The organism is Bacillus sp. GbtcB10 (genome assembly GCF_019091365.1).
GTDB lineage: Bacteria > Bacillota > Bacilli > Bacillales > Bacillaceae > Bacillus > Bacillus altitudinis.
The window spans coordinates 690247-805589 of record NZ_JAGXJP010000003.1; the positions used below are offsets into that span (position 1 = coordinate 690247).

Consider the following 115343-nt stretch of genomic DNA (forward strand, 5'->3'; position numbering starts at 1 on the left):
AGCGGGCTTTGACATTCCAAAAGGAGCCGGTCCGCATGTTGACAAAGCGGCAGCAAAGCTGATGAAACAGCACGGCGAAGAGGCTTTACGCCAATTTACAAAACTTCATTTTGCCAACACCCAAAAAGCGAAAAAATGGTTATAATCAAAAAAGAGCTATCGCCCATAAAGCGATAGCTCTTTTTATTATCCGCGCAAGACGGCTTGATACGTATCTTCTAATGCTTTCAATACGTTTGTATGAACAGCCGTGACTTCTTCCTCGGTCAACGTTTGTTCTGGGTTTAAATACTGCAGAGAGAATGCAACAGATTTCTTACCTTCTTCCATATGCTCACCCTCATACACATCAAAGACGGAAAGATCTGTGAGCAATTGGCCGCCAGCTTCATAAATGACTTGCTCCAGCTGTCCGCTTGAAATATGCTGATCGACGACAAGTGCGATGTCTCTTGTCACTGCTGGGAATCTCGGAATTGCCGTATATTTCATATCCTCTGTTTCAGACGTCATCACATCTGTTAAATCAAATTCAAATACATACGTTTCTTTTAAATCTAATTCCTTTTCCACTACTGGATGAAGTGCAGCTACAAAGCCAATCACTTTTCCATTTAAATGAACATCGGCTGTACGTCCTGGGTGAAGGCCCTCACGCTCTGCTTGAACATACGTGATCTCTTCTGATACACCAAGCTTTTCAAACAGCCCTTCTGCAATACCCTTCGCAACATAAAAATCGACAGCTTTTTTCTCGCCCTGCCAAAGATTTTTATGCCAAAGACCTGTTAACGCACCTGCCACATGCTCTTTCTCTACTGGTTTTGCGCCTTCCGTTTCCGCTAAGAAAACAGAACCTGTTTCGTAAAAGGCAAAAGAATCAGCTTGTCTTGCTAAGTTATATGCGACAGAATCAAGTAAGTTTGGCAGAAGGCTTTGTCTCAGCACACTTCGTTCCTCACTCATCGGCAAGGAAAGTCTTGTTTGATAAGCTGGATTTAAAGCAAAGGCTGTGGACTTATGCTGATTCGTTAATGAATACGTAATCGCTTGAGAAAGCCCTGCGCCCTCTAAGAAACGTCTCACCTTTCTGCGCTTCACTTGGTATGGCGTAAGACCACCAACGGTACCAGCTGTCGCAGGGAGTGTAGATGGAATATTGTCGTAGCCGTATAATCTCGCGACTTCTTCAATGAGGTCTTCTTCAATCGTAATATCCATTCTGCGGGAAGGAACCGTTACGACAAGCACATCATTTGATTCGCCCACTGTAAAGCCTAGTTTGTTGAAAATCTGAATCATATCTTCTTTTGAAATGCTCATGCCAAGCACCTTGTTCACACGCTCAGTTGATACGTGGATGACATTCATACTTGTTTCAAGGTGATTTTCCTCAACTGTACCGCTTAGCACTTCGCCGCCTGCATAGGTGCTGATCAATTGCGCTGCTCTTTCGGCTGCTGATTTCGTCCGCTGCGGATCGAGCCCTTTTTCAAATCGTGTGCTTGATTCACTGCGAAGCCCTAAGTCTTTAGATGCTTGACGGACGGTTTGACCGTTGAAATATGCCGCTTCTAAAAGAATCGTTGCCGTCTCATCACGCACCTCTGATTCAAAACCGCCCATGACACCTGCAACAGCATGCGCTTTTGTGCCATTTGTAATGACAAGATGCTTCGAAGACAATGTACGTTCTTGTTCATCCAGAGTTTGAATCATTTCATTTTCAGCCGCTTTTCGTACGACCACCTGCTTTGAACCAAAGCGGTCATAATCAAAGGCGTGTAGAGGTTGACCGTATTCAAGTAAGACAAAATTCGTAATATCCACGACGTTGTTAATTGGGCGGATACCTGCATTCATCAATCTTGTTTGCATCCAAAGTGGTGCTGGCCCAATCTTTACATTTTTAATGATCTTCGCTGCATAAAGTGGATTCGCTTCTTGATCCTCAATTTTAACAGAAATATAGTCTGCTGCTTTTTCAGAAGAAGTGTCATGCGCTGTATCAGGAAGCTTGATGTCTCTCCCTAAAATGGCGGCAACCTCATAAGCGACACCTAGCATATTAAGGGCATCGGCACGGTTTGGTGTTAAGCCAAGCTCAAGTACCGCGTCATCTAATTGAAGCGCTTGAAGGGCATCATCTCCTGGTTTCACGTCATTCGGGAAAACAAAGATGCCTTCTGCATATTCTTTTGGTACGAGCTTGCTCTCTACGCCTAATTCTTGCAGAGAACAAATCATGCCATGAGACTCTTCACCGCGCAGTTTTGCTTTTTTAATTTTAAAGTTTCCAGGAAGGACTGCACCAACCGTTGCGACAGCCACATGCTGTCCTTTATCCACATTTGGAGCCCCGCATATAATTTGCACCGGTGCGTCTTCGCCGATATCAACAAGACATTTGTTTAATTTATCCGCATTCGGATGCTGTTCACGTTCAATGACGTGTCCAACGACAACGCCTTTGATGCCTTCGCCTTTATACTCAACGGCTTCCACTTCAATTCCGCTTCTTGTGATTTTCTCTGCTAATTCATCCGGCTTGATGCCTTCTAAATCGACATAGTCCTCTAACCATTTATATGAAACAAACATGTTGATTTCCTCCTCTTAGTCCTGCTTAAATTGCTTCGTGAATCTAATATCATTTGTGTAGAAATGACGAATGTCATCTATGCCGTATTTCAGCATCGCAATACGTTCAACACCCATTCCAAAAGCAAAGCCTTGGTAAGTATCTGGATCAAATCCGCTCATTTTTAATACATTCGGGTGAACCATTCCTGCACCTAAAATTTCAATCCAGCCTGTTCCTTTACATACGGAACAGCCTTTCCCGCCGCATTTAAAGCATGACACATCAACTTCAACGGAAGGTTCTGTGAATGGGAAAAAGCTTGGGCGCAGTCTAATTTCACGATCTTCCCCAAACATTTTTCTTGCGACTGTCTCAAGCGTTCCTTTGAGGTCACTCATGCTAATATTGTGATCTACCACAAGTCCTTCAATCTGCATGAATTGATGCGAGTGAGTGGCATCATCGCTGTCACGTCTATATACCTTACCAGGACAGATGATCTTCACAGGACCTTGGCCTTTATATTTCTCAAGTGTACGTGCTTGAACGGGTGATGTTTGTGTTCTCATGAGTGTGTCTTCAGTAATATAGAAGCTGTCCTGCATATCACGTGCAGGGTGTTCTTTTGGAAGATTGAGCGCTTCAAAGTTATAGTAATCTGTTTCCACCTCTGGGCCCTCTTCAACGGTATAGCCCATGCCGATAAATAAATCTTCAATATCTTCTACGACAATCGTTAATGGATGTCTTGCCCCGATTTTGATCGGACTTGCTGGCAATGTGACATCAATGGTTTGAGAAGCCAGTTTCTTTTTCACTTCTTCTGCTTCTAGCTGCTCATTTTTTTCAGCAATGGCACCAGCAATCTGCTCTCTCACTTCATTTGCAAGTGCGCCCATTTTTGGTCTTTCTTCAGCGGAAAGCTTGCCCATTCCGCGCAGCACTTCTGTAATCGGACCTTTTTTCCCTAAATATTGAACACGAATGTCATTGACTTCTTTGAGCGAGCTGGCTGCTTCTACCTTCGCTATCGCTTCTGTTTCAAGCTGTTTTAACGTTTCTTGCATGAGTGTCATCCTCCTTTTAATATACAAAACCGTCTGAATAAACGGGTGTTTGATTGTTTGAAGACAATAAAAAAACCCGCCCCTCCAAAAAAGAAGGGACGAGTTGTGGTCGCGGTACCACCCTTGTTAAGCACAAATATATGTGCGAATAAGCTTCATTGACATAACGGAATCAAACGAATCCGGTCCACCTTTACGCAAAACCTGCGGTCCCGGTGACAACTCCAGAGGTGAATTCCTGTTTCAGCATTCCTTAAATGCACTTTCAGTCTACGATGCATTCTCCCTAATAGGACGCTCCGTGAAACAATCTTCCTCTATCATGGTTTTTAAATATTAGTTTCATTATAGTGAAAAATAGGACGTGATGCAACACTATCCGCGCAAATGATAGACAAGAACCGCTGCTGCCACAGCCACATTTAATGATTCCGCTTGTCCGTACATCGGTACATATAAATTTTGATCTGTGATTTGAAGAATCTCTGGATCAATACCTGCTCCCTCGTTGCCTACAATTAACGCAAATGGACCTTCTGATGCTATGTGTTTATACTCTTTCGCATTTTTTAAAGCAGTGCCATATACAGGTATACCTTGCGCCTTTAATGCTGGAATTGTCTGTTGTAGCGTTTGTTTTAAGATAGGCAGGTGAAAATGAGACCCTTGTGCTGAACGGAGCGTTTTTCCGTTAAACGCATCAACGGTTCCATCCCCTAGAATCACAGCATCAAGCCCCGCTGCATCTGCTGTCCGAATGAGTGTGCCTAAATTCCCCGGATCCTGCACTGCATCTAACAGAAGCATTCGTTCATACTTTTTCTCCTCAAATACAGGAATTGTACAAACCGCTGCGATTTGCTGAGGTGTTTCCGTTTCCGTCATCGCAGTAAAAGCCTCTTCACTTAATTCATACAGCTCAATGTCAGGCTCGATGTCAGCAGGGAGCATGTCAGGCGTTGCGACCATTAACTCTTTTACAACCCCGCTTTTCAATGCTTCTTCTACTAAGTGTTTTCCTTCAACAAGGAACAGCCCTGTTTTCGTTCGTTCTTTTTTTGTATGGAGCTTTTTCCATTGTTTAATGTGTGCGTTTTTAGCTGATTCTATATATTTCAAGCGACTTTAACTCCTTTAAATATCATGAATTTATTATATCTCAAGCACACTACATAATAAACCTGTCTTTGAGACAGAATAGGGCTATCACCATCAAAAAAGGAGTGTGGGCAATGGATTTTAATTTAAGAGGCGCAGTCATTCAAAACATCACTGGCCATAATCAAGAGCAGCTTGAGCATACGATTTTAGATGCGATTCAAAGTGGCGAGGAAAAAATGCTGCCAGGTCTTGGCGTTTTGTTTGAGGTGTTATGGCAAGAGGCATCAGAAGATGAAAAAAATGAAATTCTTGAAACATTGGAGCAGGGCTTAAAGCCTGAGCATCAGCAATAACAAGAAGCCGGTTTGCTTATCTATGAGCAAGCCGGCTTTGTTCATTTAGCCAGTGATTGGTGTCTCCATTCGAAGAGCTGGATCGCGCCAAATCTCGATCCATTTTTTAATAGCGAACACGATAATGACAAAACCTAAAATCAGCATAATCATCGAAAGCACGGCGTTCAGTACACTGTAGCCAGATGCTTCAGGATTGAGATAGACATTCGCAACCATCCAATAACCCGCATAATTCACCGTCACATATAAGTAAGCAAGTGGAATTAAACAAGTCAACATATACCGTCTTTTATCCGCAATTTTTAACACAACCGTCGCCCCAATGATTAATCCGACCGAGGCCATTAGCTGGTTTGACACGCCAAAGAGTGCCCAAATGGACCCAATGTCTCCAGAGTAAAGCAAGTATCCCCACATAAAACAAGCAAGTGCACTTGCAAAGACTGACCCTGGTACCCAGTCATTTCGTTTCAGCGGTTTATATGCTTCTCCAAAGAAGTCTTGGATCAAATATCGCGCGACACGGGTTCCTGCGTCAATCGCCGTTAAAATAAAGACGGCTTCAAACATAATCACGAATTGGAAGAAATAAGAGGCCAAATGACTAAAGAACGGAATACCCGTAAAGATGTACGCCATCCCTACAGCTAATGTAACAGCTCCACCTGTTCTTCCTTCTAAGTCAAGACCGATTTCTTTGCTTAGTTGAGGAAGATTCTCGACACTCATACCAAGCGTACGGAACACTTCAGGTGTACTATTAATTGCAAAATAATCTCCCGGATGAAGCGCAGTAGCGGCAATTAACGCCATGATTCCCACTAAACATTCTACGAGCATCGCGCCAAACGCCACCGGCTTCATATCACTCCAACGATCTAGCATTTTTGGCGTTGTGCCAGAGCCAACAAATGCATGAAAACCAGAAATCGCACCACAAGCAATGGTAATCGAAATAAAAGGCCATACAGGTCCAGCTAAGACAGGCCCTCCTCCATTTACAAACTCCGTAAACGCCGGAAATTGGATGGTTGGATTAACCACAAAGATTCCCGCAATCAGCGCGATGAAAACACCAATTTTCATAAAACTGCTTAAATAGTCTCTTGGTGCCAAAAGCAACCAAACCGGCAGGGCCGCAGCAAAGAACGCATAGATTGGCAGGGCAAGAGCAAGCGTTTTTGTATCAAGTGTTAACAAATCTCCAAGTGCTGTTCCTTGAATATTCGGTCCAAGGAATACCCCCAACATCAGTAATATGAATCCCGCAGATGTCGCCAGCTTTAAATTGCCTGTCTTTTTATAATAAAGGCCGACTCCCATCGCTATTGGAATGGTAATACCAACTGCAAAGGTTCCCCAAGGATTTCGTTCTAAAGCATGAAGCACAACCATGGACAGTCCTGCCATTGTAATTGTAATAATAAATAACATGGCGAGCCCTGTGCAAAATCCTGCAACAGGACCAAGCTCCTCTTTCGCTACCTCGGATAGTGATTTCCCCTTTTTTCGCATCGAAGCAAACAAGACCACAAGATCATGAACAGCTCCGCCAATCACCGCTCCAATTAAGAGCCAAAGGAGACCAGGTAAATACCCAAATTGTGCGGCTAAAATCGGACCAACTAATGGACCAGCAGCGGCAATTGCAGCAAAGTGATGCCCAAATGTGACCCATTTGTTTGTTGGCACATAATCTTTCCCATCCTCGAGTGCATGAGCCGGTGTAGGATGATCATCTGTGACCTTTAGTACCTTCACCATCATAAACGTGCCATAGAGGCGATAGGCAATCGCTAAAATACACATCGATCCTATCACAATTGAAACCGCATTCATTTAACCATCCCCTTTGTATAAACAATTTGTTACAAATATAACATAAATTGAGTGATTTTTCTTTCTTTTAAAACCTAGTTGACAAATGGGAATAATTGATTTAATCTAAAATAAGCTTCACCTACTTCCATAAACTCTCTTTTGACAGAGCCTCAATTGGCTCTGTCCTTTTTATTGATTTCATCTTACATAAATACAAGATAGATCACATGTGCCTTCCTCACTAGAAAAATATCACTTCATTTACTGAAAACAGTTCTTTTGACACAACTTACATTCCAAAGTTCATTTCCTGGGAAATTCAACGCAATTAAAAAACCTTTCCCCATACTGAGGAAAGGTTTTATCATTAAGAACCGTACGTAATTTGTTCGACCGTTTTTTGATCAAGTCTTTTGATGACTTCTGTTAAAAGCTTCACCGCATTTTCATAATCATCTCGATGAATCATGGCTGCATGGGTATGAATATATCTGCTTGGAATCCCGATGGATAGTGATGGAACGCCATGACCTGTTAAGTGAATACCTCCAGCATCTGTTCCTCCACCTGGCATGGAATCATATTGATAAGGAATGTTTAATTCATCTGCAGTTTGGACAACAAAATCGCGAAGCCCTTTATGAGAAACCATGGAAGCGTCGAACACAACAATCGTTGGTCCTTTGCCAAGTTTGCTTGTTGCTTCTTTTTCAGTAATACCTGGTGTATCACCTGCTACTCCAACATCAATAGCAAATCCAATATCAGGCTGGATGGTAGCTGCAGCTGTTTTAGCTCCACGTAAGCCAACTTCCTCTTGGACAGTTGCTACACTGTATGCAATATTTTCATGCTGAGTATCCTTTAAATTCTTCATGACATCAATCGCTACTGCACAGCCGATACGGTTGTCCCAGGCTTTTGCAAGAAGCATTTTTTCGTCATTCATTACCGTAAACTCAAAGTAAGGTACGATTTGATCTCCAGGGAGGACGCCCCATTCCATTGCCTGTTCTTTGCTCGAAGCCCCAATATCAATGAACATATCTGTGATTTCGATTGATTTCTTTCGTGCTTCTGGTGATAAAACATGTGGCGGTTTAGAACCAATCACACCTGTAATGTCTCCTTTTTTCGTCACAATGGTGACACGCTGCGCCAGCATAACTTGAGACCACCAGCCACCGACCGTTTGAAAACGAATATAGCCTTTGTCATCGATTTTTGTCACCATGAATCCTACTTCATCTAAGTGACCAGCAAGCATCACTTTAGGCCCATTTGCATTTCCTTCCTTCTTAGCAATTAAGCTGCCAAGGCGGTCTGTAGAGACTTCATCCGCATATGTTTCTATGTATGACTGCATGACTTTTTTTACATCACGTTCATTTCCTGGAATCCCTTTTGCATCCGTTAGGTCTTTCAGCATAGTTAATGTTTGATCTAGTTTTGTCATTCTGTGTATCCTCCTTTTTCTTCATGGTGCATTCTTATTATACAAAACCTCTTTCGTTCAATACGATCTTTTTATGAATATTTTTTCGTTAATCGAAATATTTTTTTTAAAAAAGTTGAAACCTTTTGTCTTTCTCATTCGTAGTACATCAGATAACGGTATTGGAGGTGCATCCTGTCATGTTTGTCATCCTCATTAGACTTGCTCTTGTTGCATTGCTTGTCTATATATTCTACATGGCGGTAAAATTCTTCTCAAACCCGAGAAGAAAGCTGAAACAAGCACAATTAAAAGAAGGCTTTTATTTTATGGACGAACAGCAAAATGCCCGTAAAAATTTTAATTTCGTCTATAAAGGTGTCTTGTTTGAAGGGGAGAAGCATGTTCCTTCTAAGGATCATCCTCTGTTTGTCCACTCCATTTACGTTTGGACGGAGTCACCTGAGAAGCTAAATGAATTCACATTAGAAGACTTTGAAAAACTTGAGGACAACATCATTGAACGGTATCCTCAAACAAAAATTGATTGGGATCAGCCCATCAAAAAAATCAAACAAAAAAAGGGAGCAGATACGCCGACTTAACGGCGTCTGCTCCCTTTTCAGATGAGATTGAGATAGACCAATATCACCAATTGGACAACAATTAAAGCAGGCATACCCATTTGAAAGGCAGGATGCTTCGTTTTATGACGGAAATACTGCATGCCAAGAAATGACCCAGCAGCACCAAAAAGTACTGCGGCACTCCATAAGTGCGCTTCTGATATTCTCCATTTGTGTGCTTTCGCTCGGCGTTTATCCTCTCCCATGAGACAAAACCCATAGACATTGACCAAGATGAGCAGCACGATCAGAGCGATATTCATTGATTTCACCTCACATGATGAGAAAAAAAGATCACTCCTTGGCGGAATGATCTTTTATATGACTTACTTGTCTAGTTGTGCTTTTGCAGCATCAGCAAGCTGGTTGAATGCGTTTAGGTCATTCACAGCAAGATCAGCAAGCATTTTGCGGTTTACTTCGATACCAGAAAGCTTTAAGCCATGCATTAAACGGCTGTAAGAAAGACCGTTCATACGAGCTGCAGCATTGATACGAGTGATCCATAGTTTACGGAAGTCACGTTTTTTCTGACGACGGTCACGGAAAGCGTAGTTTCCAGATTTCATCACCTGTTGGTTTGCTACTTTATATAATCTATGTTTTGAACCGAAATAACCTTTTGCTAATTTAAGAACCTTTTTACGACGCTGACGCGACACAGTTCCGCCTTTTACTCTTGGCATTGTAATTCCCTCCTATGTTTCCTATTCCAGATTACTTGATGTTTGCAAGTTGTTGTTTGATACGTTTGAAATCTCCAGCACTTACGATTGCGCTCTTACGCAATTTACGTTTTTGCTTTGTAGATTTGTTAGCGAACAAGTGACTTGTGTACGCATGAGAACGTTTAAGTTTACCAGAACCTGTTTTTTTGAAACGTTTAGCAGATCCGCGGTGAGTTTTCATTTTTGGCATTGGATGTTTCCTCCCTCTGTTACTTTTACTTTTCGACTTTTGGTGCAAGCATGAGGAACATGCTGCGTCCGTCCATCTTAGGTTTTGTTTCTACTGTTGCTACTTCAGCGCAAGCTTCAGAGAAACGGTCTAACACGCGCTGTCCGATTTCTTTATGCGTAATCGCACGGCCTTTAAAGCGGATAGAAGCTTTCACTTTATCTCCCTTTTCAAGGAATTTGATTGCATTACGGAGCTTCGTGTTAAAATCATGTTCATCGATTGTCGGGCTCAACCGAACTTCTTTTAAGCTAATGATTTTTTGATTCTTACGTGCCTCTTTTTCCTTCTTCTGTTGTTCGAATCGGAACTTACCATAGTCCATGATTCGGCAAACAGGTGGTTTTGCATTTGCAGCAACTAACACAAGGTCAAGATTGGCTTTCGTAGCAATTTCCAGAGCTTCCTGGCGGGTTTTAATCCCAAGCTGATCGCCATTTTGTCCGATCAAACGAACTTCACGCGCACGAATACCTTCATTAACTAATTGATCTTTGCTAATAGTGAGCCACCTCCATGAGATTTTGAATTGAGTTCACAATTCATTTTGACCATTTCGTTGTATGTTTTACAGGCAAACAAAAAGTGTGGGCATATAAAACACCCACACTGCGAACATTTGCATGAAAAAATAAATGTACGGTCAACCTGTCAACTACAAACATGTGTCAATCAGGTGAGAAGCGGGTGCTTCTGCTTGTGATATCTATTCAATTCGTTAACTATTCTACACAATTTTCATTTGTCCGTCAAGTAACCGAACTCTTGAAACAACTTTTTCATTTTAGCATGACGAAACGATTTGGGCAAGCCTTATTTAAAAAGAAATAAAGTCTCTTCAAATCCTTCAATTTTTCATTATCACACCGATATAAATCAAGTTGTATACATAAATAAACAAAAATATAAATCATATTCCATATAAAAAAGGATTATATATCTATTTTTTCAAAAAAATGATTGATTTTATAATTCTTTAGACTTATCATTGGAGAAGTATTCAAATTCATTTAATAAATTAAGGAAAAGTAGGGGATTTATTTGAAAAAGTTTTTTAAGATTGGGTGTCTTAGTATCATTATTCTCATTTTGATTATTATCTTTGTATCTTGTATGGCTGGGGGCGGCAGCAAAAAAGATAATACATCAAATACTGGTTCTAAAAATGCAGTAACGAGTAGCGAAAAGAAAAATGATAAAGAAAAAACGCATAAAATTGGAGATAAAGTAGCAGTCGAAGATTTTACTTATCAAGTAAACAGCGTAACAGAAGCGAAATCTTTACAAAAACAGTATATGAGCGATGTAACGACAGACGGCAAATTTGTGATTGTTGAAGTAACGGTCAAAAATACAGGTAAAAAAGGCAGAATGGTAGATACTGAGATGTTCAGGTTAATTGGCAAAGACGGCACAGAATACAAATCACTTGCAACAAATAATATGTATGTAAATGATACCGATTCAAGTTTCTTCTTAAAACAAATAAATCCTAAATTATCTAAAAAAGGCAGAATTGCTTTTGAAGTTCCAAACGAAAAGAAATTCTCGCTTCAAGTCTCATCAGGATTAGGATGGACTGGCGGTAAGTATAAGACCATTGATTTATCAAAATAATGTAAGAGTGCACATTTTTGTGCACTTTTTTTATTACTAAATAATCTATTTAAACTCTAAAACTTCTATTGTAAAATGAACATGAGCCTGTCACATGCAATTGAGGGTAACTACATACATAACAAGGGAGAAGATCATGAAAGCCGTATTTTTCGATTTAGATGATACTTTGCTTTGGGATGAAAAAAGCATTCATACCACTTTTCAGGAAACATGCAGGGAAGCGGAAAAGAAATATGGACTTGATCCAGAATCGTTTGAACAGATTGTGCGTGAAGAAGCAAGAAAGCTGTACTCTTCTTATGAAACATATGATTATACTGTCATGATTGGCATTAATCCTTTTGAAGGACTGTGGTCCAATTTTAGTGAGCCGATTAGCGAAGGCTTTCAAAAGCTGAACGCCCTTGCACCAGAGTATCGCAAAAACGCTTGGACAAACGGCTTAAAAGAGGCAGGAATTGACGATGAAGCATTTGGTCAATACTTAGCAGATTTCTTTGCAGCAGAGCGCAGAAAACGCCCGTATGTCTATGAAGAAACGTATCCTGTTTTAGAGCGCCTGAAGGGCAACTATGAATTACTTCTTTTAACAAATGGAGATCCTAGTCTGCAAAAAGAAAAACTTGCAGGTGTTCCGGAACTTGCCCCTTACTTTAATGAAATTGTGATTTCAGGAGATTACGGGAAAGGAAAGCCTGATCCTGGCATCTTTGAGCACTGCCTTCAGCTGTTAAATCTCACAAAAGATGATGTCATCATGGTAGGAGATAATCCAAAAACAGATATTCTCGGCGCTTCTCGCGCTGGCATCCAAACCGTTTGGATCAATCGTCATGGCAAGAAAAATGAAACAGATGTGACACCAGATTATGAAATTAAAGACTTACACGAATTGTTTGATATTTTAAAATAAACCATAGGAAAAACACCCTTCTCCTGATCGAGATTGGGTGTTTTTTCGTTTTCGGCTATACAATTGCTGCTAAACTTTGTGCTTGACGATCTAAGCCGCGTGCTGCTTCTCCTACATTCATGAATTCCTCGCTTGCCTGCTTGACAAGATCCCGGTTTGTAAACACACTTGTCTTTGCACGGCTTGTTCCGTTGCTGACCTTTTCAACTTCTAAATGGATCGCCTTCACATAACGATCCACCTTTACGATCGCTTCCTTTGAATCTGTCGCAAGCTTACGGATTTCTGCCGCGACGACACTAAAGCCATTTCCATAGGAACCCGCATGCGCAGCTTCTATGGCCGCGTTCAATGCGAGCAGCTGCGTTTGGGAAGCGATACTGTTAATCGTTGTAGCAATTGAGCTGATCGACTCCACCTGCTCTGTTAACCCTTCTAGCAAACTCATATTTTGATCCGTTTCATTCGCGATATGTTCAAAAGAAGCATTTACACTTTGACTATGCTGGATGCCGATTTCCGCTCGCTCCATTAATTTTGCAGACATATCCTTTAGGTCTTCTACTACCTGCTTCATTGTGTTTTCTCTCTCCGTAATATCTGTTGCCACTTTCACGACAGCCACTACATTCCCCTCTTCATTGAGCACTGGTGTATACGTCGCTTCAAGCCATAAGGTGTCACCGTACTTCGTGATCCGCTGCACCTTTTCCTGAAACACTTGACCATTCTTCAAACGCTTCCAAAACATTTGATAACTTGCGTCTTCTGCAATATGCGGAGGACAAAACTGTCTATGCTTTAAACCAATCATTTCTTCCTTTGAATATCTCATGGCTTTTGCAAAAATATCATTGACCCATAGGACCTTACCTGTGACATCAAATTCAATCATCGCCAGTGAGTGCTCTAGCGCACGAAGCACAGCTGATTGCTCCAATACTTGTGTTGATGAAGTGTTTGTTGTTTGAATCATCGCTTTCATTCCCCCAATTTGCCTATCTCTAATAGTACATACTTACCCATACTTTCGTACTATCTAAACGTATCATTTGCGCAAATGGATCACTAGTGGAGAATTTTTTTCCATAAGAAAAAAGCCAGCAACCTCAATAGATGAGATCACTGACTGTTTCGTGCGCCTTCATTATTTTTTTGCTTCTGCGACTGCATGTTTCACAAAAGCTTCGAGGTCCATTGTTTCTGAATCTTGTTCCCCATATTTTCTTACATTGACCGCGCCATTTTCTGCTTCTTGATCACCGACAACTAGCATGTACGGAATCTTTTGCATTTGCGCTTCTCTAATTTTGTATCCTATTTTTTCATCACGACTGTCTAGTTCTACACGCAGTCCTTCAAGCTGCAAACGTTCTTGCACTTTTTTCGCGTAATCTAGATGGACAGATGGTGAAACCGGGATGACTTGGAATTGTACAGGTGCCAGCCATGTTGGAAGAGCTCCTTTGTATTCTTCAATTAAGAAGGCAACGAAGCGTTCCATTGTGGACACAACTCCTCTATGAATGACAACTGGACGATGGTGTTTTCCATCTTCTCCGATATATGTGAGATCGAAACGCTCTGGAAGTAAGAAGTCTAGCTGTACAGTAGACAAAGTCTCTTCTTTTCCAAGAGCTGTCTTTACTTGGACGTCAAGCTTCGGACCATAAAATGCCGCTTCGCCTTCTGCTTCATAGTAGTCATGTCCAAGCTCGTCCATTGCATCTTTCAGCATAGACTGCGCTTTATTCCACATTGCATCATCGTCAAAATACTTCTCAGTATCTTCTGGATCACGGTAAGATAAGCGGAATGTGTAGTCATTCAAGCCAAAGTCTTGATACACTTCTTCAATTAGGCGAACTGTACGAATGAATTCGTCTTTGATTTGATCTGGACGAACAAAGATATGAGCATCGTTTAATGTCATCCCGCGAACACGTTGAAGGCCGGATAAAGCACCTGACATTTCATAGCGGTGCATTGTACCAAGCTCTGCAATCCGAATTGGCAATTCGCGATAGCTATGCGGCTCGTTTTTGTAAATCATCATATGGTGCGGACAGTTCATTGGACGGAGGACAAGATCTTCGTTGTCCATTTCCATCACAGGGAACATGTCTTCTTGATAATGCGCCCAGTGGCCTGATGTTTTATACAATTCTACACTCGCAAGAACGGGTGTATACACATGCTCATAACCAAGGCGTACTTCTTTATCAACAATATAACGCTCAATGACGCGGCGAATTGTTGCCCCTTTTGGCAGCCAGAGCGGAAGACCTTGGCCCACCTTTTGAGAGTTCGCAAACAGTTTCAATTCCTTGCCTAGTTTACGGTGATCACGCTCTTTTGCTTCTTCAAGCAGACGTAAATGCTCGTTTAATTCTTCTTTGCTGAAGAAAGCTGTTCCGTAAATACGCTGAAGCATTTGGTTGTTACTGTCGCCTCTCCAGTAAGCACCTGCAAGGCTTAACAGCTTGAATTCTTTGATTTTCCCTGTAGACGGCAAGTGAATACCTCGGCATAGATCGAAGAATTCACCTTGCTCATAAATTGTGACGGCTTCGCCTTCTGGGATTGCTTCTAACAGCTCTAGCTTCAATTCATCGCCAATTGCTTCAAAGCGTGCTTTCGCTTCTTCTCTTGAAACTTCAATGCGCTCAATCGGCAAATTGCTGTTAATGATTTTTTTCATTTCTTTTTCAATCTTTGGTAAATCTTCAGGTGTAATCGCTACATCGATGTCGACATCATAGTAAAAGCCATTTTCGATGACAGGGCCTACGCCAAACTGGACGTGATGCTCTTTTCCATAAATGCGTTTGATTGCCTGTGCAAGCAAATGCGCTGTGCTGTGTCGCATAATATCGAGCGCTTCTTCACTCTTATCTGTGATGATCTCGATTGTTCCACTTTCTAACAGCGGCGTACGCAGATCTATTTCTTTGCCGTTCAATTTACCGGCAAGCGCTTTTTTCTTTAGGCCTGGGCTAATTGATGCCGCGATGTCTTCTGTTGTAGCTGTTTTGTCAAACTCCTTGACTGCTCCATCTGGAAATGTAAGTTGAATTTGTTCTGACATCTCTAGTCACTCCTTTTTTTGGCAATATAAAAACCCCGCCCCCTGGAAAGGGACGAGGTTGAATAAACGGAATCGTGGTTCCACCCTTTTTCCCGTATTTGCAGCTTGCTTTGTCAAAAACAAATACGGCTTGTGGTTCAATAACGGGAATTCCCGTCAGCTATTACTAAACAGTTCACAGCTGATGTTCAAAGGTGGTAAAGCAAATGTTCCTACGCTAGGAAGCTTTCAGCCACGGCTTCCCTCTCTTTAAGCGGGTGTTCATTTGTTCATGTCCTTATCAATACGGTCTCTGTATGAAGTTACACCGTATTATAAAACGTTTTTTCGTGAAAATCAAGAAAGCTTTTCACTTTTCTTTTCCAAATGACTAGGAACAAATTGAACATGCTGTTCCTGAAACGAATGAGGAGGGAATACCTCAACTCTTTCTTGAAAAATATTTTGAATGGTTTGCACCATCGAGTGACCCGTATCATCTGTAAATAGGTCAATCTTTTGTGGCGCAATGGATACAAGCGGTGCAATCAACTGCGAATCAATATACATTGGATGCTCTCTTACAAACTGTCTGTCTATGTATTGTTTTTGATCACGCTCAGAAGCGTACCGAAATTCCCAAATCATCAGGCGGTCCTGATGTACAACATGTACTTTTTCAAGCTTAGGTTCTCTTGACATCACATAGTCTCGAAGGGATTGAATAAAGTTTTGATATTCTTGTTCCATTTTATATTCTTCGATGGATACTTCAACATAGTTCTTCAGCCTTCTGTCATACGCTGAGAGCCTAAATGTCATAAATGAACCAATGGAAAAAACACCTTTCTGTAAAGAAATCGTCTCAAGCTCTTTTTTTAACAGATCCTCCCTCGGCGGGTCTTGATGAATTCCAGGGATATCATCTAGATCCCCTTTCATGATGCTATGTGCGATTGAAAGAATTTGGTGCTGCTCTTCTGGATCTTTAAATAAGTATGTGTTTTCAAGGATGCTGCGCATGCGTTCATTTTCTTTGCATTCCAAAAAAAAGTGAATCAGTAATGTCCGCACAATGTGCTCTATGGCTTCTCCTGATTTCTTCGCTTCTATGAGAAGCCGGTCTTTCCCTTGTTGAATCGAAATGTGATGCCGACTGTCCAAGTGTTCAGCAAGATGTAAAAAAGCGGCGGTATCATATTCATCTTCAAAGATTATTTCAAGCATGTTTGTCCCCCCTAACGACATCTGTTACATATATATGGGGGGAACATAAAAAATAGACGCCTAAAATAAATCAGGCATCTTTCTTTTTAAAATCAGTGGCACTGAGATAAAGATCAAATAAATCAAACAAACAATCGCTAAGGCGGCATAATTTCCGCTTACAAAGCTTGATCCAAGGACATTTAACGCCACAGTACCAGGTATTAACCCTAAAAAAGTCGCTGCCGCAAATGCACGATAATTCGCACGTGAAGCTGCTGCGGCATAACTGACAAAATCAAAGTGAATGGGTGCAATGCGTAATAAGAGGATATAAAGAAATCCATGCTCTTGAATACGGGACGTCACCGCTTTTAGCTTCCGATTGCTTGATTCGTTTTCCTGCTTGTTTGAACGGAAGGTTGAGGCAAGCAGGAAAGATCCTGTTGCACCTGCTGTCGCACCAGCTAAGGCATAAATGGTCCCAAGGACACTGCCGAATGCCAAACCTGCTGCTAGCGAAAAGACGGTGAGAGGGACAAGCACAAATGGACGAAAAAGTGATAAGAAAAGAAAGACAAAGGGAGCCAGCATCCCAAATTGAAGAATCCAATTCTTCACATCTTTCGGCGACAGTTGAAGATGCTGTTTGTTGAGCCACCATAGCACAGCAGCTAGAACGCCAATCACGAGAAAAAGCAGCCATTTTCTTTTGTTCATCTCATCCGCTCCCCTTCACGTGACCTATCTTTTTATAAATGACGGCGATTTTCCCCTTCAAGCAAAACTGGTTCAGCTAGGTAGAGAATACGTTCCATTAATCGAGCTGCCTTCACCTCTTCTTTTTCCCCGCGCTGTGAGTACGTAAAGTGATGCTTTAACTCATTCGGTGAGAAATTAGAAGAGAAAAAAGTCGGCAGCTGCTCTGCCATGCGGTATTGCAAGATTGTTCCTAAAAGTTCATCTCGTACCCAGCTTGTCATCGACTCTGCTCCAATATCATCAAGCATTAAAATCGGTGTTGATTTGACCATATTCAGCTTCTCTTCGAGTGTATGATCGGCTAACGAATTTTTTAACTCTCTCACAAATTCAGGCACGTATACAAGGAGAGATGGATACTCTTTTACCGCTAGCTGCTGCGCAATCGCTGCCAGAATAAATGTTTTTCCGACCCCAAACTTTCCATGTAAATAGAGGCCTTTGCCCTTACCTGTTTCATCATAACTTTGCAAGAATTGACCTACTTTTTGAATGACTTCTTGTCTTCCAACCACATTTAAATCAGCAAACGTCGCTTGAAGAACATTCTGCGGAATATACATACTTTTCATGAGTTCTTGCTGTTTTTTCTGTCTATCAAGCCGCAGTTTGACAGGACAAGGGGAATATTCAATATCAATGCTCTGACCTTTGATCACAAGCTTCGGGTGATACCCGTCTAAAATGACATTTACATTCTCTTCCTCTAAGCAGTAAGAACAGCCCTTTGATTGCTGTACATATTCAAAGAGCCTGTTCAAACTGCGATTGATCATGTCTTCTTGGATGTCCTCTTGATGCTCCTTTAAAAAAGCTTTTACATCTTCATCAGCTAGGACACTTTCTTTAATCTGATTGTATCTCACGCGAAAATCTACCCGCCCTTTTAGCTGATCAAATGAACGACCGATCGGTTTCATCTCCATCTCACCTCACATTAATGTGCATTGTACTTTTTCATATTATTAAACTGATCTAACAATTTTTCTTTTTCTCGTTCGAGGTCCTCTGTAGACAAATTATCTGTCTGTTCTTTTGCAGGCTGTTCTTTCGTTTCAGCTTCTTTCATCCAGTCAGGCAGCTTCTCCTCGCGGATCACTTTTCCTGATCCATATGATTGACGCTTATTTTTTTGCTGCGCCCATTCTGTCATTTGTCTGTTCTCTTCTTTGGCAATTTTCATAGCAGCTGCCACTGTTTTGATTTTCTTTCGCACCCAGTGGGCGGCGATTTTCTGCATATATGTTTTGGACAGCTTCATATCGGTTTTTAGCAGTGTATAGTAGATCAGGACATTCATGACCCCAGGCTCTAGCTGCTGCTCAAGCATAATATCTTCAACAATTCTTAAGTCTGCATACGTCGGCTCAATGCCATCTGCCATATCTTTTAGAAGCTCTCTAGGCGAAATATGATCAAGCTTTTCAATCAATTTCGCATCAGGTGCATCTGCACCTGAATTTTGCGTGACATTGTGACGTAAATGTCTTGGCTGTTTTTGATCAATCAGCTTCGGCTGTTCGCCTCTGTATTCAATTTGATACCAGTCTCTCGCTGCTTTTCGCAGATCCTCAGTTGATATCATCTGATCTGAACCACAGGCACCTGCGACAATATTTTGCATTTGCAGCGGTGTGATGCCATAGACGACAGCTAACTTCTTAATTGTTTCTTTCACTTGCTTTGTTAAAGCCTTTCTCGGAATCATCATGTCCGACATGCCTGCTAACAGGAGATCAAAATCAAAAGATTCATCTGAAAGCGGTGCAGGCTGACTTGAGCCAACTGTCACATATTCGTAGCCCTCGTCAAGCGATGACGCCTGATTGATTTCCTCTGTCATCTTGCGCTCTCCTGGCTGCAAGACGTGAAACACTTCTTCAAACGATCGGGAGATATTCTTTGCATCAGCAGGAACTCCTGGATAAGAAAAATAATCACGAAGCTGCATATATTTTGCTTTCTCTACCCGATGATACAAAAGGACATTCAGCATACCGTCTTGGAAAAATTCATCCGGTCTCAGCGGCGGCACGAGCTCATATGTAAACAGTCTGCCTTCTTCCGTTTCCTGTTCATATGTGCGGAGTAATCCGATCGCTTCAAGCTTTAAGCGCTCCTCAAAAATATCATTTAAATTCGTTTGCAGCATCACCATCAGCTGACGGTGAGGTGCGGGTTTCCCCCACATTCGATTTTGTTCCAGCTCTCCCCACAGCGTCATGTATAAACTGAAAGCGGACATGCCAATAAGCGGCTGATATAAAAGAGTAATAAGCTGTCTATCGATGTCACCGAGCAATGAAGCGCTTTTGACGACATACGGATCGACGGCTAGCACTTCCTTCCAATGCTCTGTCATATGCTGATCCTCCCTTAATACGGTTGTCTTCATTGTACACTCTTTTTGCGTTTTACGCTTTACGCAGGAAAAAGAGCATGAAGAATCTTCAGCTCTTTTTTAGCGTTCTTTCTTTAATAAATCTTTTAATTCATCAATAAATACATTGATATCTTTAAATTGACGGTAAACCGAGGCAAACCTGACGTAAGACACTTCATCAATTTTCGCCAGCTCGTCCATCACCATTTCCCCTACAAGCTCGCTTTTCACCTCTGACATGCCTTGGTTACGCAATTCCTTCTCGATGTTAAAGCAGACATCCTCGAGCTGTTTTAAAGCGACAGGACGTTTTTCACACGCTTTGATCAGTCCTCTCAGCATCTTTTCCCGGCTGAATTCTTCTCGAATTCCTTCTTTTTTCACCACAATCAATGGCAATTCTTCTAATTTTTCAAACGTCGTGAAGCGATATTGACAGCTTTCACACTCTCTTCTCCGACGGATGGACTTCCCTTCATCTACTGGTCTTGAATCAAGCACCCTTGTGCCAAGGTGCTGACATGTGGGACATTTCATTTCATCAGCTCCGATCTCTTCTTGGAAGTTGTTTGTCTAGTTCTTTATAGAGGGACAAAACAGCCTTTTGACTGTAGCCAAAGTCTGTTGGCAGTGCTGTTTCTGTTGTCACATTAAAATCGACAGCTGTTTCAAAAGGACGAATTGAAATGACAGTCGCCACGAGAAAAGCTTTTTTCGGCGTTCGTATGTTTGCGCTGATTTCACCTCGTTCTGCTGAAACAGATGTCACTTGATAGGAATCGTTTCTTGAAAGAACAGCTTCTACCGCTTGAAAAGCTTGAGTTTGTGTCGATTTGTAGTAATGGCTTTTCAGCTCTGACACTGGATGATGGTCAGATGTTTCTGTATGATTTGAAATGAATCGTTTGAGCTTTTGTCCTAAAGTCATACACGTATCCCCTTTGTCATAAACCCTCTTCTTTATTTTATAAAAAAAACCTTTGTTTTCCTAGAACAAAAGTATAGACAGGTTGGATCATGCTGGATGCCCGTGTATGGAACAAATATAAAAAGGAGCATAACACAAAGGCATTTAATGCTTTTGGCCAGCTCCCATTGCAATCTTTTTTATGTTTACAGTGCTTTGGCTTGCGCCTGTTTCACTTGTACAGGTCCCATGCCTCGAGGAATTTCGATGTTTTCTCTTGTTTCAGCACCTAGTTCATCTCCGATATGATCTGCTGCAATATTCGGATCTAGATCGCCGCAAGTATAAACATCTATGCTCGCATAACCATGTTCAGGAAAGCTGTGAATTGTCAGATGAGATTCAGAAATAATGACAACTCCACTTACTCCTTGAGGTGCAAATTTGTGAAAAGCAACCTCTCTTACTTCAGCTCCTGATTTCAAAGCTGCATTTACAAACGTTTTTTCAATAAAATCCATGTCGTTCAGTTTATCACAGTCGCATCCCCATAACTCGGAGATAACGTGACGTCCGATTGTTTCCATCATGGACCCCCCTTTAAACAAGAATGAAAGAGTGAAGTTCTAAGCAGCCGGACCGGACATATACCACGGGGGAAAGTTAGTCCAAAGAGGTCCTAACCCTTTAAGTATACCCGAATGAGTCTGCGAACAAGAAGTTCACGAAAAATAGTATACTTTGTTTAGACCCATTTTGCAAGCTGTGTTTTTAGTGGGATTTTCTCTCATTTCTTGAAAAGGGACGTTCAGTCTTCTTCATTTCAAACAGCTGAAAGCTCTTTCATCTGGGAACCAACAAACTTTACAAGATCAACCACTCTGCAAGAATAGCCCCATTCATTGTCATACCATGCAAGAACTTTTACTTTTCTGCCTTCCATCACCATCGTTGTAAGTCCATCAACGACAGCAGAATAAGGGTTTGTGTTAAAGTCTGTGGAGACAAGTGGTTCATCGGTGTAATCTAATATGCCAGCAAGAGATGTTTTTGAAGCCGTTGCAAAGGCAGCATTGACCTCTTCTGCTGTGACATCTTTTTTCAAGTCGACCACAAGATCAACCATCGACACATTTGAAACCGGTACGCGAAGTGCAAGTCCATGTAATTTCCCTTTCATGTGCGGCAGCACTAAAGAAAGCGCTTTAGCGGCACCCGTCGTCGTTGGAATGATGGACTGGGCACATGCTCTTGCCCGGCGCAAATCCTTGTGGGGGTTGTCGATATTTTTTTGATCATTTGTATAAGCATGAACCGTTGTCATTAAGCCGTTGTCGATGCCAAATTCATCATCTAACAGCTTGACAACTGGTGCTAAGCAGTTTGTTGTACAAGATGCGTTTGAAATAACTACGTGCTTTTCAGGATCAAGATCATCCTCATTGACACCCATCACAATTGTAACGTCTTCATTTTTACCTGGAGCTGTAAGTACGACCTTTTTCGCTCCAGCATCTATATGGCCCATCGCTTGATCTTTTGAATTAAATTTCCCTGTTGCTTCGATCACGATATCAATCCCAAGCTCTCCCCATGGAAGCTGCTTTGGGTCTCTATTATTGAGCAAAAGCACTCTTTTGCCATTGACAATCAACGCGTCATCTTCTGCTGTCACATCGCATTCGTAACGTCCATGATTTGTGTCATATTTAATTAAATGTGCTAGCGTTTCGGCAGGATAGCTTGCGTTCACCGCTACAATTTGAATTTGATCATCAAGCATTGCTTTTCTGAAGACCATGCGTCCAATTCTGCCAAACCCATTGATCGCTGCTTTTACCTTCATGAACAGGTCACTCCTCTATTATGTGTTATACTCAATAAATTTATTTATGAAATTAGTATATCACATTAGAATGTAATTGCCAGTATATAAACGTATATTTTCAAAAAAGGGCTGTTCTTTGCAATGAAATTGACGAAAAAAGCATAAAAAAAGAAGAGTACTGTATGTACTCTTACTTATCTGTATGTTCCCATTCGTTTAATATGTTCTCTAATTGCTTTCTAATAAAAGCAAGATCTTTTGTGTTTTCTATCACACGGTCTGCTTTTTGGCATTTTTCCTCAAGAGGCTGCTGGGAGTGAATGCGATTCAGTGCTTCTTCCTCGCTCAGGTCGTTTCGATTCATGAGCCGCGACAGCTGCAATTCAGGCGTCGTGTACACAACGATGATGCGGTCGACTAGCCCTTCTAGCTTGCTCTCGAATAGGAGCGGGATATCAAGCACAACAAATGTTTCATTGTTGCTGACCCCTTCATCACGCTGCTTGAGCATTTCCTTTCTGACTTCAGGATGAACGATGGCATTGAGCTGTTTTCTTTTCTCTTCATCAGAAAAAATGATCGCTCCAAGCTGCTGCCGGTTCAGTTCACCATTTGGCAGAAGAACCTCTTCACCAAAAGTTTGAACGATTTGATGAAGGGCAGGCGCTCCTTTAGAAACCGCTTCTTTTGCAATGATATCTGCATCCACCACCCGAATGCCTTTCTCTTTTATCATCTGCGAGACTGTGCTTTTTCCGCTAGCAATCCCGCCTGTTAATCCAATGACGAGCGTCAATTCGTTTCCTCCTTTACAGCTTCCACACCCCAATTAAAATGAGCAACAGCCCTGGTAAGCATGCGAGTTTATCGATCCAGCGCCAATTGGCCAAATAATGACCTGCACGCAGTCCGATGCATACAAAAAGAGAACTCATCACAGCGACCGTGATGCTCATGACAATTGGAGAAAATCCAAGAATCGCTGCACCAATCCCTGCACCAAATGCATCGATGGATAAAGCAATTCCAAGAAGCACCGCTTCCATTCCATTAATGGTGCCAGAGCGGTCAATATCTGCACTTGTAGGCTTTCGCAAAATATGAATGACAAGCCCAAGAGACTGCACTTCTACATTGAGAAGTGTTTTTTCATGAAGGAGCAAATCACGCTCTTTCGCTGGTTTATAAAATTGATACAGAACCCAAAGTCCGATGGCAATTAAGATGCCTCCACCCAGTTTATCTGTCACTGAGACAGGGAGGAATGTCGTGAGCAGGCTGCCAATCAGCATGGAAATGAGCAACACAATTCCTGAACAGCAAGCAATAATAACGATGGCTTTAAATGGAATCCTCATCTTGCGAAGACCATACGTAAAACCTACAGAAAAGCTGTCAATGCTGACGGCAATAGCTAAAAACAGAAGCGAAAACGAAATCATACCTGTACTCTTCCTTTCTGTTCATGCAACGATGATCAAGAGTCTCTAGGCGTCCTTAGACTCTTCTTCACTATATGAAGAGCAGGTGGGCTGTGTGTCAGTCTACACCTTGCTGAAAAAAGAATGTTTTTTATCGTATGCATGGCAAAAAGGAAGCATGCTGACGGCTTACCTTTATGAAGGGCGTTTTTGGCAGGTCACACAAAAATGAGTGCCGCGCCCTCCCACCACTGTTTTCTCTATGATACTGCCGCACGTCTGGCAAGGTTCTCCCCGCCGGTCATATACAAGAAGCTGTAATTGAAAAGTCCCAATATCACCTTGTGAATTGATGTAGGAACGAATGGTGCTACCTCCTGCATCAACAGCCACTTGAAGCGTGTCAATAATATGTTTGTGGAGCACCTTGCAAGATGCAAGACTTAGCTGATTCGCTTTTGTTTCTGGATGAATGCCTGATTTAAACAGCACTTCATCTACATAAATATTACCGAGGCCTACCACGATTTTTTGATCAAGTAAAGCCGTTTTGACCACGCGGGAGGTTTTCTTTAATTGCTCCCATAAATAGTCTGGTGTAAATGAATCTGAAAAAGGTTCATACCCCAGCTGTGATAGCGGAAGTTCTTTTTCTTCTTCGCCTGGCTGAAATAGATGCATCGTCCCAAATTTACGGACATCATGGTACCGAAGTTCGGTACCATCTGTGAACGTAAAGACGACGTGTACATGTTTATCATAAGGCTCACCAGTTTCATGTACACGGTATTTCCCTTCCATTCTTAAATGGGAGACCATCACATAGTGGTCTAAATGAAAGAGTAGAAACTTCCCTCTTCTTTCAATGGTTTGAATGGTTTCTCCTACCATCCTTCTAGCGAACTCTTCCGGTTCCCCAGGACGTTTGATGATATTTGGCCATTTGATATCGACCGTTTCAATCGTTTTTCCTTTGACTAACCGCTGAAGAGTGCGCCGGACGGTCTCAACCTCTGGTAATTCCGGCATGCTCCTCGCTCCTTTTTTCTCTCTTTATTCTTTATTTTGCGTCGTACCAAGATGGACCTGAAGCGAAATCGACTTTTAGCGGCACATCGAGCTGAAGTGCGCTTTCCATGACTTCAGGGACGATTTTTTCTAATATGGCGATTTCTTCTTTTGGCGCTTCAAAGATCAGTTCATCGTGCACTTGCAATAACAGATTTGCCTGCAGATTCTCTTCTTTTAACTTTCGTGCCATATCAATCATCGCTTTTTTGATGATATCGGCAGCACTGCCTTGGATCGGTGTGTTCATTGCCGTTCTTTCCGCAAAACTTTTCACATTAAAATTACGGCTTGTGATATCTGGGATATATCGTCTGCGTTTAAGAAGCGTGGTCACATACCCTTTTTGTTTTGCTTCCTGCACGATGTCCTCCATATAGGTTTTCACGCCTTTAAAGCTTGTTAAATAACGTTCAATGAAGGCCGCTGCATCTTTTCTTGTAATCCCAAGGTTTTGAGACAGTCCATAATCACTAATTCCATATACGATTCCGAAGTTGACAGCTTTGGCCTGTCTTCTCATAGAGGAAGTCACTTCTTCTTCTGACACATGGAACACATCCATGGCTGTTTTCGTGTGAATATCCATATCTTGCGTAAAGGCTTCAATCAAGTTCTCATCTTGAGAAATGTGCGCGAGTACACGCAGCTCAATTTGAGAATAATCAGCCGCAAACATGAGCCAGCCTTCTTTTGACGGGACGAACGCTTGACGAATCTTTCGGCCTTCTTCTAAACGAATCGGGATGTTTTGAAGGTTTGGATCTGTTGAGCTTAGTCTTCCTGTTTGTGTAAGTGCCTGATTAAATCTTGTGTGCACTTTATGCGTATCTTTGCGCGTCACTTTCATTAAGCCTTCCACATAAGTGGATTGCAGCTTTCCTATTTGACGGTAATGCAGAATGGACCGAATAATTTCGTGCTTGTCTTCAAGCTTTTCAAGGACATCCGCAGACGTAGAGTAGCCTGTTTTGGTCTTTTTGATAATGGGCAGTCCTAATTTTTCAAATAAAATCACACCAAGTTGCTTCGGTGAATTGATGTTAAATGTTTCTCCTGCTAACCGATGAATGGTTTCTTCATATTCCTTCAGCTTCTTCGTGAGTTCTTCACCCATTTTCTGAAGGCGTTCAACATCCACTTTTACCCCAAGAGATTCCATTTCACCTAAGATGAGGGCAAGTGGCAACTCTAAATCTTCATACAGCTCATGCTGATCATTTTTTTCTAACGCTTCAAGGGTCAAATCATGCAGCGCTGAGATCGCTGCTGCTTTTCTTCCAAGATGGTCTTTTAGCTCTTCTTCAGGTGGAATTGCCTGTTTCGCTCCTTTTCCGTATACTTTTTCATCGGAAAGGGCTATGTTCAGGCCATATTCCTTCGCCACACTTGCAACGTCCTCATAGGATTTCTGCGGATTGACCACATAGGAAGCGAGCAGGACATCGTTATCGACACCTTTAAGATCAACATCATGCCATCTGAGCGCAACAACCGCTCTTTTGGAATCAAAGACCCATTTCTTCTTCGTTTCATCCTGTACCCATTGTTTAAACGCTTCAGATTGCAGAGCATCTTCTTTTGTCATAAAAAATGCACCATTCTCATTATGGATCGCAAACCCTATCAAATCGGCTTCGTGATAATTGTCTCCTAGCTGTTCTACCACAAGTGCAGCGTGATCTGTCAGCATGTCCTCCGTGACATCTGTCATTTTCTTCACGTCTAGTTCGTCTATTTCTACTGGTTCATCTGATTCTGGCGCTTCTCCTAAACGCTCTAGCAGTGTTTGAAAGCCCAGTTCTTTATAAAGCGAGATGACCTGCTCCATGTGAGGACCTTCATAGGCGAGCTCTTTGCTTGATACATCTATTGGTGCTTCTACGAGAATCGTCGCCAGCTTTTTACTCATCACCGCTTGTTCTTTATATTCTTCAAGCTTTTCTTTTAGCTTTTTCCCGCTGACTTCGTCAATATGATCAAGCAGATTTTCAACCGTTTCAAACTGCTTTAGTAATTTGATCGCTGTTTTTTCACCGACACCAGGCACGCCCGGGATATTGTCTGATGAGTCTCCCATCAGCCCTTTCATGTCGATGATTTGATCTGGCCTGAGTCCGTATTTCTCTTCAATATGTGCCGGTGTGTAATATTCTACTTCTGTGATCCCTTTTTTCGTAATGGCTACTGTTGTATGGTCTGTTGAAAGCTGCGTTAAGTCTTTATCTCCTGAGAAGATTTTGACCTCAAAGCCGTCCTTTTCTGCCTCTACAGCCAGTGTGCCGATAATGTCATCTGCCTCGTATTGCGGAAGCTCGTACCTTTTCACTTGATAAGCATCTAATAGCTCACGGATGAACGGCATTTGTTCTGATAGTTCTGGCGGAGTTTTTTGTCTTCCGCCTTTATATTCCTTAAAGGTCTCGTGACGGAAGGTGGTTTTACCCGCATCAAATGCTACGAGCATATGAGTCGGCTTCTCGTCTTCCAGCATCTTCATTAAGATCATCGCAAAGCCATAAATGGCATTTGTATGTACGCCTTTATCATTTGATAATAGCGGTAAAGCAAAAAAAGCTCGATAAGCGAGACTGTTTCCATCCACAAGTACTAATTTCTTTTGATCTGTCATCTTTTAATCCTCCATCGACTGAGCCGGCTCAGCCGTCTCTTTCGCACATTGTATGTTCATTTTATCAAAGTTTATTTTGAAAAGAAAATAGACGAGCCTGCATAAAAAAGGGACGAAAACAACAAGTGTTTTCGTCCTTCCAAAATTGGCTCCTTGGATGAAGGGGTTCCTATTCATCCTACCAATGATTGATTAACAAAACATGAATTCATTGTAAAGATCATGTAAATTTTAACGCCACTTTCCATTCTTCTCTATTTTGACTTTAAACTCACGGTAAACGTCGTTCCTTTGCCTTGTTTGCTATGAACAGAAATCGTTCCTTCATGTGCTTCGACAAGGTGTTTGACAATGGCAAGACCAAGCCCTGTACCGCCTGAGTTTCTACTTCTATCTTTATCAATTCGATAAAATCTCTCGAATATTCTTGGAATTTCACTCTTTTTCATACCGATCCCTGTATCTGTTACATCAAATTCATAGCTGTCTTTCCTCTGTCTTGCTGTGATCGTGACACTTCCTCCCTCTGGTGTATAGGTGAGGGCATTATTGATCAGGTTGAGGAAAATTTGTTTTAATCTCAGCGGATCTGCCATGACATAGACCGGCTCTTTCGGGACACGCACTTGTAGGTCAATGCCTTTTTCAGCAGCCTTTTGTTTTAGCAGCACTTCAATCTCTTGAATGATTTCTGTCGCATTGGCTTCTTGAATATTCAGCTTAAAATGCTGCTGTTCAATTTTCGAGAGATCAAGTAAGTCTTGGATGAGCGTTTCTAAACGAATACTCTCTTTTAGGATGATGGACAAAAATTGTGTCAGCGCTTCTTTGTCGTCAATAGCACCATCCAGAAGTGTTTCAGAAAAGCCTTTGATGGACGTGATCGGTGTCTTTAATTCATGTGACACGTTAGCGACAAAGTCTTTTCGCATCTGTTCTAGTTGCTTTGTTTCTGTCACATCATGAAAGACAAGAACAATCCCTTTCCATTCATCGTCTGTACTTAAGATCGGGACACCATCGACTTGGAAATAACGGCGCTCGATGTCAACAGCGAGACGTAAAAACTTTCGGACCTTGGTTTCTGTCATGAAAATTTCGTCTATTAACTCAATAATCTCTTCATGGGTAAAGGCTTCATGATACAGCTTGTGCATGTAAATATGCTTTTGCACTTTGAATTGCTTGCGGAATGTTCGATTGACTAAGTGAATATAGCCCATTTTATCAATCAAAATAATCCCCGCTCCGATGTTTTCAATGACTGTTTGCAGACGATCTCGCTGCATTTCGCCAGCGCTTGTCATGTCTTGAAGACTTTCTGCCAGACGTTTCATTGATGTATTGAGTTCACTTGTTTCAATGATCAGCTCTTCATAGTTATTTGTATCATAGTTCCCTCGTTCAAGCTGTTTGGCCACCTTTGTGGCATAATCAATCGGCTTTACATACTTCATCGACATGCGATAGCCAAAGAAGACGATGATAATGATGGCCGAACCAAGACAAAAGGCTAATGCAAGCCAGAGCTGGCCGTCAATCTCATTCAAAGGCTCGAATGAAGCATGAAGAAATAAATATCCCGCCGGTTCGTTTTGTTTCATCATTGGAACTGCATAATGAAACAGCGCATCCTTCTCATCCTCAATGAACGTTCCTTTTGTTTGGAGCTGCTCACTTTTCAGTGTGTTTAAAATGACAGCCCTTTGTTCTGCTTGACCCGTTGTATGTATGATATTCCCCTTCACGTCCACAATCGACGCATTCATATCGAGATGCTGCTTTGCTTGATTGAGAATCTTCTTGTTTTGCTCCGCGTTCAAATCTTCCACATTCATTGAAGAAAGGAGAAAACTCGATTCCTTTTCCATTCGTTCGGTTAATTTTGTTTCATAGAAAATATGAAACATATGATCCAAGAAAAGACCAAGCGCAACAAACACAATAAACAGGAGAAAAATGAGCCCAGAAAAAAGGCGGGTTCTCACTTTACTCATTTGGCTTTGGCTCCTCCAATTTGTAGCCTAAGCCTCGAATGGTTTTAATATATGTTGGTTTTTTCGTGTTCTTTTCAATTTTGTCCCGCAAGTGGCTGATATGCACATCCACAATACGAGTATCACCTGCAAAGTCATAATTCCAAACCGCACTTAACAATAGATCACGCGTCAAGACACGGCCTTTATGCTTAGCCAAATAAAGAAGCAGTTCAAATTCCTTTGGCGTGAGCTCTAGACGTTCTTCTTGGAAATAGACTTCGTAATGTTCAGGTAAAATGCGCAGGTCTCCAATTTTGATTTGGTCTGCAATGATCTCTTCCTTCTCTTCTTGCACGGGAGCCGGCTGAGATTGCTGTGCTCTTCTCAAAATGGCTTTTACCCGAGCACCCACTTCTCTAGGACTGAAAGGTTTTGTCATGTAATCATCGGCTCCAAGTTCAAGACCGAGCACCTTATCAAACTCATCGTCCTTTGCTGTCAGCATTAAAATAGGGAACATCATTTTTTGAATTCTCAGTTGTTTGCACACTTCAATGCCGTCCATTTTCGGAAGCATTAAATCAAGCACAATTAGATCAGGCTGTTCACTTGCTGCTTTTTCAAGCGCTTCTTCTCCGTCTCTTGCTGTGACGACATCGTAGCCCGCCCTTTCAAGGTTATAGCTTAGAAGTGTTACAATTGATTCTTCATCATCCACAACTAATATTTTTTTATTCATGTTGTGCCTCCAATTAGTGATTTCCCCTGCATCCGGTTTTTTGTATCTTATGTGAAAAGCGAGAAGTCATGCTTTCTCTTTCATTTTAACGAAAGCTTAACAAGAGAACAATTTAAAATTTCGACAAGATTGGTTTTGTAAACAAAAAGAAGACTCCTCATACGAGAAGCCTTCTTTTTTATTCATATTAAGACAATACTTTCATGACGTTCTTTACAGATTCAACAGAACGGTCAAGCTGACTTCTTTCTTCTTCTGTCAGCTCAAGCTCGATGATCTGCTCAAGGCCGTTTCCACCTACGATTGTTGGAACTCCAAGGTAAATGCCTTCGTAGCCATATTCACCTTCAAGGTATGCAATCGTCGGCATGACGCGGCGTTGATCTTTTAAGATCGCCTCAACCATTTCAACGAGTGAAGCAGCAGGTGCATAATACGCACTACCGTTACCTAATAGGTTGACGATTTCACCGCCGCCTTTTCTTGTTCTTTCAACAATTGCATCAATTCGCTCTTTAGGAATTAATGTTTCCAGCGGGATACCGCCTGCATAAGAGTAACGTACAAGAGGAACCATGTCGTCCCCATGTCCGCCAAGAACAAAGCCCGTCACATCTTTCACAGATAGGTTTAATTCTTGAGCAACGAACGTACGGAAACGTGCTGTATCAAGAATTCCTGATTGTCCGATGACTTTTTCTTTTGGTAATCCTGATTCTTTATAAACTGCATATGTCATTGCATCAACAGGGTTTGTTAACACAACAATGATCGCTTCTGGAGAATATTTAACGATTTCACGTGTCACACTGCGCATGATTTTTTCATTTGTTGACACGAGGTCGTCACGGCTCATTCCCGGCTTTCTTGCAATTCCTGCCGTAATGACCACGACATCAGAACCGGCTGTATCTTCGTAGTTAGAAGTTCCTGTAATATTCGCATCGAAGCCTTGAACAGGGCTTGCTTCCAGCATGTCAAGTGCTTTCCCTTTTGTCGGGTTCTCAAGCTGAGGGATATCCACTAATACGACATCCGCTAATTCTTTTTGAGCTGTTAGAAATGCTGTAGTTGCTCCAGTAAAGCCTGCTCCGATGACAGATACTTTTTTACGCTTGTTTGCCATTTCCTTTTTCCCCTTTAACTTTAAAGTTTAAGAATCAAGACAAGTTTTTGATGAGCTCGTCAGCAAACTCAGAACATTTCACTTCTGTTGCACCGTCCATTAATCTAGCAAAATCGTACGTGACGACTTTAGATGCAATTGTTTTTTCAACAGATTGAATCACTAGATCAGCAGCTTCTTGCCATCCAAGGTGCTCAAGTAAAAGCACGCCTGATAGAAGAACAGAAGATGGATTCACTTTATCAAGACCAGCATATTTCGGTGCTGTTCCGTGAGTCGCTTCAAAAATAGCGTGTCCTGTTTCGTAGTTGATGTTTGCACCAGGTGCGATACCAATTCCACCAACTTGTGCTGCAAGTGCATCAGAGATGTAGTCTCCGTTTAAGTTCATTGTTGCGACAACATCGAACTCAGCTGGACGAGTTAAAATTTGTTGAAGGAAAATATCTGCAATGCTGTCTTTGACAATGATTTTGCCAGCAGCTTCTGCTTCACTTTGCGCTTTGTTTGCCGCATCTTTTCCATCTTGTTCTACAATACGATCATATTGTGCCCATGTAAAGACTTTGTCGCCAAACTCTTTTTCAGCCACTTCGTAGCCCCAGTTTTTGAAGGCTCCTTCTGTAAATTTCATGATGTTTCCTTTGTGAACAAGTGTCACAGATTTACGGCCTTGGTCAATCGCATATTGGATCGCTGCTCTGACAAGACGAGATGTTCCTTCTTCAGAAACTGGTTTGATTCCGATACCTGATGTTTCTGGGAAACGGATTTTATTCACACCTAATTCGTTTTTCAAGAAGTCGATTAACTTCTTCACTTCGTCTGATCCTTTTGCATACTCGATTCCTGCATAGATATCTTCAGTGTTTTCACGGAAGATGACCATGTCTGTGTCTTCTGGACGTTTCACAGGAGATGGTACGCCTTGGAACCAGCGAACTGGACGTAAGCATGTGAATAAATCAAGCTCTTGTCTTAGTGCCACGTTCAATGAACGAATTCCTCCGCCAATTGGTGTTGTCAGTGGTCCTTTGATCGCGATTAAATATTCACGAATGTCTTCAAGTGTTTGCTCTGGAAGCCACTCGCCCGTTTTATTATAAGCTTTTTCACCTGCATATACTTCTTTCCAAGTGATTTGCTTTTCACCTTTATATGCTTTTTCTACAGCTGCTTCAAGAACTCTTGATGCTGCTTTCCAAATGTCAGGACCGATTCCGTCCCCTTCGATAAACGGGATAATTGGATTATTTGGTACATTCAATACGCCGCCAGTAACTGTAATTTTTTCGCCTTGTGACAATGATATTACCTCCCAGGTTATGTAGTGAATATTTGAAACTTCCAAGCTTGATGTCTGCAAGCCAAGAAGTTTTTCACGTGATTCGTTTTTTGTTGATATGGAGGCTGATTGGTTTAGATGGATCAGCCTCCGCTATTCTATAAACATTAGTCTCTTTCACTGATCGGAACAAACGTTTGAAGATCAGGTCCAATATAGTCAGCTCTTGGACGGATCAGACGGTTGTTGTCATATTGCTCTAAAATGTGAGCAATCCATCCAGAGAATCGGCTGATCACGAAAATTGGTGTAAACAAGTCATGATCAATCCCAAGACTGTGATAGACAGAAGCAGAATAAAAATCAACATTTGGTGGAAGATTTTTCTCTGATGTCACGATTTCCTCTGCGCGTACAGACATTTCATACCATTTTGGCTCGCCTGTGAGATTTGTTAAGCGCTGGCTCATTTCTTTTAAATGTTTTGCACGCGGGTCACCCTGGCGGTAAACGCGGTGGCCAAAGCCCATAATTTTCTCTTTCTTCTCTAGCTTACCATGAATATAGGAATCTACGTTTTCAACTTCGCCAATTTCTGAGAGCATCTTCATTACGCCTTCATTCGCGCCGCCATGAAGTGGTCCTTTCAATGCGCCGATAGCTGCTGTTACACCAGAGTAGATATCTGATAGTGTAGCAACACATACACGTGCTGTAAATGTCGATGCGTTTAATTCGTGATCCGCATGTAGAATGAGCGCTTTATCAATCGCTTCAATTTCTACTGGTGAAGGCTCTTCGCCGTTTAGCATATATAAGAAGTTTGCAGCATAGCTGTATTCTTCTTTTGGCTGTACAGGCTCAAGTCCCTTTCGAATACGTGAGAATGCAGCTACAAGTCCAGAAATTTTCGCTTGTAAGCGAATGGCTTTTCTGTAATTTGCTTCTTTGTCCATAATCTCTGATTCGTCATCAAGTAAACCTAATAAGGATACCGCTGTACGAATCGCAGACATTGGATGAACCCCATCCAGCGAATAAGATTTAAAGTGCTCAATGATCTCTTGCGGAATATGAGCATTTTCATTGAGCTGCTGCTTTAACTCGCTTAGCTCCTGCTCATTCGGCAGCTTTAAGTGCCATAACAGGTAGACAATTTCTTCGAAAGTCGCTTTTTCAGTTAAATCATCGATATTGTACCCTACATAAGTAAGAGTATCATCAATAATTGAGCTTACGGATGAAGTTGTTGCCACGATACCTTCAAGACCTCTTGTTGCTGTCATGTTCAATCTCCCCTTTTTAAAAAGATTCCCCTTCGTTGCAAAATTCTCGCTTTTTGAAAGCGCTATCCAACCAAAATAGGCTGGCAGGTTTAGAAAAGAAAATGCTTACATTTACCTATACGGTTAGAGCGCTTTTAGCCTCATATCTCGTGTTTGATCAATGAGTTCAAAATTAAGCCTATTCCCATTATAAACAATAATCAGACATTTGTTAAATGTTTAACTATAATTTTTTTTGATATTTTTTTTTCCAGCCTTCCGGTTCGGGCATGGAATAAAGGGATTTTGCTTCTTTTAATATATTTAATTATGTTTTTTTGCAAAAGCTCACGTCAGAAAAAATATCAAAAGAAAGTGGCATGAGCCACTCTCTTTTTAACCGCTGAAAAATTTCACTGCTTGCATCGCTAAATAGGCAATTCCAGCACCAATCAGCGGGCCAACAGCCACACCTTTGAATAAGCTGACTGCCAAAATCGTACCGAATACAAGTGCTGCGGTGATATGCGGATCGTTTTCGAGTAGCACAATGCCGTTTTTTGCAATTAATGCTACTAATATACCCGCTCCGAGTGCAATCCAAGCATAAGAGGATTTCATTGCTTCTCCAAGCTGTTTAAATCCAATGTCCCCTGTTGCGATCGGTACAAGCACTGCGATCGTGATGACCGTCACACCCCAATTGATACCTTTTGATTGCAGAACCGGGAAAATTTTTTGATCTAATCCAATGAGTTTAATCGCAATCAGCACAGAAACCGCTAAAATTAACGAATTGTTCTTCGCTATGAGTGCAATGACGAGTAAAAGAATTAAAAATAAATTGGCTTGAGTGAACATATGCCGCCCCTTCCTTTCTTTTTATTGCGACCTTTTCATATTACTAATCTTTTTGAATAAAATGAAGTATCGGACATGCTTGTTTTTTGGAGGGGATTGTGTGAATCACACGTATGTGGCCATTTTTTTGCGAAGTTTGATGATTTTCAGCATCGCCGTTTGTGCGGTTGTTTTTTTATATCAGTCTTTTCCGTTTTTATATCCATTTTGGATTGCATTTGCCGTGTCGTGTTTGATTCATCCAGCCGTATGTAAAATCGAAAACATGACCGGGATGCCAAGAGGTTTTGTTGTCATCATTGTGCTATTACTCTTTTTAGTGGTAGCAGCCGGATTCATGACACTTTTAGTAGCGGAAATCATTTCAGGAAGTGCTTATTTAGCAAAGGTACTTCCAGGTCATCTTGACCAAATGATTGGGATCGTGGAACGTTTTTTCACAGATCAGATTTTGCCTTTATATCATGATTTGACTGCTCAATTTAATACTCTTCAAGCAGGTCAAAAGGAATCGATTTTAGGACAAATCCAAGCACTTGGTGACGAAGCAGCGGCAAAAATCGGGACTTTCCTTTCAAAAACTCTTGAATTCATTCCAGCTTTTTTAGGTCTTTTGCCTGATGCAGCAGCGACGCTTTTATTTTCCGCACTAGCGACTTTTTTTATCACAAAAGATTGGTTTACGTTAAAAAAATATGGTTCTCGTATCTTTCCCGCCAAATGGATGCTTCATACACGTGCCATTTTATCTGAAATCAAAAAAGCCATTTCTGGCTTTATGAAAGCCCAGCTTCTCCTTGTTGCCATGACCATTGGTATCGTGCTGATTGGACTTTTCATCTTAAAGGTCGAGCATGCGATTGTGATCGCTCTATGTATTGGTCTAGTTGATTTACTTCCTTACATCGGCAGTGGCACGGTTTTTCTTCCGTGGATCATTTACTCCGCCATGACAGGAAATCTTTCACTCGCCATTGGACTGGGCATTTTGTATATTGTGGTGCTCATTCAAAGACAAATATCAGAGCCAAAAGTCTTAAGTAAATCAATCGGTCTTAATCCTTTAGCAACACTCGTGGCACTGTTTGTCGGGTTAAAATGCTTTGGTTTTCTTGGACTTGCACTCGGTCCCGCTTCTCTTGTCGTTTGGCAGGCGTTTCGTAATGCAGGGGTTTTCAGAGACCTTTATCAGTACATTCGGTATGGTGCGCAAAAGTAAAAGAGACCTGATGCGAAGGTCTCTTTAGCGTATAATCGTATAGCGTTTGCGATTGGACATGTTTCTAAGCCAGCGCTCAAAGAGCGGTTTGATCCGTTTTCTTGTCATGGGAATGAGCAGAACAGCCCCAATCAGATCAGAAAGGAATCCAGGTATGAGCAGCAGCAAACCACCGATCAGAATGCAGAAGCCATCGACAATGGTGGCCCCTGGCATTTTGCCATATTGTAAATCTCGCTGCACTTTCTGAAATGCTTCTATTCCTTGTTTTCTTGCAAAGTAAGCACCTAGTGCACTTGTCAGCACAATGACTAGCATCGTTGGTAAAATACCAATGATGTTACTTGAGATTAAAAATAAACTAATTTCAACTGCTGGGAACAGAATCAATAATAGTAGAAAATATTTTTTCAAGCCATATCACCTCATGGGGTCTCTTTCATCGAAAGCTGTTTACTTTTTTTAGTGTAACATAAAAAAAGAGAGGAGTCAGATAACTCCCCTCGTGTGTGATTTAAAGGACGCTTGCACGGCCTTTGTAGATCGCTCCGCGTGCTGGATCTACTGTAATCTCTTCGCCTTCTTTTAGAAGTGTTGTGGCACTGTCGAGACCAACAATGACTGGAATGCCAAGACTGAGCCCAACGACTGCTGCATGGCTTGTTAAACCGCCTTCTTCCGTGATAAGGGCAGACGCTTTTTCTAAAGCACCCATCATATCACGATCTGTGCAGTTTGCGACAAGAATCGCACCATCGTACATTTTTTCCTCTGCTTCTTTTCCGCTCTGTGCAATAACAACCGGTCCAAATGCAGATTTGCGGCCAATTCCTTGACCCTTCGCAATGATGTCACCGACAACATACACTTTCATTAAGTTGGTTGTACCTGTTTCACCAACTGGCACACCAGCTGTAATCACGATTAAATCACCATGTCTTACATAGCCTGTTTCAATTGACTTTTCTACTGCATTCTCAAGCATTTCATCAGTAGATGTCGTTTTTGAACCGCTCTTTGCAAATACACCGAATACGAGTGAAAGTTTTCTTGCCACTGATTCGTTTGCTGTGACTGCTACGATTGGTGCTTTTGGTCTATATTTTGAAATCATTCTTGCAGTATGACCACTCTCAGTAGGTGTCACAATCGCTGCCACATCAAGCTTCATAGCTGTGTGCGCAACAGATTGACCGATCGCATCTGTAATGCTGACCTCTACTTCTTCGCTTCTGCGAGAAAGGATTGCTTTATAGTTAAGTGCTTCCTCTGAACGTGAGGCAATGTTGTGCATTGTTTGCACAGCTTCAACTGGATATGTTCCTGCTGCTGTTTCACCAGATAGCATGATCGCATCTGTACCATCAAAAATAGCATTTGCCACGTCACTTGCTTCTGCACGAGTTGGACGCGGGTTACGCTGCATGCTGTCCAGCATTTGAGTTGCTGTGATGACAGGCTTGCCTAAACGGTTGCATTTTTTGATCAGCATTTTTTGAACAAGTGGTACTTCTTCTGCCGGAATCTCTACACCAAGATCTCCACGCGCGACCATCAGTCCATCTGATACCTCAAGGATTTCATCGATGTTATCAACGCCCTCTTGGTTTTCAATCTTCGGAATGATTTGAATGTCAGCTGCGTTGTTCTTTTCAAGCAGCTCACGAATTTCAAGAACATCAGAAGCTCGTCTCACAAAAGAAGCTGCGATGAAATCGACACCTTGTTCAATTCCGAACAGAATATCATTGGCATCCTTTTCTGTAATACCCGGCAAGTTCACACTCACACCCGGTACGTTGACACCTTTTTTGTTTTTCAGTGTGCCTGTATTCATTACTTTTGTGACGATTTCTTTTCGGTCCTTATTTAACTCTTTTACTTCTAGACCAATCAGACCATCATCTAATAAAATGGTTGAGCCCACTTCTACATCATGAATTAAATCTTCGTACGTCACACTGATTTTTTCAGTGTTTCCCACAATGTCTTCCATACTCACGATAAGATCAGCACCAGCAACTAACTCAATTGAGCCGTTTTCAACTGTACGTGTACGGATCTCTGGACCTTTTGTATCAAGAAGGATCGCAATGTCCTTGCCTAAAGTTTTACCTGCTTTGCGAATGTTTTCAATACGTGCACCATGCTCTTCAAAATCTCCATGAGAGAAGTTTAGTCTGGCTACATTCATTCCTGCTTCAATCAATTCAGTCAGCTTTTCAATGCTTTCACTTGCTGGACCGATTGTACAAACGATTTTTGTCTTTCTCATTACTGTTCCTCCTAAGGTCTTCTCGTTTTATATAGAGAGCTCTTGTGAAAGTCGGTACATATTTTGATCGACTGTATGCTTTTTATCTAAGATGTCTAAAATATCGTGATGAACGAGTTCGTTGCTTTGAATGCCTACACAGCGTCCGCCTCTTCCTTCAAGAAGAAGTTCTACTGCATACGCTCCTAAGCGACTTGCGAGCACTCGGTCAAACGCACTTGGAGAACCTCCACGCTGAATATGTCCTAAGACAGATACACGCGTTTCAAGGCTTGTCTCCTCTTCAATTCTCTTACCAAATTCGACACCGCTGCCTACGCCTTCTGCGACGATGATGATACTGTGCTTCTTGCCGCGCTCATGTCCTCTTCTCAATCTGGCAATAATTTCGTCCATGTCATAGTCTGCTTCAGGAATCAAAATCGATTCAGCTCCGCCTGCAAGACCTGACCAAAGGGCAATATCCCCCGCATGTCTTCCCATTACTTCCACTACGTATGTACGTTCATGAGATGTGGCTGTATCACGAATTTTATCAATGGCATCAATGACTGTATTTAGTGCTGTATCAAAGCCAATAGTGAAATCAGTACCTGGAATGTCATTGTCAATCGTGCCGGGAACACCTACACATGGAAAACCGAGCTCTGTTAATTTTTTCGCTCCCATGAATGAGCCATCTCCACCGATGACAACAAGTCCTTCAATACCGAATTTTTTTAAGTTCTCAATCCCTTTTTCACGACCTTCAACTGTCTTGAATTCAGGACATCTTGCCGTGTAAAGTTTTGTTCCTCCACGATGAATGATATCGCCTACTGAACCTATTTCGAGTTTCTCAATTTTACCGTTAATTAGACCTGAATATCCATTATAAATACCGTAAACTTCTACATTATGGTAAATTGCTTTCCTTACAACTGCGCGCACAGCTGCATTCATTCCTGGGGAATCCCCACCGCTCGTTAAAACTCCTATACGCTTCATCTTTTTCACCTCAGAGACCATATATGAATTAAACATACCATTTCCACTGCTTGAAAACAATCATGAGCAAAACCGGATGTTTTCAATACGAATTTCTAAAACCGTACTTATTATACAATTAAATAAAATGTTTTTAAACAAAAGTTAAGAAAGTCTTGAAAGCACTTTGTTCAAAAAACAGTTGTTTCAAGTCCTCTAAACCTTGTCAAATCAACGTTTTCAGACGTTTCAAATTTTATGAAAACAAAAGAAAATTATTTTCAAATAGCGCTTACATCAGATCGTTTTGATGAAAAAAGACGAAAAAAATAAACGCCAGCCAAAAGGCTGTACGTTTATTTAGTTTACCCCAATATATTGATTTTCAATCGATACTTTGCCGATTGCTTTGTATTTTTGATATCTTTGTTCGACTAATTCTTCAGGCGATTGTTTGAGCAAAGATGTAAGTGACTGTTTTAATGTTTTTTCAATGTAGGCTGCTTGTTGTTTCACGTCTCGGTGTGCTCCACCTTGCACTTCTTTAATAACATCATCTATAATATCTAATTCTTTTAGGTCTGGAGCGGTAATTTTCATTGATTCTGCAGCTTTTTTTGCAAGTGATGAGTCCTTCCAGAGCAGTGCTGCTGCACCTTCAGGTGAAATCACTGAATATGTTGAGTTCTCTAGCATAAATAGGTGGTTTCCTACGCCTAAGCCTAGTGCTCCGCCACTTCCGCCTTCTCCAATGACAATACAGACAACCGGTACACGAAGTCCTGCCATTTCGAAAAGGTTTTTCGCAATTGCTTCACTTTGCCCGCGTTCTTCAGCTGCTTTACCAGGATAAGCTCCTTTTGTATCAATAAAGCAAATGATTGGACGATTAAATTTATCTGCTTGTTTCATCAAGCGCAATGCTTTACGGTAACCTTCTGGATGCGGCATCCCGAAATTACGGCGCAAGTTTTCTTTTGTGTCTTTTCCGCGCTGATGACCAATGACTGTGACAGGAAGTCCTTTAAACGTGGCAATTCCTCCAACGATGGCTTCATCGTCACCATAAAAACGATCACCGTGACATTCGAAAAAGTGATCAAACAGCTCTTGAATGTAATCGAGAGTTGTTGGGCGCATCGCATGACGAGCAATTTGCACTCTGTCCCACGGCTTTAAATTTGTATAAATGTCTGTTTCAAGCTTACTCAGACGTGTTTCAAGGCGCTCAATTTCCGCACTTAAATCCATCTCTGAGTTTTGTGTGAACTTTTTCAATTCATCAATTTTCGCTCGAAGTTCAATGACAGGTTTTTCAAATTCTAGTTCTCCAGCCACTCTCGTTCACCTCCTGTGCTGTGTAATGCTAAGATTTGGCCTAATGTTTCTTTCATTTCTGCACGGTGAATCACAGCATCTAGCTGACCATGCTTCATTAAAAATTCAGCCGTTTGGAAGTCCTCTGGTAGGTCTTCACGAATGGTTTGTTCAATGATTCTGCGACCAGCAAAACCAATTAATGCACCAGGCTCTGCAAAGTTGTAATCACCGAGAGACGCGAAACTAGCTGATACACCGCCAGTTGTCGGATTGGTCATCACAGAGATAATCAGACCTTGATCCTCGCTGAACAGCTTTAATGCTGAACTTGTTTTTGCCATCTGCATCAGACTAAGAATCCCCTCTTGCATTCTTGCTCCTCCAGATGCAGTGAAGATGATAAATGGCACCTTGTCCGCTTTTGCTTTCTCAATAGCTAGTGTAATCTTTTCACCAACGACCGAGCCCATGCTGCCCATACGGAACGTGGCATCCATGACAGCAATGACAGCACTTTGACCTTTAATTTCACCTTTTCCTGTCACGATGGCTTCATTCAAAGATGTTTTTTCTCTGTCTTTCTCAAGCTTTTCTTCGTAGCCTGGGAAACCGAGCGGGTTCTCAGAAATGAGGTGACCGTTAAATTCTTCAAATGTGCCTTCGTCTACAAGGCTTTCAATACGTTGTTTTGCATTCATTTGCAAATGTCTGCCGCAATTCATGCAAACACGTAAATTTTTATCTAGTTCTTTGGTGAGCATTATTTTTTTACATTGCGGACATTTGGTCATGATGCCTTCAGGCACATCTTGACTTGCCTGTTCAGAGGGTACAGATGCATATTTTTTCTTTTTACTGAAAATATTCTTGATTGACAAATGACTACCTCCCTTTTTGAAGGGTTTTTTCTTTACACGCACATCCACTATTATAGGACATGTCATAACTGTACCGAAACTATTGTACTTTTTTTGTCAAACGCTGTCATCCTTCATTCAATTTTTTCAGTGGGGAATTGATGAGAAATGAGTATAGGTTTGGGGCGCTGAGTAGTTGGTATATGTGAATTGTGAACGTCTACAAAAAAATCTCATTTAGGATGAAAAAAATTTCGTGAAAGAGAGGAAATGGTGCACGTTTTTCCTCCAAATTCAGAAAAAACGTGCACACTTTTCCAATTCGATTACTCGCCGATAATCGTTAATTTTCTTGTTTTTTCTGCAACAGCTTCTGGGTCTACTTTGATTCTTGAAACGCCCGTTTCCATTGCTGCTTTTGCCACTGCTTTGGCTACCGCTGGCGCTACTCGTGCATCAAATGGTGCAGGGATAACGTATTCCGCTGACAATTCTTCATCTGATACAAGGGAAGCAATCGCTTCAACAGCTGCAATTTTCATTTCTTCGTTAATGTGTGTCGCACGTACATCAAGCGCCCCGCGGAAAATACCAGGGAATGCAAGGACGTTGTTCACTTGGTTCGGGAAGTCAGAACGGCCAGTTCCTACAACACTTGCACCTGCTGCATGTGCATCTTCTGGCATGATCTCTGGGTTTGGATTAGCCATTGCGAAGATGACCGGATCTTTTGCCATTTTCCCAACCATTTCTTTAGTTAAAGCACCTGCTACTGAAACGCCGATAAAGACATCTGCGCCTTCAATCACTTCTTCTAAAGAACCTTCTTTACGATCTTGGTTCGTGAATTTAGCTACTTCATTTTTCACTGCATTCATACCATTCGGACGACCTTCATAAATAGCGCCTTTTGTATCACACATGATGATATCACGTACACCGAAATGATAAAGAAGTTTGATAATCGCAATTCCTGCTGCTCCAGCGCCGTTTGCAACCACTTTAATTGAAGACATTGATTTTCCAGACAGCTTCAGTGCATTCACAAGTCCTGCCACTGTTACAATCGCTGTCCCGTGCTGATCATCGTGGAAAACAGGAATGTTTGTCTCTTTTTTCAAACGCTCTTCAATGATAAAGCAGTTTGGTGCTGCAATATCTTCAAGGTTCACGCCGCCAAACGTCGGCTCAAGAAGCTTCACTGTTTCAACGATTTTGTCTACATCGTTTGTTGCAAGTGCGATTGGGAATGCATCAACACCTGCAAAGCTTTTGAATAATACAGCTTTTCCTTCCATTACTGGAAGAGATGCTTCTGCCCCAATGTTTCCAAGCCCTAACACAGCACTTCCGTCTGTGACAACAGCAACCATATTGCCTTTCATTGTATAATCATACACTTTGCTTGTGTCGTCATAAATATCTTTACATGGCTCTGCCACACCTGGTGAGTAAGCCAAGCTCAAGTCTTTCGCATTTTTCACTTGTACCTTTGATTTTGATTCGAGTTTGCCTTGATTCTCTTTGTGCATATGTAATGCTTCTTCTCTTAATGACATGTGATGAACACTCCTTCAAGTGGAAAATGATTTAATGAATTGCTAAGTTGATAAGCACATACTTGGCAGTTTAAATACACAGAATCTTTAAAATGATAACACAATAGGTGAAATTGTAAAACATATTCAGACGATTTGTCATCATTTAATCACAACGTTTTGTTCACCGAGCAGCTCTTTTAACTGGAAAATCACCGCATGATCTGCATGAACTTTGTATGCATCTGGAAGTCTCATCGTCTTTTTTTGCTTTTCATAATACAAATAGACATCTGCTTCTCCGCTGTGCATGGAGATCACTCGTTTCACTTGTTCTAGCAGCTCCTGCGTATGGTTCTCTTCTTTGACTCGAATGTAGACAGATTCTTTTCTTTTAGAGCCCATCTCTTCCAGTAGAACAGCTTCTTGCACGATGATTTGACTGCTCTCATTTCTGACATCTATTCTGCCTTCAACATAAAGCATTGCGCCCTCCTCAAGTAAGGGGGACAGCTTTCTAAATTGCTCTGGAAAGACGACACCTTCCATTTCTCCCGTTTCATCCCCGAATGTGACAAATGCCATCGATTGTCCATTTTTTGTCCGAATCGATTTCACCTTTGTCAAAAGACCACCCATTGAGATCTTTCGCTTTATATAGGAAGAAAGTCTGATGATTTCCACTGCACCATTCTCTCTCAAACGATCTCGATACGCTTGTACTGGGTGATTTGATAAATATAACCCGAGTGCTTCTTTCTCAAATTGCAAGAGATCGACAAGCGGCATTTCTTCTATCTCCGCATATTTTAACTCAAGTGGGAAGGTTGTATCCCCAAGAAAGTCCAGCTGATCCTCAGGTGTTAAAAATGACACATGGTCTAACGCAATATCTATCGATGCTAATAACGAAGCACGATTTGGATGAAGCTCATCCATTGCCCCTGAGAAAATAAGGGCTTCAATCGTTTTTCGGTTGACACTCTTTGTTGATACCCTTGCGCAAAAATCAAATAAATCTTCAAATGGCTTTTCCTGTCTTGCTCTGTATATATCCTTTACAGCTGACACTCCGACATTTTTGATCGCTCTTAAGCTGTAGCGGATCTCCCCTTTTTCAACCGTGAATGGAAATTCGCTCTTATTAATAGAAGGCTTCAACACAGATATCCCTTTTTCCTTTGCCTCATAGAAATATTGAGCCACTTTGTCTTCATTTCCAATCACACTCGTTAAAAGACCGCACATAAAATATAACGGATAATGCGCTTTTAAATAAGCAAGCTGAAAGCCGATCATGCTATATGCAACAGCATGGCTTCTATTAAAACCATAGTTTGCAAATTTGACGATTAGGTCATAAACGTCATTTGCAATGTTAACAGGATACTCCTTTTTTAGGCATCCTTCAACAAAATGGCTTCGCTCTTCATCAAGCACCTTTTTATCTTTCTTTGAAACGGCTCTTCTTAGTAAATCAGCCTCGCCCAGCTTAAAGCCTGCCATCTTTGCTGCAATCAGCATGATTTGCTCCTGATAGACGATAACCCCATATGTATCCTTTAAGATGTCATACAAATCTGGATGCGGGTAGGAGACTTTCACTCTGCCATGCTTTCGGTCGATAAAGAGCGGGATATTCTCCATCGGACCCGGGCGGTATAAGGCATTGACAGCCACGATATCTTCTAGACTAGAAGGTTTCAGTCGTCTCAGCACCTGACGCATACCTTGTGATTCGAGCTGGAAAATCCCCGTTGTATCTCCCGCTGATAACAAATCAAACGTTTTCTGATCTTCATATGAAATGTCACTAAAGTTAATGTGGACGTTTTCCTGTCTTTCAATCTGGTTTTTAATGGATTCAATTAATGTTAAGTTTCTCAAACCTAAAAAATCCATTTTTAAAAGACCGAGATCTTCTAAATAATTCATCGCATATTGCGTCAAATACACTCCATCATGGCCTTCTTGAATAGGCACGACTTGTGTGAGCGGCTCCTCACTTAGGACAACGCCGGCTGCATGTGTTGATGTATGTCTTGGTAATCCTTCTACCTTTAAAGCGGTTTGAAACACTCTTTGCAGCTCTTCAGATTGCTGGAGCAATGTTTTTAATTCTGAGGAGACTGTCACCGCTTCTTTCAGTGTCGTCCCTGGCTTTGATGGGATGAGCTTTGCAAGGCGGTCTGCTGCTTTTGAATCAATTCCCATCACACGTCCGACATCTCTTAAAGCTGCCTTTGCGGCAAGTGTTCCAAACGTGACAATTTGCGCCACATGCATATCCCCATATTTGTCTTTTACATATGAAATGATTTCATCTCTTCTCGTGTCAGGAAAATCGATATCTATATCTGGCATGCTGATTCGTTCAGGATTTAAAAAACGCTCAAATAAAAGCCCGTGACGGATCGGATCGACATCTGTAATAAACAGAACATACGCAACTAAAGAGCCTGCTGCTGATCCCCTGCCAGGACCTGTGACAATGCCATGATCATGAGCATACTTCATAAAATCCCACACAATGAGGAAATAATCACTGAAATTCATTTTTTGAATGATGCTCAGCTCATACTCAAGCCTTTTGATATATGTGTCATTTGAAGCAATCTGTCTTCGTTTCATGCCTTCTTGGCACACTCTTCGTAAAAATTGATCAGCGGTTGATTGATCAGGTGTCGGATAGGTTGGCAGTTTCGTCTGACCAAGATTTAAATCGACCTCGCAGCGGTTTGCAATCTCAACCGTTCTTGCCAGCAATTCAGGATCATCACCATACCACTTCATCATTTCTTCGATCGATCTGAAATGCTTGTCTCCTTGGTCTTCCTCAATTTCTGATAACTGCTGGCTTGCTTTAATGGCTTTTAAACATGTATATGCGGTTTTGTCCTCTTGATGGATATAGTGGACGTCACCTGTTGCCACAAGCGGGATGTTCGCCCTTTTTGAGAGTTCCCTGAGCTTATGAGACAGCTCTTCGTCCTGCTGAAACGGCTGAACGGCTAAATACACATGTTCCTCACCAAAAAGATCTTTTAAATGGCTGGCTGCATCCCTTGCTTCATCTAGCTGATCATGTTGCAGCAGCGTTTCAATATAGCCGGATACGCCTGGTGTGATGGCAATAAGGCCATGATGATAGGCTTTCAGCCATTTCTCTTTCAGGCCGGTTTTTGACTTTGATTTCAAGACACTGCTAATTTTGATCAAGTTTTGATAGCCTTCATTGTTTTTGGCAAGGAGGATCAAAGGATAAGCCTCTGTCTCTTGTTCATCTATGAAGACAGAAGCTGTTAAACCGATAATCGGTTTGATGCCATGCGTTTTACATTCCTTATAAAATTCAACCGTTCCATACATCACATGGTCATCGGTAAGAGCGAGCGCTTGATAGCCAAGTTCTTTCGCCTTTAATACGAGCTCCTTGACCTTCGCTGCACTGCTCAACAAGCTGTATCCACTGTGGACCTGAAGATGAACATAGGACATGCTTAATCCACTCCTTTCGTCTAAATTCATTCTTTCATTATAAAACGCGATGCGGTGAGAAACAAATGTTCTTTCTTTTCCGCTCGTTCATACTTGTCCAGCACACGCCATATATTGAATAGAGTGAGGTGGGAAAAATGGATGTGAAGGAAGCCTTTATTCCAAACTTTATTAGCTGTTATTTTATCGCACTGGGGGTTATTTTGGGCGGTGCCATTATCGGCGGGGTAGGTGCATATTTATCTGGTCAGCCACCGCTATCAATTATTTCAAGTCTTGCCAACCGCTTAAAAATTTGGGCACTTGTTGCGGCAATCGGTGGAACTTTTGATGCGGTCTATAGTTTTGAAAGAGGGATTTTCGAAGGGAACACACGTGATATTTTCAAGCAGATCTTGTTAATTATCTCTGCTATGGGCGGTGCGCAAACGGGGTATCTCCTGATTACGTGGCTCACTCAGGAGCATGTGTCATCATGAGGGTGCCTGAGCTGTATAAACGTCCAGGCTGGCAGCGTTTTTTTGCTGGGATGATGTTCGGCGCAATTATCAGCTGGCTGATTTTTCTCTTTACGTATGGCACCTTTCAAGAGAAGCAAGTGACACTGCTCAGAAGCCAGCAGCACCATATGGACAGTCTGAAAGAACAAATCACACTCTATCGGGAAGATTTGCATAAATTAAATGAAGACAATAAGCAGCGTCTGCTTATTCAGAGCGTAGATGTTCACCTCGTCAACCGTGAGCAGTACAAAATCCCGGAGCCAGATACCTTGAAATTTGAAGATCAGGTGAAAGAGGATATCTCAGAGGTGATCACAAAGGATATTGAAAGTGTCTATAAAACAAAAGAGCTCTTAAAACGGACCGTGGAAAATAAAGAATATACGATTAGAGAAAAGGCATACCGCGCCAAAGTCACTGAGCTGACCATTTATACAAAGCTATCGCTTGAAGTGCGTATTTCCTTTGCTGAATAATAGATGATGTGGAATTTTTATGAATTTCTGCACTCAATGATCGCTTTTCACTTGTTATTTTTATACACTAAAAGAAGAACGAGATCATCACAAGAAAGAGGTGAGAACAATGGAGGTTTACAGCTATCGTCAAATGGCACGAGACAAAGCAAGCCGGATTAAAGACGGCATGTGTGCTTATGCCGAGACAGAAATGATGGCCCATTTAATTAAAAAAGAATTAAAGCATCAAAATCTCCAAGCCTATGAAGATTCAACTGACATCGGCTGCTGGTTTATCCCTGTATCCAAGTAACCCTTTTCTCAAGCACAAAAAAAGAGAGGGGGGACTTGAAGCCCCTCTCTCACGATGATGATTTACATACTTCTTCTAAATCACGCAAAATCTCATCTGCAACTGCCCAATCATATATGGACGCACCGGCTGCAAGCGGGTGACCTCCGCCATGATATTTTTTAGCAATGGTGTTAATGACGACGCCTTTTGAGCGGAATCTCACACGAATCTGATCGTTCTCTTCCACAAAAAAGACCCATGCCTTAATCCCTGCAATATTTCCAAGTGTTCCAACAAGCTGTGAGGCTTGCTGCGCTGTTGTTTGGAATGACTCCAAAATGTCACGTTTAATAAAAACAGAAGCTACGCCATTCTCTGATAAGGAGATATGTTGAAAAATATAGCCATTTAATTTCACGACATTCAAATCTGTCTCATACAATTGATTGAAAAGGTCTGATGATGAAAACGGATATTCGATGAGTTCACCCGCATATTTGAGTGTCTTTTTCGTTGTGTTTGGGAAAAGGAAACGGCCTGTGTCTCCTACAATGCCGGCATAAATGAGTTCTGCCGCCTTTGTATTCAGCTGATATCCTTCTTCTTTCCCCTCTAAATACAGCTCATAAATCATTTCACTAACAGAGCTTGCTTCTGTATCAACCCAAAGCAAATCACCATACGGATCTTCATTCGGATGATGATCAATTTTCATCAGCTTATCGCCCATTGAATAACGCTGATCATCAATTCTTGCTTGATTCGCAGTGTCACAGACAATGACAAGGGCACCTTTGTACACTTCATCTGGCACCTCATCTAATTCATATAAAAATGAAAGGGATGGCTCAGGGGTTCCTGTCGCATAAATATTTTTTTCTGGATAGGTGGCACGCAAGATTTCCGTAAGGCCGCACTGCGATCCATATGCGTCTGGATCAGGTCTTACATGTCTATGAATGATGATGGTATCATATAATGATATGGTTCTAATCAGTTCTTTTTTCATAAATACTCCTTCTTATGCGATACTCTTTTTATTATTAAATCATAATCTACCCAGACAGAAAAGTGAGGAATAGACAATTTATTCTAGTAAGCAAGCCTATTTACGTTTAAAATAGGGTTGTAACCACTTACAATGGAGGCTTGGCACATGCTTGTTTTGATTGTGTTTATTATTTGTTCTGCCATGTTTTATTTATACTACAAAGCAAAGAATGTCCGTACGAACCGGCCGGTCGAAAAGAAATTCTGGTCTGCCAAATCAAGTATGGCACTTGGCTGCTTTGTCCTGCTCTTCGGTGTGAATCAATTATTTTTAAACCGCTCGTCACTGGCATTTGTCATTGGGTTTGTTTTTGTTGCAGTTGGTATCGGCAGTACATGGGCCGGATATAAAGCCTATAAGCACTATCTTCCGCTCTTTTTAAAGGAAGGCGAAAAAGACCACGCATAATAGAGAAAGGGCTAAAATGAACTTTATTTTAGCCCTTTCTCTTCTTTTCAGCGTGTTAGAAAACCTTTGCAGCCCTAGGAAGGACGAGTACTGGCGCAGAGCGAATGTCACATTCGTGAGCACTAGCACGCAGGACTGACAACGAATGCGAGGGTTTGTCTACACGCTGAAAGGGCGCATTCATGCCGCCCTTTTTTGCCTATTATCCTCTCTCCATCAGCTGCACCATCAGCATCGCTTTGCCTACAATATTTGACTGGTGGTAAACTTCCACTTCCAGCTTTCCAAACTTGCGCCCAACTTCTAAAATATTCGGTTTGATCTGTATCGTGGATTCCATTTGAACCGGTTTTAAGAAATAGACAGAAAGACTTTCTACAATTAGCTCGCCTTTTTTATGAGACTTTAAGAAGCGGTTGGCTGATTCGATTAAAATTTGTGTAAACACACCATACGAAATATTGCCGAGCTGATTTGTCATTTGTGGTGAGACTTCATATTGGTACACCGCATCTGTTTTTGGTTTTTCTGTCTCAGTCTCCTTAAATCCTCGTGACACGACATCATCCAGCTTTTCACCGACCTGCGGCTGCTTTTGAATCATTTGCAGCGCCTTCAGCACGTCCTGACGGCTAATCATCCCAATCAGCTTCGCATGATCATTTACAACTGGCAGCACCTCAATACCTTCCCACACCATCATTTGTGCAGCTGAAGCGACAGATGTTTTGCCAATAACGGTCAGCGGATTTTTTGTCATCACCTTTTCAATCGGTGTAGAACGGTCATGGCCTGCAATATCCTTTGAGGTCAAAATGCCGTGAATTTTCATTTGATCGTCTGCTACCGGGAACCGGCCGTGCCCGGTTTCATAATTCTTTTCATACCATTTCTCAAGTTTGTCTTCTGGCGATAAATAGACGGTCCGTTCTATCGGCGTTAAAATATCCTCCACAAGCACAATTTCTTTTTTAATCAACTGGTCATAAATGGCCCGGTTAATGAGAGCCGCTACGGTAAATGTATCGTAGCTTGTTGATAAAATGGGCAGCTCAAGCTCATCTGCGAGCTGAATAATTTCATCATCTGTTGAGAATCCGCCCGTGACCAGCACAGCCGCTCCCGCCTCTAATGCTTGCCGGTGAGCATTGATTCGGTTTCCGACGATCAACAGGTTGCCTGCTGCTGTGTATCTCATCATCGCATCCAGTTCCATTGCACCGATGACAAATTTATTTAACGTTTTATGTAAGCCGGCTCGTCCGCCAAGCACCTGACCATCAATGACATTGACTACTTCCGCATATGTCAGCTTTTCAATATTTTCTTTTTTCTTCTGTTCAATTCGAATGGTACCGACTCGTTCAATAGTGCTCACGAACCCTTTATTTTCAGCATCCTTAATAGCCCGGTAAGCCGTGCCTTCACTGACTTTCATTTCTTTCGCTATACGCCGGACAGAAATTTTCTCTCCGACATCTAATGAATCAATATACGATAAAATTTGCTCATGCTTTGTCGCCAATCCCGTTCACCCTTTTTGTTTTCAGCGTTTTCATCTATATTTCATTATAAAGGCAGGAGGCTTTTAATAGCAATTTGTCTTTTACACGAGCACGATACAGGCAAATAAAAAAAGCCGGTTGGATGCCGGCTTTTCTTCCTATTATTAAATATCGATGGATTCTCCGCTGTTTAATACGTGACCCACGCCGCCATGCAAGCTGTCTGCAAAGGCATGAGGATCTTGCTCAATCGGCGGGAATGTACTGTAATGAATCGGTACGACTTGTTTCGCACGAAGCCACTCTGCTGCGATTCTCGCATCGTCTGGTCCCATCGTGAAGTTATCACCTATTGGCAGGAAGGCGAGCTCAATATGATTCAGCTCCCCAATGAGTTTCATATCCGAGAAGAGAGCCGTGTCTCCAGCATGATAAATTGTTTTGCCTTCAGCAGTAAATAAAATACCGGATGGCATCCCTGTATACGTAATCGTTTTGGATTCTTCATCAATGACCGCTGAGCCATGGAACGCTTGCGTCAGCTTGACTTTACCAAATTCAAATTCACGTCCGCCGCCTATAGAAAGCGGGTGCGTTTTTACCCCTTGCCAGCCTAAATAAGTGGCAAGTTCGAATGGCGCAATCACAAGTGCGTCATTGTTTTTAGCGATTTCAATCGTGTCTCCAACGTGATCTCCATGCCCGTGCGTGAGCAAAATCACATCGGCTTTGACATCTTGCGGTTTGATTTCCGTGTGCTTATTTCCATTTAAAAATGGATCAATCCAAATATGGTATCCGTTTGTTTCAATGTGTACGACTGAATGTCCATGATATGTAGCTTTCATGTAAATATATCCACCTTTCGAATTTGATCTCATTTTTTCCTATTCCCTCTATAAAAAGCTGAAAAACTTAGTGCCTGTGAATGACATTAAGACCACCTGTTGCTTCAATGACGGTTCCTGTAATGAGGTCTGAACGGTCATCACATAGAAATGAAATGATACGACCGATATCCTCACCTGTCCCAGACCGACCAATCGGTGTTTCATCGTCTTTTATCTGACGTGCTTCCTCTATCGTTGATTCTTTCATGTCTCCAACGATTTTGCCTGGACACACCATATTAGCGGTGATGCCGTTTTCGGCTTCTTCAATCGCAATGGTTTTCGTCAATGACGCAAGGCCCACTTTTGCCGCTCCGAAAGCTGATCTGTGCATCCAGCCTGGCGCATGGTCTGCTCCTTGGAAGCCATATGTGATAATCCGGCCAAAGCCTTGTTTTCTCATCATAGGGATCACCATTCGGAACAAATGGAACACTGCGGATAGGTTACCTTCCATCATTTGATACCATTCGTCTTCAGAGTAATCCGCGAGTTTTTTTCGTTCAAAAATATAAGGTCCAGCATTATTGATCAAGGCATCAATCCGCCCAAATCGCTCTGCTGCCAGCTCGACCATGTTTTTTAAATCTTCTTTGTTTGTCACATCGCCTTGGACAAATTGAAGCTTTTCTTCGTATTCTTGCAGTTCTTCTTTCATCTGCCGGACAGCTTCATCATCACTTCGATAATTCACTGTCACAGAATACCCCATATTCAGTAAAGACTCGGTGACTTTCCTGCCAAGTCCTTTAGAACCCGCTGTTATTAATGCGTGTCGCACACAATCTCCTCCTAAAGCAAAGGTTGCAAGTTCATGTGTTTCTTTTATTATCTTTACTTTACTATAAACCGGCTCCCTTCGCACTTTTGAACCCTTTAACAATGAGGGGAAAACCGTATAGGGTGATTCATCCACTTTTTCATATCCCATGAACCATGGATATCGAGAAGCAGCGAAACAAACCGATAGCATTCTCTCACCTCATGAAGCTGACGAGGAAGCGGGCAAATCTCTTCATATCCTAATTGAACCGCTTGTGCAGCTTCTTTCGTCAAAAGGTATTCGAGTGCAATAAAATCAAACGCAGCTGGTCCAAATACCACATATTCCGTATCAACTAGACTCGCCACTTGATCATCGTCTTCAATATATTGCGATGGGTCTAAATCAATTAAAATGAGACTGGCTGCATCAGGAGGACTTAGCGTTTCAAGCTTTTGCTGCACCTTTTCTGCATAATCCTGATATTCAGGCTGATCAGCGTAATAGCGGCTGATGAGTTTGGAGACTGTCTTTTTTAACAGCGCATGGAATTCTCTCAAATGTCTCTTTTCTCCCCCGTATACTGCACCGAAAAAGGTTGTTTGATATGAATGAAGATGCGCTAGTTTCCTCCCGTAATCCCTATAGAATTGTGCTGAACGGCCCTCAAAAGATGTTAAAGGGATTCCTTCTACTTTTTCCATGACATAAAAGTGTTTCCCCGCCTTCTTCACTTTACGAACAACTTTCGGAATATGAAAGGAATTCGTATGAGCCAACTTTTCATTGATTTCATCAAGATGCTCCTGTACAGTACGGGCATCTACTCCATAAATCATGTTGATCCCATATACAAATTCACTTTCTTCTCTTGCAGTTTTTGGAGATTTCACTACATATTCCGTTTTGTCTTGTAAGGAAATCAGCCACACATCATTAGCCCGGCCATCGTATGGTTCTCCTAACGTTTTCACTGATACGATAGGCTGATCAAACAAAGTCTGAAGCGTTTTCTTCATGAACTGTTGTCACTCCTTATTCAGCTTGACACTGGTATGCTTTCATTTTCTTCAGTGAAGATCAATCTCCTTTTTCCCATGACAAAAAACCATCCGTATAAACGAATGGTTTTGGCGAATTATGCTAGGCAGGCTTTTGCTTTTTCTAAAGCGAGTTGAATTTGTTTAAATCCAGTTCCACCTGCACTTGTTCTTTTTTCAACAGCAACATACGGATCAAGAACAGTGTAAATGTCTTGTTCAAAGAGGCCGCTTGCTTCTGTAAATGTTTCAAATGGAAGGTCACTTAAATAGATGCCTTTTTGAATGCATGTATACACAAGCTTCCCAACGATTTCGTGTGCTTCACGGAATGGCATGCCTTTTTTCGCAAGGTAGTCTGCCACTTCGGTCGCATTTGAGAAATCTTCTTTTGTTGCTTTTTTCATGACATCTTCGTTCACTGTCATTGTTTGAATCATGCCTGTGAAGATTTGCAGGCTGCCAGCGATCGTTTTCACCGTATCAAACATGCCTTCTTTATCTTCTTGCAAGTCTTTGTTATACGTAAGCGGCAAGCCTTTCATAATCGTGAGCAGTCCCATCAGGTTACCATATACTCTGCCTGTTTTTCCGCGGATCAATTCAGCCATATCCGGGTTTTTCTTTTGCGGCATCATGCTGCTACCTGTTGCGTACGTGTCATCAAGCTCAATGAATTTGAATTCTTGAGAGCACCATAAAATGATTTCTTCACAAAGACGTGAGAGGTGCATCATCACAAGACTGCTATTAGACAAGAACTCTAAAATGAAATCACGATCACTCACGCCATCAAGGCTGTTCTCGTAAATATGGTCAAAGCCCAGAAGCTCTGCTGTATATTCACGATCAATTGGGAATGTCGTTCCTGCTAACGCCCCGCATCCAAGTGGTGACACATTAATCCGCTTCAATGAATCTTGAAAACGCGCTTTGTCCCGCTCAAGCATCCAAAAGTAGGCGAGCATATGGTGAGCAAAGGAGATAGGCTGTGCACGCTGTAAGTGCGTATATCCTGGAAAAATCGTTTCAACGTGCTGTTCAGCTTTTTCTACAAGCACTGTTTGAAAAGAAGAGATCAGCTCAATGATATGCTCTACTTGGTTATTCAAATATAAATGCATATCGGTTGCGACCTGATCATTCCGGCTTCTCGCTGTGTGCAATTTGCCGCCAAGCGGACCAATCTCATCAATGAGCATTTTTTCAAGGTTTAAATGAATGTCCTCATAATCTACTGAGAAATCGAGTTCATCCGCCTCTGCCTTTTTCATGAGCGTATTCAGTCCGTCTTTGATTGCAGCGGCCTCCTCATCACCGATGATACCGCATTTATTCAGCATACTTGCATGGGCAAGGGAGCCGGTCAGATCTTCTTTGACTAATTGTTTGTCGAAATGAATGGATGCACCAAACTCATCGACCCATTTTTCTGGTGTTTTTTGAAATCGGCCTCCCCAAAGCTTTTTCATGCTTTAACCTGCTCCTTTTTGTTCACGATGCTGTTTACTTTTGTTGGTAAACCCCAAAGGTTAATAAATCCTACAGCTGCATCATGATCGAATTCATCTGCTTTTGTGTAAGTTGCTAGATTTTCATCATAAAGTGAATATGGTGATTTACGTCCTTCTACAATGGCATGGCCTTTAAATAGTTTCACACGTACAACACCTGTTACGTTCTTTTGCGTTTCTTGTAAGAATGCATCTAGTGCTCCTTTAAGTGGTGAGAACCATAAGCCGTTGTATATTAATTCAGCCATTTTTTGTTCAACGATTGGCTTAAAGTGTGCTACTTCTTTAACAAGCGTTAAGTCTTCAAGTTCTTTGTGTGCTTTTAATAGGGTAACTGCACCTGGGCACTCATACACTTCACGAGATTTGATTCCAACAAGACGGTTTTCAACATGATCGATTCTGCCTACACCATGCTGGCCAGCAACTTCATTTAAATGAAGGATCAGATCAGATAATGAATACTGGATTCCGTCAATCGCTGTTGGTTTTCCTTTTTCAAACGTGATTTCAATGATTTCAGGTGTGTCAGGTGTTTTTTCAAGTGGATTTGTCAGATCATAAGCACCTTCTGGCGGCGCTGCCCAAGGATCTTCTAAAATACCACATTCGTTACTTCTGCCCCAAAGGTTTTGGTCAATTGAATATGGGCTGTCTAAGTTAATCGGAATTGGAATCCCGTGCTTTTGTGCATAGTCGATTTCTTCATCACGAGACCATTTCCATTCACGCACTGGTGCAAGAACTTCTAGGTCTGGATTCAATGCTTTGATTGATACTTCAAAACGAACTTGGTCGTTTCCTTTACCTGTACATCCGTGTGCAACAGCTACTGCATTTTCTTTCTCTGCAACTTCCACTAATTTTTTAGCAATGAGCGGACGAGATAGTGCAGACACTAGCGGGTATTTTCCTTCATACATCGTGTGTGCTTGCAGTGCAGCAAGTGCAAATTCTTCAGCAAACTCTTCTTTTGCGTCGATCATGTAAGATTGAACAGCTCCGACTTGAAGTGCTTTTTGCTGAACGAATGCTAAATCTTTTCCTTCACCTACGTCCAGGCAGCAAGCAACAACTTCGTAACCTTGCTCCTGTAACCATTTAACTGCAACAGAGGTATCAAGACCTCCGGAATATGCTAATACGACTTTTTTATTTTGTGACATGTTTGAAAAGCTCCTCTCGCTTGTTTTGATTCTGTGAATGTTTTTTGCATAAAAATAAGTTTTAATTTATAAACATGCATTTAGTATGTATACACTGTAACAAGGAAAAATTGTTTTTTCAACCCCTTTATGAAAAAAACTCTGCCAAATTTTCTTGGCAGAGTCATTTTGGGCTATTTTTGATCTTTTTCAAGCTCTCGCAAGACATGAGGAAGCTCTGGAATAATGAGTTTGGTCATGGCTAACCGAACTGCTCCGGTAGAGCCTGGTGTGGCAAAAACGGCTTTTTGGTTAATCACCCCTGCCGACGCTCTAGATAAGATAGCGGCTGATCCAATATCTTCTGTATAGCTCAGCATGCGAAAAATTTCTCCAAAGCCCGGCAGCTCTTTTGAGAAAAGAGGGGTAATGGATTCAATCGTGACGTCCCTTGCTGCAATACCAGTTCCCCCGTTTAACAAGACGGCATCAATCTTCGCTTCACTTGTTCCTTCTAAAACGGCGTCTTGAATCGCTCCAATGTGATCTTTCACAATATCGTATGCAAGAATAAGGTGCCCTTGTTCTTTGAGCAAATCAATCATCAGACGGCCGCTTTTATCTGTTTCTTTTGTCCTTGTATCACTGACGGTAATGACTTTTACATGAAGCCTCGTTTTCGCTTCGCGTTTATGTTCTTCGACGCTCATCTCTTCACACCGCTCCTTTCATATTGCCTCACATTATAGCATGCTGATTTCAATAGAAAAAAGCCCTTTTCCGCTGAGGAAAAGAGCTTTAAAAGGATGTTACGCTAAACGCATAACGTCTCTTGCAATCATGACTTCTTCGTTCGTTGGAATCACGATGACTTTTACAGGAGAGTGAGGGTAGCTGATGAATGCTTCTTCGCCTCTCATGTTGTTAAGAGATGGATCCCAGTATACGCCCATGAATTCTAGACCACGAAGTACACGTGCTCTCACTTCTGAGCTGTTTTCACCGATTCCAGCTGTGAAGATGATGGCATCTACACCATTCATTCTCGCTGCATAAGAACCGATGTATTTATGAATACGGCTTGCAAAAATATCTAGTGCTACTTCTGCACGGTCGTTTCCTTCTTCTGTCGCTTCTTCGATATCACGAAGATCACTTGAAAGACCAGACACACCTAAAAGACCACTCTTCTTATTCAAAGTAGAAAGTACTTCTTCCGCTGTATGTCCTGTTTTCTCCATAATAAATGGAATAAGGGCAGGGTCAATGTTACCTGAACGTGTTCCCATTGCAACACCCGCAAGTGGTGTGAAGCCCATTGACGTATCGATTGATTTTCCGCCTTCAACTGCTGCGATACTTGCACCATTTCCAAGGTGGCAAGAAATCAAACGAAGCTCTTCAAGAGGACGGCCTAATAGCTCTGCTGCACGCTCTGTTACGAACTTATGGCTTGTCCCGTGGAATCCGTATTTACGAATACCAAAGTTTTTGTAGTAGTCGTACGGAAGGCTGTATAGGTAAGACTGCTCTGGCATTGTTTGGTGGAACGCTGTATCGAACACAGCAATCGCTGGTACGTCAGGCAGAATTTGTTTAAATGCTTTGATTCCTACAACGTTTGCAGGGTTGTGAAGTGGTGCAAGCTCTGAAAGCTGATCAATGTCATTGATGACTTCATCTGTTAATACAACAGAATCGCTGAATTTTTCTCCGCCGTGAACGACGCGGTGTCCTACGCCATCAATTTCATTAAAGTCTTTGATGATGTTAAATTCAATTAGTTTTTCAAGCAGCATTTTAACCGCTACTGCATGATCTGGAATATCTGTGACTTCTGTTTTCTTTTCTCCATCTACAGAAATCGTGAAGATACTGTTGTCCATTCCGATTCTTTCAACAAGACCTTTTGTTAAAACGGTTTCTTCTGGCATGTCGAACAATTGGAATTTAAGAGATGAGCTTCCTGCGTTGATTGCAATAATTTTGGACATTACTGTCGCTCCTTTTACTCAGTTGTTATATAAGGTTTCACGTTTTTTCGGTGCTATATTCAACCTGTTTGAACGGGTCTTTTATAGTTTAACGATAAGTCCGAAAAATATCTGACTTTTTCATTTAAACATTGAAAACTTTGCATTTCAAGTACACCTTCGAACTGTTACCGCTTACATCAATAAGTCGTTATTTTCTGAATAATAAAATAGCCAGACATCACTCTGGCTATTCTTTCGTTTCTTTTTCTTCTATAAACCATTGGTCTAATTTTCTCATGACGCCAACCATTGCTTCCTTCTGTGAGAAAGATGGCAGATTGGCAAATAGCATACGTTTCGGTGCTTCGAGCCCCTCTTTTTTCTTTTGCATCACAAATAAGCTTTTGGCATGCTTTTTGTCTTTGAACATAGAGACTGGCAGCTGAATTAACGCATTCATATATGCATGTTCTTTGATGAAATCCTTTAATTGTACGCTTTCTTTTCCTTCAAATAAATCGTTTGGAATGATGAAGAATAAGAAGCCGCCTTCTTTCGTGTAACGAAGACTTTGCTCAATGAATAAATAATGCGCAAAGGAATGACCTTCTTTTGCCTTTAATTCATAGTCTTTAGCGCGCTCATCATTTGGATAATACCCGACAGGAAGACTGCATACAGCAACATCTGCTGGTGAGATAAGAAGCGGCTCAAGGCTGTCCTGGTGGAAAAGCTCTACTTCTTTTTCTTCTAAGTTCGCTTGTGCCCACGCAATTTTAATGAGCACGTCATCAATTTCAGAGGCAAAACCACGTTTTGTTTCTGCTGTTACATTGTTGAGGACCGCAAGCAGTAAATTCCCTGTTCCCGCTGCTGGATCAAAGACAACCAGCTCTTTTTGTCCTTCTAAAAATTTATTGACCAAATAGCTGACAAACAGACCAATTGTATCAGGTGTCATCTGCCGGTTTGGATGTGAAATATCTTTTTGTCCTTTCAGTACGGCGAGCTGAAACGCTTTACGAATCTGCTCATGATCATAAGAGGCGAAATCTGCTTTCTCTATTAAATCTTTTAGTAAACCGTTTCGATCATTTGACTGGAAAAAGGCTTCTCCTGCTTCTGCCAATGCTTCAATATAGGAAATGTTCTGTTCCTTTTTTAAACGAATTGAAGCTGTATCGAGCAGCTCAAAAATCGTACTCACTTGATCTTTCTGCAATGCTTTTCTCTCCTCGCTTTGTTAAAAGCTATATGTTCTCATTGAAAAGAGCCCCAGTATGAAGCCGGAGCTCTTGTCGATGCTGCTTTTATAACAGTGATTTCGCAGCCTCAATGGCTTTTTCATAATTTGGATGATTGGTTGCTTCGCTTACATACTCAGTGTAAACCACTTTTCCGCTTGGGTCTAATACGAAGACCGCACGCGCCAATAAACGCAATTCTTTCATATATAAACCAAACGCTTCACCAAATGACATATCTCTATGATCAGATAATGTTTCGACATTTTCAATTCCGTTTGCTCCGCACCAGCGTGCTTGTGCAAATGGTAGGTCTGCACTAATGGTATAAATATTGACCGGACCTAAGCCGGCTGCCTCTTCATTGAAACGTCTTGTTTGTGCGTCACACACACCTGTATCAATAGAAGGAATCACTGAGATAATCGTCACTTTTCCTGTTAAATCAGAAAGTGAAACTTCCCCTAGTGAGTTCGTTAATACCGTGAAATCTGGAGCCTGCTCGCCTACTTTCACTTCATTTCCTACAAGCGTTACTGGGCTCCCTTTAAATGTGATCGATGCCAAAACAATTCCTCCCTTATCAAATGTATGGTTCTATCATAGTAGAGAAAGCAAAAAACTGCAAAGCCTAATCGTCCATTTTGAAAAAAAAGTTAACTGCAGGGCAGCTAACTTTTTAAAGGTCTATGTCATCTAGTTTTCGTTCTTTGTGACGATGCTCCCGTTCATCCTTCTTAAACATGTGCTGAAGACGTTCAATTGCTTGAGGAGCAGAATCCAATATTTTATCGAGCAGATGTGTGTGTTCATCCAAATGAAGCATTCTAACGCCATTTGTTCCCACAATTAAAAAGGCGATTGGTGTAATCGATACTCCCCCGCCGCTTCCGCCTCCAAATGGGAGTCTCGGTTCTTTTCGTTCTTGTTCATCAGACCGTTTTTCTTTCTTTTGGTTACCGTTGAATTCACTGCCGCCGGCTGCAAATCCAAAACCAACCTTTGACACAGTGAGAATGACACTGCCGTCAGGGGTTTCGACTGGATCGCCGATGATCGTGTTCACATCAATCATTTCTTTTAAGTTTTCCATCGCTGTCTTCATCAGACCTTGGATTGGATGATCTGCCATTTTCGGGTTCCTCCTTAAACAGATGATTCATTCTTCGTTGCTTGAAGAGAGGCATTTTTTCTCGCCTTTCTCCCTTTTAACCAATGGACAAGTAATCGAATGGCTGCAAGCATAGCATGTCCAATCCGAAAATAAGCTATACATGCAAAGTGTGTCTGTGATACATTGTGCTGAAAAGCGGGAATCACTTCATAGACGGGTTTGTGCTTAAAGGTGAGATGCTCCTGCATAAAGGCAAGAAGTGCTCCTTTGACTGACCACACACCGCCGGCTGCTACACCTGTTAAAGCTGCGTCATGAAAACCAATCCATGTGGACCAGTGAAATGAGACGATTTTTATATGAATGAAGAACTTTCGCATGATCCGGTTTAGATCGACAATCTCTTTTGTAATACGCTCCATTTGATGAAGGATTTCTTTCACATCACGTTTTCCCACTTTTTTATGCATGGTTTCTTTTTCTTGATTAGGCGTTTTGGTGCTGGCCATTTTCTTTTCACGAATATCAATCGTTTGATCTTCCGTATTCACTTTCACCATCGGAATGTCTTTCTTCAGTCTGACGATTCCATATAAGGTGATGATCTTCACCGCAATATGGTCATTGTCATTTGCATGTGAATAGTCCAGTGAAATGGTCACTTTCATAAAGATCAATAAGATCACAAGGAACAAAAAAGCTGCGATCCAAACGTACAGCACTGTGCTCACTTCCTCCATAACAAATGATGCTTCCTCTACGATTATGGCTCTCCTTCTGGATTTTATACCCAATCACCCAAAAAAAGAGTTTGACCGGTACCCGGCCAAACTCTCTTTGGTTATGCGTTTGATTCTGTTTTTTCATATAAATGTTCATGAACAACCACCGTATCTGCAAAGTAGTCATGAACCCCTTGCTTTTTCGGCGTGAACCCAACCACAGCATAGAGAACAAAAAGCGTATTAATATATCGCCCCACAATTTCTCTAAAGAAAATGACATCCCATGACAGCTTCTTCTCCGGCTGAAGTGAGACGACTTTGATTCCAAACACCATCTTTCCAAGTGTTTGTTGGAAAATCTTCGTCATGATCGCAAAATAAAGCAGAAAGACAATTGTGGTTGTGACGGAAAATGGGGAAAACCAGCCTCCACCTTTTGACCAGCCAAAGAGACTAAAGATTGGAGAAACCGTCAAATGGTTAACACCCCATACGACGAGCCAATCTAGGATAAATGCCCAAAATCTAATCCAGAAACCTGCAAAGGCTTGCGCTTCAATTGAAGTGCGCTTCGCAAGAGTCGGCCTTGATTCTCCCTCTTGGCTGCGACTTTCCGTTACTTCATCGAATGTAGAATCCATCTATGATCCCTCCTTTATTTTGAATAGAGATACATCGGTTTAGACCCATTTGAGCCAGCCAGTGTTTCTTTTAAGTTCAGAAAATCAATTTCGCTTTTAAAGAGCTTGCTTGCACTCATATTGAAAAGAGAGTTCCAGCCAAAGCTTTGTGAATAGCTGATTACTGTTGCTCCTTTTAAGCCTTTTTCATTTTTCTTCATTGCTTTTAGTGCATCTTCATAGTACCCAAGCTCATCCACTAATCCGTTCGATTTCGCCTGTGTTCCGTCATAGATTCGGCCGTCAGCAATTTTCTTGACGTCCTGCTTAGACATGCCGCGTCCTTCTGAGATGACTTTCACAAAGCCTTCATAAGAGTTGTCAACCATGCTTTGCATGATGTCGCGCTCATCTTTTGTCATATCACGATTTGGGGACATGATGTCTTTGAATTTTCCACTTTTAATGGTTTCATATTTGATGCCTAAATTATCTGCTAGCTTTGCATAATTCAAACTTTGCATGATGACCCCGAGAGAGCCTGTTAACGTTTCAGGTGAAGCAAAGATTTTTTTCGCTGGAGTGGATACATAATAGCCGCCAGAAGCCGCCATTGAACCCATGGAAACATAAATTGGCTTCTTCGCTTTCTTTACTTCTTCTAATTTTTTATGTATTTCAGCACTTTCATAGACACCGCCGCCAGGAGAGTTGACGCGCAGCAAGACACCTTTCACAGACGCATCGTCTTTTGCTTTATCTAATTCTTTTAAGAACGCACGATGATCATATGCTTCCCCGCCTAGAAGGCTGGATGCACCGCCGTTATCTTGAATCGTGCCATTAATCTCAAGTACAGCAATTTTACTCGCACCGCTTCCATCTTCTAATACCTTTTCTTCGATTTCGTCCCCGAATTGATAGCTCATCTTATTATCATTGAAGCTTTCATACAAGGCCGTCGTGATACTAATCACAATCGAAAAGCCGAAAACACCAAGTGCAATGATTAAGGCTACCCATCTTTTCGCATTCATTTCTTTCTCCTCCTTTTTGTCTCACTTCGTTCATACGAATACACACATGAAATGTTTCACAGGAACTGTGGTTTTTTTACATTTCATTTCAACATATGATAGCACCGATGTGAAATGACGATCAACTTTACATCTTCTATCATTTGCTCATCATGACGAAAAATTGGTTATTTTATCCTCTCCCTATATCTAATAGCTCAGACCATCTTCACAACGAAACGCCCAGACCTCTCTTTCTTCCAAAATGAGCTATTAAATTATGCTCAAAGTCAGCGTCGTCTAATCACTTACAATGACTCATTTCTTAAATGGAAGCCTCTATCATGATGAAGCGTCTCTCTAATATTTTTACTTTCATATGAAAAAAGTGTAAAATGTGAACAAGGGTTTTTATGTAAGCCCTTTACTACTCGAAATCTATTTTTGACAACAAAGGGGAGAACGTCAATGACAGACAATCGTCGCAATGTATTTTTCTTTTACAAAAAAGATCATGAATTGGATGGACACATTTCTTCTCTGGAGAAGCTCGCTACCGATCAAGGCTTTCACGTCGTAAAGCGTGCAGAAGATGCCCATATCATTGCTTCAATTGGTGGAGATGGTACATTTCTTCAAGCGGTTCGCAAAACGAACTTCCGGGATGACTGCTTGTATGTAGGGGTATCAAAAACAGAGAATTCGCACCTATACTGCGATTTTTCGTTAGAACATTTTGATCAAATGATTGATGCCATGAACACTGAACAAATTGAAGTGAGAAAATATCCGATCATCGATGTAAGCGTTGACAGTACAAACCAGTTCCATTGTTTAAACGAACTGTCGATCCGCTCTAGCATCATTAAAACATTTGTCATCGATGTGTATATAGATGATTTCCATTTTGAAACCTTTAGAGGCGACGGGATGATTATTTCCACTCCGACCGGTTCAACAGCCTACAATAAATCTGTCAATGGCGCCGTGGTGGATCCGATGCTTCCGTGTATGCAAGTAACCGAGCTGGCATCGCTGAATAACAACTCATACCGTACACTTGGAGCTCCTTTCATTTTAAGCAGTGACCGCAAGCTGACACTAAAGGTTGTTCAGGACGGTAACGACCACCCAATTATCGGTCTTGATAACGAAGCGTTAGGTACAAAACATGTCAAACAAATTGACATTGGCCTTTCTGGTAAAGTGATCAAAACAGTCAAATTAAAAGATAATTCCTATTGGGAAAAAGTGAAACGCAGATTCCTTTAATTATTGAAAAGCTCCTTTATGGGGCTTTTTTTCATGCCTTTTCATTCAAGGTCATGGTGTCTTTGAAAAGATATGGTATGATGTCACAAGTATACATGTACGAAAAGGAGAACACGATGCCATTACAACATTTTGATCAATATCCATTAAGCGATGAATTGAAACAAGCGCTAGAAGCGCTTCATTTCCATACACCTACACCCGTCCAGCACGAGACATTATCCGTTGCTTTTTCAAAGCAGGACCTCATTGTCAAATCTCAGACAGGCAGTGGCAAAACAGCAGCCTACGGTCTGCCAATTTGTGAAATGGTGGATTGGGCTGAGAATAAACCTCAAGCCCTCATCCTCGTCCCAACAAGAGAACTTGCCATGCAGGTCAAACAGGATCTGACCAGCCTCGGACGATTTAAACGAATCAAAGCGGCCGCCATTTATGGAAAAGCTCCATTTCAAGCACAAAAAATAGAGCTTGCACAAAAGAACCACATTGTGTGCGGAACGCCAGGACGAATATTGGATCACCTCGAAAAAGGGACACTTTCTTTAGACAATCTGTCATTTTTCGTGTTAGATGAAGCAGACGAAATGCTGAACATGGGATTTATTGATCAAGTCTCTTCTATTATTCAGCATCTGCCGCCAAAGCGGATGTCGATGTTATTTTCAGCGACGATGTCTGATGAAATGAAGGATTTGAGTGAGCAGTTTTTACAATCGCCAAAAGTGATAGAGATTGCTCGGGAGGAAACGACGAAGCAGCAAATCACCCACACGTTGATTGAAACCGAGGAAGAAGGCAAGTTTTCATTACTTCAACGAACGATTGTCATTGAAAATCCAGATAGCTGTATCATTTTTTGCAATACGCAGGAGCGAGTGAATGAGCTGACGATGAAGCTAGATGAGTGGGATGTTCCTTGCGATAAGATTCATGGCGGGATGAGGCAGGAAGACCGCTTTGCCGTCATGGATGAATTTAAAAACGGGGAATTCCGTTATTTGATCGCAACAGATATTGCAGCCCGAGGAATTGATGTCAGTGATATGACACATGTCATTCATTACGACTTGCCATATGAAAAAGAACGCTACATTCACCGGACTGGAAGAACTGGCAGAGCGGGTAAAAGCGGAAAAACGATTGCGTTTATGACAAGGCACGGGCAGCCGCTCATTGAAGAATTAAAAGAGGAAGCTGGCATTCATTTTCAAATTCAGCCTTATCCTACAAAAGAAGAAGCAGAACAGCATGTGGCAAGCTTTGAAGAAAAAATTGAAACACCGATTCAAAAGGAAAATAAGCAGGCCGGCATAGAAAAAGATATTATGAAGCTGTATTTTAATGGCGGGAAGAAAAAGAAACTCCGGGCAGTTGATTTCGTTGGAACGATCGCCAAAATAGACGGCGTTGCGTTTGATGACATTGGGATTATTACCATTCAGGAAACGAAAACATATGTAGATATTTTAAATGGCAAAGGCCCTCTTGTGCTAAAAGCCATGCGGCACACAACGATTAAAGGCAAGCAGTTAAAAGTACATGAAGCACGTGCATAAAAAGTGAAGGCTAAGCGCCTTTACTTTTTTTATTTAAAATAAAATAAGCTTACAACCCTTGAACCATCAGCCTTTCCCGCGTCCAACATGACAAATGTCATATTGAATACATGATGGGTGCTACTATGAGCATGACACCTTTCCTTCTATACTTTGAAGTAGAAAGAAACGGAAAGGACTTGAACGTTCATGACGACTTCAACAAACACACAGCAGCAAGCCACTTTAAGAAAACAAGTTGGCCAATTCTCTGGTGCTAATTCGAAAAAAAGTATCATTCAACTCTTTAATACATTCATTCCATTTTTGGGGCTTTGGTTTCTTGCCTATTATAGCCTGAACATCTCCTACCTTTTAACCCTCTTCTTTGCGGTGATTGCAGCTGGTTTTTTAGTACGTGTCTTTATTATTTTTCACGACTGCTGCCATCAATCCTTTTTTAAACAGAAGCCGCTAAATCACCTGTTCGGATTTGTAACGGGCGTACTCACCCTTTTCCCTTATCTTCAATGGCAAAGAGATCATTCAATTCACCATGCCACAAGCAGTAATCTAGACAAACGAGGTACTGGCGACATTTGGCTACTGACAGTCAAAGAATATCAAGAGGCATCAGCTTGGACGAAGTTTCGCTACAGATTTTACCGTAATCCTTTTGTGATGTTTATTTTAGGACCGATCTTTGTTTTTCTCTTAAAAAACCGTTTCAACGTCAAAAATGCTCGTAAAAAAGAGCGCTGGAACACGTATTTCACAAACGTGAGCATCATTGCGCTAGCAACTGCAACGTGTCTTCTTTTTGGCTGGCAGGAGTTCCTGCTTGTCCAAGGTCCAATCTTCCTGATCTCAGGATCAATCGGCGTATGGCTGTTTTACGTGCAGCATACATTTGAAGATTCTTACTTTGAAGCAGATGAACATTGGAATTACGTGCAGGCAGCTGTAGAAGGCAGTTCTTTTTACAAATTGCCAAAGCTTCTTCAATGGTTAACAGGCAATATCGGCTATCACCATGTTCATCATTTAAGTCCGAGGGTACCGAATTATCACTTGGAGCATGCACATGATCATAGTGAGCCGCTTCAAAATGTGCCAACCATCACGTTAAAAACAAGTATCGAATCAATGAAATTTAGACTTTGGGATGAAGAAACGAAAGCATTCGTTACCTTTAAAGAAGCACGGCAATCTAAGAAGATGCCCGCACCTGTCATTAAAGGAGACATTCTGAAGAAGAATGCATAATTGGCGCAAGCTCTTTCTTACAATAGAAGGAGCTTGTTGTATTTGCAGGATGCGCTCACCTGTTCAATTTGATAAAGTAGTGAAAAAGACTGAAAAAATGAAAAAGGTGAATCACGGATGAAAAAACAACTGAAAATTCAAAAACTGCATGGGATTTCCCCATATATTTGGGCGATTTTTTTCATCCTGCCCTTTTATTTTATCTTTAAGACCCCTTCGACTTTAGGCATTGTGATCGGCATTATTTTAAACGTCGTCTTTTTTGCGGTCTACCGTTTTGCCTTTGTCTCAAAGGGCTGGTCGTTATATGTATTCGGCCTTGTATTAATCGCCATTTCAACTGGTTATGTGATGCTCTACAGCTACATTTATTTTGCTTTTTGTATCGCCTATTTCAACGGGCATATCAAAAGAAAAGTCCCTTTCTATATCTTATACTATATTCATCTAGGGAGCGCCGCCGTAGCAGTGAACTTTAGCTTGATTTTAAAAAAGGGATGGTTTCTCACACAAATTCCGTTTGTCGTAATTACACTGATCAGCGCCATCCTCCTCCCTCTTAGCATTCGAAGCAGGAAGGAACGTGAACGGCTAGAAGAGAAATTAGAATATGCCAATGAACGGATCGCCGATCTTGTCAAACTTGAAGAAAGACAGCGAATTGCTCGCGATCTGCATGACACACTTGGACAAAAACTCTCTCTCATTGGATTAAAGAGTGACCTTGCCCGTAAACTCGTGTATAAAGACCCTGAACAGGCTCGTGCCGAACTAAAGAGTGTCCAGCAGACAGCTAGAACGTCTCTAAATGAAGTGCGGAAAATTGTTTCTTCCATGAAAGGCATTCGGATCAAAGATGAAATATTGAACATCAAGCAAATCCTTGAAGCCGCGGATATTGACATGATTTATGATGAAAAGGAAGCGCCGAAACACATCTCTCTTCTTAACGAAAACATTGTGAGCATGTGCATCAAAGAGGCCGTGACGAATGTCGTCAAGCATAGCGACGCCACTGTCTGTCAAATCACGATTCATCAAAAGTCAAAGGAAGCTGTCATTACAGTTGAGGATAACGGCACATTTAAAGGCAGTCATCCATCCTCTCAAACGAAGGGACATGGCCTTGCAGGGATTAGAGAAAGATTGGAATTTGCAAATGGACGCCTGCACATTGAGACAAAAAACGGGACGAAGCTGATCATGAGCATTCCAAATGATTCAGCAGCGAAAGATAAGGAGGAAATAAAATGATTAACATCTTTATCGCAGAGGATCAGCAAATGCTGCTCGGTGCTCTTGGATCGCTTCTCGATTTAGAAGACGATATGACGGTTGTTGGAAAAGGCACAAACGGCCAGGACGCCATAGATTTTGCTAAAAAACACCCGGTCGACATTTGTTTAATGGATATTGAGATGCCAGGAAAATCTGGGCTCGATGCCGCTGAAGAACTCAAAAAGTCTGATGTGAAGATCATCATTTTAACTACCTTTGCCCGTTCTGGCTATTTTCAAAGAGCGCTGAAAGCTGGCGTTAGCGGCTACATGCTGAAAGACAGCCCAAGCGAGGATTTGGCAAGTGCCATCCGCAGCGTGATGAAAGGGAAAAAGGTGTACGCCCCTGAATTAATGGAAGACTTGTATAGCGACGAAAATCCTTTAACTGAACGAGAAAAGTCGGTTCTAGAACTCGTCGCAGACGGAAAAAACACAAAAGAAATCGCCAAGGAACTCAGCATAAAAAGCGGCACTGTCCGAAACTACATATCCGTTATTTTAGATAAACTAGAAGTCAAAAACCGAATTGAGGCCATTACTCGTTCCAAAGAAAAAGGCTGGTTTAAATAAGAAAAAAGATCAGGTCATACACTGCCTTGATCTTTTTTTCTTTCTATCAGAATTCCTCTATCCACAGCTAAAATATCATTGACAACAAACCTCACATCTATGGTATGATATCTGAGTGATAATAATTATCATTATCACTCATACAACCAAATACACGGCTTATGTGCCGATTTCAAAGGAGTCTACATTCATGAAGAAAATATTGTTCCCTCTGATGCTCATCTTCGTACTTGCGTTGAGCGCATGTGGCAATAGCAACAACTCTTCCTCAAATAAAGGAAAAAATCAATCAACGTCAGACACGATTACATATCAATCTGAAAATGGACCTGTGAAGCTGCCAGCAAATCCAAAACGTGTTGTTGTTCTCGCCTCTTATACAGGAAATGTCTTGTCACTTGATGTGAACCTTGTGGGCGTTGACTCTTGGTCAAAAAAGAACCCACGTTTCAAAAAGAAATTAAAAAATGTGGAAGAAGTATCCGATGAAAATGTGGAAAAAATCATGAAGCTAAAGCCTGATGTCATCATCGGTTTAAGCGGTGCAAAAAATGTAGAAAAACTGAAAAAAATCGCCCCAACTGTTTTATTCACGTATAACAAAGTCGATTACCTTCAGCAGCATATTGAAATTGGAAAAGTCTTAAACAAAGAAAAAGAAGCAGAAGCATGGGTCAAGGATTTCAAAAAACGCGCAGCTGAAACTGGCAAAGAAATCAAAGCAAAAATTGGTGAAGATGCAACCGTATCTGTCTTTGAAAGCGGCACAAAAGACCTTTACGTCTTTGGAGATGCATGGGGTCGCGGAACAGAAATCCTCTACCAAGCAATGAAACTAAAAATGCCTGAAAAAGTAAAAGAAAAAGCATTAAAAGCTGGTTATTATGCGGTATCACAAGAGGTCATCCCTGAATTTGCCGGAGACTATATGATCATTAGCAAAAACAGCGAAATGGACAATTCCTATCAAAACAGTGAAATCTATAAGTCCATTCCTGCTGTGAAAAAACATCGTGTGTATGAAGCAAATGCGGAAGAGTTTTACTTTAATGACCCGCTCACACTTGAATATCAATTATCATTCTTTAAAAAGCACTTTTTAGGTAAATAAACCGAAGCAAGGGATCTCTTCCCTTGCTTTTTTACTGTCTGCTTCTAGCGGGAGTGCCTGTTTTCCGCTACAATGATGTACAAGTAATTCAAAAAGTGTGGTGCTCGTTTTGTTTAAAATTTTGCTGATTGAGGATGATACAACCCTCTTCCAAGAAATCAAAGAACGTTTAGTCAACTGGTCTTATGATGTGTATGGGATCAACAATTTTCAACAGGTCATGCAGGAGTTCACTTCCATCCAGCCTGATTTAGTCATTATTGATATTCAGCTACCAAAGTACGATGGCTTTCATTGGTGCCGGATGATTCGGCATCATTCTAATGTGCCCATCATCTTTCTTTCCTCTCGTGATCATCCTGCTGATATGGTCATGTCGATGCAGCTTGGAGCTGATGATTTTGTACAAAAGCCCTTTCACTTTGACGTTCTCATCGCCAAAGTAAGTGCTGTTCTTCGCCGAGTCCATGATTATAATGCGGAACCAGCCAACTTAAAAGTCTGGTGCGGCGCTACCCTTGACCTCGAAAATAATACAGTGACAAATGAAAACGGTGAGATTGAATTAACAAAAAATGAGTTTTTTATTCTAAAAGAATTAATTCAGCATAAAAACCATATCGTCAAAAGGGAATCACTCATCCAAGCTTTATGGGACGATGAACGATTCGTGAGTGACAATACACTCACTGTAAACGTCAACCGCCTTAGAAAAAAACTAGACGAAATCTCCCTTGGCGCCTTCATTGAAACAAAGGTGGGTCAAGGTTATCTTGCAAAAGAAAAGGATGATCAATGATGCTGCAAGCATTTCTAAAAGAACGAAGAAGCTGGATCTTGTTCTTTCTTAGTTTGCAGCTTCTCATTCTCTTTGTTGCATATTTGGATACAACGATTCCACTCGCTTCTCTTTTTTATATCGTGCTTTTGTCTACATTACTCTTCATTGTTTTTCTTTTTTTTCGTTACCGGAAAGAAACTGCTTATTACATGCAACTGAAAGAATGGGATGAAAATATAGACCATCAAATGCGTCTCAAACCCTCTTCCCCCTTTGAACAAATTGTACAGGAGGCAGCGTCAGAGCAAATCGACCGATACCGCCAGATGACGACTAAGCAAAAGACTGCGCTGGAAGAAGAAAAAGATGAACTGCTCTCATGGATACATGAGGTGAAAACGCCGCTCACGGCGATGCACTTAATGATTGACCGCATAACAGAACAGCCGCTCAAAACAAATATGACATATGAATGGCTTAGAATACATTTACTCCTTGATGCACAGCTGCATCAGAGCAGGATCCAACATATTGAAAATGATTTATTTATTGAAAAACTGGATCTCCAAAACATGCTAACGAAAGAAATCAAAGCGCTCCAATCGTGGTGTATGCAAAAAGGAATTGGCTTTGACCTTTTATTAGAAGAGCGAGATGTATTAAGTGATACAAAATGGTTATCCTTTATGATCAGACAAGTGCTGACAAACGCCGTCAAGTACAGCCAATCATCTGACATTATCATCGAAAGCAAACAAATGAACGAACAAGTGGTGCTCACCATCACAGATCAAGGCAGAGGAATTGACCCAAGAGACGTGTCCCGTATTTTTGAAAAAGGCTTTACCTCCACAAGACATCACAATGACGCGGCCTCCACAGGCATGGGGCTCTATTTAACGAAAAAGGGAGCTGACGCTCTTCATATCACGATCGAGGTCAACTCCACATTAGATCAAGGGACAACTTTCACCTTTATTTTTCCGAAAAAGAATGATTTTGTGCATATTGCGAGCATGTGACAACAATGTCACATGCTCGTCTGTTTTGTTCGTCAAATCGCAGGAAGTCTGATCGGCTTCTTTTTATACTAGAGATATCAATTAAATAAAAAAGGGGTTCGACAAATGAACATTTTAGAAGCTCGCAAGTTATATAAAAGCTATGGAAATAAATTCAATAAACAAGAGGTGCTGAAAGGCATTGATTTGACGATAGAAGCTGGAGAATTTGTCAGCATCATGGGGCCATCAGGCTCGGGGAAAACGACCCTTTTGAACGTATTGTCATCGATTGATCATGTGTCCAGCGGATCGATTCGGATCGCAGATGCAGAAATGACGCAAATGAAAGATCAGCAGCTCGCTGAATTTAGAAAAAAACAGCTTGGATTTGTTTTTCAGGATTACAACTTACTTGATACACTCACGGTTAAAGAGAACATCCTCTTGCCATTATCCATCTCCAAAACGCCTAAACAAGAAGCTTTTGAACGCTTTCAACAGCTTGCAGAGGATATGGGGATTTATGAACTAAGAGACAAATATCCAAATGAACTGTCTGGTGGACAAAAGCAACGGACATCTGCGGTACGTGCCTTTATTCATGAACCAAGCCTCATTTTTGCTGATGAACCAACTGGAGCACTTGATTCCAAATCTGCTTCTGACTTACTGAACAAGCTGCAAGAATTCAATCACAAGCGCAAAGCAACCATTGTCATGGTGACGCATGACCCTGTTGCAGCCAGTTATTCAAGACGAGTGATTTTTATCAAAGATGGACAGATCTATACACAATTGAATAAAGGCGCTCTAGAGAGAAAGATGTTTTTCGAGGATATTATGAAAACGCAAGGTGTTTTAGGCGGTGTGAAGCATGAACATTAATCAGCTCGTCTTCCGTAATCTGAAGAAAAACTTAAAAAATTACTATTTATACGTGTTTGCACTTGTATTTAGTGTGGCGCTCTATTTTTCCTTTGTCACCTTGCAGTACTCACCAGCACTTGATGATGTAAAGGGGTCCATTAAGGGCGGTGCGTCGATTAAAGCCGCTTCAGTACTACTCATTGCCATCGTTGGAATCTTCCTGTTATATGCGAACAGCATTTTTATTAAACGAAGAGGGAGAGAAATAGGTCTCCTGCAGCTCATTGGCATGACGAAACAAAAAATTGCCAAACTACTCAATGCAGAAAACTTTATCCTATACGTGGTCTCCATGGCTGTTGGTATCATAGCTGGATTTATCGGTTCAAAACTCATGCTGATGGTGCTATTTAAAGTAACCGGCGTGAACGCCATCGCCAACCTGCATTTTTCAGGCATGGCCCTTTTGCAGACACTGATCGTCTTTTTCGTCATCTATGGATTAATTATGTTAAGAAATCGATGGTTTATTAATAGACAGACGATTTTATCTTTGTTTAGAACCACATCTTCTACAGAACAGCGTGTGAAAAAAATCTCTGTGTTTGAAATCATCATTGGGGTTCTAGGCATTGCATTCATCAGCTCAGGCTATTATATTTCTTCTCAGCTTTTTACCGGCACATATACGTCCATGCTTGAGTTACTTTTAGCAATGATTTATATTCTTGGCTCTGTCATTATCGGTACCTTTCTTTTCTATAAAGGCTCTGTTTCGTTCATTGCCAATATCGTACGTAAACGAAAAAATGGCTATCTCGCCATTCATGAAGTCCTGTCTCTGTCATCTATTATGTTCCGGTTAAAATCAAACGCACTGCTTTTAACGATTATTACAACGGTATCTGCACTTGCCATCGGGTTGTTATCTTTAAGCTACATTTCCTATTACTCAGCAGAAAAAACCGCTGAACAACAGATCCCTTCACATTTCGTCATGGGATCTGAGAAAGAAGCCAACACCTTCACTCGTGCACTTTCTGACAAACATATTGCGTATGAAACAAAGCAGTTCAAGGTCATTCAAGCGAAGTTTGACGCAAAAAAGATCATGGATTCAGAGATTAAAAATATGAATAATGATCCAGGTGTCTTAACTCTACCTGTGATCAGTGAGAAAAACGCACCGAATATTCATGTGAAAAGCAACGAAGTCATCTTAAGCGGCTACAGTGATTTATTGAAGAAATTCATGCCGATTCAAAGTTCAGGTGATGTGAAACTACTTATTAAGAAACCCCTTGATTTAAAGGTCATTGATATGAAGAAAGATTACCTCATCTCTTACAACTTCACGTTTGGTGGTCTACCTGTTGCTGTCGTCAGTCAAAGTGTCTTTGAGCAGCTTGACCAGCAGAAAGACCCTAAACTTCAGATTGAGAATAATCAATATCACGCAGTCAATATAAAAGATGATCAAAACCTTAAACAAGCGAATGATGTGTTTACCTCTTTAAAACTAGGTGACAACAGCATGTCTCAATTGGCTACCACTCAGCAGCAAAAGCAAACAATAGGACTGATGATGTTTGTGGTCGGATTTTTAGGCCTCAGCTTCCTTGTCACATCAGGCTGTATTTTATACTTTAAGCAAATGAATGAAAGTGAAGAAGAACAAAGCTCTTACACGATCTTGCGTAAGCTTGGTTTTACTGAGAAGGATCTATTAAAAGGTATTCGGCTCAAACAGCTATTTAACTTTGGGATTCCGCTCGTTGTCGGGTTGCTGCACAGCTACTTTGCAGTACAGTCAGGCTGGTTTTTATTCGGCGGTGAACTGTGGACACCAATGCTCATCGTCATGTCGATTTATACGGTGCTATATTCTATCTTCGGATTCCTATCTGTCCAGTATTACAAAAAAGTCATTAAAGAATCGTTGTAAAGTATTCCCCATAGGCAGTGGCCTATGGGGATATTGCATGTCATTTTGTTGATTCAAACTGATGCGATAAAATATGATCTCTTGCCGCATAAGCTTTTTGTTTGATCTCTTCTAAGTTCACTCCAACTAGCTTCCCATTTTGTTTCACTGCTTTTCCAGCCACATAGACAGAATCAACATTTGAAGGGTGTGCCGTTTGCACAACTGCCCCAGCTGGATCTGTCATCGGAAGAAGATTCATGCTTGTCCGATCGATCAAGAGAAAATCAGCTTCTTTTCCAGGTGTGAGTGAGCCAATTTTGTCATCAAGCTTCAAGGCACGAGCCCCATTTATTGTGGCTGCTTCAAGCATTTGCTGTGCAGACAATCCAAGTTCAGGCCCTGGCATCGTCCCTTCCATCAATAAAGATTGATTTTGAATCGCCCGCTCCGCCTGTAGTCCGAATTTCATTTGAGTAAATAAATCTCCGCCTGTCGCTGTCACCACATCTACACCAAGCGTTGGCAGAACGCCATTTTCAATGGCGAGCCCTGTGACAGGATATCCGTGTCCCATCATCATTTCAATCTCAGGTGTAATAGAGATGGAGCTTCCGCTGTCAGCTAACATCTTCATTTGATCTGCATCAATTGCATTGATATGCACCATATTCAAATCAGGCCCGAGCAGCCCTGCTTGATGAAGCCGCTCAATCGATCGATCCGCTGCTCCCCAATTTCCAAAGCCAATGTGCATACTGCATAATGCATCTAGTGATCTCGCTGTTTCAATTTCAAAGACGGTCGTCTCCCATGAAGAAAATTCAGGTCCACGAATGGCAAGTCCCATCGTCAACAGCTGATCCGAAGATTGAAAATGTTTTTGTTTCACGCGGGCTGCGTCTTCCATATTCGTGAGCGTACTCTCTCTGTCCCAATACGCTGCATCTCCAGAGGTACCAAAACCAAAGACCGCTCGAATACCCGCATCTTTTAAACCTCCAATGAGTTCTTCTGTATGATCCATAGAATTGATCATCGTCCAGTCGAAAAACGTGGTCACTCCTGCATCTAATGCCTCTAATGCGCCTAAATAATTAGCAATTCGATCATCTGATGGACGTCTCATCGCCCCATAGTTGCCATAATAAATTTTGCTCAAATACGTTTGCAAAGACCAATCTGTTCCGATTCCCCGTATGACAGACTGCCACACATGACGATGGGTATCCACAAGCCCTGGCATGATGACCATGTCAGACGCATCAACAACATCAGCACCACTTACTTCAATCGAAGGTCCGACTTCTAAAATATGTGCCCCTTCAATTAATAGATCTCCCTTCTCCAGAAAACCTAAAGATGGATCAAGTGTGATAAGAGCCGCATCTTTAAACAATGTTTTCTTCATCCATATCCCCCTTTTCAAATAAAGAGAATGAGTCACTCACTCTCTCTGTCATTTTAAGACATAACAGGTTCAAATTAGAAGAAGAGTGACTCAAGGAATGTGGTTTTATGAGCTGATATTCCGAAAATAGTTGTATATCCGTTTTAATTTCACGTCATGCTTCCCTTTCGGACTTTCCATCATGCCAAACTCAAAGAACTTCACCGGTTTAATCCCGACATATTGTAAAAGAGCTCGTTTCATTAACACCTTGTGGGCATTCTGCAAAAAGAAGAAAGGGTAGTGGGTCGGTCCTTGCATTGTCGATACACATACAGCCCTCTTTCCTTTTAACAAGCCTTCTGGAAGCAGCCCGCCTGTTTGACGGTAAGCAAAATTCGCTGCAAACATGCGATCAATAAAACCAAGCAGCATGGCTGGCGGCCGCCCCCACCAAATCGGATAAACAAACACGATGTTGTCTGCCCATTTGATTTTCTCTTGATATTCTTGAATCTCAGGGTCCTTATGCATATCACGTCTTTTTTTCTCTTCATTAAAAATAAGTACAGGATCAAATTTGTCTTGGTATAAATCTATGATTCTCACTTCTTGAACGTTTGGATTTTCTTCACTGCCCTTTAGGATTTCTTTAAAAAAAGCACCATTTAAACTATTGTGATGGGGGTGAGTATAAATAATGAGTACATTCATGGCTTGTCTCCTTTAGTTATCATTTGATAATAAAAAGCATACACCCCTCTTTTTTAGTTGTCAAATGATAATTGTTTTTTGATAACAAATTTGGTATGGTACGTAGGAGGTGAAAAATGATGAAAAACCCACATTTTTTCAAAGAGTTTGTCACATTTGCTTCTACTTTTTCTGAGCTGAAACATGCTATGATGAGCAAGATCAAACCATCTGATCTAACCACTCTACAATATTTGATTCTGGAGCAGTTAGCCGTCAGTGAGCCGCTAACACCTAGCGAAATCGCCGATTGTCAGCACATGTCTCTTCCGAATGTCAGCAGAGAATTGAAAAAGCTTCACGAAAAACAATTCATTGATAGACAAGCAGATAAAGATGACAAGCGAAAACATGTCATTATGCTGTCTAAAAAAGGCCGTGCGTGTATGGACAAAGCATTTCAACAAATTGAATCCATGCTCATGGACAGCCTTTCTTCTTCTGACCAAAATCAAATGGATGATATCGTACAAGCTCTCCATCTATTAAATCAAACCATCTTCAAAAAATGATCGAATGAAAAAAGCATGAGCGTATCGCTCATGCAAATGATTTTTGAACACTTAGTAAAGAGAAGCTAAAAGATACGTGATGAAACCTACTATTGGAATAATCGGGATCATCAGCTTCAATGTTTTATTCGTATTCTTATATAAATTCCACAACAAGACTGGTACACCAAACGTCAATGTATCAAAGGCAGCAAGCACTGCCCCTTTACGCTGTTCTTTATGAGCCATTTGAAAACCTCCACATCCAATAAAATACATTTTTATAGTGTAGCATACATTCTATTTTGATCATTTCCTCCAGGTAATTGAATCGTCAGTATGTCTGAGATAAATGAACGGGGTGTAACTGATGCTTGCCCCGAGACAGTAGACAACAAAAAAACGCCGGATGTTTTCCATCCAACGCTTCTTCAAATGACATGTTCAACATCACGTCTCTTTTGCTCTATGTATCCTTTATCCAATAAGCTGATAGGCGATATATAATGCAACCAGCCAGATCATGACCGCAGAGGCTTTATTGATCCGGTTCATCCACTTGCCGTTTGTATCTAGCTTTCCTAACATTTTCCCGAGAAGGGCAAGCCCCATAAACCATAACCACGAGACGATGATACAGGCTGCGGTAAATGCCACCTTTTCCGCCCCATGATATTGAAGAGAGTTCGTTCCTATCACTCCTATTGTATCGAGAATCGCGTGAGGATTTAAAAGTGAAACGGAACAGGCAAATATGATTTGTTTTCTCACAGGCATCAGGTCTATCGTTTCTTGATTACCTGTTGCGGAGCTCGTGTTCCAAACCGACCAACCCATATAAAGTAAAAAGAAAAATCCAATGATAAAAAGACCCATTTGCAAGATAGGAATGGTGAGTACAACAACCGAAACCCCAATGACAGCTAAAGTAATTAAAAGTGTGTCGCAGAGAGCAGCTGTAATGACCACAGGCAGTACGCGATATAATCGAGGCTGAAGGGCTCCTTGCTGAAATACAAATACATTTTGTGCGCCCAAAGGTAAAATAAGACCAAAGGCAAGCACAATTCCATGAATTATCGCAATCGACATCTTCAGAACATTCTCCTTTTATGGAAATACTTAAATTCTTTAATACGTAATAGCTTAAAACTATCTAAAAATTTGATTTTCCGTACAAAAAAGCGCTGGATGCTTCAATCCAAACGCTTTGATATTGATTGTATAGTTAGTGTTAAAAAGTGTACTGACTTGGTACTATACCATTTTCTTCGGCTTCAGCAATAACTTCACTAATTAAAGATTCAATACTAAATTTAAATTTTGTCAGATCTGAATTTGGCGTCAGAGGCAAGAATGAAATACTTCTTCCTGCTATTTCTTCTAGATTAATGTTATTTTGTTTTTGTTCAGGATATAGTACCACGACTTTGTGAACTGGCCTAATTCTATCTGTTTTTTTTCTACCATAAATAAATTTAGACCTTACATTATCTGCATAACTAGTTAATTGAACCGATTGATTATTCTTCACTTCATTTTCTACAAAATGTCTTGCTCTATATTTTGTGTCTAGTAAAATAGTCCCAACATAAATCTCTTTAATATATACGTCTAATCGCATGTCAGGTTTCGTATTCTTTCCTGTTGTATATATAGGCTTATCGTGTAGATCAGTTTTCTCTTGTTTTTTTGGAATTAAACTATTATACAAAACATTTACCACTAAATCACCTTTAATAAGTTTAAATTTTGTTCCTTCCGGTATAATAGGTATTAATAAATTTTTGCTATTCCCCCAATAAGAATTGTTAAAATAGTCGCTTGGATCAATTTCAAAATTATATTCAGTCTTACTAAGTACTTCTATTAATTGAATAAATCCCCAAATTTCATATAGTTGATCAGTTCTTTTCCAATGATAATTCCACTTAGAATCAAAATCTATATTTTTTTCATTTGAAAACATCAATTTATTTATTTCAATAAATTTTTTGTAACGAAAATCTAAATATACTTTACTGTAATTTAAGAAGGTAGTATTTTTATTTTCGATTTCTTTATACCAATTATTTTCTCTCAACTTATTTAAAGAGTTTATCATTTTAGTTGCATCAGCAGAATAACTTTCTAATTCTTGAAGTAAGTCTTCCTTTATGCTATTGGGTGTATATTCCGAAAACTTTTTATAATATTTATTATTTTCTTCCATACTGTATTTTATGGATTCTAAAAATTTATTTAAAAGAACAACCCAATTCTCCACAATTTTTTTTAATATTATATTTTCAGGGTTGTTATAACTGATTACTTTTTTGAGAGATTTTATATATTGACTAGACTCAGGGTGTTTAAGTCTATGCCTTATAGAAATCGAATCTATGTTTAAAGACTGATTTATACTTCTCATCTCGTAATCTTTTTTAATTGAGTGCCTCGGATTTCCAATTAAATCAGTGAGAATACTTCGTATTTCATTAAAATGTTGCTTTAAAACAAAGTATTTATCTAGCATTTGCGAATCTACTTTTATATTACTATCTTTCTTTTTATTAGGCTGTTTCCTTACAATATCTGTTGCTAGGCCTTTTAAGTAAGTTTGTACATCCTCTCTCATAATTGATATGGAGTCTTCTGTTAAATGTTTTGCTTTAACTTTTATATAAGAATAATAAACAATATCTTTGATTATTACTTTTATTGTATAAATTCCAGGTATATATGGATAATATTCTTTTCCGCTATTTGGATATTCAAACAATTTAACAGTTGTATTTGAAAATATATACTTTTCTTCAAGTTCTTCATCGTATATTAATGCTTCATCATTCAATATATCAAATCCATCCATGTAACAAGTCGCAGATTGATCTTCACTATAAAACGTTAATTTTAAAGGTGAATTTTCTTCAAATTCAATATATTTTTGATAGTTTTCATCCAAATCATTTAAATTCGTAAAAAAATATAATTCACTATACTCCTTTGTAGCATGAGGCTCCTTTCTTTTTAAGTAAGTTAAAATAATTTTAAATTGATTTTTATCTTCAAATAGAGTATCCATTATAATTTATTTCTTCCACCTTCTGATTTATAATTTCTCTACTCTTATAAAATCTTGAAACATGCTCATACTTATCAAATAATTCAACAATACTACTTTTCTCCTTTTTATTTGTCTCAATCAATAAATTTTTTAATTGTTCACCAGTTCCTCTTACCTTAGTTAGAATACGCTGTACGATTTGAATATCAAAAGCATCTCCTCTTGTAATACTACTTATATTAGGGAGGTTTTTTATGTACATATCTATTTGTTTAACTATTCTTGGACCTACTCCTAGTTGCTTATTAGTTATTTGAAACAGATTATGAAGATCCCATAGGAAATCTAGTTCATCGTCATTTAATCTCAAATCTGTACCTTGATCCCTGAAAGAATTATAAGTACTTAGTTTAATTTCATCTGTTCTGGCCCTTTTCTTCTCTTCAGAAACCTCTCTTATTCCACGAAATGGTAAAATTTCTAACGAAAGAACATTTGCTCTATCTAAAACTTTATCAGAGAAATGATAAGTTGATTCATCTATATTTACAGTACCTACAAATAGTACGTTTTCCCCTATGGATATCGTTGGTGGAAATTGAGCTGAATTATATAGCCTACTTTCTAAATCATCGTTATAAAGCCTTAGAACTCTTTTGCCTTTACTCATCTCTAAAATTGAAAGAAATTGGGAGAAATAATGCTCTACTCTTGCTAAATTCATTTCATCAAAACAAATAATAAACAATTCATCTTTTTCACTACGCTCAGCCTTTATTAAAGTGTTAATTAAACCCGAATCACCCGGTCTATACACCATATTAAGGGTATCAGCAAAACCAATTAAATCAGAATCTGATGTCCATGATGGACTAACTGGTATGATTGTCAAATTATCTTTAAGACCTAATGAATATCCATAGGTTTCAACTAATTTTGATTTTCCTGTCCCACTCATTCCTGCTAAAATTACTAGAGACGATATCTTCATTGCTGTATGGAAATTAACTAAATCTTCTTCACTATATTGAAGTCCCCATTCCTTTGTTATTTTCATAAACTGCTTTAAAAAATCTTCCTCTTTTTCTAATGTTGTAATTTCTTTAGGAGTAATTGTTTCGTTTAATTGTTCTTTAACAACTTCAATTGGCTCTGGAGTTATTGTTTTTTCATCTTTTTCAATCTCTTCTGTAAGAGTTAAATACTTCTCCAGAGGCATGAAAAGCAAATCAGGGCAAAATTCTCCATAATAGCATTCATCAGCAATTTCTCTCTTTAATACAGATTCTTTTATTCCTTCTTTCTCCTTTAAATTGAATCCACCGTATGCATATTGATGCTGCACAAATTCACCAAATATTTTGAATTCATCAGTATCTTCTTCTTTCCATATAATTAATGAAGGAGTATCTTCTGGTTCATGAGAGATATTTTCTATTCTTCCTATAAATTTTCCGTTTGATAATTTAAAAAAGAAATCGTCAAAGGTGTATTCATGGCTTTTCGAACTAAAAATAGGTATTGGTATCAGATTTAAATCGTTAGTAAAGCTAGGCAGCTTGTGAATTATCCTAACATTAATCGCATTATAAACTTCTTGTTGTCTATAAACACCGTCTTGTTGCGTATTATATATTAAACGTCTTTCTACATTAAATATAAAAAGCTTATCTTCTAGCCAATTTTTTAACTTTTTTTTCCTTTCCTCATCAGTCACTTGTAAATCATCATTAAAGCCCCAATTTTCAAGAGCAGAATTAAAACAAGTAACAGTTTTTACATTAGGAAAGCTTGCTGCACCTTGAGAAATTATTCTAATGTTCATTTGTAAGCTATTATGCTTATTTATAAAAATCGAATCTCTATATTGAGAATCTAATTTTTCATAGTTGTCTAAAACACCTACTAAGTCTGTATTCCATGTTCTTGTGCTCATTTATTCATCCTTCTTTCTAATTCTTCTCTTAAGACCTTAAAATCTTTGAAATCATTTATTGATTGATTTTTCCCAATTTTTATACTTCTTTTATATTGAGCTGGCACTAAAAAACTTAATATCCATATTTCTCTGAAACTCTTAATAAAGTCAGTATTAGAAATTTGGAGAATATCTCTGGTATTCACAACGTTAAGTCCTTTCTTTTTTAAATTATCAGTTATTTCATTTTGTGGATCCCCTAATATTAAAATTTCCGAAAATAAATTTTGAGCCTCCTCTATACTAGATGCGACTTCATTTGTATTAGATAACAATTCCTGTGCTTCTTTTAGTTGTTTATTATAGAGAAGCAACTCAGAATTAATTTCCAATATCTTCTTTTCGCTTTTTTTTGATTTTTCTTTTTCAATTTTTAATTCTTTTTTTAATACATTATTACTTTCAGTAAGCACTCTTATATCTTCTTTATATTTTTTGCTAAGAGTATTTAACTCTTTAGTTATTGCCTGATTCTTCTTCTTATACTCATCTAATTTTTTTTCGATTTTTTTGACATTCACTTTAAAATTTTGCGCATTCCCAGATGGTTCATTAGCGTTACTCATTTCAATATCAGCTAAGTTATTTTTTTTATACTTATTCAAAATTAAAACTTTAAAATCTTTTGCTATATTATGGTGTTCTGTTTTTTCACTTGAAAGTAATGCCCCAAAAATAAAGTGCAAGTTTAATCCGTCTTCATACAAGGTTATTAATTTTTCTTTCCCTACACCCCTTATATCTTCTGAAGAAATTTGTTTATCGGAGTTTAAAGGCTTGATATTCAAGTTGTTATAATATTTAATGATTTTTTCGAAATTATTAATTAGTTGGACTGTTGCAATTTTTTTTGAAGTTGAGATATTTTTAGCATTAAGTTCTCTAAACCCTTTAATTTTGATATTCAAATTTTTAATGATAACAATTAGTTCTGTATCTGGTATAATCCCTATTATTTCTTTCCATATTTCTTTATCCAAAATTATTTCCCTCTCTAAATTACTTAAATTTTAATAACAAAAACAACGACTATCCTCCTAAAAAATTTCTAATTTAAGAAATTTAAACTTAAATTTTCCATAAAAATTATACATCATCCACAAATTAACATCAACAGATTAATTTTTAACTTCATAAACATCGTATATCATGAAATTAGCTTTAAATTAAGAGAAAGTTTGTTGAAATTAAAAAAGCCAGCTTTAGGACATAAACAATGTACTTAAGCCGACTTTTTCTATTAATAAAATATTAAAAAAGATTATCCTTTTCGTGCAAGCTCTCTTTCTCTCAGCTCGACACGTCGAATTTTCGCTGACGGAGTTTTTGGTAGCTCGTCAATGAATTCGATTTCTCTTGGATATTTGTACGGTGCTGTTGTATTTTTCACGTGTGTTTGCAGTTCTTTAATCAGCTCATCGCTTTGTGCAGATGCATCTCGCAGGACAACGTATGCTTTCACGATTGATCCTCTGATTTCATCTGGACTTGCCACGACCGCACATTCTTTCACTGCTGGGTGTTTAATCAGTGCATCTTCGACTTCAAATGGACCAATTGTATAACCTGAGCTGACAATGATGTCATCCCTGCGGCTTTCAAACCAAAAATACCCGTCTTCATCTTTTTTCGCACGGTCACCGGTGATAAAGTAATCCCCTCGGCGCTGCGCCTTTGTACGCTCTGCATCTTTGTAGTATTCCTTGAATAAAGCCGGCGTTTCAAGATGAACGGCAATGTCACCTATTTCTCCTGGAGCACAGATCTGGCCATTCTCATCAATGATCTCTACTTCATTGCCAGGTGTTGGTTTGCCCATGCTGCCTGGCTTGATGTCCATTCCTTTCAGCACCCCGACTAGCAGCGTGCTTTCTGTTTGCCCGTAACCATCTCGCACTTCGATATCGAAATGTTTTTTGAACGTATCGATGACTTCACGGTTGAGTGGCTCTCCCGCAGAAACAGCACTATGCAATGTTGGTAGCTCGTACTGACTGAGGTCATCCACTTTTGCCATAAATCGATATTCTGTTGGAGTACAGCATAGAACATTGATTTCATTTTTTTGAAGCAGCTCTAAGTACGTATCCGGATTAAACTTTCCTCCATAAACAAAACCTTCTGCTCCGCTTCCTAAAACAGATAAGAGAGGACTCCACACCCATTTTTGCCAGCCTGGTCCTGCTGTTGCCCATACTTTATCCCCTTCATTAATGGAGAGCCATGCTTTGGCCGCTGTACGTAAATGTGCATACGCCCAGCCGTGTGTATGAACAACCCCTTTGGGATTACCTGTTGTGCCTGATGTATAAGAGAGAAATGCCATGTCCGTACGTGTTGTGTCTGCCAATTTCAACTCGCTTGACTGCTCTTCCTTTTGCGCAACAATGTTTGTCCAGCCATGATCATTCTCACCAATCGAGAATGTTTTGAAATCTTTTGGCTGGTTGGTTCCTTCAAACGATTGAATGAATGATGCGTAAACAATCGCTCCTTTTGCTTCTGCATGTTCAATTCGGTAATCTATGTCTTTAGCGCGAAGCATTTCTGAACAAGGAATTACAACCATTCCTGTTTTTAAAATGGCTAAATAAATGCTGTATGCCTCTAGCATACGAGGCACCATCACAATGATTTTATCGCCTTTTTTAAAGCCTGCATTTAATAGAACATGACCAATTTTATTCGCCTCTTCTACTAATGCTGCATATGTCACATGCGCTTCATGGCCATTCCCGTCCTGCCAGTGCAGGGCGATTTTCTTCTGGTCATGACTGAACGCTTCAATCTCACTGACTAAGTTATATTGTTCTGGTGCAATTAAGTCTTCTCTTTTCATGGTACAGCTCCTTTTAGCCTCTTTCTATGAAACGAATCATGTTTCAATTTACCTATTCTAACACTCATAACTGAAAAATGCTTGAATTAGGACCTACTCCTAGTATTATGCCATAATTTTTTCATTTCGTCTTCTTTTTTAAAAATATTCTAACAATTTATATGTACAAAAAGAAAAGAGCGGGAATGAACCCGCTCATAAGCCATAGCTTTTTAATTGTGTGTCTTAGAAAGATCCGCCACCCATATGTTGTTGAGCGTAAGATACAAGACGCTTAGTGATTTCTCCACCAACTGATCCGTTAGCGCGAGCTGTTGTTTCTGGTCCAAGGTTTACGCCAAATTCTGAAGCGATTTCGTACTTCATTTGGTCGATCGCTTGTGCAGCGCCTGGAACGACTAATTGATTAGAACTGCTTTGTCTGTTTTGTTGAGCCATGTGTTCTCACCTCCTTGTGAATATAGAATGTGTAGAAACACATGACTTCATGCGATTGATTTTATGGTAATTATTATGAAATTTTTTATTTAGAATAAATCAGCGAATTTGTCAGCTGCTTTCTTTTCATTTGTGACAACGATTGTTTCGATCTGCTCCACTGCCTCATCAAGCATTGGCTCGAATTCAGCAAAGCTTTCGTAGCGTTCTACTTTTTCAAGTTTTGGTTTTGTTTTTGGAGATGGCGGCGTAAAGATCGTGCAACAATCCTCAAATGGCTGAATGCTTGTCTCATATGTGCCAATTCGTCTCGCTTCTTCGATAATGTCATTCTTATCCACGGCAATCAGCGGTCGAATGATTGGTGTGTTTGTGACATGATTAATGGCATACATGCTTTCAAGTGTCTGACTTGCCACTTGACCAAGGCTTTCCCCTGTAATAATGGCAAGCGCATCACGCTTGGCTCTTATTTTATCTGCAATTTTGAGCATCATTCTTCTCGTTGAAGTCATCGTATAGTTTTCTGGTACTTGTTTGTGAATGAGCTCTTGGATTTTTGTAAAAGGAACGATGTGAAGCTTGACTTCGCCTCCATAGGCAGCTAAGCATTCCGCTAGATCAATGACCTTTTGCTTAGCACGTTCACTTGTATAAGGTGGGCTAAAGAAATGAACAGCTTCAATTTGAATGCCTCGTTTCATTGCCTGATAGCCTGCCACTGGGCTGTCAAAGCCGCCAGAGAGCATTAGCATCGCTCTTCCGCTTGAACCAACTGGCAGTCCGCCTGCACCTTTTACATCTTTAAATGTAATGTACGTCGCGTGTTCTCTTATTTCAATTCGCAAGTGAACATCTGGCTGTTTCACATTAACGGTTAAGTTGTCTGTATTCCTTAGAACATGTCCACCAATTTCTCGGTTCATTTCATTTGAATCAAGCTCAAATTGTTTATAAGAGCGTTTCGTTGAGACCTTAAATGTATTTCCTTGTTCATACACTTCCTGAACCGCTGAGAGTGCCGCTTCTTTGATGGCATCAAGATTTGTCTCACATTTCACAGCCAGGCTAAAGCTTTGAATGCCAAATACACCTTTAAGCTGTTCTGAAATTGGTTCAGGGTCTTCTCCGTTTAGCATGATCGTAATGCGGTCTCTGTCAGATGCATACTTTAATGCTTCAAAGTCTTTTAATACAAACCGGATGTGCTGTCTTAGTTTTTCAATAAATTTCTTTCTATTTTTCCCTTTTGTTGAAATCTCACCAAAACGGACTAAAATATGGTCATACTTCATGTTGTTATCTCATTCCTTTTAATTTTTTCACACTTTGTGCGATCGATGTGATGATTTGTGGCGCTAGCTCTGGTCCTTGTCCATATGTCAAACTGATTCTCATGCTGCTTTTGGCTGCATCTTCTGATTTCCCCATCGCCAGCAGGACACGGCTTGGTTCCTTTTTCTTAGCAGAACAAGCAGACGTTGTCGAAACGTAAATGCCTTCTTTTTCGAGCATATGCAGAAGGACTTCAATTTGAATACCTGGCACTGAAAAATTCACAATGTGCGGTGCACTATGTGTCAACGGTGTGTTTATGACGACGCCTTCTATCTTTCCAAGCTGCTGCTCTAGCTCCGTTTTTAAAGCGATCATCTCGTCATGATGCTTATTTAAATGTTCAAATGATTGCTTGATGGCTTTTGCTAAGCTGACAGCTCCAGCAGGATTCTCAGTCCCTGAGCGAAGGCCAAGTTCTTGCTCTCCTCCTGTGATAAAAGGCGCAAGCACGATCTCTTTCTTTAAAAAGAGGGCACCTGTTCCCTTCAAGCCGTGAATCTTGTGGCCTGACATCGTTAAAAGATCAATATCCATCTCTTTAGGCAGCGGAACCTTGCCAATTCCTTGTACGCCGTCGACATGAAAAATCGCCTCTTTGGCATACGTCCGAATGATGCTTGCCGCTTCCTCTATCGGCTGAATCGCGCCTGTTTCATTGTTTACATGCATGAGACTGACAAGCACTGTATCAGGGCGAAGCACTTCTTTTAAATGCGTCATATCTGCACGGCCATGCTCATTTACTTGAATATAGGAAATATCAAAGCCAAATAATGTTTTCAGCTGTTCAAACGATTCGATGACAGATGGATGCTCAATCGCTGTTGTGACAATATGTCTGCCTCGGTTCATCTTGGCAAGAGCAGCCCCTTTGATGGCTATGTTATTTGCTTCTGTTGCACCTGAAGTAAAAATAATCTCATATTGTGTAAAGCCTGTATAGTGAAGGATTTGTTTTCGCGTTTCACTTAATAGACGGCTCGCATCAATTCCAAGTTGATGCAGCGAAGACGGATTCCCAAAAAAACGCTCACTCACTTGCTGATGTACTTGTAAAACCTCTGGATAAGGCTTTGTTGTTGCACTATTATCAAGATAAATCATATCTTAAACTCCTTACAAAAAAACTTAAAAAATAAATGCATTTATATGTTACCATAATGAAGTCAGACAGAGAATTTTCTGAAAATGGCAGTTGACAACTTTTCATTTTCACTATATCATCCATAGTGCAATTGTCATATAAACACCTAAATTGTCAGAATATTTAAATTTGACACAATACACTGATTGAGGAGGGACTATTTTGAAAAATAGTTTAAGTATAAAAGAAACATTGGCTATTGGACTAATGCTTTTTGCATTATTCTTTGGCGCAGGAAATATGATTTTCCCGCCTGTTCTTGGACAATATGCTGGTGAAAACGTATGGCTTGCCATCGGCGGATTTCTACTCACAGGCGTAGGTCTTCCGCTATTAGGGGTTATTGCTGTCGCCCTTACAGGTACCGGAGCCAAAGGTCTTGCGGATAAAGCTCACCCTAAATTCGGGACCATCTTCACCGTTATTCTGTATTTATCCATTGGGCCATTTTTCGCCATTCCGCGAACAGGTACCGTTTCTTATGAAATTGGATTAGCTCCATTTCTTTCTGAAGGACAGGCTGAATCATGGATTCCATTATTCATCTTTACTCTGGTGTTTTTCACCATTACGTATCTTCTTGCTTTAAACCCTTCAAAGCTGGTTGATCGAATTGGTAAAGTGCTGACACCAATCTTATTAGCAGTTATTGCCATTATTGTGTTTAAAGCCATTGCTACACCGATGGGAATGATCGGTGCGCCTGATGCGACATATAAAGCAAACCCTCTCTTTACTGGGTTTTTAGAAGGTTATAAAACAATGGATGCTCTTGCTTCTATCGTTTTTGGAATCGTGGTCGTAACAGCTGTGAAAGATAGAGGGATCACAGAACGAAAATCACTTGCATCGGCTTGTATAAAAGCTGGTCTTGTTGCAGCAGTGGGACTAGCACTCGTGTATATTTCACTTGCTTATGTTGGTGCTTCAAGCCCTGATGCAACTGGAATGGTCGGAGCAAATGAAGGAGGAAAACTACTTTCACTTTCTGCAAACTTTTTATTCGGTTCTGCTGGTAACATTGTTCTTGGCGCAGCCATTTTATTCGCTTGTCTCACAACAAGTGTTGGACTTGTCTCGTCATGCGGGGAATATTTTTCAAAGCTTTTCCCAGCGCTTTCTTATCGTACCGTCGTTCTAATTGTTTCTTTATTTAGCACATTCGTTGCAAACCTTGGACTGGCACAAATTATCTCTCTATCAGTCCCTGTACTTGTGGCGATATATCCACTGGCCATTGTCATTATTTTATTATCGTTCCTTGACCGCTGGATTAACGGCAGACGAGTGATTTATGTCGTATCCTTGATCTTCACTGGATTTTTTGCCATTATTGACGGCTTACTTGCTGCCAAATTCAATCTAGGGGGTTTACCTAACTTCTTAGATTCATTCATTCCATTTTACGATTTAGGCATTGGGTGGGTTGTACCAGCGATCATCGGCGCAGGGATTGGCGTACTCATCTCTATGTTGACTGGTCCGCCTAAACAGCTTGCATCCTAATCATTCTTTAAACATCCTCTTCCAAAGTGAAGGGGATGTTTTTTTATTGTCCTCCATATACTAAAATAGAAAAATTCATGACTTTTGTACGAAAACACATGTTGACATCAGGCGTACATCCTTTATAATTAGTGATTGTTAATGATGAACGGTTACCTAGCAACTAATTAACAGAATATTTCAACATAATAATGGAGGCTTTAAATGCAATGAAGGCAACTTTGTCGACGAAAGATACGGTTATCATAGGTTTTATGCTGTTTGCTCTATTCTTCGGCGCCGGTAATATGATTTATCCACCAGAGCTTGGGCAATATGCTGGGCAAAATGTGTGGAAAGCAATGGGCGGATTTTTATTAACAGGTGTCGGTTTACCTCTTCTAGGGATTATTGCAATCGCTTTGACAGGTCGAGATGCAAAAGGATTAGCTGATAAAGCTCACCCAGCTTTTGGAACAGCGTTTACCGTCATTTTATATTTATCTATCGGGCCACTTTTCGCTATTCCTCGTACGGGAACGGTTTCATATGAAATTGGTGCACTACCCTTTTTAGCTGGTGTACCAGCTTGGCTCTCACTTTTTTTATTTACACTGGCCTTTTTTGGTATTACGTATTATCTTGCACTCAATCCAACGAAAATTGTGGATCGTGTAGGGAAAGTGTTAACACCGATTAAATTTACGATCATTTTGATTATTATCGTCAAAGCCATTTTGACACCGATGGGCGTCATTGGCACACCTGATGTGTCCTATAGCAATGGATCATTTTTCAAAGGGTTTTTAGAAGGCTATAAAACCATGGACGCTCTTGCATCTATTGTGTTTGGAGTTGTTGTCATCAACGCCATTAAAGGACGCGGCGTAACAAGTAAAAAAGCACTCACATCTGCTTGTATCAAAGCTGGCCTAATTGCAGCTTGCGGATTAACATTTGTTTATCTATCACTTGCTTATTTAGGCGCTTCAAGTACACACGCCATTGGTTTTGTTGGAGATGGTAGTAAAATCTTGGCTCAGTCCTCGCAATTTCTTTTTGGCAGTTTAGGTAATATTGTGTTAGGCGCGGCGATTACGGTTGCCTGTTTAACCACAAGTATCGGTCTCGTGACATCGTGCGGAGAGTATTTCTCAAATTTATTACCTAAACTTTCTTATAAAATGGTCGTTACACTCGTCACATTATTCAGTTTTATCATTTCAAATTTTGGACTTGCTCATATTATCGCTTTTTCAGTACCTGTGTTAACTGCGATTTACCCGTTAGCAATTGTGATTATCGTTTTATCACTTGCTGACAAATGGCTTGGTCATAGAAGACCTGTGTATGTCCTTACTTTGATTTTAACTGGCTGCGTCAGTCTGTTTGACGGCTTAGCAGCGGCGAAACTGCCGATTGGTCCTGTGAAAGATCTCTTTCAAACGATCTTGCCGCTATATGACCTTGGCATTGGCTGGATTATGCCTGCCATACTCGGAGTCGTGATTGGATTTGTTATCTCTCTATTCACTTCTTCTGCTTCAGAAGAACGCCAAAAGCAAGCTTCATAACATGGAAAAAGCTGAAGTCCATTTTAGGACTTCAGCTTTTTTATTGATGCTGATATTCTTTTTCTTGCTGAGTTAAAAGCTTCTGGACGGCTCCAGGTGATGCTTTTTCGACAGCTGCTGCTGCCACTTCAAATGAATCGTTATAATCATAGGCATAAAATCTTCGTTCTGCCTCTTTTAATTGCTCTGAAAGAATGTGGTTTTGACTTCTAAACCGGTTGCCGTATTGTATAATCCGTTCAATTTGATCCACTTTACGAAGCATGTCATGTGTTTCATCAACGACATGTCTGACTGTTTCAGAGGCTTCTTTTAATTGCTGGTTCACTGCTGGCATATTCAGCGGCAAATTCTCTAGCTGCTCCTGCACTTGCTGAATCATCTCCTGCGCTTTTTCAGCACGATCTTTGATGTCAGCAGGTACACCTGGAATGTTGCTTTTGTGCAGCTGGCGCACTGTATCTGTCAACATGGTTTTAAGTTCAGCCAATGTTTCTCTTGCCTGTAATTCTTCTTTTCGTAACGATTGAAGGTGATCTTTAAACGCTTCATGAAGTGTTTTGGCATCCTCAATAAAGGTCTCAAGCTGATTGATTTCATCCATTAATAATGTGTATGCGACATGGTCACGATCAAGCTTCTCTCGTATTTGCTTCATAAGCTTTTCAATTTCTTCTAATCGTTTTTCGAATGCTTTCTGCTGATCCAGCTCTCCTGCTGTCAGCTTGTAGCTTTCTTTCACAAGAGCCGTTTCTGCCTTTGTCTGCGTGTGGTCTTGTTCAAGTTTTTCAAATGCTTCGGTCAGCTCAGGCATTCTGCTCTTGATTTCCTGACCTGCTTCTACTTCTGCTTCTAACTGATCATACAGCGTCTGAATCGCATCATCAATCATTTGCAGAATGCTTGATGCTTCATCTAAGTTGAGTTCATCAATCAGCAGCTTCTCCGCACGGGTCAGCTGTTTATTCAAGTTCTCCAGCTCTTTTGAGATCTGGATGTGCTCTAGCTTGTAGCCTTTGTCTGTCATTTCTTTATAACCGTCTTTCAGCTTCGTCAGCTGACCTGGCACAGTTTGTTTGCAGTCTGCGATGAGCTTCGGTACATCATTGATATATAATTGCAGCTGATCGAGTCTGCGGTCTTGCTCAAGCAAAATTTTCCTTGCTGTCATGTAGTTTCCATTTTCTGTCTCTTCTTCATACTGCTTGATCCCTTCCCAGGCCTCGTCCAAGTCCTGCTCCATTTTGTCATAAAGGGTGCCATATAAATGGCTGTAAGCAAGTAGATTTTTTCGTACCGTTTGATATTGCTCTTTGACCTTCTCGATGTCTTTTCGGTTTTGCTCTTCACTTGTGACAAGGTCTGCAATCTCTTTTAAAATGTCTTCGATGTTTGAATCAGCAGCGGTGAGCAGATCTCCTATATGTGCAAGAACTTGCTTTGCTTTGGAGAATCGATATTTATCAGAATACTCCTCTGCATCATATAATAGCTCCTCTACCTTTGGAAGATGGGCTGTGACGATATCGTCCCACTCTGCACGCCATCTTTCAAAAAACTGCTCTGTTTCTCCGGTCATTTTTAAATGTTTGATTTTTGAAATTTCTTCTACAATTGATCTGTTTAAAATTTCAATTTTCCATGCTTCCAATCGGTCAATCTCTTTATATATATTTTTTCTGAGGAAATAACCGACTGAAAACAAAGCAAGCAAAATGACAATTAAACCGATGATAAACTCCATAATGAGCCCCCTTGTTGTGATCTAAGTGATGTCAGGGTAGTGTCCCGAGTAGACCTGAGAACCCTTTCGTGTCCGCTTTGCATTTGTTTTTTATAAGCAGGATTGTATTTTTGCCAATACGATCCATTCACGGTTTTATGTATGTTTTTTCAAGAAAGTCATTCAGGCTTTCTATCATTTGGCCACATGTATTGATGTGACCTGTTTTTATGTATGCGGAAGCTGTCGTTTTCATTGTTATTATGATACCATGTAACCAGCATTTTTGGTCATGATTTTTCATTATTTTCGCTGATAAACATGACGTTTTTCAAAATATCGACAAGAGGTGACGACATGTTGAAACAAGATGCACATTTACATACGCCATTTTGCCCGCACGGTACGCTTGATCCTTTTCATTCTTATATTGAAAAAGCAATGAAAAAGGGATTTGATTCCATCACCTTTACCGAGCATGCCCCGCTGCCTCCTTCGTTTCGAGATCCAACGCCTGAGCAGGATAGCGCCATGAAGCTTCAAGACCTTGAAGCCTATTTGACGAAGCTGGATCAGCTGAAACAGGAATACAAAGGACAGTTAATAGTAAAAACTGGGCTTGAGGTCGACTATATCAAAGAGTATGAAGAGGAAACAAGTGCCTTTTTAGACTCCTACGGCCCTGAACTAGACGATAGCATTTTATCTGTTCACTTTCTTCCTGCTGACAATGATTATATTTGTCTTGATTTTGATGAGCACGCCTTCAAGCAGCTGATCAGTATCTATGGCAGCACCGAACACGTCTATCAAAGCTACTATGACCAAATTCATTCTTCTATTCTATCATCTTTAGGTCCATATAAGCCAAAGAGAATCGGTCATATCACCCTTGTCCAGAAATTCAAACAACTTTTCCCATACGAAATGTCGCCAGAACTATGTCAAAGGGTTACCCTTTGTCTTGAAGAAACGGCAAAAAAAGGCATGTCCTTAGATTTTAATACATCAGGTCTTCGTAAAACATATGCCAGAAGTATCTATTTAGATCAATGGATGATTGATCTTGCAAAACAGAAAAAAATTCCGCTCATATTCGGGTCTGATGCCCATCAAGCGGAAGATCTCGGGTATGCGTATGATCAATTTGAAGACATCATGAGTTTCAGGTGAGGATCAAGTGCGGGTTCATTTGGTTCTAACAGATGATGAAGCGACCGGCTCAGTTCCTTATAGTACGTTTGATAAAAGTAAGGCTCGCTTGGGTTGATATAAAGCACCTCTGTTAAATATTGCGGCTGCAGATATGGCATCATCAGAAGTGCTTTTAGCTGGATCATAAATGATGAGAGTGACAGCTGCTCACAAATCACATGGGTGCTTTTTCCTTTTTCAATGATGAGCTGAAACAAGTATTTTTCCTTTGTTAAATAGGTGGACATGATTTCCCTGATCAGCGTTGAATCAATGGTCACTTCTCGATAAACGAAACGGGTTAATTGACGATTTTCATGCTGATAAGATAAAATATCAAAAACCACATGAAGTAAACATTCTTTTGCATGACGGGTTTCCATGTGCTGGATGTGCGATTCAATCATCTGAATGTACCCTTCATAAAAATCGGATACGAGTTGCTCGAGCAGCCCTCCTTTTCCTTGAAAGTAATAAGATATATGGGCAACGTTGACGTTTGCTTCCTTCGCAATCTCACGGACAGAGGTTCCAGAAAATCCTTTTTGGTTAAAAAGTCTGATGGCAGCTTCAATAATACGATCTTTTGTTTGCACGGTTGTTGATGTTTTCATCCGCTCACCCCTCTTCATGTGTACATACTTCAAGGTGAAGGCGGAAGTTCCTTTAATCATTGCTCGACAAATCCCACATGCGAAGCGCAAGTTATGTATTTTTGAGATAGAAAGTAGGAGATTTTCATGTTTCATGTCGAAAAACAGTCTGGCGATCCATCGAAAGACTATCAATTACTCATCAAGCAAGTAGAAGCGATTACGGATGGTGAACCTGATCTCATTGCCAACCTAGCCAATGCTGCGGCGCTATTGTATCACTCGCTTCCTGAGGTCAATTGGGCAGGATTTTATTTAGCAAAAGGCGGAGAGCTTGTGCTTGGCCCATTCAACGGACTGCCCGCATGTGTACGCATTCCTTCTGGAAAAGGGGTTTGCGGTACAGCATTTGCGACAGGTGATGTACAGCGTATCGCTGATGTCCATGCATTCCCTGGTCATATTGCATGTGATGCAGCATCGCAATCTGAAATTGTGATCCCACTTAAAGTAAATGGACAAATCATTGGGGTACTCGATATTGACAGTCCAGTGAAAGATCGTTTCAATGAAGTGGATGAAACGTACTTAGTTCAATTTACAGAGGTTCTCCAAAATGCGTTATCAGCCTCTACTGATGCGTCATGATGCTTGAAAAGCAGACAATGTGTCTGCTTTTTTCTTTTGCTTTCTTCCCGGATGAATGCCGACCACGTTTGACATTCTCCTCTTTAAATAGGTTGACTTCTCCTATCTGGCGTCATATAATAGAGTTTGTGTGAAATATGGCAGCCTTTTTGTTCGGCTTTTTTGTATCATTTTGTTCCTTCTATATGGAGGTGCATCTTGTAACTCCCTGCTGCTGGAGCGAGGATGCATGAAAACATAATGACGGAAAAGACAAAGAACAGACGGTTTTTATTTTTCACAAATAAAAACAATAAGGAGGAGTCACATTATGGCTCGCTATACAGGTCCAAGTTGGAAGATTTCCCGCCGTTTAGGCATTTCATTAAGCGGAACAGGTAAGGAACTTGAAAAACGCCCTTACGCTCCAGGCCCACATGGTCCAGGACAACGCAAAAAACTATCTGAATACGGTTTACAATTACAAGAGAAGCAAAAGCTTCGTCACATGTACGGTGTTAACGAACGTCAATTCCGTACACTATTTGACAGAGCTGCTAAACTTCCTGGTAAACAAGGTGAAAACTTCATGATCCTTCTTGAAACTCGCCTTGACAACCTAGTATACCGTCTTGGCCTTGCTCGTACGCGCCGCCAAGCCCGTCAGCTAGTAAACCATGGTCACATCCTTGTTGATGGAAGCCGTGTAGACATCCCATCTTTCTCTGTGAAACCAGGTCAAACGATTGCTCTTCGTGAGAAATCTCAAAACCTTGCAGTTGTGAAAGAATCAGTTGAAGTGAACAACTTCGTACCTGAATACCTTACTTTCGATGCTGAAAAGCTTGAAGGAACTTTCACTCGTCTTCCAGAGCGTTCTGAATTAGCGCCTGAAATCAGCGAACAACTAATCGTTGAGTTCTACTCTCGTTAATTTCATGACTCTCTCAGAGAGTGATCAAACAAACCCTAGAGACCTTGATTGTTCAAGGATTTCTAGGGTTTTTTGTTTGTATTCCATCATGTTCTAACACCTAACTAGATGAGAGTGGATGTATGACAGTGTTTAACCAAATCCTTTTTATGTTATAATACAAATAGATGTAGCGTAAATTAAAAGAAGCCAGGATGCTGTCACATCCCAGCAATGCACAAATGCTTGGCTCAAAGTGAGCTGGCTAGAAGGTACACAATAAATGGACCTACCCTACAAGTTGTCTAGGCTCAAAGGGTGGTCTATTTCTTTTTGTCTATATACGTCAACAAAGCAAGAATAAACATCCCAAATAAAAACATAAGGGACAATGCTTGAAAAGTTGACATAGGCAGCACCCCCTTTCAAGGGGATTTAGCCAAGACCACCTTTGAGTACGCCGTACATTTGCACGCTCTCTATTATACATGAAAACATTGGAAGTTACCTTCCATATTCAAAAACCTTTCTTCGCAGCATAACCACCTTCACGCTTCATTACGTGATTGTCATTCCCACATGCAACTATAGGAAAAAAATATCATTTAGCTGCCGTTTGTCTATTGGTACAATGATGATAGAGATCTTTTTCTAACGCACTAAGCTGGAGGAATTCCATGTTTTTTACCATAGTCATGATTTTCGTTCTCTTTTTCTTGTCTATTTTCGCCTATTCTCTTTTAAGAAAAAAGCAGGTCATAGATGCACCACCAAACCTATTGGCTACGATATCGTTCATATTACTGCTTTATTTTTCTCTCTGCCTCGTGATCGCTGTTCCAAGTGTCATGCTGTGCATCGTTGCTTTAGGGATAAACTATCTTTTTGGAGATTACATCACATATGATTCATTTTTCTCTTTCATCTCGTTCTCTTTATTGGTGAGTGGAATCGTGGTTTTTTGGTCGCCTTTTCTTCTTTTCATAGGCAAAGGGCTGGCTTATTTACTCAAATTCCCTTCATGGCTGACTTTTGCTTTGGAGTGGATCAGTTCTTGGATCGTTTTACACCTCTCGATTAAGTATATCCTTTACATAAAACTAGTAAATATCTCCATTTGGGAGCACGGCACACTCATTTTATCTTTCTTTGTCAGCTTCTTATTTATTGGAATAGATCTCATCTACTCAAGTATTGAACAACGAAAACAGCCGCTGGATGAACAAGCAAAAAGCTCCTAGAGATGATTCTAGGAGCTTTTGCTTGCCCAATTTGTGATCAGCTGCTCAGTTGTCAGGATAGTCTCAAATTCGTCATGCAGTGTTGCAAGTGAAAGGCGATGGATCGTTTCTGGATCATAGTATGTACCGGTTTGATCTGCGAGTCCAAAGGCGGCTGTTGCATCTGACATGAGGTAAGTATCAAAGCCTAGGTTTCCACTCATTCTTGTTGTGGTAGATACGCAGTGTGGTGTTGTGAGTCCAGCGATCACAATAGTGTCGATCTCGTTCGATCTTAGTTGTTCCTCTAAGTTTGTGCCTATAAAGCTACTGTTGACTTTCTTTTGTATGACCGTTTCTTCATCTAGCGGTTTGGCGACCTCTTTGAAGGAGTGCCCTTCATTTGCTGGATGAAATAAGGAGTGCGGCTGATCCGATGTATGCTGAATATGAATGACTGTCCAGCCTTTTTCTCTCCAAAACGTCAATAGACGACTGATGTTCTTCTCTGCATCTAGATTATTCCGTTCTCCCCATTGTTCGTGCTCGAATGCTTTCTGTACATCGACCATAATCAAAGCCTTTTGATGATGTTGCACAAATCCCCACCTCCAAAGAATCTCGTTCATTATATGTAGTGTAAGGAATGGTGGTTGATTTGTACATGTTTTTATTTGGCTATGTACGATGTTTTGTCTGTTTTTGCAGTAAAAAGACAAAACACACACTGGCTATTAAGTAATAGATACCAATGATGGATGTACAATTAGATATGACTTCTGCCCATTGCACTGATTTGACGATTGCCATCCAGATCATATAGATAATCAGAAATGAACATGGGAAATAGAGAAAGTAGCCTAAGAAATATTGTTTGAGTTTTTGCGTCATCTTTTATCCTCCTAAAAACCTTCTGCAACACCTAGTAGACCCTATATAACCATGACATCAAAAAAGACAGCACAAATCGCTGTCTTTTTCATTTTTTAATTCGTATTCTGTCCTCCGCCATTCAATCCTTCTTTCACATAGCCTTTGACTTGGCTTGAGGTTAATAGACCGATATGTCCAACGCCGTGGATGAGGACGTTTCTCGCGCCAATTAAACGTGAGAGGCTGTTGACGACAATGAGATCGGCTGAACTATAGACAGATGTGTAAAGAATTTTTTGATTTGGATCGGTGCCTGGTAATGCTCTGAGTGATACGAGTCCATTCGCTCCACCAAGTGTGACGACGTTTTCAATTTTATCTCCGCCGTCTAGGTTTTTAATATAGTATAACGTGTTCGCACCACCCATACTATGAGCCACAATATCTACTTTTTTGGCGCCCGTTTTGGCTAGTACATCTTTCACGAATCTAGAGAGCCTCGGGCCATTGTTCAGGTTATTGCCTGTTTTGTCTATGAAATCGATTGCAAAAAGTTGGTTTTGATCCCAGCCCTGTGATACTAAGTATCGTTTGATCGAAGCAAAGTTATAAGACGCACCGCCCATACCATGCACCATCACAACCGGATTATGCGCAGCCGCTTTGACTTCTTTCGGCTGGATGAAGGCCATTGAACCTAGCACTAAGGCAAGGGCAACAAGAATTTGCAAACTCTTTTTCTTAAATCGAATCACTTTCATTCCCCCTTATTCATCTTATTCGACTCTATTTTATACAAGAAAAATATGTCAGAAAAGTGAACAAGGTAATGTTTTATGAGATGATTTTACAGCACAATACCTAATGAAAAAGCACCATGGTCTTTTTGAAACTAAAACAAAAAGACTACGAGCCACTCTATCTTTCATATATAATGTGAATAGACAAAAGGAGGTTCTACTAGATGCTATTTACTCAAACACCTGCACCACCTTACTATGCAGTGATTTTCACATCAAAACGAACGAATGTTGAGCAGAAAGAATACGCTGCTGCTGCTCAAAAAATGGAACAATTAGCGAAAGAACTAGACGGGTTTCTTGGAATAGAAAGTGCACGAGATGAGCATGGTGTTGGGATCACTGTATCGTATTGGGATTCATTAGCAGCAATTAAAGAATGGAAAGCACATACAGCACATCAGCGTGTTCAAAAAAAAGGAAAAAAAGATTGGTATGAATCCTATACAACCCGAATTTGTAAGGTAGAACATGCTTATACAAACGAAGATTCACTTCTTGAATAAGAAACAGACAAATGAGAGAAAACCGCTCTGTAAAAGCTTAATTCCTACTTCTGAATAAAAAAGAAAAGCACCTCAATGTATATGAACATTTGAGGTGCTTTTCATGATACTTACTGTTTCATAAGGATTTATTTATACGTTACAAGGAAGTATTTCTTTTTCCCTCTTCTTAAGACTGTAAATTGGTTTTCAATTCGGTCTTCAGCTGAAAGGACATAGTCTTTGTCGGTTTGTCTCTCTCCGTTGATGTAGATGGCACCGTTTGTGATATCTTCACGTGCTTGACGTTTTGATGGAGACAGTTTTGATTCGACAAGAACATCAACAAGTGTTAATTCTTCTGCACTGTCTTTCTCCATTGATGGCACATCTTTAAAGCCTACTTTCACTTCTTCTGCTGTAAGAGATTTGATCTCGCCTTTAAATAGCGCATTTGAGATGTTGACAGCCTGTTCTAGTGATTCACGGCCATGCACAAGTGTTGTGACTTCTTCTGCCAAACGGCGCTGTGCTTCACGCTTTTCAGGGGCTGTTTGCACTTTTTCTTCGTACGATGCGATCTCTTCTTTTGATAGGAACGTAAAGTATTTTAAGTATTTCACGACATCACGGTCATCTGTGTTAATCCAGAATTGGTAGAATTCATATGGTGATGTTTTTTCTTTATCTAACCAGATGGCACCACCTTCTGTTTTCCCAAACTTCGTGCCGTCTGCTTTTGTGACAAGCGGCATTGTGAGACCGAATGCTTTAGCCCCTTCTGCTTCAGACTTACGGATTAACTCAAGCCCAGATGTGATATTTCCCCACTGGTCACTTCCGCCGATTTGCAGCTTACAATTTTCATTTCTGTAAAGGTTCAAGAAGTCTAACGATTGTAGAATCACGTAGCTGAATTCTGTGTACGAAATCCCTGTTTCAATACGGGAGCTGACGATATCTTTTGCGAGCATGAAGTTGACACCGAAGTTCTTTCCAATATCACGAAGGAACGTGATGACATTCATTTGACTGATCCAGTCATAGTTATTCACGATGACAGCTGGGTTGTCACCTGCTTCAAAATCAAGGAATTGAGAGAGCTGGCCTTTGATTTTCTCTGACCACTGTTCGACGATTTCTGCTGGGTTTAGTGAACGTTCTGCTTTTTTGAAACTTGGGTCACCAATCAGTCCAGTTGCGCCGCCAACAAGTGCAATCGGATGATGACCTGCTTCTTGGAATCTGCGCAATGTTAAAATTGGCAGTAAGTGACCAATGTGCAAGCTGTCAGCTGTTGGATCAAAGCCGGAGTATAGCTTGATTTTTTCTTCTGCTAATAATTTTGTTAAACCTTCTTCATCTGTTTGTTGCTGAATTAATCCTCTGAACGATAATTCTTCCATCAATTGACTCATATCCAAATCTCCTTTTTTTACAATTCAACATAAAAAACGCCCCTTCGAATGAACGAAGGGACGATATATATCGCGGTACCACCCTGCTTAAAAGACAAAACAACACGTCTTTTCACTTACACTGATAACGGACAGATCCGTTCTTTCACTAATCAGATAGCATATGCTCCTTTTCGTAAAAGCGGTTCGTGAGGGTAATTCGAATATCTCTTTGTACTGACTCGCACCAGCCGTCAGCTCTCTTGGACAGGGAAAGATGATTCTACTGAATCTCAGTCAAAACCTTTTCATATTCAACTAAAGTCATTTTTAACATACTTTTGATATCAAGTCAACTGACGGAAGTGATTAATCTTCCATTGTCGAGAGATCGCCAGCAGGTAAATTCAGTTCCCACGCTTTTAGCACACGTCTCATAATTTTACCGCTGCGTGTTTTTGGCAATTTGTCTTTAAACTCAATTTCTCTCGGTGCTGCATGTGCAGCGAGCCCTTTTTTCACGAACGTACGAATTTCTTCTTTCAGGTCATCAGACGGTTCGTATCCGCTTCTAAGCGCTATAAATGCTTTAATAATTTCACCGCGCACAGGATCTGGTTTTCCGATGACACCAGCCTCTGCAATGGCCGGATGTTCCACCAGTTTACTTTCTACCTCAAATGGACCGACCCGCTCTCCTGACGTCATGATGACATCGTCGACACGTCCCTGGAACCAGAAGTATCCGTCTTCATCCATATAAGCAGAATCTCCTGAAACATACCAATCTCCCGGCATAAAGTAAGATTCATATTTTTCAGGATTGTTCCAGATCGTATGCATCATAGACGGCCAGCCCTTTTTGATGGCAAGGTTCCCCATCCGGTATGGCGGAAGTTCATTTCCGGCATTATCCACAATCGCAGCTTCAACGCCTGGAATTGGTTTCCCCATCGAACCTGGTTTGATATCCATGCATGGATAGTTACAAATCAGCTGTGCACCTGTTTCTGTCATCCACCAAGTATCATGAATTCGTTTACCGAATACAGCGTCTCCCCAGCGGATCACTTCTGGATTAAGTGGCTCTCCTACACTTAACACATGACGGAGTGAGCTGAGATCATATTTTTGAATGAGATCGTCTCCTGCTCCCATCAGCATTCTGAAGGCTGTCGGTGCACTGTACCAAACAGTCACACCTAGCGATTCAATCGTTTCGTACCATGTATCAGGGTTGAACCGGCCGCCTAAAATGACATTCGTCGCTCCATTCAACCACGGAGAAAAAATACCGTACACCGTCCCTGTTACCCAGCCTGGATCAGCTGTACACCAGTAGACATCTTCTTCTTTCAAATCAAGTACCCATTTACCCGTCTGGCCTTGCTGCACCATTGCACCATGAACATGGAGCACACCTTTTGGCGTACCAGTGGACCCTGACGTGTAATGAAGCAGGTATCCATCTTTTTCATCCATCCACTCGATTTCAAGCTCCTTCGCTGCCTGCTCAAATGCTTCTTCAAAGTGAATCGTCCGCACACTACCTGCATCCTCTTTTTCACCACCGACAATGATGACGGATTCAAGCTTTGGAAGTTCTGCAAACGGAATCCGCTCAAGCAGATCAGGCGTTGTCACAATCACTTTTGCCTCACTATTTTCTAAACGATCTTTGACGGCACCTTCCATAAATGCCTCAAATAACGGACCGACGATCGCACCAATTTTGACAGCACCAAGCAGTAGAAAATAGAGCTCAGGTGATCTTGGCATAAAGATAAACACGCGATCCCCTTTTTGCACATGTGCCTGTTCTCTTAATAGATTTCCTGCTTTGTTTGTCTTGATTTTCATATCCCTGAACGTATACTTTTCATCCCGCTGTGAATCTTTGTAGTGAAGCGCCACCTTGTTTTTACGAAACGAGTCCGCATGTCTGTCAATCGCTTCATAAGCTGCATTTACTTTTCCTGTTTCATACCAAGAGAAATTTTTTCTCGCTTCCTCCCATGAAAATTCTTTGTATGCTTGCTCATAATCATTTAAATGATAGTCCCCTTTTACTGATGGTAGCGTTTCCACTTTCATCAAACAGTCCCCCTTTGCATACGTTTACAATGACCATTATAGTATAGATGACTTTTTTTCTCAATTTTTAAAAAACTTCTGATGAAACCGTTTTAATTATTGTCAGATTTAAGATAAAATAGAGACGACTCACTAGAATTTGAGGCGGTGGATACGTGGAGCATCCTAAAACTTATTATTCAAAAACCATTGAGCGAGAAACAGGTTCCATCCTGATTGAAGGACCGGTACCTGCATCAGAGCTTGCGAACTATACGTTTCATGAAGGACTAACGGCATTTCGCACGCCTGAAGAACAGAAACAAGCACTTGTTGAAATAGCAGATCTTCCTGAAGGACGTATTATCATTGCTAGGGTGGATGAGCTTGTCGTAGGCTATGTCACGTATTTGTACCCTGATCCGCTTGAACGCTGGTCAGAAGGCAACATGGACAATTTAATTGAGCTCGGTGCCATTGAAGTCGCTCCTCCATTCAGAGGCTGCTCACTTGGCAAGCATTTACTGGATGTGAGCATGATGGATGAGCAAATGGAGAATTACATTATCATTACAACCGAATATTACTGGCATTGGGATTTAAAAGGGACGAAGAAAAACGTGTGGGAGTACCGCAAAATGATGGAGAAAATGATGAACGCCGGTGGTCTGGTCTGGTTTGCAACAGATGAGCCAGAGATCAGCTCACATCCAGCCAATTGTTTAATGGCACGGATCGGAAAACATGTGAGTCCAGATTCAATCGAGCGTTTTGATCGTCTTCGCTTCCATCAGCGCTTTATGTATTAACGTTCAATTCGTTTTTTTGGCAAAGGGGATTGGTAAACATGATGATTGAACAAATTATGGAGCGTGATGTGATCACGCTGCGAAAAACCGATACGATTGAAGAAGCCATACAAAAAATGAGTGCACATCACATTCGGCATATTCCCATCGTATCTGAGCAGGGATCTGTCATTGGGATGGTGACAGATCGGGATATTAAAAATGCCAGTCCAAGTATTTTTGAAACAGAGAAAAGGCAGCTTTTTATTCAGCGGCCGGTTGAAGACATCATGGTGCTAGAGACGATTACCGCTCATCCGCTTGATTTCGTTGAGGAGATTTCAAGTGTCTTTTTTGAACACGGAATTGGCTGTCTTCCCGTTGTAAGACGCGGCAAGCTTGTAGGGATCATCACAAAAACAGATTTACTTCGTACGTTTGTAAGACTAACAGGTGCAGATCAGCCTGGATCACATTTAGAGGTTGAAGTAGCGCAAGTGACAGAGGGTCTTGCAGACATTACGGCCATTTTAAAAGAGCAGCATATTCAAATGCTGAGTGTACTCGTGTACCCACATGCCAATGAAGCCTCTAAAGTGCTCGTCTTCCGCCTTCAAACGATGCATGCAGATCATGTGATGAAGCTGATTCGTGCAAAAGGCTATAAAGTGCTCTGGCCTATGGAGCAGACGATCAAATGAAGGAAGCGACCTTTGTTTTTTCACCATCTTTTCAAACGTACCAGTTTCACCAAGATCATCCCTTCAATCAGCTTCGCGTCTACTTAACTTATGATCTTCTTCAAAAAATGAAGGCGTTAACGGATGATGAGATTGTCGCACCTCGTATGGCGACGCTGGAGGAGTTAAAGCTTGTCCATACAGCAGACTACATTCAAGCAGTACAGCGGGCAAGTGAAGGAAAACTGTCCACCGCAGAGGGGGAACGTTATGGTCTTGGCACTGAGGACACCCCGATGTTTGCAGGGATGCACGAGGCAGCTTCTCTCCTAGTTGGCGGGACATTAACAGCGGTTGATCAAGTGATGCTTGGACATTCGCAGCATGCGCTCAATCTTGGCGGCGGGCTTCATCATGGATTTAAAGGACGTGCCTCTGGCTTTTGTATTTATAATGACAGCTCTGTGGCCATTCAGTATATTCAAAAGACATATGGCGCTAGAATTTTATATATTGATACAGATGCTCATCATGGCGATGGTGTCCAGTTTAGCTTCTATGATGATCCAGAGGTATGTACTGTTTCTATTCATGAAACAGGGCGCTATTTGTTCCCTGGAACTGGACAAGTACAGGAAAGGGGTCATGATAAAGGCTATGGCTATGCATATAATATCCCGCTTGACGCATTTACAGAAGACGAATCATTTTTAGAAGCCTATCGAACAGCAGTGACAGAGATTGCTGCTTTTTTTAAACCAGATGTCATTTTGACGCAAAATGGAGCAGATGCCCACTATTATGACCCTTTGACGCATTTATCTGCTACCATGAAAATATATGAGGAAATTCCTAGAATTGCCCATGAGCTGGCGCATCAATATTGTGATGGAAAATGGATCGCTGTGGGCGGAGGCGGCTATGATATTTGGCGTGTCGTTCCAAGAGCATGGAGCCGCATTTGGCTTGAGATGAAAGGCATCACACCACCAGATGCACTTCCTCAGGAATGGATTCGGGCATGGGAAAAACAATCGCCTGTTCCGCTTCCATCCACATGGCTAGATCCTGACGATCTATATCCACCGATTCCAAGAAGAGCAGAAATTACAGAAAAAAATGCACAAACGGTAGAAAAAGCACTCATGCCTGTTCGACGAGAAAAGAAAAAGGCATAAAAAAAGCAGGCGTCCACTGATCAAGTGAGCCTGCTTTCTTTTTTATTTCGTCGATTGTCTTTCTTCGATTCTATGTGGCAATTCAACAATTTGATCTTCTACTTGTTCTTTGTTCATGAGCTTTGTCAGCAGTCTCATCGCAACAGCGCCAATATCGTAAGTCGGCTGAACAACTGTTGTCAATTGAGGGCGCACCATGAGGGATAGTCTTGTGTTATCAAAGCCAATCACTTCTAAATCTTCAGGAATTGATACGCCTCTGTCCTGCGCTCCATGAATGACACCTAGCGCCATTTCGTCAGTAGCTGCAATCACAGCCGTCGGCTTGTCAGATTGCTCAAGCAGATTAGCGAGCGCTTCAATACCAGAGTCATATGAGTAGTCTCCTTCAGCAACAAGCGCTTCGTCAAACGCGATACCAGCTTCTTCAAGCGCACGCTTATAACCAGCAAGCTTTCTCATAGAGTTAATTGGTTCTGACATTGGTCCAGATACAAACGCAATTCGTTTATGTCCTTTTTCAACTAATAGCTGAACTGAATCATAAATGGCTTGTTCATAGTTAATGTTGACTGATGGTGTTTGTGCCTGCTCTTCAACAGATGCAGCAAGTACAATTGGTACAGGAGAGCGCTTAAATTCTTCCACATGCACATCTGTAATGTTTCCGCCCATAAAAACGATTCCATCTACTTGTTTGCCAAGCATTGTGTTTAACAAATGAAGTTCTTTATCAGTATTTTGGTCTGAGTTGCTCAAAATAATGTTGTACTTGTACATCGTCGCAATATCTTCAATTCCTCGTGCAAGCTCTGAATAGAAGATACTTGAAATATCAGGGATGATAACCCCAACTGTTGTGGTCTTTTTACTTGCAAGGCCTCGTGCGACTGCGTTCGGACGGTAGCCGAGACGATCAATTGCTTCAAGCACCTTTTTTCTTGTTGTTGGTTTTACGTTTGGATTACCATTAACAACGCGTGATACCGTTGCCATACTTACGTTTGCTTCTCTTGCTACATCATATATTGTAACATTATTCACATAAATCACTCCTTCAAATACACTTCATATCTATAGCATTCACCAATTGGATAGAGACATGTCAGATACGAGGAAAATAATATCCTATTTGTCATTAAAACGATGAAAAGAGACACATAATTTTTCAATCTACATCAAAATGACATTCTTTTATGAAATTATACACGTTTTTTCTTCATATGAAAACGTTCCCTTTCTTTTTATAACTAAATTAAACAAACTTTAATGAGCTTGTTACCTGTAAATTGAATCATATTTCACCAAAAATCGTCGCGAACGTCAGCTATGACAATGATCTTAGCAGATTCTATCGAATTTTAAAAATGAAAACATTGTGAACAAGCATATTTTTAGCTTGCAATGTGCTCTCTTCCTTTCATTGCCAATCTTAATCGTATTTTTTCATGAAAAAACCGCCGGGCTGTCATCCGGCGGCTTTTCTATTTATGATTACGCATGAATGTTGACAAGTGGTCTTAATGCATCTAACCATTTTTCGAATTGTGGAATGTCCATTTGCTGCGCTGAATCAGATAGGGCAACAGATGGATCTGGATGCACTTCTGCCATCACACCGTCTGCTCCAATCGCAAGAGCTGCTTTAGCTGTTGGAAGAAGTAGATCTCTTCGTCCTGTTGAGTGTGTCACGTCAACAAAGACTGGTAAATGTGTCTCTTGTTTCAAGATTGGCACAGCCGAGATATCTAGTGTATTTCTTGTGGCTGTTTCGTATGTGCGGATGCCTCGCTCGCAAAGGATGATTTGGTCATTTCCTTGTGCGATGATGTATTCAGCTGCATTGATGAATTCTGAAATTGTTGCTGCTAGACCGCGTTTTAAAAGAACTGGTTTGTTCACTGATCCAGCTTCTTTTAAAAGCTCGAAGTTCTGCATGTTACGTGCTCCAATTTGGATGACATCGATATGCTCAATCGCTTCTTCAATATGAGCAGGATTCACGATTTCACTAATAACTGCAAGACCGTATTCATCTGCTACACGTTTTAGAATTTTTAGACCGTCTACGCCAAGTCCTTGGAAGTCGTATGGACTTGTGCGAGGCTTAAATGCGCCGCCACGAAGAAGTTTTAGTCCCTGCTGTTTCGCTGCTGCCGCTACTTCTGCAACTTGCTCGTAGCTTTCAACGGCACATGGTCCAACGATGAAACGTTGTTTTCCGTCACCGATCGCTTCTCCATTGATATTTACAATTGTATTTTCAGGTTTTTTCTTACGAGAAACAAGAAGTGCTTTGCTGTGGTCATCTTCTTGAAGCTCTAAACCTGCTTTGAAAATTTCTTTGAAAATATGTTGAATCGTTGAATTTTCAAATGGGCCATCATTTTCTTCAAGAATTTGATTAAGCATTGTGCGCTCTCTGACAGGGTCATAACGGTTGACACCTTGCGCTTCTTTTGCCTTTCCAATTTCTTTTACAATGTTTCCTCTTTCATTGATCAGTTTTAAGATTTGAAGATTTAGTTCATCTGCTTGCTGTCTCAATTGTTCCAATTCATTGTTGCTCATTTTTGTCATCCTTTCCTCTGCCCGCTCTCGCTTTTTATTTTTGATCTCTTATAATAGGGTTTATTATAAACAAAGATTTCGGAATTGTCACGAAAAAATTCTTTATTACCCAAACGCTTTTAAGCGATAAAGTATTATGTGTAAGATTATAGCATACTTTTGATGCAAGTAAACCTTTTTTATAAAAAAAACGTCAGCAATCGCTGACGTTTTTCTACATGTTATGTTCAAGCGCTTCTTTTGTAATGCTTGAGTGAGAAGCATGCCACTTTACTTTGCCACCGCTAAAGATGAGTGCCTGCGGGCTTTCATGCTTGATCCCTGACTTTTCAGTCACATAGGATGAAAGCTCTCTTGTGTTTTGAATTTGCAAGAAATAAGCAGGAACATCCTCATGTTCTGACGCAAACGCTTCAAACTCTTGAAAAGCAGCTTGGCTGATTGGACATGTCAAACTGTGCTTAAAAAAGACAAAGGTTCCGTCTTGATTTGTTAGTTGGTCAAACTGTTCTTCTGTTTCTATGAGTTGTTTAGACATGATGTGCTCCTTCCTAACTTAAGCAGCGAGTTAGCCTTTCGTAGATTGTTCTACTTTTTCTTTGACATCTTTGATGCCGTCTTCAATGTCTGCTTTTGCTTCTTGTGCTCTTACTTTTGCTTCATCTGCTACATCTGAAGCTTCATTTGCAATATTTGCTGCAGCATCTTCTGCTTCGCTTTTTACTTGTTTAGCTTTTCCAGCTGTACGATCTTTTATGTCTTTTACTTTGTCTAAAATCTGGTTTGACTGCTCTGCTACGAGCTGAGACAACTCAGATGTTTTGTCTTTCGCAATCGTCACATATTCAGTGCCTTTTTCCTTTGCATCTGTTGTAAGACGATCTGTTTTTTCTTTTAGGGCATTCGCTTGGGTGTTCAAATCATCGCGAAGCTCTTTCCCTGACTTTGGTGCTAAAAATAATGCCGTTGTTGCACCGATAATGCCACCGATAAGTGTTCCGATCAAAAAGTCTTTGCTATTGATTCCGTCTTTGCTCATGATTATTCCTCCTATGCGAAAATGGTTGTTTATTGTTGTTTACGCTGTTTCCACTTTTTATAGATTTCAAGTGCTGCGTTACTCCAGCTTACCACATCCGTGACTTTCTCTTGATTTCGTTCAACGGATGAAGTAACCGCACCAGCTGCCTGCTTTATGCTTGTATTAAATTGGTTGATCGAGCCACCAATTCCCTGCACCGCATCCACAACTGTGTTAAGTTTTGCCGATTTGTCTTGAATATCTTCAGCAAGCTGATTGGTCTTATGTAGCAACTGTGCTGTCTCTGTGGTGATGCCTTGCATCTGTCCTTCAAGACCTTCTAAAGTTGATGCGACATTCTTTAATGTCAGCTGTAAGGATTTCAATGTTTTGGACAAGTAGATGACAAGAATGAGGAAAGCGATTGCGATGAGTGCAACGCTTAAATAGAGAATAATAATCATCTGATACCTCCTTTGCTGCGGGCATATTCAATTCAATACCCTCTCGTTGTATCATTCAAACATCGCCTAGAATGACCGATTGAATAATAATTCTACACTTATTCGCCAATTCCTGTCCACAGCGAACGAAAAAAAGCGGCACATCTTGTCACATTTAGCCCCTTTGTCACATTTTATTCAAAATAAAAAAGTGCCGATTGAATCGGCACTTTTTGACAGGCAATTATACTGCGACTTTCTCATAAGCACGAAGATACTTTTGAATATCTCCTGCTCCCATAAAGACCAAGATCGCATTTTCATGTGCTTTCAGCACAGATGTCTCTTCTTCTTCAATCAATTGGGCTTGCGGAATTTTTTCCCGCAAATCTTCAATGCTTAGTTTCCCAATGTTTTCACGAGCTGAACCGAAAATATCACAAAGGTACACATAGTCCGCTTTTTTCAGACTGTCTGCAAATTCACTTAAAAATTGCTGTGTACGAGTGAAAGTGTGCGGCTGGAAGACTGCTACAATATCACGGTCTGGATACTTCTGGCGGGCTGCTTCGATCGTGACTTCAATTTCAGTCGGATGGTGCGCATAATCGTCAATTAAGACTTGTTCACCGACTACTTTTTCATTAAAGCGTCGTTTCACACCGCCAAATGTCGTTAAAGCACCTTTGATGAGCTCTACATCAATGGCCTCATAGTGGCATAATGCAATGACCGCTAATGAGTTAAGGACATTGTGGTTTCCGTAAGCAGGAATGTAGAAGGTATCATAAAACGTATTACGTACAAATACATCAAATGTCGTGCCTTCTGTGTTTTTCACAACATTTCGTGCTTGGAAATCATTTTCTTCATTGAATCCGTAGTACACAACAGGTACTTTTGCTTGGATCTTGAGCAGATGCTCGTCATCACCGCAAGCGATGATGGCTTTTTTCACTTGAAGTGCCATGTTTTGAAACGCATCGAACACGTCATCAATATCCGTGAAATAATCAGGGTGATCAAAATCAATATTGGTCATAATCGCATAGTCTGGATGGTAGCTGAGGAAATGCCTGCGGTATTCGCACGCTTCAAATACAAAATACTCGCTGTTTTCTTTCCCCATTCCAGATCCATCACCGATTAAGTAGGAAGTTGGTTTTGCCGCTTGCATCACATGTGCAAGCAGACCTGTTGTCGATGTTTTACCATGAGCACCAGTAATTGCAACGTTTGTGAATGAATCCATGTATTCTCCAAGAAATTTATGATAACGAATAACAGGAATCCCTTCAGAAAGAGCACGCTCAATCTCAGGGTGTGTATCTGGGAATGCATTTCCTGCAATCACCGTCATCCCTGGCTGAATATTATCTGGGTCAAATGGAAGAATTTTAATATTTCGTTCTTCTAATGCTTTTTGTGTAAAGATATGTTTTTCGATATCCGATCCTTGGACAGTATACCCAGTATCATGAAGAATTTGGGCCAGTGGACTCATACCTGTCCCTTTTATTCCAACAAAATGATAAACAGTCATAATTGTACCTCCAACAAACGTCTATCTGACTTACAGTATATGACGCTCATTTCAATTTGCAACTTGTGATTTTTGTCTCTAGCTGATCACAAATCGCAGCTCCAAATAAAGATTTTTTTCCGATCTTCCTATTCTAATCAATATTAACTATGATTAGTATCCGACAACTTTCCCATTTCTAACACCTGCTTTCGCTCATTTTCATTAAAAAGCGTTCAGACAGGCATGCGAAAAGCGTCCAATTCAAAAATTGCACCTATGTGCTATCATACCATGTTTATCAAAAAAATGAAGTGGTTTGTTTAGATCAATTGTTCTAAGTCACTCAGTGTCATGAGGACCTCTCTTGGCTTACTACCTTTTGCCCCAGAGATCATTCCTTCACGTTCCATCATATCAATCAATCTCGCTGCTCGATTGTAGCCAATTCTAAATCTTCTTTGCAAACTGGATGTACTTGCACTATTTTGCTCGATGGCGAACCTGCATGCGTCCATAAACAATTCATCTTCGTCTGTAATAGCAGAGCCTTGGAGCATCAATTCTTCCTGTTCAAAAAGGAACACAGGTTTGCGCTGTTTTCTCACATGCGCTACCACTTCATCAATCTCTCGATCTGATACAAAGTTCCCTTGTAGTCTTGTCGGTTTGCCAGAGCCATTTTCTAAGAACAGCATGTCTCCTTTTCCGAGAAGCTTTTCAGCACCTGCCATATCAATGATGGTTCTTGAATCCACTTGGCTTGAAACAGAGAAAGCAATTCTTGTTGGGATGTTTGCTTTAATGAGGCCTGTAATGACATCAACAGAAGGTCTTTGCGTCGCAATGAGTAAGTGAATCCCGCATGCTCTTGCTTTTTGGGCAATTCGGCAAATGCTTTCTTCGACTTCATTTGGTGCGACCATCATTAAATCAGCCAGCTCATCAATGACAACGACGAGATATGGCAGTTTTTCACCCATTTGTTTTTCTTTCACCAGTTCGTTAAATCGTTTGATTTCTCTCACACCAGAGTGTGCAAACAGTTCGTAGCGTCTTTCCATTTCATCTACTACCCATTTCAAGGCGGCTGTCGCTGTCTTGGCATCGGTAATGACTGGGCTCACAAGATGCGGAATGTGATTATACGGTGCCAGTTCGACCATTTTAGGGTCGATTAACAGCATTTTCACTTCATCAGGTGAGGCTTTAAACATCAGGCTCACGAGAATGGTATTAATACAGACACTTTTCCCTGAACCTGTTGCTCCGGCAATTAAGCCGTGCGGCATTTTTTGCAAATCAACCACAACGGGCTGACCGGAAATATCCAATCCGAGTGCCGCCGTTAATGGAGATGGGTTGTCTCTAAAAGCACTGCTTCTGATCATTTCTCTTAAGAAAACCATTTTGCTGTGAAGGTTCGGCACTTCGATTCCAATCGTGTTCTTCCCAGGAATCGGCGCTTCGATGCGAATATCTTTTGCAGACAAACTGAGTTTGATATCATCTGACAGGTTTGTAATTTTGTTCACTTTCACGCCTGGTTCAGGATGCACTTCAAATCTTGTAACAGAAGGACCTTGTGTCACATGAACAACACTTGCTCTGACATTGAAATTTTTCAGTGTGGCATTGAGCAGTTCTGCCCGTTCTTTCACCCATGTTCCGTCCTCTTCTTTTTGTGCTGGCGGAACGTCTAGAAGAGCTAAACTCGGAAATACATATCCTTGTGCATCTGCCGTTTTCTTCTGTCCTTGCACGCGCTGATCACTTTTTAACATCATGACGTTAAAAGGAACGGTGGAGGTTTGACCGCTTGAGCGCTTTGGCTGTGGAGAAGACGGTTTTGGTTCTTCACGTTTTATTTCAGGCGTTTCTTCAGGTGTTTCCTCAAGCTCTTCTGCCATATCCCCGGCGATCTCTGCTTGTCCAGAGTCAGCAAATTCATCTGATGCTTCTTCAACTGGCATGACTTCATCATCTGTTAATTTTTCTTCCGGCAGGGAATCATCATCTTGCGAATCTTGTATGATCACCGGTTCTTCTTGTTCAAATGCTACCGCTGACACGTCTACTTGACTTTCTTCTATCCGTGCAGCCTCTGCTCTTTCCTCCATAGCCTCTATGTTCTTCTCTTCCAGCATCGCAGTTTCTTCTACTGGGCTTTCTATCTCCATGTCGAGTGCTGGTGATGGGCTTTCAGCTGTTTCAAATGTAAAGCTCTCTTTTTTCTGAGCATCATCTTCAAGCGGAATCATCGGCTCTTCTTGTTCAATGGTGACTGTCTGTTCTTGCTCCATCTCTAGAGGCTCGTTAGATGCTTCAGCTTGCTCCATATGTAAGAATGCTTCCCGATCGTCTTTGGTCTGTGACAAAGCTTGATCTTGATCCTCTGTCTCACTGAAAGGCTCGTCATATAAACGTTCCATCGTTGATTGAACGTGATCTTGATAAGCGAGTTCCTCTTGCAAAGTAAGCGGGGTCGTGACAGGTTGCTTCTCTACTTGTTCTGCTGTTTGGGCTGACATCATGTCTTCCATACGTTGTTCTTTTCGTATAGACGGGATGTTCATTTGCTGTCTTACATTCCGTTCACGCTCTGCTTCTTCTGATAACAGTGTGACACGCTGTGACGTTTCTTCTGCCGATTTCATTTTGACAGAAGATGTGTCTTCTTTGGCTGCTGCATGTTTTGGACGCATATCCTGGTGGTAGCCATAGATGGGTGAAGGGATTTGCTCTGGTTTAAAAGGCTTTTTATTGAGATCAGGCTGCACCGTTTGTTTTGGCTGATAGGTCGTCTGCTTTGCCTTTGGCTGACTTGGCCGCGTGCGCCTTCTTTCTTGCTGCTTTGCTGCCTCACGTGCAGGTTCATCTGGAACGAGAGGAAAGCGGAAATTGCCTTTTGGATATTCATAATACACTTTCGTATCTTCAACTTTTTTATATTCTTTATGCTGTTCAACAGCTGGCTGCTTTGGTGCAATCGGACCTGTTTCAGGCCTCTCAGCTTTTTCTTCTTTTTTTTCTTCTCCTAAAAATACACTAAAAAATTTATCTAACCAACTCATCATTTATCACTCACTTTAACTCCCCTTACGTTTTCTTGGGCGATTTTTAGTATACCATTGCTTTTTCATGCAGAAAAGCGAGAAAAGTGCTACACTTTGCTGTTCATGCTGTCTGTAGATGAAAAAAAGTCACTAAGTACGTACTTAGTGACTTTTGGTATAACACATTCTTCGCTCATTTGTACCCGTTTATGGGAGGTTACGCTTCAAATGGTTCGCCAGCTTGGTGGCTTCCTTCTAGAACAAGGATTCCTTTTTCAGCAGGCGCATTCGGAAGATCTAATTCTTTTGCAGAACAAATCATTCCGCTTGAAGGAACACCTCTTAGTTCAGCATCTTTGATCACCAAACCGCTCGGCATCACAGCACCGACCTTTGCAACCACAACATATTGACCTTGATCAACGTTTGGTGCACCGCACACGATTTGTAAGGTTTCATCGCCAACATCTACTTGGCAAATGTTCAGTTTATCTGCATTCGGATGTTTTTCTTTTTCCTTCACATAACCGACCACAAACTTAGGAGATAGATCAACTGTTAATGTTTCACTGACACCGTTGCGGTTCAAAATTTCATTGATATCTTGAACAAGCGTTTCAGAAAGCGGTACAGATCCGTTTTCTTCAATTTTCATGTAAGTAGATGCATTGAAAATATTAAAACCTGTTGTTTCTTTTGTGTCTTGATTGAAGATTCTTACGACATCTCCAAACGTTTCATGACCTACTTCTTCTCTTGTTACATCTTTCAATGAAATAAGGAGTGTGTCGCCGACACCTTCTGCATTATAAAAAACGTTCATTCTTCAAAATTCCCTTCTACTGCTGTTTTGGTCTACTTTTTGCAAGAATAAAGATCGGTTCAAGCTTGCCTTCGTCATATAAAAATGACAAGGCCGTAATCGGAACCGTGCCGCTGGCGAAGAAGCTCATCGACATTTGCCCTAAAATATCATAGCCTGATTCATTGCGTACATCTGCAATGATGAACACATCTTGATGGGGAACGGAAATAGCCATTTGTCCCTCTACTTTTTGCGCGTATTCTTGTAAAATCGATTCATTTAATATTCTGCTTGCATCGTACCCGTCGTTTGCACGGAAGAAATAAAAACGGTTGCCCGCCAC

110 protein-coding genes and 3 other annotated features (2 of these 113 only partly in view) are annotated in these 115343 nt (G+C 40.8%); of the genes, 31 read left to right on the forward strand and 79 right to left on the reverse strand.

Features of this window, described 5'->3' with window-relative positions; translation table 11 throughout:
• Positions 1-145: the end of a ribonuclease HIII gene (gene rnhC, locus KVT11_RS13770; RefSeq protein ID WP_035391180.1), read on the forward strand. Its footprint begins 779 nt before the window's first position; the window shows 145 of its 924 coding nt (coding positions 780-924); its start codon lies off the left edge, out of view; the stop codon is at positions 143-145.
• A 41-nt stretch (positions 146-186) separates the two neighbouring features.
• Here the strand turns inward: rnhC and pheT are convergent, their stop codons facing one another.
• From pheT to KVT11_RS13785, 3 genes are all read right to left on the reverse strand, one after another.
• Entirely contained in the window at positions 187-2601 is a 2415-nt protein-coding gene (pheT, locus tag KVT11_RS13775; RefSeq protein WP_116307251.1) for a phenylalanine--tRNA ligase subunit beta, read from the reverse strand.
• A gap of 15 nt (positions 2602-2616) precedes the next feature.
• A complete protein-coding gene (gene pheS / locus KVT11_RS13780) occupies positions 2617-3651 on the reverse strand; it encodes a phenylalanine--tRNA ligase subunit alpha (protein ID WP_008346004.1) in 1035 nt (344 codons plus the stop codon).
• A gap of 375 nt (positions 3652-4026) precedes the next feature.
• Entirely contained in the window at positions 4027-4770 is a 744-nt protein-coding gene (locus KVT11_RS13785; RefSeq protein WP_079919758.1) for a TrmH family RNA methyltransferase, read from the reverse strand.
• A 113-nt stretch (positions 4771-4883) separates the two neighbouring features.
• Between KVT11_RS13785 and sspI the strand changes: the two genes are divergently transcribed.
• Complete coding sequence (gene sspI / locus KVT11_RS13790) at positions 4884-5105, forward strand: small acid-soluble spore protein SspI (RefSeq protein ID WP_008346010.1); 222 nt, start codon at positions 4884-4886, stop codon at positions 5103-5105.
• Positions 5106-5150: 45 nt separating this feature from the next.
• Here sspI and cstA read toward each other — a convergent pair whose 3' ends face one another.
• Together cstA and KVT11_RS13800 are read right to left on the reverse strand one after the other, a co-directional pair.
• A complete protein-coding gene (gene cstA / locus KVT11_RS13795) occupies positions 5151-6947 on the reverse strand; it encodes a carbon starvation protein CstA (protein WP_039168858.1) in 1797 nt (598 codons plus the stop codon).
• Between the two features lie 349 nt (positions 6948-7296).
• Positions 7297-8385: a M42 family metallopeptidase gene (locus KVT11_RS13800; protein WP_017358255.1), complete on the reverse strand. Its 1089-nt coding sequence runs from the start codon at positions 8383-8385 to the stop codon at positions 7297-7299.
• A gap of 179 nt (positions 8386-8564) precedes the next feature.
• Here KVT11_RS13800 and KVT11_RS13805 point away from each other — a divergent pair, with 179 nt between their 5' ends.
• Positions 8565-8969 (forward strand): hypothetical protein, encoded by a 405-nt coding sequence (locus KVT11_RS13805; protein WP_046527305.1) that lies wholly within the window; start codon positions 8565-8567, stop codon positions 8967-8969.
• 17 nt (positions 8970-8986) lie between these two features.
• Here KVT11_RS13805 and KVT11_RS13810 read toward each other — a convergent pair whose 3' ends face one another.
• The 4 genes from KVT11_RS13810 to infC form a co-directional block, all read right to left on the reverse strand.
• On the reverse strand, positions 8987-9253 hold the full coding sequence (locus tag KVT11_RS13810) for a DUF1294 domain-containing protein (RefSeq protein ID WP_008346019.1): 267 nt from the start codon (positions 9251-9253) through the stop codon (positions 8987-8989).
• A gap of 63 nt (positions 9254-9316) precedes the next feature.
• Positions 9317-9676 (reverse strand): 50S ribosomal protein L20, encoded by a 360-nt coding sequence (rplT, locus tag KVT11_RS13815; protein WP_007501659.1) that lies wholly within the window; start codon positions 9674-9676, stop codon positions 9317-9319.
• Between the two features lie 31 nt (positions 9677-9707).
• Complete coding sequence (gene rpmI, locus KVT11_RS13820) at positions 9708-9908, reverse strand: 50S ribosomal protein L35 (RefSeq protein ID WP_003216324.1); 201 nt, start codon at positions 9906-9908, stop codon at positions 9708-9710.
• 25 nt (positions 9909-9933) lie between these two features.
• Positions 9934-10449: a translation initiation factor IF-3 gene (gene infC, locus KVT11_RS13825; RefSeq protein WP_024718649.1), complete on the reverse strand. Its 516-nt coding sequence runs from the start codon at positions 10447-10449 to the stop codon at positions 9934-9936.
• Positions 10450-10520: 71 nt separating this feature from the next.
• Positions 10521-10652, reverse strand: a sequence feature (ribosomal protein L20 leader region).
• Between the two features lie 336 nt (positions 10653-10988).
• On the opposite strand from infC, the gene KVT11_RS13830 reads away from it, so the two are divergent.
• On the forward strand, positions 10989-11564 hold the full coding sequence (locus tag KVT11_RS13830) for a DUF4352 domain-containing protein (protein WP_017358258.1): 576 nt from the start codon (positions 10989-10991) through the stop codon (positions 11562-11564).
• A gap of 136 nt (positions 11565-11700) precedes the next feature.
• Positions 11701-12480 (forward strand): HAD family hydrolase, encoded by a 780-nt coding sequence (locus KVT11_RS13835; RefSeq protein ID WP_017358259.1) that lies wholly within the window; start codon positions 11701-11703, stop codon positions 12478-12480.
• Positions 12481-12535: 55 nt separating this feature from the next.
• On the opposite strand, the gene KVT11_RS13840 is transcribed toward KVT11_RS13835, so the two are convergent.
• From KVT11_RS13840 to KVT11_RS13935, 20 genes are all read right to left on the reverse strand, one after another.
• Entirely contained in the window at positions 12536-13456 is a 921-nt protein-coding gene (locus tag KVT11_RS13840) for a methyl-accepting chemotaxis protein (protein WP_008346027.1), read from the reverse strand.
• A 171-nt stretch (positions 13457-13627) separates the two neighbouring features.
• Positions 13628-15568 carry a threonine--tRNA ligase gene (gene thrS, locus KVT11_RS13845; RefSeq protein WP_007501674.1) on the reverse strand — a complete coding sequence of 647 codons (1941 nt, stop codon included), beginning with the start codon at positions 15566-15568 and terminating at the stop codon, positions 13628-13630.
• A 45-nt stretch (positions 15569-15613) separates the two neighbouring features.
• Positions 15614-15861 (reverse strand) — a binding site (T-box leader).
• 43 nt (positions 15862-15904) lie between these two features.
• Positions 15905-16774: a putative sporulation protein YtxC gene (ytxC, locus tag KVT11_RS13850; protein ID WP_008346029.1), complete on the reverse strand. Its 870-nt coding sequence runs from the start codon at positions 16772-16774 to the stop codon at positions 15905-15907.
• A 60-nt stretch (positions 16775-16834) separates the two neighbouring features.
• Positions 16835-17473: a TVP38/TMEM64 family protein gene (locus tag KVT11_RS13855; protein WP_035391160.1), complete on the reverse strand. Its 639-nt coding sequence runs from the start codon at positions 17471-17473 to the stop codon at positions 16835-16837.
• 32 nt (positions 17474-17505) lie between these two features.
• A complete protein-coding gene (gene dnaI / locus KVT11_RS13860) occupies positions 17506-18435 on the reverse strand; it encodes a primosomal protein DnaI (RefSeq protein WP_008346034.1) in 930 nt (309 codons plus the stop codon).
• A gap of 17 nt (positions 18436-18452) precedes the next feature.
• On the reverse strand, positions 18453-19877 hold the full coding sequence (dnaB, locus tag KVT11_RS13865) for a replicative helicase loading/DNA remodeling protein DnaB (protein ID WP_048002758.1): 1425 nt from the start codon (positions 19875-19877) through the stop codon (positions 18453-18455).
• 99 nt (positions 19878-19976) lie between these two features.
• Entirely contained in the window at positions 19977-20435 is a 459-nt protein-coding gene (gene nrdR / locus KVT11_RS13870; RefSeq protein ID WP_003216720.1) for a transcriptional regulator NrdR, read from the reverse strand.
• Positions 20436-20439: 4 nt separating this feature from the next.
• Entirely contained in the window at positions 20440-20826 is a 387-nt protein-coding gene (locus KVT11_RS13875) for a hypothetical protein (protein ID WP_008346039.1), read from the reverse strand.
• Positions 20827-21011: 185 nt separating this feature from the next.
• A complete protein-coding gene (gene speD, locus KVT11_RS13880; RefSeq protein ID WP_003216492.1) occupies positions 21012-21392 on the reverse strand; it encodes an adenosylmethionine decarboxylase in 381 nt (126 codons plus the stop codon).
• A 236-nt stretch (positions 21393-21628) separates the two neighbouring features.
• Positions 21629-22651, reverse strand: a complete 1023-nt coding sequence (locus tag KVT11_RS13885) for a glyceraldehyde-3-phosphate dehydrogenase (protein ID WP_008346043.1) — start codon at positions 22649-22651, stop codon at positions 21629-21631.
• A 172-nt stretch (positions 22652-22823) separates the two neighbouring features.
• Positions 22824-23429 (reverse strand): dephospho-CoA kinase, encoded by a 606-nt coding sequence (gene coaE, locus KVT11_RS13890; RefSeq protein WP_098680637.1) that lies wholly within the window; start codon positions 23427-23429, stop codon positions 22824-22826.
• Between the two features lie 13 nt (positions 23430-23442).
• Positions 23443-24075, reverse strand: a complete 633-nt coding sequence (gene ytaF, locus KVT11_RS13895; RefSeq protein ID WP_007501684.1) for a sporulation membrane protein YtaF — start codon at positions 24073-24075, stop codon at positions 23443-23445.
• Between the two features lie 174 nt (positions 24076-24249).
• On the reverse strand, positions 24250-25083 hold the full coding sequence (mutM, locus tag KVT11_RS13900; RefSeq protein ID WP_007501686.1) for a DNA-formamidopyrimidine glycosylase: 834 nt from the start codon (positions 25081-25083) through the stop codon (positions 24250-24252).
• Between the two features lie 31 nt (positions 25084-25114).
• Positions 25115-27754 carry a DNA polymerase I gene (polA, locus tag KVT11_RS13905; protein ID WP_116307253.1) on the reverse strand — a complete coding sequence of 880 codons (2640 nt, stop codon included), beginning with the start codon at positions 27752-27754 and terminating at the stop codon, positions 25115-25117.
• A gap of 254 nt (positions 27755-28008) precedes the next feature.
• A complete protein-coding gene (gene pnpS / locus KVT11_RS13910) occupies positions 28009-29751 on the reverse strand; it encodes a two-component system histidine kinase PnpS (protein ID WP_116307255.1) in 1743 nt (580 codons plus the stop codon).
• On the reverse strand, positions 29744-30472 hold the full coding sequence (locus KVT11_RS13915) for a response regulator transcription factor (RefSeq protein WP_007501691.1): 729 nt from the start codon (positions 30470-30472) through the stop codon (positions 29744-29746). The genes pnpS and KVT11_RS13915 overlap by 8 nt, the downstream gene beginning before the upstream one ends.
• 187 nt (positions 30473-30659) lie before the next feature.
• The gene (mdh, locus tag KVT11_RS13920; protein WP_007501693.1) at positions 30660-31598 is read right to left on the reverse strand and encodes a malate dehydrogenase; all 939 of its coding nucleotides are present in this window, start codon (positions 31596-31598) and stop codon (positions 30660-30662) included.
• A gap of 34 nt (positions 31599-31632) precedes the next feature.
• On the reverse strand, positions 31633-32904 hold the full coding sequence (icd, locus tag KVT11_RS13925) for an NADP-dependent isocitrate dehydrogenase (protein ID WP_008346060.1): 1272 nt from the start codon (positions 32902-32904) through the stop codon (positions 31633-31635).
• A 146-nt stretch (positions 32905-33050) separates the two neighbouring features.
• Positions 33051-34169 (reverse strand): citrate synthase, encoded by a 1119-nt coding sequence (gene citZ, locus KVT11_RS13930; protein WP_008346063.1) that lies wholly within the window; start codon positions 34167-34169, stop codon positions 33051-33053.
• Positions 34170-34544: 375 nt separating this feature from the next.
• Entirely contained in the window at positions 34545-35009 is a 465-nt protein-coding gene (locus KVT11_RS13935) for a DUF441 domain-containing protein (protein ID WP_017367832.1), read from the reverse strand.
• Between the two features lie 100 nt (positions 35010-35109).
• On the opposite strand from KVT11_RS13935, the gene ytvI reads away from it, so the two are divergent.
• A complete protein-coding gene (gene ytvI, locus KVT11_RS13940; RefSeq protein ID WP_008346068.1) occupies positions 35110-36228 on the forward strand; it encodes a sporulation integral membrane protein YtvI in 1119 nt (372 codons plus the stop codon).
• A 24-nt stretch (positions 36229-36252) separates the two neighbouring features.
• Here ytvI and KVT11_RS13945 read toward each other — a convergent pair whose 3' ends face one another.
• The 7 genes from KVT11_RS13945 to dnaE all read right to left on the reverse strand — a co-directional run bounded on the left by KVT11_RS13945 (position 36253) and on the right by dnaE (position 46682).
• Positions 36253-36642, reverse strand: a complete 390-nt coding sequence (locus KVT11_RS13945; RefSeq protein WP_007501703.1) for an FxsA family protein — start codon at positions 36640-36642, stop codon at positions 36253-36255.
• 100 nt (positions 36643-36742) lie between these two features.
• Positions 36743-38503 (reverse strand): pyruvate kinase, encoded by a 1761-nt coding sequence (gene pyk / locus KVT11_RS13950; protein WP_008346071.1) that lies wholly within the window; start codon positions 38501-38503, stop codon positions 36743-36745.
• A 27-nt stretch (positions 38504-38530) separates the two neighbouring features.
• Entirely contained in the window at positions 38531-39490 is a 960-nt protein-coding gene (pfkA, locus tag KVT11_RS13955; protein WP_017358271.1) for a 6-phosphofructokinase, read from the reverse strand.
• 339 nt (positions 39491-39829) lie between these two features.
• Positions 39830-40807, reverse strand: a complete 978-nt coding sequence (gene accA, locus KVT11_RS13960; protein WP_017358272.1) for an acetyl-CoA carboxylase carboxyl transferase subunit alpha — start codon at positions 40805-40807, stop codon at positions 39830-39832.
• Complete coding sequence (accD, locus tag KVT11_RS13965; protein WP_017358273.1) at positions 40792-41667, reverse strand: acetyl-CoA carboxylase, carboxyltransferase subunit beta; 876 nt, start codon at positions 41665-41667, stop codon at positions 40792-40794. Before accD ends, accA begins: the two co-directional genes overlap by 16 nt.
• A gap of 305 nt (positions 41668-41972) precedes the next feature.
• The gene (gene ystJ / locus KVT11_RS13970; protein WP_007501712.1) at positions 41973-43205 is read right to left on the reverse strand and encodes an NADP-dependent malic enzyme; all 1233 of its coding nucleotides are present in this window, start codon (positions 43203-43205) and stop codon (positions 41973-41975) included.
• 141 nt (positions 43206-43346) lie between these two features.
• The gene (gene dnaE / locus KVT11_RS13975; RefSeq protein WP_116307257.1) at positions 43347-46682 is read right to left on the reverse strand and encodes a DNA polymerase III subunit alpha; all 3336 of its coding nucleotides are present in this window, start codon (positions 46680-46682) and stop codon (positions 43347-43349) included.
• Between the two features lie 137 nt (positions 46683-46819).
• On the opposite strand from dnaE, the gene ytrH reads away from it, so the two are divergent.
• From ytrH to KVT11_RS13990, 3 genes are all read left to right on the forward strand, one after another.
• Entirely contained in the window at positions 46820-47161 is a 342-nt protein-coding gene (gene ytrH, locus KVT11_RS13980; RefSeq protein ID WP_007501717.1) for a sporulation membrane protein YtrH, read from the forward strand.
• A complete protein-coding gene (ytrI, locus tag KVT11_RS13985; RefSeq protein WP_007501718.1) occupies positions 47158-47661 on the forward strand; it encodes a sporulation membrane protein YtrI in 504 nt (167 codons plus the stop codon). The genes ytrH and ytrI overlap by 4 nt, the downstream gene beginning before the upstream one ends.
• A gap of 109 nt (positions 47662-47770) precedes the next feature.
• Complete coding sequence (locus tag KVT11_RS13990; protein WP_008346082.1) at positions 47771-47956, forward strand: YtzJ family protein; 186 nt, start codon at positions 47771-47773, stop codon at positions 47954-47956.
• 49 nt (positions 47957-48005) lie between these two features.
• On the opposite strand, the gene KVT11_RS13995 is transcribed toward KVT11_RS13990, so the two are convergent.
• Complete coding sequence (locus KVT11_RS13995) at positions 48006-48947, reverse strand: DHH family phosphoesterase (protein WP_007501719.1); 942 nt, start codon at positions 48945-48947, stop codon at positions 48006-48008.
• 147 nt (positions 48948-49094) lie between these two features.
• Between KVT11_RS13995 and KVT11_RS14000 the strand changes: the two genes are divergently transcribed.
• Positions 49095-49397, forward strand: coding sequence for a YtpI family protein (locus KVT11_RS14000; RefSeq protein ID WP_008343164.1), 303 nt, complete (start codon positions 49095-49097; stop codon positions 49395-49397).
• A 202-nt stretch (positions 49398-49599) separates the two neighbouring features.
• Here the strand turns inward: KVT11_RS14000 and KVT11_RS14005 are convergent, their stop codons facing one another.
• From KVT11_RS14005 to sppA, 14 genes are all read right to left on the reverse strand, one after another.
• Positions 49600-50922 carry a CBS domain-containing protein gene (locus KVT11_RS14005; RefSeq protein WP_017358275.1) on the reverse strand — a complete coding sequence of 441 codons (1323 nt, stop codon included), beginning with the start codon at positions 50920-50922 and terminating at the stop codon, positions 49600-49602.
• A gap of 144 nt (positions 50923-51066) precedes the next feature.
• The gene (locus tag KVT11_RS14010) at positions 51067-51750 is read right to left on the reverse strand and encodes a metal-dependent hydrolase (RefSeq protein ID WP_017367834.1); all 684 of its coding nucleotides are present in this window, start codon (positions 51748-51750) and stop codon (positions 51067-51069) included.
• 67 nt (positions 51751-51817) lie between these two features.
• On the reverse strand, positions 51818-52573 hold the full coding sequence (locus KVT11_RS14015) for an SDR family oxidoreductase (RefSeq protein WP_008343153.1): 756 nt from the start codon (positions 52571-52573) through the stop codon (positions 51818-51820).
• 95 nt (positions 52574-52668) lie between these two features.
• Positions 52669-53574, reverse strand: a complete 906-nt coding sequence (locus KVT11_RS14020; protein ID WP_116307259.1) for a phosphotransferase — start codon at positions 53572-53574, stop codon at positions 52669-52671.
• A gap of 119 nt (positions 53575-53693) precedes the next feature.
• Positions 53694-55067 (reverse strand): argininosuccinate lyase, encoded by a 1374-nt coding sequence (argH, locus tag KVT11_RS14025; RefSeq protein WP_008343150.1) that lies wholly within the window; start codon positions 55065-55067, stop codon positions 53694-53696.
• Positions 55064-56275 (reverse strand): argininosuccinate synthase, encoded by a 1212-nt coding sequence (locus tag KVT11_RS14030; protein WP_017358278.1) that lies wholly within the window; start codon positions 56273-56275, stop codon positions 55064-55066. Before KVT11_RS14030 ends, argH begins: the two co-directional genes overlap by 4 nt.
• A 173-nt stretch (positions 56276-56448) precedes the next feature.
• Positions 56449-56964, reverse strand: a complete 516-nt coding sequence (locus KVT11_RS14035; RefSeq protein ID WP_116307261.1) for a MogA/MoaB family molybdenum cofactor biosynthesis protein — start codon at positions 56962-56964, stop codon at positions 56449-56451.
• A 99-nt stretch (positions 56965-57063) separates the two neighbouring features.
• Complete coding sequence (locus KVT11_RS14040; RefSeq protein WP_007501728.1) at positions 57064-58248, reverse strand: acetate kinase; 1185 nt, start codon at positions 58246-58248, stop codon at positions 57064-57066.
• Positions 58249-58477: 229 nt separating this feature from the next.
• Entirely contained in the window at positions 58478-59452 is a 975-nt protein-coding gene (locus KVT11_RS14045) for a class I SAM-dependent methyltransferase (RefSeq protein ID WP_008343142.1), read from the reverse strand.
• An 88-nt stretch (positions 59453-59540) separates the two neighbouring features.
• Entirely contained in the window at positions 59541-60041 is a 501-nt protein-coding gene (gene tpx / locus KVT11_RS14050; RefSeq protein ID WP_007501731.1) for a thiol peroxidase, read from the reverse strand.
• Between the two features lie 112 nt (positions 60042-60153).
• Positions 60154-60606, reverse strand: a complete 453-nt coding sequence (gene ytfJ / locus KVT11_RS14055; RefSeq protein WP_007501733.1) for a GerW family sporulation protein — start codon at positions 60604-60606, stop codon at positions 60154-60156.
• Positions 60607-60620: 14 nt separating this feature from the next.
• Positions 60621-61328 (reverse strand): DUF2953 domain-containing protein, encoded by a 708-nt coding sequence (locus tag KVT11_RS14060; protein ID WP_008343138.1) that lies wholly within the window; start codon positions 61326-61328, stop codon positions 60621-60623.
• A gap of 101 nt (positions 61329-61429) precedes the next feature.
• On the reverse strand, positions 61430-61954 hold the full coding sequence (locus tag KVT11_RS14065; RefSeq protein ID WP_007501737.1) for an RDD family protein: 525 nt from the start codon (positions 61952-61954) through the stop codon (positions 61430-61432).
• A 14-nt stretch (positions 61955-61968) separates the two neighbouring features.
• Positions 61969-62970 (reverse strand): signal peptide peptidase SppA, encoded by a 1002-nt coding sequence (gene sppA / locus KVT11_RS14070; RefSeq protein ID WP_024718673.1) that lies wholly within the window; start codon positions 62968-62970, stop codon positions 61969-61971.
• Between the two features lie 447 nt (positions 62971-63417).
• Here sppA and KVT11_RS14075 point away from each other — a divergent pair, with 447 nt between their 5' ends.
• The 10 genes from KVT11_RS14075 to KVT11_RS14120 all read left to right on the forward strand — a co-directional run bounded on the left by KVT11_RS14075 (position 63418) and on the right by KVT11_RS14120 (position 74583).
• On the forward strand, positions 63418-64221 hold the full coding sequence (locus KVT11_RS14075; RefSeq protein WP_017358281.1) for an NAD kinase: 804 nt from the start codon (positions 63418-63420) through the stop codon (positions 64219-64221).
• Positions 64222-64337: 116 nt separating this feature from the next.
• Positions 64338-65780: a DEAD/DEAH box helicase gene (locus tag KVT11_RS14080; protein WP_017367842.1), complete on the forward strand. Its 1443-nt coding sequence runs from the start codon at positions 64338-64340 to the stop codon at positions 65778-65780.
• A 189-nt stretch (positions 65781-65969) separates the two neighbouring features.
• Entirely contained in the window at positions 65970-67025 is a 1056-nt protein-coding gene (gene desA / locus KVT11_RS14085) for a Delta(5) desaturase DesA (protein ID WP_007501745.1), read from the forward strand.
• A 117-nt stretch (positions 67026-67142) separates the two neighbouring features.
• Positions 67143-68279, forward strand: a complete 1137-nt coding sequence (locus KVT11_RS14090) for a sensor histidine kinase (RefSeq protein ID WP_035391140.1) — start codon at positions 67143-67145, stop codon at positions 68277-68279.
• Complete coding sequence (locus tag KVT11_RS14095) at positions 68276-68875, forward strand: response regulator transcription factor (protein WP_035391139.1); 600 nt, start codon at positions 68276-68278, stop codon at positions 68873-68875. Before KVT11_RS14090 ends, KVT11_RS14095 begins: the two co-directional genes overlap by 4 nt.
• 190 nt (positions 68876-69065) lie before the next feature.
• A complete protein-coding gene (locus tag KVT11_RS14100) occupies positions 69066-69986 on the forward strand; it encodes an iron-hydroxamate ABC transporter substrate-binding protein (RefSeq protein ID WP_210552161.1) in 921 nt (306 codons plus the stop codon).
• A gap of 109 nt (positions 69987-70095) precedes the next feature.
• Entirely contained in the window at positions 70096-70785 is a 690-nt protein-coding gene (locus KVT11_RS14105; RefSeq protein ID WP_025207787.1) for a response regulator transcription factor, read from the forward strand.
• Positions 70785-71789 carry a sensor histidine kinase gene (locus tag KVT11_RS14110; protein WP_046526490.1) on the forward strand — a complete coding sequence of 335 codons (1005 nt, stop codon included), beginning with the start codon at positions 70785-70787 and terminating at the stop codon, positions 71787-71789. Before KVT11_RS14105 ends, KVT11_RS14110 begins: the two co-directional genes overlap by 1 nt.
• A gap of 105 nt (positions 71790-71894) precedes the next feature.
• Positions 71895-72656 carry an ABC transporter ATP-binding protein gene (locus KVT11_RS14115; protein ID WP_046526491.1) on the forward strand — a complete coding sequence of 254 codons (762 nt, stop codon included), beginning with the start codon at positions 71895-71897 and terminating at the stop codon, positions 72654-72656.
• Positions 72646-74583, forward strand: coding sequence for an ABC transporter permease (locus KVT11_RS14120; protein ID WP_048002748.1), 1938 nt, complete (start codon positions 72646-72648; stop codon positions 74581-74583). Before KVT11_RS14115 ends, KVT11_RS14120 begins: the two co-directional genes overlap by 11 nt.
• Before the next feature lie 40 nt (positions 74584-74623).
• On the opposite strand, the gene KVT11_RS14125 is transcribed toward KVT11_RS14120, so the two are convergent.
• Both KVT11_RS14125 and KVT11_RS14130 read right to left on the reverse strand, forming a co-directional pair.
• A complete protein-coding gene (locus tag KVT11_RS14125; RefSeq protein ID WP_048002747.1) occupies positions 74624-75973 on the reverse strand; it encodes an amidohydrolase family protein in 1350 nt (449 codons plus the stop codon).
• 105 nt (positions 75974-76078) lie between these two features.
• Positions 76079-76666 carry an NAD(P)H-dependent oxidoreductase gene (locus KVT11_RS14130; RefSeq protein WP_017358293.1) on the reverse strand — a complete coding sequence of 196 codons (588 nt, stop codon included), beginning with the start codon at positions 76664-76666 and terminating at the stop codon, positions 76079-76081.
• Between the two features lie 119 nt (positions 76667-76785).
• On the opposite strand from KVT11_RS14130, the gene KVT11_RS14135 reads away from it, so the two are divergent.
• Entirely contained in the window at positions 76786-77217 is a 432-nt protein-coding gene (locus KVT11_RS14135) for a MarR family winged helix-turn-helix transcriptional regulator (RefSeq protein ID WP_138826857.1), read from the forward strand.
• Between the two features lie 51 nt (positions 77218-77268).
• Here the strand turns inward: KVT11_RS14135 and KVT11_RS14140 are convergent, their stop codons facing one another.
• The 9 genes from KVT11_RS14140 to KVT11_RS14180 all read right to left on the reverse strand — a co-directional run bounded on the left by KVT11_RS14140 (position 77269) and on the right by KVT11_RS14180 (position 87939).
• Positions 77269-77445 carry a hypothetical protein gene (locus KVT11_RS14140; RefSeq protein ID WP_175415462.1) on the reverse strand — a complete coding sequence of 59 codons (177 nt, stop codon included), beginning with the start codon at positions 77443-77445 and terminating at the stop codon, positions 77269-77271.
• Positions 77446-77673: 228 nt separating this feature from the next.
• Positions 77674-78288, reverse strand: coding sequence for a LysE/ArgO family amino acid transporter (locus KVT11_RS14145; RefSeq protein ID WP_025207793.1), 615 nt, complete (start codon positions 78286-78288; stop codon positions 77674-77676).
• Positions 78289-78430: 142 nt separating this feature from the next.
• Entirely contained in the window at positions 78431-80260 is a 1830-nt protein-coding gene (locus KVT11_RS14150; RefSeq protein WP_210552162.1) for a nuclease domain-containing protein, read from the reverse strand.
• The gene (locus KVT11_RS14155; RefSeq protein ID WP_210552163.1) at positions 80244-82178 is read right to left on the reverse strand and encodes an McrB family protein; all 1935 of its coding nucleotides are present in this window, start codon (positions 82176-82178) and stop codon (positions 80244-80246) included. The genes KVT11_RS14150 and KVT11_RS14155 overlap by 17 nt, the downstream gene beginning before the upstream one ends.
• On the reverse strand, positions 82175-83200 hold the full coding sequence (locus KVT11_RS14160; protein WP_210552164.1) for a hypothetical protein: 1026 nt from the start codon (positions 83198-83200) through the stop codon (positions 82175-82177). The genes KVT11_RS14155 and KVT11_RS14160 overlap by 4 nt, the downstream gene beginning before the upstream one ends.
• Positions 83201-83481: 281 nt before the next feature.
• Entirely contained in the window at positions 83482-85059 is a 1578-nt protein-coding gene (mbcS, locus tag KVT11_RS14165; RefSeq protein ID WP_210552165.1) for an acyl-CoA synthetase MbcS, read from the reverse strand.
• Between the two features lie 225 nt (positions 85060-85284).
• A complete protein-coding gene (locus tag KVT11_RS14170; protein WP_003216385.1) occupies positions 85285-85497 on the reverse strand; it encodes an alpha/beta-type small acid-soluble spore protein in 213 nt (70 codons plus the stop codon).
• A gap of 89 nt (positions 85498-85586) precedes the next feature.
• Positions 85587-86792: a tRNA uracil 4-sulfurtransferase ThiI gene (gene thiI, locus KVT11_RS14175; RefSeq protein WP_007501769.1), complete on the reverse strand. Its 1206-nt coding sequence runs from the start codon at positions 86790-86792 to the stop codon at positions 85587-85589.
• 4 nt (positions 86793-86796) lie between these two features.
• Positions 86797-87939 (reverse strand): cysteine desulfurase family protein, encoded by a 1143-nt coding sequence (locus tag KVT11_RS14180; RefSeq protein WP_144610547.1) that lies wholly within the window; start codon positions 87937-87939, stop codon positions 86797-86799.
• Between the two features lie 202 nt (positions 87940-88141).
• Here KVT11_RS14180 and brnQ (KVT11_RS14185) point away from each other — a divergent pair, with 202 nt between their 5' ends.
• Both brnQ (KVT11_RS14185) and brnQ (KVT11_RS14190) read left to right on the forward strand, forming a co-directional pair.
• The gene (brnQ, locus tag KVT11_RS14185; RefSeq protein ID WP_057079202.1) at positions 88142-89485 is read left to right on the forward strand and encodes a branched-chain amino acid transport system II carrier protein; all 1344 of its coding nucleotides are present in this window, start codon (positions 88142-88144) and stop codon (positions 89483-89485) included.
• A gap of 209 nt (positions 89486-89694) precedes the next feature.
• Entirely contained in the window at positions 89695-91038 is a 1344-nt protein-coding gene (brnQ, locus tag KVT11_RS14190) for a branched-chain amino acid transport system II carrier protein (protein WP_210552166.1), read from the forward strand.
• A gap of 40 nt (positions 91039-91078) precedes the next feature.
• On the opposite strand, the gene ezrA is transcribed toward brnQ (KVT11_RS14190), so the two are convergent.
• Positions 91079-92782 carry a septation ring formation regulator EzrA gene (gene ezrA, locus KVT11_RS14195; RefSeq protein ID WP_210552167.1) on the reverse strand — a complete coding sequence of 568 codons (1704 nt, stop codon included), beginning with the start codon at positions 92780-92782 and terminating at the stop codon, positions 91079-91081.
• A 336-nt stretch (positions 92783-93118) separates the two neighbouring features.
• Here ezrA and hisJ point away from each other — a divergent pair, with 336 nt between their 5' ends.
• Positions 93119-93934, forward strand: a complete 816-nt coding sequence (hisJ, locus tag KVT11_RS14200; RefSeq protein WP_210552168.1) for a histidinol-phosphatase HisJ — start codon at positions 93119-93121, stop codon at positions 93932-93934.
• Here the strand turns inward: hisJ and refZ are convergent.
• The gene (gene refZ, locus KVT11_RS14205; protein WP_210552169.1) at positions 93904-94569 is read right to left on the reverse strand and encodes a forespore capture DNA-binding protein RefZ; all 666 of its coding nucleotides are present in this window, start codon (positions 94567-94569) and stop codon (positions 93904-93906) included. The genes hisJ and refZ overlap by 31 nt on opposite strands.
• A 126-nt stretch (positions 94570-94695) precedes the next feature.
• On the opposite strand from refZ, the gene KVT11_RS14210 reads away from it, so the two are divergent.
• Positions 94696-95196: a GAF domain-containing protein gene (locus KVT11_RS14210; protein ID WP_041092574.1), complete on the forward strand. Its 501-nt coding sequence runs from the start codon at positions 94696-94698 to the stop codon at positions 95194-95196.
• Positions 95197-95506: 310 nt separating this feature from the next.
• Positions 95507-96109 (forward strand): 30S ribosomal protein S4, encoded by a 603-nt coding sequence (rpsD, locus tag KVT11_RS14215; protein WP_007501777.1) that lies wholly within the window; start codon positions 95507-95509, stop codon positions 96107-96109.
• A gap of 302 nt (positions 96110-96411) precedes the next feature.
• On the opposite strand, the gene KVT11_RS21060 is transcribed toward rpsD, so the two are convergent.
• Complete coding sequence (locus KVT11_RS21060; RefSeq protein ID WP_017358303.1) at positions 96412-96498, reverse strand: putative holin-like toxin; 87 nt, start codon at positions 96496-96498, stop codon at positions 96412-96414.
• 267 nt (positions 96499-96765) lie between these two features.
• Here KVT11_RS21060 and KVT11_RS14220 point away from each other — a divergent pair, with 267 nt between their 5' ends.
• A complete protein-coding gene (locus tag KVT11_RS14220) occupies positions 96766-97329 on the forward strand; it encodes a hypothetical protein (protein ID WP_058213923.1) in 564 nt (187 codons plus the stop codon).
• A gap of 8 nt (positions 97330-97337) precedes the next feature.
• Here KVT11_RS14220 and KVT11_RS14225 read toward each other — a convergent pair whose 3' ends face one another.
• The 3 genes from KVT11_RS14225 to KVT11_RS14235 all read right to left on the reverse strand — a co-directional run bounded on the left by KVT11_RS14225 (position 97338) and on the right by KVT11_RS14235 (position 98873).
• The gene (locus tag KVT11_RS14225; RefSeq protein ID WP_254636484.1) at positions 97338-97937 is read right to left on the reverse strand and encodes a cysteine hydrolase family protein; all 600 of its coding nucleotides are present in this window, start codon (positions 97935-97937) and stop codon (positions 97338-97340) included.
• A gap of 49 nt (positions 97938-97986) precedes the next feature.
• Entirely contained in the window at positions 97987-98199 is a 213-nt protein-coding gene (locus tag KVT11_RS14230) for a hypothetical protein (RefSeq protein ID WP_116307275.1), read from the reverse strand.
• A gap of 95 nt (positions 98200-98294) precedes the next feature.
• Positions 98295-98873, reverse strand: a complete 579-nt coding sequence (locus KVT11_RS14235; protein WP_370648336.1) for an esterase/lipase family protein — start codon at positions 98871-98873, stop codon at positions 98295-98297.
• A 272-nt stretch (positions 98874-99145) separates the two neighbouring features.
• Between KVT11_RS14235 and KVT11_RS14240 the strand changes: the two genes are divergently transcribed.
• Positions 99146-99487: an antibiotic biosynthesis monooxygenase family protein gene (locus KVT11_RS14240; RefSeq protein WP_007501790.1), complete on the forward strand. Its 342-nt coding sequence runs from the start codon at positions 99146-99148 to the stop codon at positions 99485-99487.
• Between the two features lie 128 nt (positions 99488-99615).
• On the opposite strand, the gene tyrS is transcribed toward KVT11_RS14240, so the two are convergent.
• Together tyrS and acsA are read right to left on the reverse strand one after the other, a co-directional pair.
• A complete protein-coding gene (gene tyrS, locus KVT11_RS14245) occupies positions 99616-100884 on the reverse strand; it encodes a tyrosine--tRNA ligase (protein WP_017358309.1) in 1269 nt (422 codons plus the stop codon).
• A gap of 53 nt (positions 100885-100937) precedes the next feature.
• Positions 100938-101173 (reverse strand) — a binding site (T-box leader).
• 59 nt (positions 101174-101232) lie between these two features.
• The gene (acsA, locus tag KVT11_RS14250) at positions 101233-102957 is read right to left on the reverse strand and encodes an acetate--CoA ligase (protein ID WP_017358310.1); all 1725 of its coding nucleotides are present in this window, start codon (positions 102955-102957) and stop codon (positions 101233-101235) included.
• Positions 102958-103112: 155 nt separating this feature from the next.
• Between acsA and KVT11_RS14255 the strand changes: the two genes are divergently transcribed.
• The 3 genes from KVT11_RS14255 to KVT11_RS14265 are packed head-to-tail and all read left to right on the forward strand — an operon-like array spanning position 103113 to position 105582.
• On the forward strand, positions 103113-103745 hold the full coding sequence (locus tag KVT11_RS14255) for a GNAT family N-acetyltransferase (RefSeq protein WP_159159892.1): 633 nt from the start codon (positions 103113-103115) through the stop codon (positions 103743-103745).
• A gap of 38 nt (positions 103746-103783) precedes the next feature.
• On the forward strand, positions 103784-104425 hold the full coding sequence (locus KVT11_RS14260; protein WP_041092583.1) for a CBS and ACT domain-containing protein: 642 nt from the start codon (positions 103784-103786) through the stop codon (positions 104423-104425).
• Complete coding sequence (locus tag KVT11_RS14265; RefSeq protein ID WP_024718705.1) at positions 104422-105582, forward strand: acetoin utilization protein AcuC; 1161 nt, start codon at positions 104422-104424, stop codon at positions 105580-105582. The genes KVT11_RS14260 and KVT11_RS14265 overlap by 4 nt, the downstream gene beginning before the upstream one ends.
• A gap of 42 nt (positions 105583-105624) precedes the next feature.
• Here the strand turns inward: KVT11_RS14265 and ccpA are convergent, their stop codons facing one another.
• From ccpA to KVT11_RS14310, 9 genes are all read right to left on the reverse strand, one after another.
• On the reverse strand, positions 105625-106626 hold the full coding sequence (ccpA, locus tag KVT11_RS14270; protein WP_008343056.1) for a catabolite control protein A: 1002 nt from the start codon (positions 106624-106626) through the stop codon (positions 105625-105627).
• A gap of 450 nt (positions 106627-107076) precedes the next feature.
• Entirely contained in the window at positions 107077-108153 is a 1077-nt protein-coding gene (locus KVT11_RS14275) for a bifunctional 3-deoxy-7-phosphoheptulonate synthase/chorismate mutase (RefSeq protein WP_017358315.1), read from the reverse strand.
• Between the two features lie 214 nt (positions 108154-108367).
• Complete coding sequence (gene ytxJ, locus KVT11_RS14280; RefSeq protein WP_007501805.1) at positions 108368-108691, reverse strand: bacillithiol system redox-active protein YtxJ; 324 nt, start codon at positions 108689-108691, stop codon at positions 108368-108370.
• Between the two features lie 30 nt (positions 108692-108721).
• Entirely contained in the window at positions 108722-109192 is a 471-nt protein-coding gene (locus KVT11_RS14285) for a YtxH domain-containing protein (RefSeq protein ID WP_007501807.1), read from the reverse strand.
• A gap of 29 nt (positions 109193-109221) precedes the next feature.
• Positions 109222-109638, reverse strand: coding sequence for a DUF948 domain-containing protein (locus KVT11_RS14290; RefSeq protein ID WP_008343048.1), 417 nt, complete (start codon positions 109636-109638; stop codon positions 109222-109224).
• Positions 109639-109861: 223 nt separating this feature from the next.
• Positions 109862-111160 carry a UDP-N-acetylmuramate--L-alanine ligase gene (gene murC / locus KVT11_RS14295; RefSeq protein ID WP_008343047.1) on the reverse strand — a complete coding sequence of 433 codons (1299 nt, stop codon included), beginning with the start codon at positions 111158-111160 and terminating at the stop codon, positions 109862-109864.
• 302 nt (positions 111161-111462) lie between these two features.
• Positions 111463-114216 carry a DNA translocase FtsK gene (locus tag KVT11_RS14300; RefSeq protein ID WP_282598420.1) on the reverse strand — a complete coding sequence of 918 codons (2754 nt, stop codon included), beginning with the start codon at positions 114214-114216 and terminating at the stop codon, positions 111463-111465.
• Positions 114217-114412: 196 nt separating this feature from the next.
• A complete protein-coding gene (gene ytpR / locus KVT11_RS14305; protein ID WP_035702057.1) occupies positions 114413-115018 on the reverse strand; it encodes a YtpR family tRNA-binding protein in 606 nt (201 codons plus the stop codon).
• A 16-nt stretch (positions 115019-115034) separates the two neighbouring features.
• Positions 115035-115343, reverse strand: partial view of a DUF1444 domain-containing protein gene (locus KVT11_RS14310; protein WP_217609016.1) — the end only. It continues 504 nt past the right edge of the window; the window shows 309 of its 813 coding nt (coding positions 505-813); the start codon falls outside the window, past its right edge; it ends in the stop codon at positions 115035-115037.

Bases quoted from the DNA above. Each gene is read 5' to 3' on its own strand.
- ystJ (WP_007501712.1), bottom strand. From the start codon at position 43,205: ATGTCATTAAGAGAAGAAGCATTACATATGCACAAAGAGAATCAAGGC.
- refZ (WP_210552169.1), bottom strand. From the start codon at position 94,569: ATGAAAACATCAACAACCGTGCAAACAAAAGATCGTATTATTGAAGCT.
- acsA (WP_017358310.1), bottom strand. From the start codon at position 102,957: ATGAAAGTGGAAACGCTACCATCAGTAAAAGGGGACTATCATTTAAAT.
- sppA (WP_024718673.1), bottom strand. From the start codon at position 62,970: ATGAATGCGAAAAGATGGGTAGCCTTAATCATTGCACTTGGTGTTTTC.
- thiI (WP_007501769.1), bottom strand. From the start codon at position 86,792: ATGAAGTATGACCATATTTTAGTCCGTTTTGGTGAGATTTCAACAAAA.
- pyk (WP_008346071.1), bottom strand. From the start codon at position 38,503: ATGAGAAAGACAAAAATCGTTTGTACAATCGGTCCAGCAAGTGAAAGC.
- KVT11_RS14090 (WP_035391140.1), top strand. From the start codon at position 67,143: ATGAAAAAACAACTGAAAATTCAAAAACTGCATGGGATTTCCCCATAT.
- speD (WP_003216492.1), bottom strand. From the start codon at position 21,392: ATGGAAACAATCGGACGTCACGTTATCTCCGAGTTATGGGGATGCGAC.
- tyrS (WP_017358309.1), bottom strand. From the start codon at position 100,884: ATGAGTCAATTGATGGAAGAATTATCGTTCAGAGGATTAATTCAGCAA.
- desA (WP_007501745.1), top strand. From the start codon at position 65,970: ATGACGACTTCAACAAACACACAGCAGCAAGCCACTTTAAGAAAACAA.
- KVT11_RS13800 (WP_017358255.1), bottom strand. From the start codon at position 8,385: ATGACAAAACTAGATCAAACATTAACTATGCTGAAAGACCTAACGGAT.
- sspI (WP_008346010.1), top strand. From the start codon at position 4,884: ATGGATTTTAATTTAAGAGGCGCAGTCATTCAAAACATCACTGGCCAT.
- KVT11_RS14145 (WP_025207793.1), bottom strand. From the start codon at position 78,288: ATGTCGATTGCGATAATTCATGGAATTGTGCTTGCCTTTGGTCTTATT.
- citZ (WP_008346063.1), bottom strand. From the start codon at position 34,169: ATGACAGCAACAAGAGGTCTTGAAGGTATCGTGGCAACAACTTCATCC.
- KVT11_RS14265 (WP_024718705.1), top strand. From the start codon at position 104,422: ATGAAGGAAGCGACCTTTGTTTTTTCACCATCTTTTCAAACGTACCAG.
- KVT11_RS14010 (WP_017367834.1), bottom strand. From the start codon at position 51,750: ATGAAAGCTACATATCATGGACATTCAGTCGTACACATTGAAACAAAC.
- KVT11_RS13885 (WP_008346043.1), bottom strand. From the start codon at position 22,651: ATGAAGGTAAAAGCAGCGATCAATGGGTTTGGCAGAATTGGACGCATG.
- KVT11_RS14135 (WP_138826857.1), top strand. From the start codon at position 76,786: ATGAAAAACCCACATTTTTTCAAAGAGTTTGTCACATTTGCTTCTACT.
- KVT11_RS13915 (WP_007501691.1), bottom strand. From the start codon at position 30,472: ATGAATAAAAAAATATTAGTTGTGGATGATGAAGAATCAATTGTAACA.
- ytxJ (WP_007501805.1), bottom strand. From the start codon at position 108,691: ATGTCTAAACAACTCATAGAAACAGAAGAACAGTTTGACCAACTAACA.
- murC (WP_008343047.1), bottom strand. From the start codon at position 111,160: ATGACTGTTTATCATTTTGTTGGAATAAAAGGGACAGGTATGAGTCCA.
- dnaI (WP_008346034.1), bottom strand. From the start codon at position 18,435: ATGAAACCGATCGGTCGTTCATTTGATCAGCTAAAAGGGCGGGTAGAT.
- KVT11_RS13835 (WP_017358259.1), top strand. From the start codon at position 11,701: ATGAAAGCCGTATTTTTCGATTTAGATGATACTTTGCTTTGGGATGAA.
- mutM (WP_007501686.1), bottom strand. From the start codon at position 25,083: ATGCCGGAATTACCAGAGGTTGAGACCGTCCGGCGCACTCTTCAGCGG.
- KVT11_RS14210 (WP_041092574.1), top strand. From the start codon at position 94,696: ATGTTTCATGTCGAAAAACAGTCTGGCGATCCATCGAAAGACTATCAA.
- KVT11_RS13995 (WP_007501719.1), bottom strand. From the start codon at position 48,947: ATGAAAAAAGAACTGATTAGAACCATATCATTATATGATACCATCATC.
- KVT11_RS14120 (WP_048002748.1), top strand. From the start codon at position 72,646: ATGAACATTAATCAGCTCGTCTTCCGTAATCTGAAGAAAAACTTAAAA.
- KVT11_RS13840 (WP_008346027.1), bottom strand. From the start codon at position 13,456: ATGATTCAAACAACAAACACTTCATCAACACAAGTATTGGAGCAATCA.
- KVT11_RS14155 (WP_210552163.1), bottom strand. From the start codon at position 82,178: ATGAGCACAAGAACATGGAATACAGACTTAGTAGGTGTTTTAGACAAC.
- KVT11_RS14170 (WP_003216385.1), bottom strand. From the start codon at position 85,497: ATGGCTCAACAAAACAGACAAAGCAGTTCTAATCAATTAGTCGTTCCA.
- ytrH (WP_007501717.1), top strand. From the start codon at position 46,820: ATGGATGTGAAGGAAGCCTTTATTCCAAACTTTATTAGCTGTTATTTT.
- KVT11_RS14065 (WP_007501737.1), bottom strand. From the start codon at position 61,954: ATGGATTCTACATTCGATGAAGTAACGGAAAGTCGCAGCCAAGAGGGA.
- KVT11_RS14290 (WP_008343048.1), bottom strand. From the start codon at position 109,638: ATGATTATTATTCTCTATTTAAGCGTTGCACTCATCGCAATCGCTTTC.
- hisJ (WP_210552168.1), top strand. From the start codon at position 93,119: ATGTTGAAACAAGATGCACATTTACATACGCCATTTTGCCCGCACGGT.
- KVT11_RS14095 (WP_035391139.1), top strand. From the start codon at position 68,276: ATGATTAACATCTTTATCGCAGAGGATCAGCAAATGCTGCTCGGTGCT.
- rplT (WP_007501659.1), bottom strand. From the start codon at position 9,676: ATGCCAAGAGTAAAAGGCGGAACTGTGTCGCGTCAGCGTCGTAAAAAG.
- pfkA (WP_017358271.1), bottom strand. From the start codon at position 39,490: ATGAAGCGTATAGGAGTTTTAACGAGCGGTGGGGATTCCCCAGGAATG.
- ytfJ (WP_007501733.1), bottom strand. From the start codon at position 60,606: ATGGCAGATCATCCAATCCAAGGTCTGATGAAGACAGCGATGGAAAAC.
- KVT11_RS14285 (WP_007501807.1), bottom strand. From the start codon at position 109,192: ATGAGCAAAGACGGAATCAATAGCAAAGACTTTTTGATCGGAACACTT.
- pheT (WP_116307251.1), bottom strand. From the start codon at position 2,601: ATGTTTGTTTCATATAAATGGTTAGAGGACTATGTCGATTTAGAAGGC.
- mbcS (WP_210552165.1), bottom strand. From the start codon at position 85,059: ATGAAAAGAGAAGACTTAATTGCACCAGAACAATATAACTTAGTCAGT.
- dnaB (WP_048002758.1), bottom strand. From the start codon at position 19,877: ATGACAGAGCATTGGAAGGAAGTGCTAGCCGTCGATCCGTATGTCGTC.
- nrdR (WP_003216720.1), bottom strand. From the start codon at position 20,435: ATGAAATGTCCCACATGTCAGCACCTTGGCACAAGGGTGCTTGATTCA.
- KVT11_RS14080 (WP_017367842.1), top strand. From the start codon at position 64,338: ATGCCATTACAACATTTTGATCAATATCCATTAAGCGATGAATTGAAA.
- KVT11_RS13810 (WP_008346019.1), bottom strand. From the start codon at position 9,253: ATGAATATCGCTCTGATCGTGCTGCTCATCTTGGTCAATGTCTATGGG.
- ytaF (WP_007501684.1), bottom strand. From the start codon at position 24,075: ATGATTTCGTTTTCGCTTCTGTTTTTAGCTATTGCCGTCAGCATTGAC.
- KVT11_RS14110 (WP_046526490.1), top strand. From the start codon at position 70,785: ATGCTGCAAGCATTTCTAAAAGAACGAAGAAGCTGGATCTTGTTCTTT.
- ezrA (WP_210552167.1), bottom strand. From the start codon at position 92,782: ATGGAGTTTATCATCGGTTTAATTGTCATTTTGCTTGCTTTGTTTTCA.
- KVT11_RS14115 (WP_046526491.1), top strand. From the start codon at position 71,895: ATGAACATTTTAGAAGCTCGCAAGTTATATAAAAGCTATGGAAATAAA.
- KVT11_RS14035 (WP_116307261.1), bottom strand. From the start codon at position 56,964: ATGAGCGTCGAAGAACATAAACGCGAAGCGAAAACGAGGCTTCATGTA.
- KVT11_RS14040 (WP_007501728.1), bottom strand. From the start codon at position 58,248: ATGTCCAAAATTATTGCAATCAACGCAGGAAGCTCATCTCTTAAATTC.
- ytpR (WP_035702057.1), bottom strand. From the start codon at position 115,018: ATGAACGTTTTTTATAATGCAGAAGGTGTCGGCGACACACTCCTTATT.
- KVT11_RS14150 (WP_210552162.1), bottom strand. From the start codon at position 80,260: ATGGATACTCTATTTGAAGATAAAAATCAATTTAAAATTATTTTAACT.
- KVT11_RS14030 (WP_017358278.1), bottom strand. From the start codon at position 56,275: ATGTCACAAAATAAAAAAGTCGTATTAGCATATTCCGGAGGTCTTGAT.
- KVT11_RS14075 (WP_017358281.1), top strand. From the start codon at position 63,418: ATGACAGACAATCGTCGCAATGTATTTTTCTTTTACAAAAAAGATCAT.
- KVT11_RS14000 (WP_008343164.1), top strand. From the start codon at position 49,095: ATGCTTGTTTTGATTGTGTTTATTATTTGTTCTGCCATGTTTTATTTA.
- KVT11_RS14060 (WP_008343138.1), bottom strand. From the start codon at position 61,328: ATGGAGGAAGTGAGCACAGTGCTGTACGTTTGGATCGCAGCTTTTTTG.
- KVT11_RS14020 (WP_116307259.1), bottom strand. From the start codon at position 53,574: ATGAAGAAAACGCTTCAGACTTTGTTTGATCAGCCTATCGTATCAGTG.
- KVT11_RS14140 (WP_175415462.1), bottom strand. From the start codon at position 77,445: ATGGCTCATAAAGAACAGCGTAAAGGGGCAGTGCTTGCTGCCTTTGAT.
- KVT11_RS14240 (WP_007501790.1), top strand. From the start codon at position 99,146: ATGCTATTTACTCAAACACCTGCACCACCTTACTATGCAGTGATTTTC.
- KVT11_RS14300 (WP_282598420.1), bottom strand. From the start codon at position 114,216: ATGATGAGTTGGTTAGATAAATTTTTTAGTGTATTTTTAGGAGAAGAA.
- KVT11_RS13990 (WP_008346082.1), top strand. From the start codon at position 47,771: ATGGAGGTTTACAGCTATCGTCAAATGGCACGAGACAAAGCAAGCCGG.
- argH (WP_008343150.1), bottom strand. From the start codon at position 55,067: ATGAAAAAGCTTTGGGGAGGCCGATTTCAAAAAACACCAGAAAAATGG.
- ytxC (WP_008346029.1), bottom strand. From the start codon at position 16,774: ATGCTTGAAATAATCTTTGAAGATGAATATGATACCGCCGCTTTTTTA.
- rpsD (WP_007501777.1), top strand. From the start codon at position 95,507: ATGGCTCGCTATACAGGTCCAAGTTGGAAGATTTCCCGCCGTTTAGGC.
- ytrI (WP_007501718.1), top strand. From the start codon at position 47,158: ATGAGGGTGCCTGAGCTGTATAAACGTCCAGGCTGGCAGCGTTTTTTT.
- KVT11_RS14230 (WP_116307275.1), bottom strand. From the start codon at position 98,199: ATGACGCAAAAACTCAAACAATATTTCTTAGGCTACTTTCTCTATTTC.
- pheS (WP_008346004.1), bottom strand. From the start codon at position 3,651: ATGCAAGAAACGTTAAAACAGCTTGAAACAGAAGCGATAGCGAAGGTA.
- KVT11_RS14225 (WP_254636484.1), bottom strand. From the start codon at position 97,937: ATGAACGAGATTCTTTGGAGGTGGGGATTTGTGCAACATCATCAAAAG.
- KVT11_RS14180 (WP_144610547.1), bottom strand. From the start codon at position 87,939: ATGATTTATCTTGATAATAGTGCAACAACAAAGCCTTATCCAGAGGTT.
- KVT11_RS14260 (WP_041092583.1), top strand. From the start codon at position 103,784: ATGATGATTGAACAAATTATGGAGCGTGATGTGATCACGCTGCGAAAA.
- KVT11_RS21060 (WP_017358303.1), bottom strand. From the start codon at position 96,498: ATGTCAACTTTTCAAGCATTGTCCCTTATGTTTTTATTTGGGATGTTT.
- KVT11_RS13935 (WP_017367832.1), bottom strand. From the start codon at position 35,009: ATGTTCACTCAAGCCAATTTATTTTTAATTCTTTTACTCGTCATTGCA.
- KVT11_RS14130 (WP_017358293.1), bottom strand. From the start codon at position 76,666: ATGAATGTACTCATTATTTATACTCACCCCCATCACAATAGTTTAAAT.
- pnpS (WP_116307255.1), bottom strand. From the start codon at position 29,751: ATGAGTAAAGTGAGAACCCGCCTTTTTTCTGGGCTCATTTTTCTCCTG.
- KVT11_RS13875 (WP_008346039.1), bottom strand. From the start codon at position 20,826: ATGACTTTAGGACAAAAGCTCAAACGATTCATTTCAAATCATACAGAA.
- KVT11_RS13805 (WP_046527305.1), top strand. From the start codon at position 8,565: ATGTTTGTCATCCTCATTAGACTTGCTCTTGTTGCATTGCTTGTCTAT.
- KVT11_RS14275 (WP_017358315.1), bottom strand. From the start codon at position 108,153: ATGAGCAACAATGAATTGGAACAATTGAGACAGCAAGCAGATGAACTA.
- rpmI (WP_003216324.1), bottom strand. From the start codon at position 9,908: ATGCCAAAAATGAAAACTCACCGCGGATCTGCTAAACGTTTCAAAAAA.
- mdh (WP_007501693.1), bottom strand. From the start codon at position 31,598: ATGGCAAACAAGCGTAAAAAAGTATCTGTCATCGGAGCAGGCTTTACT.
- dnaE (WP_116307257.1), bottom strand. From the start codon at position 46,682: ATGTCCTATGTTCATCTTCAGGTCCACAGTGGATACAGCTTGTTGAGC.
- thrS (WP_007501674.1), bottom strand. From the start codon at position 15,568: ATGTCAGAACAAATTCAACTTACATTTCCAGATGGAGCAGTCAAGGAG.
- cstA (WP_039168858.1), bottom strand. From the start codon at position 6,947: ATGAATGCGGTTTCAATTGTGATAGGATCGATGTGTATTTTAGCGATT.
- KVT11_RS14235 (WP_370648336.1), bottom strand. From the start codon at position 98,873: ATGGCCTTCATCCAGCCGAAAGAAGTCAAAGCGGCTGCGCATAATCCG.
- polA (WP_116307253.1), bottom strand. From the start codon at position 27,754: ATGACAGATCAAAAGAAATTAGTACTTGTGGATGGAAACAGTCTCGCT.
- brnQ (WP_210552166.1), top strand. From the start codon at position 89,695: ATGAAGGCAACTTTGTCGACGAAAGATACGGTTATCATAGGTTTTATG.
- KVT11_RS14100 (WP_210552161.1), top strand. From the start codon at position 69,066: ATGAAGAAAATATTGTTCCCTCTGATGCTCATCTTCGTACTTGCGTTG.
- KVT11_RS14220 (WP_058213923.1), top strand. From the start codon at position 96,766: ATGTTTTTTACCATAGTCATGATTTTCGTTCTCTTTTTCTTGTCTATT.
- KVT11_RS13855 (WP_035391160.1), bottom strand. From the start codon at position 17,473: ATGAACAAAAGAAAATGGCTGCTTTTTCTCGTGATTGGCGTTCTAGCT.
- KVT11_RS14125 (WP_048002747.1), bottom strand. From the start codon at position 75,973: ATGAAGAAAACATTGTTTAAAGATGCGGCTCTTATCACACTTGATCCA.